This is a genomic window from Methylovorus mays (assembly GCF_020531915.1).
Lineage (GTDB): Bacteria > Pseudomonadota > Gammaproteobacteria > Burkholderiales > Methylophilaceae > Methylovorus > Methylovorus mays.
In genome coordinates this window covers 229,959-342,759 of sequence record NZ_JAJAVG010000003.1, presented here as the reverse complement: position 1 = coordinate 342,759, position 112,801 = coordinate 229,959, and the positions used below count along the sequence as shown (strand labels likewise).

Annotated in this window: 110 protein-coding genes and 1 tRNA gene (1 of these 111 running past the window's edge); 54 read left to right on the top strand and 57 right to left on the bottom strand. The window is 56.5% G+C overall.

Translation table 11 applies throughout. The annotated features are described in order from the left end of the window. Window positions 1-161 precede the first annotated feature (161 nt). The 11 genes from LG203_RS02255 to LG203_RS02205 all read right to left on the bottom strand — a co-directional run bounded on the left by LG203_RS02255 (window position 162) and on the right by LG203_RS02205 (window position 11,092). Window positions 162-238 (bottom strand) — tRNA-Met (locus LG203_RS02255). A 191-nt stretch (window positions 239-429) separates the two neighbouring features. Then, window positions 430-1,194, bottom strand: coding sequence for a 3-deoxy-manno-octulosonate cytidylyltransferase (gene kdsB / locus LG203_RS02250; RefSeq protein WP_230344299.1), 765 nt, complete (start codon window positions 1,192-1,194; stop codon window positions 430-432). Window positions 1,195-1,196: 2 nt separating this feature from the next. Continuing rightward, window positions 1,197-1,376, bottom strand: coding sequence for a Trm112 family protein (locus tag LG203_RS02245; protein ID WP_159356529.1), 180 nt, complete (start codon window positions 1,374-1,376; stop codon window positions 1,197-1,199). 1 nt (window position 1,377) lies between these two features. Then, window positions 1,378-2,373 carry a tetraacyldisaccharide 4'-kinase gene (gene lpxK, locus LG203_RS02240; RefSeq protein ID WP_230344298.1) on the bottom strand — a complete coding sequence of 332 codons (996 nt, stop codon included), beginning with the start codon at window positions 2,371-2,373 and terminating at the stop codon, window positions 1,378-1,380. Window positions 2,374-2,403: 30 nt separating this feature from the next. Further along, the gene (gene msbA, locus LG203_RS02235) at window positions 2,404-4,158 is read right to left on the bottom strand and encodes a lipid A export permease/ATP-binding protein MsbA (RefSeq protein ID WP_230344297.1); all 1,755 of its coding nucleotides are present in this window, start codon (window positions 4,156-4,158) and stop codon (window positions 2,404-2,406) included. A 90-nt stretch (window positions 4,159-4,248) separates the two neighbouring features. Beyond that, window positions 4,249-4,671 carry an ExbD/TolR family protein gene (locus tag LG203_RS02230; protein WP_015829500.1) on the bottom strand — a complete coding sequence of 141 codons (423 nt, stop codon included), beginning with the start codon at window positions 4,669-4,671 and terminating at the stop codon, window positions 4,249-4,251. Between the two features lie 13 nt (window positions 4,672-4,684). Then, window positions 4,685-5,290: a MotA/TolQ/ExbB proton channel family protein gene (locus LG203_RS02225; RefSeq protein ID WP_230344296.1), complete on the bottom strand. Its 606-nt coding sequence runs from the start codon at window positions 5,288-5,290 to the stop codon at window positions 4,685-4,687. A gap of 165 nt (window positions 5,291-5,455) precedes the next feature. Beyond that, window positions 5,456-6,541, bottom strand: coding sequence for a type I glyceraldehyde-3-phosphate dehydrogenase (locus LG203_RS02220; protein WP_230344295.1), 1,086 nt, complete (start codon window positions 6,539-6,541; stop codon window positions 5,456-5,458). 194 nt (window positions 6,542-6,735) lie between these two features. Continuing rightward, on the bottom strand, window positions 6,736-9,114 hold the full coding sequence (locus LG203_RS02215) for a DNA internalization-related competence protein ComEC/Rec2 (RefSeq protein WP_230344294.1): 2,379 nt from the start codon (window positions 9,112-9,114) through the stop codon (window positions 6,736-6,738). Window positions 9,115-9,126: 12 nt separating this feature from the next. Then, window positions 9,127-9,831, bottom strand: a complete 705-nt coding sequence (gene lolD, locus LG203_RS02210) for a lipoprotein-releasing ABC transporter ATP-binding protein LolD (RefSeq protein WP_230344293.1) — start codon at window positions 9,829-9,831, stop codon at window positions 9,127-9,129. After that, window positions 9,824-11,092, bottom strand: a complete 1,269-nt coding sequence (locus tag LG203_RS02205; RefSeq protein WP_230344292.1) for a lipoprotein-releasing ABC transporter permease subunit — start codon at window positions 11,090-11,092, stop codon at window positions 9,824-9,826. The genes lolD and LG203_RS02205 overlap by 8 nt, the downstream gene beginning before the upstream one ends. A 145-nt stretch (window positions 11,093-11,237) precedes the next feature. Here LG203_RS02205 and LG203_RS02200 point away from each other — a divergent pair, with 145 nt between their 5' ends. The 7 genes from LG203_RS02200 to LG203_RS02170 are packed head-to-tail and all read left to right on the top strand — an operon-like array spanning window position 11,238 to window position 16,813. Beyond that, window positions 11,238-11,843: a riboflavin synthase gene (locus tag LG203_RS02200; RefSeq protein WP_015829496.1), complete on the top strand. Its 606-nt coding sequence runs from the start codon at window positions 11,238-11,240 to the stop codon at window positions 11,841-11,843. Further along, entirely contained in the window at window positions 11,840-12,931 is a 1,092-nt protein-coding gene (gene ribBA / locus LG203_RS02195; protein WP_230344291.1) for a bifunctional 3,4-dihydroxy-2-butanone-4-phosphate synthase/GTP cyclohydrolase II, read from the top strand. Before LG203_RS02200 ends, ribBA begins: the two co-directional genes overlap by 4 nt. Window positions 12,932-12,953: 22 nt before the next feature. Next, window positions 12,954-13,514 carry a YqgE/AlgH family protein gene (locus tag LG203_RS02190; protein WP_013441461.1) on the top strand — a complete coding sequence of 187 codons (561 nt, stop codon included), beginning with the start codon at window positions 12,954-12,956 and terminating at the stop codon, window positions 13,512-13,514. A gap of 32 nt (window positions 13,515-13,546) precedes the next feature. After that, window positions 13,547-14,065 carry a Holliday junction resolvase RuvX gene (gene ruvX / locus LG203_RS02185; RefSeq protein WP_230344290.1) on the top strand — a complete coding sequence of 173 codons (519 nt, stop codon included), beginning with the start codon at window positions 13,547-13,549 and terminating at the stop codon, window positions 14,063-14,065. 23 nt (window positions 14,066-14,088) lie between these two features. Continuing rightward, window positions 14,089-14,586, top strand: a complete 498-nt coding sequence (gene pyrR, locus LG203_RS02180) for a bifunctional pyr operon transcriptional regulator/uracil phosphoribosyltransferase PyrR (RefSeq protein ID WP_407665336.1) — start codon at window positions 14,089-14,091, stop codon at window positions 14,584-14,586. Beyond that, the gene (locus LG203_RS02175) at window positions 14,586-15,539 is read left to right on the top strand and encodes an aspartate carbamoyltransferase catalytic subunit (RefSeq protein ID WP_013441458.1); all 954 of its coding nucleotides are present in this window, start codon (window positions 14,586-14,588) and stop codon (window positions 15,537-15,539) included. The genes pyrR and LG203_RS02175 overlap by 1 nt, the downstream gene beginning before the upstream one ends. Further along, window positions 15,536-16,813, top strand: a complete 1,278-nt coding sequence (locus tag LG203_RS02170) for a dihydroorotase (protein ID WP_230344289.1) — start codon at window positions 15,536-15,538, stop codon at window positions 16,811-16,813. Before LG203_RS02175 ends, LG203_RS02170 begins: the two co-directional genes overlap by 4 nt. A gap of 65 nt (window positions 16,814-16,878) precedes the next feature. Here LG203_RS02170 and LG203_RS02165 read toward each other — a convergent pair whose 3' ends face one another. From LG203_RS02165 to LG203_RS02155, 3 genes are all read right to left on the bottom strand, one after another. Then, window positions 16,879-17,847 (bottom strand): DUF72 domain-containing protein, encoded by a 969-nt coding sequence (locus LG203_RS02165; RefSeq protein WP_230344288.1) that lies wholly within the window; start codon window positions 17,845-17,847, stop codon window positions 16,879-16,881. Window positions 17,848-17,922: 75 nt separating this feature from the next. After that, the gene (locus LG203_RS02160; RefSeq protein WP_230344287.1) at window positions 17,923-19,059 is read right to left on the bottom strand and encodes a PilT/PilU family type 4a pilus ATPase; all 1,137 of its coding nucleotides are present in this window, start codon (window positions 19,057-19,059) and stop codon (window positions 17,923-17,925) included. Between the two features lie 47 nt (window positions 19,060-19,106). Beyond that, the gene (locus tag LG203_RS02155) at window positions 19,107-20,150 is read right to left on the bottom strand and encodes a type IV pilus twitching motility protein PilT (RefSeq protein ID WP_230336081.1); all 1,044 of its coding nucleotides are present in this window, start codon (window positions 20,148-20,150) and stop codon (window positions 19,107-19,109) included. A 42-nt stretch (window positions 20,151-20,192) separates the two neighbouring features. On the opposite strand from LG203_RS02155, the gene LG203_RS02150 reads away from it, so the two are divergent. From LG203_RS02150 to LG203_RS02140, 3 genes are all read left to right on the top strand, one after another. Further along, the gene (locus LG203_RS02150; RefSeq protein WP_230344286.1) at window positions 20,193-20,894 is read left to right on the top strand and encodes a YggS family pyridoxal phosphate-dependent enzyme; all 702 of its coding nucleotides are present in this window, start codon (window positions 20,193-20,195) and stop codon (window positions 20,892-20,894) included. 77 nt (window positions 20,895-20,971) lie between these two features. Continuing rightward, window positions 20,972-21,784, top strand: coding sequence for a pyrroline-5-carboxylate reductase (gene proC, locus LG203_RS02145; RefSeq protein WP_230344285.1), 813 nt, complete (start codon window positions 20,972-20,974; stop codon window positions 21,782-21,784). A gap of 1 nt (window position 21,785) precedes the next feature. Continuing rightward, window positions 21,786-22,361, top strand: coding sequence for a YggT family protein (locus LG203_RS02140; RefSeq protein WP_230344284.1), 576 nt, complete (start codon window positions 21,786-21,788; stop codon window positions 22,359-22,361). An 81-nt stretch (window positions 22,362-22,442) separates the two neighbouring features. Here the strand turns inward: LG203_RS02140 and rng are convergent, their stop codons facing one another. The 3 genes from rng to LG203_RS02125 are packed head-to-tail and all read right to left on the bottom strand — an operon-like array spanning window position 22,443 to window position 25,067. Further along, window positions 22,443-23,900, bottom strand: coding sequence for a ribonuclease G (gene rng, locus LG203_RS02135; RefSeq protein WP_013441450.1), 1,458 nt, complete (start codon window positions 23,898-23,900; stop codon window positions 22,443-22,445). Between the two features lie 31 nt (window positions 23,901-23,931). Continuing rightward, on the bottom strand, window positions 23,932-24,522 hold the full coding sequence (locus LG203_RS02130; RefSeq protein WP_230344283.1) for a Maf family protein: 591 nt from the start codon (window positions 24,520-24,522) through the stop codon (window positions 23,932-23,934). Further along, window positions 24,519-25,067, bottom strand: a complete 549-nt coding sequence (locus LG203_RS02125; protein WP_230344282.1) for a DJ-1 family glyoxalase III — start codon at window positions 25,065-25,067, stop codon at window positions 24,519-24,521. The genes LG203_RS02130 and LG203_RS02125 overlap by 4 nt, the downstream gene beginning before the upstream one ends. 96 nt (window positions 25,068-25,163) lie before the next feature. Between LG203_RS02125 and LG203_RS02120 the strand changes: the two genes are divergently transcribed. From LG203_RS02120 to mnmA, 3 genes are read left to right on the top strand one after another with little or no spacing between them, the layout of a single operon-like run. After that, window positions 25,164-25,799, top strand: a complete 636-nt coding sequence (locus tag LG203_RS02120) for a YchE family NAAT transporter (protein WP_013441447.1) — start codon at window positions 25,164-25,166, stop codon at window positions 25,797-25,799. A gap of 44 nt (window positions 25,800-25,843) precedes the next feature. Beyond that, window positions 25,844-26,302, top strand: coding sequence for an NUDIX hydrolase (locus tag LG203_RS02115; protein ID WP_015829484.1), 459 nt, complete (start codon window positions 25,844-25,846; stop codon window positions 26,300-26,302). After that, window positions 26,299-27,384: a tRNA 2-thiouridine(34) synthase MnmA gene (gene mnmA / locus LG203_RS02110; RefSeq protein ID WP_230344281.1), complete on the top strand. Its 1,086-nt coding sequence runs from the start codon at window positions 26,299-26,301 to the stop codon at window positions 27,382-27,384. Before LG203_RS02115 ends, mnmA begins: the two co-directional genes overlap by 4 nt. A 146-nt stretch (window positions 27,385-27,530) precedes the next feature. Here mnmA and LG203_RS02105 read toward each other — a convergent pair whose 3' ends face one another. Next, window positions 27,531-28,142 (bottom strand): glutathione S-transferase family protein, encoded by a 612-nt coding sequence (locus LG203_RS02105; RefSeq protein ID WP_230344309.1) that lies wholly within the window; start codon window positions 28,140-28,142, stop codon window positions 27,531-27,533. A 52-nt stretch (window positions 28,143-28,194) separates the two neighbouring features. Here LG203_RS02105 and nadC point away from each other — a divergent pair, with 52 nt between their 5' ends. The 6 genes from nadC (at window position 28,195) to asd (ending at window position 35,468) form a co-directional block, all read left to right on the top strand. Further along, window positions 28,195-29,058 carry a carboxylating nicotinate-nucleotide diphosphorylase gene (gene nadC, locus LG203_RS02100; RefSeq protein ID WP_230344280.1) on the top strand — a complete coding sequence of 288 codons (864 nt, stop codon included), beginning with the start codon at window positions 28,195-28,197 and terminating at the stop codon, window positions 29,056-29,058. Window positions 29,059-29,161: 103 nt separating this feature from the next. Further along, entirely contained in the window at window positions 29,162-30,943 is a 1,782-nt protein-coding gene (locus LG203_RS02095) for a GspE/PulE family protein (RefSeq protein ID WP_230344279.1), read from the top strand. Window positions 30,944-31,039: 96 nt separating this feature from the next. Continuing rightward, window positions 31,040-32,839, top strand: coding sequence for an acetolactate synthase 3 catalytic subunit (locus tag LG203_RS02090; protein WP_255348599.1), 1,800 nt, complete (start codon window positions 31,040-31,042; stop codon window positions 32,837-32,839). Between the two features lie 13 nt (window positions 32,840-32,852). Beyond that, window positions 32,853-33,344, top strand: coding sequence for an acetolactate synthase small subunit (ilvN, locus tag LG203_RS02085; protein ID WP_230336068.1), 492 nt, complete (start codon window positions 32,853-32,855; stop codon window positions 33,342-33,344). Between the two features lie 107 nt (window positions 33,345-33,451). Beyond that, window positions 33,452-34,468: a ketol-acid reductoisomerase gene (gene ilvC / locus LG203_RS02080; RefSeq protein ID WP_013441438.1), complete on the top strand. Its 1,017-nt coding sequence runs from the start codon at window positions 33,452-33,454 to the stop codon at window positions 34,466-34,468. A 154-nt stretch (window positions 34,469-34,622) separates the two neighbouring features. Then, complete coding sequence (gene asd, locus LG203_RS02075; RefSeq protein ID WP_230344278.1) at window positions 34,623-35,468, top strand: archaetidylserine decarboxylase; 846 nt, start codon at window positions 34,623-34,625, stop codon at window positions 35,466-35,468. Between the two features lie 27 nt (window positions 35,469-35,495). Here asd and LG203_RS02070 read toward each other — a convergent pair whose 3' ends face one another. Next, window positions 35,496-36,017, bottom strand: a complete 522-nt coding sequence (locus LG203_RS02070) for an RNA pyrophosphohydrolase (protein ID WP_230336065.1) — start codon at window positions 36,015-36,017, stop codon at window positions 35,496-35,498. 33 nt (window positions 36,018-36,050) lie between these two features. Continuing rightward, window positions 36,051-36,203 carry a hypothetical protein gene (locus LG203_RS02065; protein WP_230344277.1) on the bottom strand — a complete coding sequence of 51 codons (153 nt, stop codon included), beginning with the start codon at window positions 36,201-36,203 and terminating at the stop codon, window positions 36,051-36,053. 64 nt (window positions 36,204-36,267) lie between these two features. Here LG203_RS02065 and LG203_RS02060 point away from each other — a divergent pair, with 64 nt between their 5' ends. The 3 genes from LG203_RS02060 (at window position 36,268) to LG203_RS02045 (ending at window position 38,412) form a co-directional block, all read left to right on the top strand. Then, entirely contained in the window at window positions 36,268-37,215 is a 948-nt protein-coding gene (locus LG203_RS02060) for a YVTN family beta-propeller repeat protein (protein WP_230344276.1), read from the top strand. A 62-nt stretch (window positions 37,216-37,277) separates the two neighbouring features. Then, on the top strand, window positions 37,278-37,799 hold the full coding sequence (locus tag LG203_RS02055) for an SRPBCC family protein (protein WP_230344275.1): 522 nt from the start codon (window positions 37,278-37,280) through the stop codon (window positions 37,797-37,799). Window positions 37,800-37,995: 196 nt separating this feature from the next. Further along, window positions 37,996-38,412, top strand: coding sequence for a pilin (locus tag LG203_RS02045; RefSeq protein WP_328486326.1), 417 nt, complete (start codon window positions 37,996-37,998; stop codon window positions 38,410-38,412). Between the two features lie 53 nt (window positions 38,413-38,465). Here the strand turns inward: LG203_RS02045 and LG203_RS02040 are convergent, their stop codons facing one another. Then, window positions 38,466-39,230 carry a 3',5'-cyclic-nucleotide phosphodiesterase gene (locus LG203_RS02040; RefSeq protein ID WP_230344274.1) on the bottom strand — a complete coding sequence of 255 codons (765 nt, stop codon included), beginning with the start codon at window positions 39,228-39,230 and terminating at the stop codon, window positions 38,466-38,468. Between the two features lie 148 nt (window positions 39,231-39,378). On the opposite strand from LG203_RS02040, the gene LG203_RS02035 reads away from it, so the two are divergent. Then, complete coding sequence (locus tag LG203_RS02035) at window positions 39,379-40,029, top strand: alpha/beta hydrolase (RefSeq protein ID WP_230344273.1); 651 nt, start codon at window positions 39,379-39,381, stop codon at window positions 40,027-40,029. Window positions 40,030-40,080: 51 nt separating this feature from the next. On the opposite strand, the gene LG203_RS02030 is transcribed toward LG203_RS02035, so the two are convergent. After that, window positions 40,081-41,484 carry a hypothetical protein gene (locus LG203_RS02030; RefSeq protein WP_230344272.1) on the bottom strand — a complete coding sequence of 468 codons (1,404 nt, stop codon included), beginning with the start codon at window positions 41,482-41,484 and terminating at the stop codon, window positions 40,081-40,083. A gap of 167 nt (window positions 41,485-41,651) precedes the next feature. On the opposite strand from LG203_RS02030, the gene LG203_RS02025 reads away from it, so the two are divergent. Genes LG203_RS02025 through folE2 form a run of 4 tightly spaced genes read left to right on the top strand, consistent with a single transcriptional unit; the run spans window position 41,652 to window position 45,473 of the window. Then, complete coding sequence (locus tag LG203_RS02025) at window positions 41,652-41,885, top strand: exodeoxyribonuclease VII small subunit (RefSeq protein WP_230344271.1); 234 nt, start codon at window positions 41,652-41,654, stop codon at window positions 41,883-41,885. Then, window positions 41,885-42,772: a polyprenyl synthetase family protein gene (locus LG203_RS02020; protein ID WP_230344270.1), complete on the top strand. Its 888-nt coding sequence runs from the start codon at window positions 41,885-41,887 to the stop codon at window positions 42,770-42,772. The genes LG203_RS02025 and LG203_RS02020 overlap by 1 nt, the downstream gene beginning before the upstream one ends. A 1-nt stretch (window position 42,773) precedes the next feature. After that, the gene (gene dxs / locus LG203_RS02015; protein WP_230344269.1) at window positions 42,774-44,615 is read left to right on the top strand and encodes a 1-deoxy-D-xylulose-5-phosphate synthase; all 1,842 of its coding nucleotides are present in this window, start codon (window positions 42,774-42,776) and stop codon (window positions 44,613-44,615) included. 51 nt (window positions 44,616-44,666) lie between these two features. Further along, a complete protein-coding gene (gene folE2, locus LG203_RS02010) occupies window positions 44,667-45,473 on the top strand; it encodes a GTP cyclohydrolase FolE2 (protein WP_230344268.1) in 807 nt (268 codons plus the stop codon). An 87-nt stretch (window positions 45,474-45,560) separates the two neighbouring features. On the opposite strand, the gene LG203_RS02005 is transcribed toward folE2, so the two are convergent. The 5 genes from LG203_RS02005 to LG203_RS01985 form a co-directional block, all read right to left on the bottom strand. Further along, window positions 45,561-46,205: a retropepsin-like aspartic protease family protein gene (locus tag LG203_RS02005; protein WP_230344267.1), complete on the bottom strand. Its 645-nt coding sequence runs from the start codon at window positions 46,203-46,205 to the stop codon at window positions 45,561-45,563. A 22-nt stretch (window positions 46,206-46,227) separates the two neighbouring features. Next, window positions 46,228-47,373, bottom strand: a complete 1,146-nt coding sequence (locus tag LG203_RS02000; protein ID WP_230344266.1) for an MFS transporter — start codon at window positions 47,371-47,373, stop codon at window positions 46,228-46,230. 33 nt (window positions 47,374-47,406) lie between these two features. After that, window positions 47,407-48,492 (bottom strand): chorismate synthase, encoded by a 1,086-nt coding sequence (gene aroC, locus LG203_RS01995; RefSeq protein ID WP_015829467.1) that lies wholly within the window; start codon window positions 48,490-48,492, stop codon window positions 47,407-47,409. Between the two features lie 69 nt (window positions 48,493-48,561). Continuing rightward, a complete protein-coding gene (locus LG203_RS01990; RefSeq protein ID WP_230344265.1) occupies window positions 48,562-49,269 on the bottom strand; it encodes a type 1 glutamine amidotransferase in 708 nt (235 codons plus the stop codon). Window positions 49,270-49,354: 85 nt separating this feature from the next. Then, window positions 49,355-49,891 (bottom strand): pseudouridine synthase, encoded by a 537-nt coding sequence (locus LG203_RS01985; protein ID WP_230344264.1) that lies wholly within the window; start codon window positions 49,889-49,891, stop codon window positions 49,355-49,357. A 22-nt stretch (window positions 49,892-49,913) separates the two neighbouring features. Between LG203_RS01985 and icd the strand changes: the two genes are divergently transcribed. After that, a complete protein-coding gene (gene icd / locus LG203_RS01980) occupies window positions 49,914-51,152 on the top strand; it encodes an NADP-dependent isocitrate dehydrogenase (RefSeq protein ID WP_230344263.1) in 1,239 nt (412 codons plus the stop codon). 115 nt (window positions 51,153-51,267) lie between these two features. Here icd and LG203_RS01975 read toward each other — a convergent pair whose 3' ends face one another. Further along, the gene (locus tag LG203_RS01975) at window positions 51,268-51,471 is read right to left on the bottom strand and encodes a cold-shock protein (protein ID WP_013441419.1); all 204 of its coding nucleotides are present in this window, start codon (window positions 51,469-51,471) and stop codon (window positions 51,268-51,270) included. 417 nt (window positions 51,472-51,888) lie between these two features. Here LG203_RS01975 and pilB point away from each other — a divergent pair, with 417 nt between their 5' ends. After that, window positions 51,889-53,610 (top strand): type IV-A pilus assembly ATPase PilB, encoded by a 1,722-nt coding sequence (gene pilB, locus LG203_RS01970; protein WP_230344262.1) that lies wholly within the window; start codon window positions 51,889-51,891, stop codon window positions 53,608-53,610. A gap of 32 nt (window positions 53,611-53,642) precedes the next feature. After that, on the top strand, window positions 53,643-54,854 hold the full coding sequence (locus LG203_RS01965; RefSeq protein ID WP_230344261.1) for a type II secretion system F family protein: 1,212 nt from the start codon (window positions 53,643-53,645) through the stop codon (window positions 54,852-54,854). Window positions 54,855-54,973: 119 nt separating this feature from the next. Here LG203_RS01965 and LG203_RS01960 read toward each other — a convergent pair whose 3' ends face one another. Genes LG203_RS01960 through LG203_RS01935 form a run of 6 tightly spaced genes read right to left on the bottom strand, consistent with a single transcriptional unit; the run spans window position 54,974 to window position 61,034 of the window. Next, a complete protein-coding gene (locus LG203_RS01960; protein WP_230344260.1) occupies window positions 54,974-55,696 on the bottom strand; it encodes a DsbC family protein in 723 nt (240 codons plus the stop codon). Window positions 55,697-55,718: 22 nt separating this feature from the next. Continuing rightward, entirely contained in the window at window positions 55,719-56,879 is a 1,161-nt protein-coding gene (locus tag LG203_RS01955; protein WP_230344259.1) for an FAD-dependent monooxygenase, read from the bottom strand. After that, window positions 56,876-58,048: an FAD-dependent oxidoreductase gene (locus LG203_RS01950; protein WP_230344258.1), complete on the bottom strand. Its 1,173-nt coding sequence runs from the start codon at window positions 58,046-58,048 to the stop codon at window positions 56,876-56,878. The genes LG203_RS01955 and LG203_RS01950 overlap by 4 nt, the downstream gene beginning before the upstream one ends. Next, the gene (locus tag LG203_RS01945) at window positions 58,045-59,349 is read right to left on the bottom strand and encodes an aminopeptidase P N-terminal domain-containing protein (RefSeq protein WP_230344257.1); all 1,305 of its coding nucleotides are present in this window, start codon (window positions 59,347-59,349) and stop codon (window positions 58,045-58,047) included. The genes LG203_RS01950 and LG203_RS01945 overlap by 4 nt, the downstream gene beginning before the upstream one ends. Window positions 59,350-59,358: 9 nt before the next feature. Beyond that, window positions 59,359-60,045: an N-acetylmuramate alpha-1-phosphate uridylyltransferase MurU gene (gene murU / locus LG203_RS01940; RefSeq protein WP_230344256.1), complete on the bottom strand. Its 687-nt coding sequence runs from the start codon at window positions 60,043-60,045 to the stop codon at window positions 59,359-59,361. Continuing rightward, complete coding sequence (locus LG203_RS01935) at window positions 60,045-61,034, bottom strand: aminoglycoside phosphotransferase family protein (protein ID WP_230344255.1); 990 nt, start codon at window positions 61,032-61,034, stop codon at window positions 60,045-60,047. The genes murU and LG203_RS01935 overlap by 1 nt, the downstream gene beginning before the upstream one ends. A 264-nt stretch (window positions 61,035-61,298) precedes the next feature. Between LG203_RS01935 and LG203_RS01930 the strand changes: the two genes are divergently transcribed. The 10 genes from LG203_RS01930 (at window position 61,299) to nadD (ending at window position 73,678) form a co-directional block, all read left to right on the top strand. Beyond that, on the top strand, window positions 61,299-63,695 hold the full coding sequence (locus tag LG203_RS01930) for an LPS-assembly protein LptD (protein WP_230344254.1): 2,397 nt from the start codon (window positions 61,299-61,301) through the stop codon (window positions 63,693-63,695). Window position 63,696: 1 nt separating this feature from the next. Beyond that, complete coding sequence (locus LG203_RS01925) at window positions 63,697-65,013, top strand: peptidylprolyl isomerase (RefSeq protein WP_230344253.1); 1,317 nt, start codon at window positions 63,697-63,699, stop codon at window positions 65,011-65,013. 75 nt (window positions 65,014-65,088) lie between these two features. After that, a complete protein-coding gene (gene pdxA, locus LG203_RS01920; RefSeq protein WP_230344307.1) occupies window positions 65,089-66,015 on the top strand; it encodes a 4-hydroxythreonine-4-phosphate dehydrogenase PdxA in 927 nt (308 codons plus the stop codon). Next, window positions 66,012-66,776 carry a 16S rRNA (adenine(1518)-N(6)/adenine(1519)-N(6))-dimethyltransferase RsmA gene (gene rsmA, locus LG203_RS01915; protein ID WP_230344252.1) on the top strand — a complete coding sequence of 255 codons (765 nt, stop codon included), beginning with the start codon at window positions 66,012-66,014 and terminating at the stop codon, window positions 66,774-66,776. Before pdxA ends, rsmA begins: the two co-directional genes overlap by 4 nt. A 48-nt stretch (window positions 66,777-66,824) precedes the next feature. After that, the gene (adk, locus tag LG203_RS01910) at window positions 66,825-67,478 is read left to right on the top strand and encodes an adenylate kinase (protein ID WP_230344251.1); all 654 of its coding nucleotides are present in this window, start codon (window positions 66,825-66,827) and stop codon (window positions 67,476-67,478) included. A gap of 158 nt (window positions 67,479-67,636) precedes the next feature. Then, on the top strand, window positions 67,637-70,117 hold the full coding sequence (gene leuS, locus LG203_RS01905) for a leucine--tRNA ligase (RefSeq protein WP_230344250.1): 2,481 nt from the start codon (window positions 67,637-67,639) through the stop codon (window positions 70,115-70,117). A gap of 3 nt (window positions 70,118-70,120) precedes the next feature. Next, window positions 70,121-70,669 carry an LPS-assembly lipoprotein LptE gene (locus tag LG203_RS01900; protein WP_328486316.1) on the top strand — a complete coding sequence of 183 codons (549 nt, stop codon included), beginning with the start codon at window positions 70,121-70,123 and terminating at the stop codon, window positions 70,667-70,669. Continuing rightward, on the top strand, window positions 70,669-71,697 hold the full coding sequence (holA, locus tag LG203_RS01895) for a DNA polymerase III subunit delta (RefSeq protein WP_230344249.1): 1,029 nt from the start codon (window positions 70,669-70,671) through the stop codon (window positions 71,695-71,697). The genes LG203_RS01900 and holA overlap by 1 nt, the downstream gene beginning before the upstream one ends. A 34-nt stretch (window positions 71,698-71,731) precedes the next feature. Then, the gene (locus LG203_RS01890; protein WP_230344248.1) at window positions 71,732-72,988 is read left to right on the top strand and encodes a glutamate-5-semialdehyde dehydrogenase; all 1,257 of its coding nucleotides are present in this window, start codon (window positions 71,732-71,734) and stop codon (window positions 72,986-72,988) included. Window positions 72,989-73,015: 27 nt separating this feature from the next. Further along, window positions 73,016-73,678, top strand: a complete 663-nt coding sequence (nadD, locus tag LG203_RS01885) for a nicotinate-nucleotide adenylyltransferase (protein ID WP_230344247.1) — start codon at window positions 73,016-73,018, stop codon at window positions 73,676-73,678. 64 nt (window positions 73,679-73,742) lie between these two features. On the opposite strand, the gene bioD is transcribed toward nadD, so the two are convergent. The 6 genes from bioD to LG203_RS01855 are packed head-to-tail and all read right to left on the bottom strand — an operon-like array spanning window position 73,743 to window position 78,767. Next, the gene (gene bioD, locus LG203_RS01880) at window positions 73,743-74,471 is read right to left on the bottom strand and encodes a dethiobiotin synthase (protein WP_230344246.1); all 729 of its coding nucleotides are present in this window, start codon (window positions 74,469-74,471) and stop codon (window positions 73,743-73,745) included. A 17-nt stretch (window positions 74,472-74,488) separates the two neighbouring features. Continuing rightward, on the bottom strand, window positions 74,489-75,379 hold the full coding sequence (gene bioC, locus LG203_RS01875) for a malonyl-ACP O-methyltransferase BioC (RefSeq protein WP_230344245.1): 891 nt from the start codon (window positions 75,377-75,379) through the stop codon (window positions 74,489-74,491). Then, window positions 75,376-76,209, bottom strand: coding sequence for a pimeloyl-ACP methyl ester esterase BioH (bioH, locus tag LG203_RS01870; RefSeq protein ID WP_230344244.1), 834 nt, complete (start codon window positions 76,207-76,209; stop codon window positions 75,376-75,378). Before bioH ends, bioC begins: the two co-directional genes overlap by 4 nt. Beyond that, window positions 76,206-77,378, bottom strand: coding sequence for an 8-amino-7-oxononanoate synthase (gene bioF, locus LG203_RS01865; RefSeq protein WP_230344243.1), 1,173 nt, complete (start codon window positions 77,376-77,378; stop codon window positions 76,206-76,208). Before bioF ends, bioH begins: the two co-directional genes overlap by 4 nt. 2 nt (window positions 77,379-77,380) lie before the next feature. After that, on the bottom strand, window positions 77,381-78,373 hold the full coding sequence (gene bioB, locus LG203_RS01860) for a biotin synthase BioB (RefSeq protein ID WP_013441394.1): 993 nt from the start codon (window positions 78,371-78,373) through the stop codon (window positions 77,381-77,383). Next, a complete protein-coding gene (locus LG203_RS01855; RefSeq protein ID WP_230344242.1) occupies window positions 78,366-78,767 on the bottom strand; it encodes a hypothetical protein in 402 nt (133 codons plus the stop codon). The genes bioB and LG203_RS01855 overlap by 8 nt, the downstream gene beginning before the upstream one ends. Window positions 78,768-78,833: 66 nt before the next feature. Between LG203_RS01855 and LG203_RS01850 the strand changes: the two genes are divergently transcribed. Together LG203_RS01850 and trmL are read left to right on the top strand one after the other, a co-directional pair. Beyond that, entirely contained in the window at window positions 78,834-79,517 is a 684-nt protein-coding gene (locus LG203_RS01850; RefSeq protein ID WP_230344241.1) for a ComF family protein, read from the top strand. A gap of 94 nt (window positions 79,518-79,611) precedes the next feature. Then, complete coding sequence (gene trmL, locus LG203_RS01845; protein ID WP_230344240.1) at window positions 79,612-80,076, top strand: tRNA (uridine(34)/cytosine(34)/5-carboxymethylaminomethyluridine(34)-2'-O)-methyltransferase TrmL; 465 nt, start codon at window positions 79,612-79,614, stop codon at window positions 80,074-80,076. Window positions 80,077-80,172: 96 nt separating this feature from the next. Here the strand turns inward: trmL and LG203_RS01840 are convergent, their stop codons facing one another. The 5 genes from LG203_RS01840 to LG203_RS01820 form a co-directional block, all read right to left on the bottom strand. Next, window positions 80,173-81,162, bottom strand: a complete 990-nt coding sequence (locus LG203_RS01840; RefSeq protein ID WP_230344239.1) for an NAD(P)H-dependent glycerol-3-phosphate dehydrogenase — start codon at window positions 81,160-81,162, stop codon at window positions 80,173-80,175. Continuing rightward, window positions 81,162-81,617, bottom strand: a complete 456-nt coding sequence (locus LG203_RS01835; RefSeq protein WP_230344238.1) for an SH3 domain-containing protein — start codon at window positions 81,615-81,617, stop codon at window positions 81,162-81,164. The genes LG203_RS01840 and LG203_RS01835 overlap by 1 nt, the downstream gene beginning before the upstream one ends. Further along, window positions 81,598-82,080 (bottom strand): protein-export chaperone SecB, encoded by a 483-nt coding sequence (secB, locus tag LG203_RS01830; RefSeq protein ID WP_013441384.1) that lies wholly within the window; start codon window positions 82,078-82,080, stop codon window positions 81,598-81,600. The genes LG203_RS01835 and secB overlap by 20 nt, the downstream gene beginning before the upstream one ends. A 99-nt stretch (window positions 82,081-82,179) precedes the next feature. Beyond that, entirely contained in the window at window positions 82,180-82,443 is a 264-nt protein-coding gene (grxC, locus tag LG203_RS01825; protein WP_230344237.1) for a glutaredoxin 3, read from the bottom strand. 3 nt (window positions 82,444-82,446) lie between these two features. Next, a complete protein-coding gene (locus LG203_RS01820; protein ID WP_230344236.1) occupies window positions 82,447-82,851 on the bottom strand; it encodes a rhodanese-like domain-containing protein in 405 nt (134 codons plus the stop codon). Window positions 82,852-83,069: 218 nt separating this feature from the next. On the opposite strand from LG203_RS01820, the gene gpmI reads away from it, so the two are divergent. Together gpmI and LG203_RS01810 are read left to right on the top strand one after the other, a co-directional pair. After that, complete coding sequence (gpmI, locus tag LG203_RS01815; protein ID WP_230344235.1) at window positions 83,070-84,626, top strand: 2,3-bisphosphoglycerate-independent phosphoglycerate mutase; 1,557 nt, start codon at window positions 83,070-83,072, stop codon at window positions 84,624-84,626. Next, window positions 84,619-85,881 carry a murein hydrolase activator EnvC family protein gene (locus LG203_RS01810; protein ID WP_230344234.1) on the top strand — a complete coding sequence of 421 codons (1,263 nt, stop codon included), beginning with the start codon at window positions 84,619-84,621 and terminating at the stop codon, window positions 85,879-85,881. The genes gpmI and LG203_RS01810 overlap by 8 nt, the downstream gene beginning before the upstream one ends. Before the next feature lie 25 nt (window positions 85,882-85,906). Here the strand turns inward: LG203_RS01810 and LG203_RS01805 are convergent, their stop codons facing one another. From LG203_RS01805 to LG203_RS01780, 7 genes are all read right to left on the bottom strand, one after another. After that, the gene (locus LG203_RS01805) at window positions 85,907-87,118 is read right to left on the bottom strand and encodes a glycosyltransferase family 4 protein (RefSeq protein WP_230344233.1); all 1,212 of its coding nucleotides are present in this window, start codon (window positions 87,116-87,118) and stop codon (window positions 85,907-85,909) included. A gap of 66 nt (window positions 87,119-87,184) precedes the next feature. Further along, window positions 87,185-88,033 (bottom strand): Hcp family type VI secretion system effector, encoded by an 849-nt coding sequence (locus LG203_RS01800; protein WP_230344232.1) that lies wholly within the window; start codon window positions 88,031-88,033, stop codon window positions 87,185-87,187. Next, on the bottom strand, window positions 87,915-88,301 hold the full coding sequence (locus LG203_RS14460) for a L,D-transpeptidase family protein (protein ID WP_407665337.1): 387 nt from the start codon (window positions 88,299-88,301) through the stop codon (window positions 87,915-87,917). The genes LG203_RS01800 and LG203_RS14460 overlap by 119 nt, the downstream gene beginning before the upstream one ends. Before the next feature lie 234 nt (window positions 88,302-88,535). After that, complete coding sequence (locus LG203_RS01795) at window positions 88,536-88,955, bottom strand: secondary thiamine-phosphate synthase enzyme YjbQ (protein WP_230344231.1); 420 nt, start codon at window positions 88,953-88,955, stop codon at window positions 88,536-88,538. 98 nt (window positions 88,956-89,053) lie between these two features. After that, entirely contained in the window at window positions 89,054-89,572 is a 519-nt protein-coding gene (locus tag LG203_RS01790) for a hypothetical protein (RefSeq protein ID WP_230344230.1), read from the bottom strand. 95 nt (window positions 89,573-89,667) lie between these two features. Then, window positions 89,668-90,630, bottom strand: a complete 963-nt coding sequence (locus tag LG203_RS01785; RefSeq protein ID WP_230344229.1) for a lytic transglycosylase domain-containing protein — start codon at window positions 90,628-90,630, stop codon at window positions 89,668-89,670. A gap of 157 nt (window positions 90,631-90,787) precedes the next feature. Continuing rightward, complete coding sequence (locus LG203_RS01780) at window positions 90,788-91,183, bottom strand: winged helix-turn-helix transcriptional regulator (RefSeq protein WP_230344228.1); 396 nt, start codon at window positions 91,181-91,183, stop codon at window positions 90,788-90,790. A 92-nt stretch (window positions 91,184-91,275) separates the two neighbouring features. Here LG203_RS01780 and LG203_RS01775 point away from each other — a divergent pair, with 92 nt between their 5' ends. Further along, window positions 91,276-92,124 carry an SDR family oxidoreductase gene (locus tag LG203_RS01775; RefSeq protein WP_230344227.1) on the top strand — a complete coding sequence of 283 codons (849 nt, stop codon included), beginning with the start codon at window positions 91,276-91,278 and terminating at the stop codon, window positions 92,122-92,124. A gap of 120 nt (window positions 92,125-92,244) precedes the next feature. Here the strand turns inward: LG203_RS01775 and clpB are convergent, their stop codons facing one another. Next, window positions 92,245-94,830, bottom strand: a complete 2,586-nt coding sequence (gene clpB, locus LG203_RS01770; RefSeq protein ID WP_230344226.1) for an ATP-dependent chaperone ClpB — start codon at window positions 94,828-94,830, stop codon at window positions 92,245-92,247. A gap of 300 nt (window positions 94,831-95,130) precedes the next feature. On the opposite strand from clpB, the gene LG203_RS01765 reads away from it, so the two are divergent. Continuing rightward, window positions 95,131-98,085, top strand: a complete 2,955-nt coding sequence (locus LG203_RS01765) for an EAL domain-containing protein (protein WP_230344225.1) — start codon at window positions 95,131-95,133, stop codon at window positions 98,083-98,085. Continuing rightward, window positions 98,082-99,356, top strand: a complete 1,275-nt coding sequence (locus LG203_RS01760; RefSeq protein ID WP_230344224.1) for an HD-GYP domain-containing protein — start codon at window positions 98,082-98,084, stop codon at window positions 99,354-99,356. Before LG203_RS01765 ends, LG203_RS01760 begins: the two co-directional genes overlap by 4 nt. A 122-nt stretch (window positions 99,357-99,478) precedes the next feature. Here the strand turns inward: LG203_RS01760 and LG203_RS01755 are convergent, their stop codons facing one another. From LG203_RS01755 to LG203_RS01740, 4 genes are all read right to left on the bottom strand, one after another. Beyond that, window positions 99,479-101,596, bottom strand: coding sequence for a TonB-dependent receptor (locus LG203_RS01755; protein ID WP_230344223.1), 2,118 nt, complete (start codon window positions 101,594-101,596; stop codon window positions 99,479-99,481). A gap of 235 nt (window positions 101,597-101,831) precedes the next feature. Beyond that, on the bottom strand, window positions 101,832-102,356 hold the full coding sequence (locus tag LG203_RS01750) for a thioredoxin domain-containing protein (protein ID WP_230344222.1): 525 nt from the start codon (window positions 102,354-102,356) through the stop codon (window positions 101,832-101,834). Between the two features lie 2 nt (window positions 102,357-102,358). Next, on the bottom strand, window positions 102,359-103,621 hold the full coding sequence (locus tag LG203_RS01745; protein ID WP_407665333.1) for a sialidase family protein: 1,263 nt from the start codon (window positions 103,619-103,621) through the stop codon (window positions 102,359-102,361). A 12-nt stretch (window positions 103,622-103,633) separates the two neighbouring features. After that, window positions 103,634-105,913 (bottom strand): TonB-dependent receptor, encoded by a 2,280-nt coding sequence (locus tag LG203_RS01740; protein ID WP_230344220.1) that lies wholly within the window; start codon window positions 105,911-105,913, stop codon window positions 103,634-103,636. A gap of 140 nt (window positions 105,914-106,053) precedes the next feature. On the opposite strand from LG203_RS01740, the gene LG203_RS01735 reads away from it, so the two are divergent. The 7 genes from LG203_RS01735 to LG203_RS01705 form a co-directional block, all read left to right on the top strand. Then, window positions 106,054-107,436 (top strand): ATP-binding protein, encoded by a 1,383-nt coding sequence (locus tag LG203_RS01735; RefSeq protein WP_230344219.1) that lies wholly within the window; start codon window positions 106,054-106,056, stop codon window positions 107,434-107,436. Next, window positions 107,433-107,978 carry a response regulator transcription factor gene (locus LG203_RS01730; protein WP_230344218.1) on the top strand — a complete coding sequence of 182 codons (546 nt, stop codon included), beginning with the start codon at window positions 107,433-107,435 and terminating at the stop codon, window positions 107,976-107,978. The genes LG203_RS01735 and LG203_RS01730 overlap by 4 nt, the downstream gene beginning before the upstream one ends. A 137-nt stretch (window positions 107,979-108,115) precedes the next feature. Then, complete coding sequence (gene cydP, locus LG203_RS01725; protein WP_230344217.1) at window positions 108,116-108,319, top strand: cytochrome oxidase putative small subunit CydP; 204 nt, start codon at window positions 108,116-108,118, stop codon at window positions 108,317-108,319. A 10-nt stretch (window positions 108,320-108,329) separates the two neighbouring features. Then, the gene (locus LG203_RS01720) at window positions 108,330-109,898 is read left to right on the top strand and encodes a cytochrome ubiquinol oxidase subunit I (RefSeq protein ID WP_230344216.1); all 1,569 of its coding nucleotides are present in this window, start codon (window positions 108,330-108,332) and stop codon (window positions 109,896-109,898) included. Between the two features lie 9 nt (window positions 109,899-109,907). Beyond that, complete coding sequence (gene cydB, locus LG203_RS01715) at window positions 109,908-111,056, top strand: cytochrome d ubiquinol oxidase subunit II (protein ID WP_230344215.1); 1,149 nt, start codon at window positions 109,908-109,910, stop codon at window positions 111,054-111,056. An 11-nt stretch (window positions 111,057-111,067) separates the two neighbouring features. After that, on the top strand, window positions 111,068-111,178 hold the full coding sequence (gene cydX, locus LG203_RS01710) for a cytochrome bd-I oxidase subunit CydX (RefSeq protein ID WP_015829420.1): 111 nt from the start codon (window positions 111,068-111,070) through the stop codon (window positions 111,176-111,178). 231 nt (window positions 111,179-111,409) lie between these two features. Beyond that, window positions 111,410-112,801, top strand: the 5' portion of a protein-coding gene (locus LG203_RS01705) for a catalase (RefSeq protein ID WP_230344214.1). Its footprint extends 75 nt past the window's final position; only the first 1,392 of its 1,467 coding nucleotides appear in the window; its start codon is at window positions 111,410-111,412; its stop codon lies beyond the right edge, outside the window.

Here is a 112,801-nt window from a genome sequence, read left to right as displayed (position 1 = left end):
CGACTTCACAAAACCACAAGCACTCACACCTATCGATTGTTCAGTTTGTTAAAGAGCAGGTACTTCTTACTTCGCTTTCACTCATCAACGTTTCCGTTGAGAGGTGCGCATTATACAGCGCTTAAACGTTTCGTCAACAACTAAATTCAGATTCGTTTACTTGGTTGCGGGGACAGGATTTGAACCTGTGACCTTCGGGTTATGAGCCCGACGAGCTGCCAGACTGCTCCACCCCGCGTCCGCTTCGTCGCTTCGTTATGTACGTTGCGTCGAGAGGTGAGACTATAGCAAAGCAGAAATGACACTGTCAACGCCCTTTTGAGCTTTTCCACTAAACTCCCGCATCCCATGAAGCGGCCCGAGATGCCATTTCCTTAATAATCAAGGAGATCAATTGCGCTTTGTCCAATACGCAGTTTCATGTATTTTTTAGCCAGGCGCCACGTCTTTCAACATCATCCTGACTCTGACCAGATCTGCCGGGGTATCTACCCCGGCAGCGGGAGCATGCGCAGTCTCGGCGACACTAATCTTATAGCCATGCCAAAGCGCCCTCAGTTGCTCTAGCATTTCAGTTTTCTCCAAGGAACAGGCTTCAAGAAGACTATATGCATTAAGGAAACTCACCTTATATGCATAGATACCTATATGTCGGTACGCCACGAGCTCCTCCGATGACGACTCGCTTTGGAAAGCATCGCGAGCATAAGGAATAGAGGCCCGGCTGAAATAAAGCGCGTGCCCATCCTTATCGGTCACCACTTTGACGACATTGGGATTGAATATCTGCTCACGATCATGCATGGCATGACATGCCGTTGCCATGGCAGCTTCTGGATGATCCCGCAGGTTGGTCGCGACTTCTTTAATCAATAGCGGATCGATCAGCGGCTCATCGCCCTGCACGTTGACGACTATCGCGTCATCACTCCATCCAAAATGTGCCGCCACCTCCGCAATACGATCCGTTCCGGAGGGGTGATCATCTCGCGTCATGATGGCCTGATATCCATAAGACTGCACCGCTTGCAGGATATCGGCATGATCCGTTGCCACAATCACCTGCTCCGCGCCGCTCAGCAGGGCGCGCTCAACAACCCAGATCACCATCGGTTTTCCGGCGATGTCGAGCAAAGGCTTGGCTGGTAGACGGGAACTGGCATAGCGGGCGGGGATGACGACATTGAATTTCATGTTCAGACTTCTTCCGCGTCTGCCAGACGCCGAGCTTCTTCCTCCAGCATGACTGGAATGCCATCACGTATGGGATAGGCCAACCGACAAGGCTTGCACACGAGCTCTTGTGCTTCTTTCTTAAACACCAGCGGCCCCTTGCATACGGGGCACACCAGGATGTCGAGTAATTTTGCATCCATATCAAACTCCTAATTTACTGAGAACATGTGGCAGAAATGCAGGCGAAAGTTCTGCATCGACGGGCATCACCCACCAGTTGGGTTGCGCAAAGGCGGCACATTTCACGGCATCTTTCTCGGTCATGATGACGGGAACATCATCACCAAATGCCAGCTGCGACGCATCAAAGGCATGATGATCCGGAAATGGGTGCTCAATTACTTGAAGCCCAGTGCTTTTCAGTTGGTTAAAAAAGCGCTGGGGATTGCCAATCCCGGCTACAGCGTGAACAGCCTGTCCTGCAAATACCTGCAGGGTTGATGTAGATGCGGGGGATTTCAGGTTGTACATCTGATGACTGACCAGTTGCATATAAAAGCCATCCTCATCGCCATGGGCACCGTTCATCACCACGGCATCCACCTCGGACAAGCGCGCCACCGGCTCGCGCAGCGGGCCAGCCGGCAATAATCGACGATTACCAAACAGGCGGGCGGCATCCACCACCGCAATTTCGAGATCGCGCTGCAATGCATAATGCTGCAAGCCATCGTCACTGACGATGACATTGCATTCAGGAGAGTTCGCCAGCGCAGCCTGTGCCACCTTGGCACGGTCGCGCCCTATCCAGACAGGGACCTGCGTGCGCTGCGCCATCAGCAAGGGCTCATCTCCGACAATCGCCGGATCACTGTCAGGGTGGACCGGCCTGACATCCACAACATCTGCGTAAGCAGCATAGCCGCGACTTACGATCAAGGGATGAAAACCTGCTGCCTGCAATTGCTTGACCAGCCAGATGACAAGAGGCGTTTTCCCTGTCCCGCCGACACTGATGTTGCCCACCACAATCACGGGCACAGGCAGGCGAAATGAAGGAAGAAGACTATATTGATAGGCCAGCCGCCGAATACGGCTCAAGCAAGCAAAAAGCCAGGACAAGGGAATCAGCAACAAATGCCACATGCCGACACGTGTCCATTGTTGCTGGATAAAGGTAGCCAATGTTGCCTTCATCTGGCTCAGGCCTCGTTTACACGGTAAGACTTAGTGAAACTGCTTTTGATACAGCTTGGCATAATAGCCATCCTGCGCCAGCAAGGATTGATGATCACCACTCTCGACAATCCGGCCATGATCCATCACCAGAATACGATCCGCATTTTCAATAGTAGAGAGGCGATGCGCAATCACAATTGTGGTGCGATTGCGCATCAACTCATCCAGAGCCGCTTGAACATGCTGTTCGGATTCCGTATCGAGTGCAGAGGTCGCCTCATCCAGCAACAGAATTGGGGCGTCTTTCAAAATAGCCCGGGCAATCGCAAGCCGCTGACGCTGACCACCAGACAGACGCACGCCACGATCTCCAATTTCACTTTGCAACCCCTGGGGCAATTGCTGAATAAACTCCCACGCATGTGCCGCCTTTGCGGCAGCGACTACATCTTCTTCCGAGGCATTACGCAACACACCGTAAGCAATATTATTGAATACCGTGTCGTTAAACAGGATCACATCCTGGCTCACCAGTGAAAACTGTGCGCGCAGATTACGCAAGGTCATCTGCCGTGTATCCAGACCATCCAGCAGAAGTTCGCCCTGCTGATAATCATAGAAACGTGGCAGCAAATTCACCAAAGAAGTCTTGCCACCTCCGGATCGGCCGACCAGCGCCAGCTTCTCTCCAGGATGCACAGTAAAGTTGAGATCACTCAACGCCGCCCGCTTGGCATTCTCATAATGCAATTCCAGGTGACGGAATTCAATCAGGCCTCGCGCGCGTCCGATTTCCTGCGTACCAGCATCCACCTCCACCGGCGAATCAATCAGTGCAAAGACACTTTCGGCCGCCGCGAGCCCCGTCTGAATGTCTTCATTCATACCAGTCAGGCTTTTAATCGGGGCAATCAACATCAGCAAGGCGCCGATAAATGCTGCAAACTCCCCTGCCGTGAAGTTGCCAATGGCATAGTAGACCACCAGCCCCAGCGCCAGGCCTGCCAGCACCTCAATGACCATACTGTTAAGACTGGACAATCGTGCCATCTTGATCAAGGTATAGCGGTTGCGCCCGGCGACTTTGGCAAAACGCTGAAACTCGTAATCACCACCGCCAAAAATCTTGACCACACGCTGACCGGACACTGCCTCTTCAATCACCTGGGTCAAATCGCCCATGGACTCTTGCACCACACGGCTCGCCTGACGCAGCTTGGGCGTCATGATTTTCAGGTAAAACACCATCAATGGCACCACGATGACAAAAATCATCGTCAGCTTCCAGTCGAGATAGAGCATGTAACCGACCATGCCAATAATGGTCAAGGTATCCCGCACCGCCGCTACCGCCACATTGGTAGACGCTTTGGCAATCTGTTCGGTATCGTAGGTCAGCTTGGAAGTCACGATGCCAGCCGAGTTGGCATCAAAGTAACTGACGGGGAACGCCATCAAGCGGCGGAACGCATCAAGTCGCAGACTTTCGACCACCCGGCGTGATACCCAACGCATGCCAAACGCGGAGACAAAACCAGCAAAAGCCCGTAAAGCAAGCAACCCAAACAGCATCAAGGGCAGGAGCTGCAGTTTCGTACTGTCACGTTGTACGAAGCCCTCATCCGTCACCATTTTGATCGTCGCCAGAAAACCGGTATTGGTGGCTGACAACACCACCAAACCCAGAATGGTAAGCGACATGGCCACCCAGAATTTACGGGTATACCCCAGCAATCGCATATACAGGATTCTAGCGTTATGCGCAGAAGCAACCGGGGCTCGGCGGGAGGATTTTTTGGACATAAATCTCAGGGACTGTTAAAAGGTTTGCCCGCCAAATGGCGGGCAAACCAGGATAATGGAGTTACCCGAACAGGTAAACGTGCGTCAGAATCAGGAGCCAGACTTTACCTGTGTCGCAAAGTTGATGTGGGTATAGTTTTCCTGCCGCGCGGCTTCCATGACATTGACCACGGATTGGTGCGTGCTGTTAGCGTCGGCATTGATCACGATCGTCGGCTCCTTGCCATTACCAACCGCCTGCCTTAAGGCAATGCCAAGTCCAGCCACGCTGGTATCACTGACCGGCTTGTCATTCACCACATAATGACCGCTGGCATCAACACCTACATTCACGATCAACGGCTTTTGTTCTGGCGGCGTGGCTTCTGCGGTAGGCAGATTGATCTGCAATTCACTCACGCGTGAGAATGTGGTGCTGACGACCAGAAAGATGATAATGACCAGTAACACGTCGATCAGCGGCACCAAGTTCATTTCCAGATCTTCGTGCTTTTTTCCGCGTTGAAAATTCATGGTGTTTGCTCGCTTATTTACGTTCGCCGTGGATCATTTCCACCAGCTTGACGGCCTGCTGTTCCATTTCCACAATCAGGCCATCCACCTTGCCGCGGAAATAGCGGTAGAAAATCATCGCGGGCACCGCCACGACAATACCACCAGCCGTGTTATACAGCGCGACGGAAATGCCACGGGCAAACTGAGCCACATCATGGCCAGTCGCGGTAAAGGCACCAAAGAGCTCGACCATCCCGATCACCGTACCCAGCAGGCCCAGCAGCGGGCTGACAGTGGCGATGGTACCCAGCGTGGTCAGGTATTTTTCCAGCTTGTGCGCCACGGCACGGCCGGACTCTTCAATCGCCTCTTTCATGACATCGCGAGAAGAATCCACATTGGCCAGGGCACTGGCGAAAATCTGCCCCAGCAAGGAGTGTTGTTGCAACTTGATCAAAGTTTCCTTATTAACGCCGCCTTGACCCAGCCAGCGCTGCACCTCCGGCAACAGGTTGCTAGGTGCAATCAATTCGGCACGCAATGCCCACAAACGCTCAACAATAATCGCAACAGCAATGATAGAAGCGATAATCAGCGGCCAAATCGGCCAGCCGGCCGCTAGAATAATTTCCCACACAGTGAGGCTCCAAAGGATGATCAAAAGTGGCAATACTTTAGCGTGCGAGCCGGTTTTCAGCAAGCAAACTTACAACTGGCAAGCGCTTCGCCAAACGCAGGAATGACAAAGCCGGACAAGGTGTCCGGCTTTTGAAACGGCATGATGACGCTTCAGAAAAAATCTTCAGGCACGCAAGGACTCCACCAGCTTGAGTTTACTAGCAGCCTTCACGCGATCAATCACCCCCAGCACATCCAGCACACGGCAACAGTACGCCACCTCATTGTCATGCATGAGCGTCAACCCCAGCTGTCGGCCGTGGCTCACCGTCAGGTGTCGCATTTGCAGGATGGCGGAAAATTCGGTGCCGAGATAATCGATACTGGCACGCTGATGTCCCCAGGCGCCATAATCACATTGAACAATGCCATTCAGATCCCCTCTGGCATATTTCTCGAACAACTCTATACATTCATCACGTGAAGTATCCCGTGCCAGAGTAGCCGTCATGTCGATGATAGACACAATCTCGGTCGGCACGCGATACGAAAGAGAGTCCAGTTTGCCTTCAAGCTCTGGCAAGGCCAGCACGGTGGAAGCCGCAACATTGGTGCTGGTCGGCAGGATGGAAGCCGCGCAGGCACGGCCCAGATGCGAAGTGGGGTGATATCCATCCAGCGCGCGCTGATCGGATAGCGCCGGGTGTATGGTAATGACCCTGGCATACTCGATGCCTATATGCTTTTGCAGTACATAGGCCACCGGCGCCAGCGCATTGCCAGTACAGGTATTGGAGGCAATGATGTCGTGCTGCAGGGGATCATACTGTTCGTGATTGACGCCGTAGACCATGCTCAAATCACAGCCAGCGATATTGGCCGTGCACACTACTTTGCGCGCGACCTTGCGCTCGATGACGGCACGCAAATCAGCAATGGATGCCGTACCGGTAGCATCAATAAAGACATCCAGATCAAACTCGCGTAGCGCGGCAAAACTGTCTTCGGTGGGACGGCGGCGGCGATCGACACGTTCATAACGAATGCGCTTATCGCCAAGAATCAGGTCATTGCCTTGAAAATCCAGGGTAAATGGCGGCTTGCCATAAGTGGTGTCGTGCGCGAGCAGATAGGCCACTTGATCGATGGGCATCACATCGCACACCACCTTGATATCAAAACGCCCTTCGGCTAGTGCAGCGTGGTTCGCTCTTAAAATACCGCGGCCTATGCGGCCCAGTCCTGCAATACCAACGCGCAAGGGTGTCATATCAAGCTACTCCGTCTCGATTTTGTTTATTTTTTCGTTACCGCCATGCATTACTGCGAATCCCCCATGCATGCGTACCCTGTCTTCTAGATACTTCGGCAGCACCGAGCCAAACTTTACGATGAATCCGGATGTTTGTGGAGAAAAAAGCGATAGGTATTACTTATTAAGACAACTGATGCAGGTAGGAGCGCTCAATCACGCGTATACCAATACCGCATGAATTGCTGCCGCCAGCGGTGAGCGGCTATGCCTTGAGCTGAGAAGTCGAGAAGAATGGCGCCATCACGATCTGACCGATAATCCCGCGCGCCCAGTTCATGATAGCGTGCCATCACCTCGGCCTTGGGGTGCCCAAAACGATTGCGATAGCCGACGGCATACAAGGCCATCGCGGGGCGCACGGCCGCCACAAACTCAGGATTAGACGAGGTCCGGCTGCCATGATGCGGTACCAGCAAGACGTCTGCGGCCAAGCGTCCACCTGCATTATCCAGCAGACGGGCCTCAGCACTTTTTTCAATATCGCCAGCCAGCAATAGGCTGCCGTAGCGGCTACTTACCTTCACGACGCAACTGCGGTTGTTATCCTGCAGATCCATCTGCGCCATGCTCACCACATCCGGATATAGCATCTCAAAGTTCACGCCATCCCACTGCCAGCGCTGGCCTGCCTGGCAGGCTCTGTGCTGTTTGACTTGCAGCGGGACCGCCTCGGCAGGCAAGGAACTCAGCATCCACTGCGGTGAGAGCACATCCGCTACGGCCTGTAATCCGCCGCTATGATCATTATCATTGTGGCTCACGATCACCCCATCCAGCCGGACGATGCCCTCTCCACGCAAATACGGCAGGATAACGCGCCGACCAGCATCACTTTCCGCGGAGTAACGCGGCCCGGTATCGTAAAGCAAGGTATGCCGGGCGGTATGAACCACCACTGCCATGCCTTGCCCGACATCCAGCATCACTACGCGCATCGTGCCATCCGGGGGCGGCTCCGGGCGGATCATCAGCATGGGCAATAAGCCCACCCACCCCAGCCAGCGCAAGGGAAACCCGCGCGGCAACAACATCCATACAATACCCGCCATGGCAGGCAACAATGACCATGCTGGCGGGGCTTGCTGCTGCCACACCGCCCATGGCGATACGGCCAGCCAATGCATGGCGCGGGTAACAAATTGCATCAAGGCATGTGCCAGCCAAAGCAAACTGTCAATCGGCAACAAAGTACCAGCCAGGGCCAAGGGCACCACACCCAGGCTGACTACAGGAATGGCGATGGCATTCGCCAGCGGCGAGACCAGCGATACTTGTTGAAACAGCATGAGCAAGAGGGGCAGCAAACCCAGCGTCACGGCCCATTGGGCATGCACCGCCTGGCGCCATTTCGCCAGCATGCCGATACGATACGCCCCGGCAAACGCCATCACGGCCACCGCGCCGAATGACAGCCAGAATCCCGGCGCCATCACCGCCCAAGGGTCAGCCATCACCACAACCAGCAATGCACAAGCCAGTACGCGTGCAATTCCGAATCGTCGCCCCAGCCACAAGGCAATGGCAAATACCGTCAGCATGTACAAGGTACGCTGGGTCGGCACCGAAAACCCGGCCACCAGCGAGTAAAGCAATGCCACCAGCCAGCCGGACATGACACCCGCCTTGCGCGCGGGCAGCCACAGATTCAGCCGATAACTGCGGCGCCAGCCTGCATACACTAGCCAATACGCCAGACTTGCCAGCATGGTGATATGAAGCCCGGAAATACTGATCAGATGGTTTATGCCGCTACGCAAAAAGACATCCCAATCTGCGGTCGTGATCCCGCTATCATCGCCCGTGACCAGCGCCTGCAATAGCGGCATGGCCGGCTGACCCGGCAACACCTGGGCAATACGCGCGTTCAAGCGCTCACGCACCCGTTCCACTACATACGTCGGGCGCCACACCATATCGTCCAGGCGCCGATATTCGCTGCGTGTGCGGATATAGCCGAACGCCTGCAAATCGTTTTCCAGCGCCCACCGTTCAAAATCAAAACCATGCGGATTCACACTGCCATGTGGCCGCTTGAGCCTGACGATCAATTGCCAACGCTCACCGGCGTGTATTTGCGGTATGGTGGCCTGCTTCTCAGCAGGCGATGAGCTCCCTCCTGTACTGGAATCTCGTGAGCCAAAAGCATTGTGTCGATAAAGATTCAGCGAGATGCGATTTGGCACCTTGGCTGCTGGCGTCAACACCTGCTCAACATCAAATGCAAAACTCACGCCACGCTCGCGCTGTTCGGGCAAACTAGCCACCACTCCCACCAACGCAATATCGCGGCCCTCCCATTCCGGAGACAAAGCATCGGCCAGCCGCGTCTGCGCCAGCCAGACAGCCCAGGCAAAACCGCATACGGCGACAAGCAGGCACAGAGACACCCGCCGCCTATGCGCTGGCATATACCAGCAGGCACCCATCAGCAATACAAGTAAGAGGCCGACCGGCCAAAGCGCAGGGAGAGAAGGAAGTTGTTGCAGTACCCAGGCGCCGGCAGTAAACGCGAGCGCCAGGGTAATCACGTCAGGGCAGGATCAAACGGAAACAGACGAGGAATGATCGGCAACGGTGCTGATCAGCTGACCATCCTGCAAGCGGTATTGGCGCTGCATCTTGGCGGCAAGCTCAAGATCGTGCGTGACCACGACCAGACTGACCCCTTGCCGCGCATTCAGCTCCAGCAACAGATCAAATACAGCATTCGCGGTATGTCGGTCCAGATTGCCCGTCGGCTCATCCGCCAATATGCAACGCGGATTGGTCACCAGTGCCCGTGCTACCGCAGCGCGTTGCCGCTCACCGCCAGAAAGCTCGCCCGGCATATGTTCCAGCCGATGTGCAAGCCCGACCTGAGTGAGCGTTTCGGCAGCCGCTTCCAGCGCCTCGGCCCGCGGCATGCGGCGGATAAACAAGGGCATGGCGACGTTTTCAAGCGCAGTAAATTCGGGCAGCAGATGGTGAAACTGGTAAACAAAGCCCAAGGCATGGTTACGCAACGCACCCCGACGCGCCTCGCTAAGATCTGCCAGCGTTTCCCCCATCACCCGCACTTCGCCGGCACTGGCGGCATCCAGCCCGCCGAGCAGATGCAGCAGCGTGCTCTTGCCGGAGCCAGAGGTGCCCACGATCGCCACCTGCTCGCCCTGTGTCACATGCAGATCAATACCGTTCAGCACGGCCACATCCAGTCCGGCATAGGTTTTGCGCAAGGCGCTACATGCAATCACTTCATTACTCATAACGCAAAGCCTCCGCCGGATTGATGCGCGCTGCGCGCCAGCTTGGATAAAGCGTGGCCAGCAGACTTAATATAAAAGACATGACGGTAATCACCGCGACATCGCCCCACAGCAGGTGCGATGGCAGCTCGCTGATGTAATACACGTCCTTGGCCAAAAACTGGATGCCCAGGCTACGTTCGATGAAAGGCACGATGGTTTCAATATTGAGCGCAATCACAACGCCGAAAATCGCACCAAAAACCGTGCCGATGACGCCGATCAGCGCGCCCTGCACAATGAATATCTGCATGATGCTGGAGGGGCTGGCGCCAAAGGTGCGCATGATGGCAATATCCGCCCGCTTGTCGGTCACGGCCATCACCAGCGTGGAGACGATATTAAAGGCGGCCACCGCGACAATCAGCGCCAGGATAATGAACATGACGCGCTTTTCCATCTGCACGGCGCGGAAGAAATTGGCATGCTGTTCGGTCCAGTCGCTGATGTAGTAATTGCCCTTGCCCTGCAACTGGGCGACCAGTGCGGTAGTGACGCGCGGGGCAGCAAACAGATCATCCAGCTTGAGCCGTACGCCAGAAACATCACTTCCCATGCGATAAAGCTTAGCGGCATCCGCCATGTGGATCAGCGCGAGGCCCGCATCGTATTCGTACATGCCGATCTGAAAAATACCCACCACGCGAAACTGCTTGATGCGCGGCACGATGCCCGTAGGCGTGAACTGCCCTTGCGGCGCCAGCACCACGACCTTGTCGCCAAGTATCACCCCTAGCGATTGCGCCAGCTCGGCCCCGAGCACAATACCGAACTCGCCATCCTTGAGATCGGTCAGTTTGCCTGCACGCATATGGCGGCCCAGATCGGCAACACGGTCTTCATCGACCGGCAGCACACCACGCACGATGGCGCCCTGCACCGACTGCCCATAGGAAAGCATGCCCTGCGCCATGATGTAAGGCGCCACGGCCTGCACATGGGGCGCATGCTCCACCTCTTTGGCGAGAATGGGCCAGTCGGTCAGCTTGTTATCGACGCCGCTGATCTGCATGTGCGACGCCACCCCGAGAATGCGCGAGCGCAACTCCTCCTGAAAACCATTCATGACCGAGAGCACGATAATCAGCGCAGCCACACCAAGGCCTATGCCTATCATGCTGGTCATGGAAATGAAGGAAATGAAGTGGTTGCGACGCTTGGCGCGTGTATAGCGCAGGCCGACGAAAATCTCGTACGGCAATGAAGTCAATTTAATAGCCATAGCGCCGAATTCTAGCAGGGAACAGGCGCCATTCTGCTAAAATTATGCAAGGCTGTGATCAGCACAAACAGCGTGTCTTGCCCGTCGGGACTAACGCGTTGAGCATGTACAGCAAACCTTTACATTCTGGAGCCCTTACACTCTCATGTTTACCGGAATCATCCAAGCGGTAGGCCGTATCGAAAAAGTCGACACCCTCGGCAGCGATGTCAAGCTGACGATAGATGCCACCGCACTGAATCTTGGTGATGTTGCCATCGGCGACAGCATCTGCGTCAACGGCGTGTGCCTCACCGCCGTCAGCCTGAGCCCCAGCCATTTTCAGGCGCATGTCTCGCGTGAAACCCTCAATTGCACCGTCGGGCTGGATAACGTCAAACCCGTCAATCTGGAAAAAGCCTTGCGCTTTTCCGATCGTCTGGGCGGCCATATTGTCAGCGGCCATGTGGATGGCGTTGGCCAGGTCGTCAGGTTTGAACCCGCCGGAGATTGCATGCTGCTGGCCGTGCGCGCGCCACATGCCATTTCGCGCTATATCGCCATCAAGGGCTCCATCACCATTGATGGCGTCAGCCTCACGGTCAACAGCGTGGATGGCGATGTGTTCAGCGTGAACCTGATTCCCCATACGATAGAAGTCACTGCGCTCAAGAGCCTGGGTGTGGGCAGCCGGGTGAATCTGGAGGTCGACATGATCGCCCGATATGTAGAGCGCATGGCGCAATGGAAAACCGAAGGAGAAAGTGCGTGATCAGCCCGACCAAAGACATTATCGAGGAGATTCGCCAGGGCCGCATGGTCATTCTGGTGGACGAGGAAGACCGCGAAAACGAAGGTGACCTGGTGCTCGCAGCGCAATTCACCACGCCAGAACATATCAACTTCATGGCCAAATATGGTCGCGGTCTGATCTGCCTGACCCTGACCGAAGACCGCTGCCAGCAGCTGGCACTGCCGCCCATGGTGCAAAAAAATGGTGCGCCTTTGGGCACCGCCTTCACCGTTTCGATTGAAGCGGCCGAAGGAGTTACCACAGGCATTTCGGCCGCGGACCGTGCACGCACCGTACAGGCAGCCGTTGCCCGCAATGCCAGCCCTGCCGACATTGTCAGTCCTGGCCATATCTTCCCGCTCACAGCAGAAAATGGTGGCGTACTGGTGCGCGCCGGGCACACCGAGGCAGGGTGCGACCTTGCCGCCCTGGCAGGCCTGGAGCCAGCCGGCGTCATCTGCGAAATCCTCAAGGATGACGGCAGCATGGCCCGCCTGCCTGACCTGATTGAATTCGCACGCGAACACCAGCTTAAAATCGGCACCATTGCCGACCTGATTCACTATCGCAGCCAGACCGAAAGCCTGGTGCAGCGCAGTGCCGAGCGCACCGTGCAAACGCCATATGGCCCCATGCAGCTGATCGCCTACACGGACCGCATCAACGACCAGACCCATCTGGCACTGATTAAAGGCTCTCCAGACGAATCGAAGGAAGTGCTGGTGCGCGTGCACGAACCGCTGTCGGTATTCGACCTGCTCGACAGTTCCAGCTGCTCACACTCATGGAATACCCTGAAAGCCATGGAGACCATCAGCCAGGCTGAATGCGGGGTGATGATACTGCTGCGTGGCAACGAACAAGGCAGTGATCTGGTCGACCGCATCCAGCGTGCGGATCAGTCCATCCGGCACAAGCAGGATCTGCGGAATTACGGCATAGGCTCGCAAATCCTGCTGGACCTGGGTGTACGCAAAATGCGGCTGATGGCAGCCCCGCGCAAAATGCCGAGCATGACCGGATTCGGGCTGGAAGTCGTGGGCTATCTGGAATCTTCCCCGACCTGATATTTATGCGATAATTGGAACCGTGGAAAACGTCAATCTTACCAATCACTTTCTGATCGCCATGCCCGCCATGGCCGACCCCAACTTTGCCAAGTCAGTCACCTATATATGCGAGCACAATGCAGATGGTGCGCTGGGCATCGTGATCAACCGCCCGACCGAGATGACGCTGCAGGAACTGTTCAGCCAGATCAACCTGTCGCTGGACGATGCCGAGATGGCCGCCAGTGCCGTCCACTTTGGCGGGCCGGTACAGATAGACCGCGGCTTTGTGCTGCACCAGCCGCCCGGCGACTGGCAGTCCAGCATCTCCATCAATGGCAAGACGACGCTCACCACCTCGAAAGATGTGCTGGAAGCCGTCGCCAATGGCACCGGGCCAGAGAAAATCTTCATCTCGCTGGGCTACTCCGGCTGGGCCGCCGGACAACTGGAGCAGGAAATGGCGCAGAACGCCTGGCTATCCGTGCCCGCTGACGACACCGTATTGTTTGATCTGCCCAGTGAAAACAAACTCACCGCGGCCATGCAACTGCTGGGGCTTGATTTTGCCAAGCTGTCGGAAGAGGCCGGGCATGCCTGATATGGCTCACATTCCCCTTCCTGCCTGAGCGCATGCAGACCGCCACCCCTCGCCTCAACACCATCAACAACGATCCCGCCAAGCAATTGCTGCTCACTTCAGAGGGAACGGCGCTGGCTTTTGACTTTGGCGAAAAACGCATAGGCGTGGCCGTAGGGGAACACCTGCTGGGCATCGCCCACCCGCTCACCACCATTGAAAGTGAAGCCAACGATGTGCGCTTTGCAGCCATTGCCGCGCTGATCAACGAGTGGCGTCCCACGGTGCTGATTGTCGGGCTGCCGCTGTCACTGGATGGCGAAGAGCATGCTACCAGCCTGCTCTGCCGCAAGTTTGCGCGCCGGCTCGATGGCCGCTTTGGTTTGCCCGTGGTCATGATAGATGAGCGCCTGAGCTCGGCAGAAGCCAGCAGCTCGCTTAATGAGAGCGGCATCCACGGCCGCAAGCAGAAAGTCATGCTGGATCAGGTGGCCGCCCAACATATCTTGCAATCCTACTTTGACACCCTGTCTTCACTCCCTGTCGCCCAACCGCATGCGGGGAGCCAATGACCCCATGAATAGAGCACATCACCATGATACTGCCTGACGCCGAAGCCACCTTTGAGGTGCTGCTGCAAAAGCTGAAACCGCTGATCACCGACAACACGGCCCTGGTAGGCATTCACAGTGGAGGGGTCTGGCTGGTAGATCGCCTGCTGCCACTGCTGGGCCGCCCCGTAGCACGCGGAACGCTGGACATTTCGTTTTATCGGGATGACTTTGACCAACGTGGCCTGCGTGCCGAAAACAAACCATCACAGATCCCGTTTGATGTTCAGGACCAGCATATCATCCTGGTCGACGATGTATTTCATACTGGCCGCACCATACGCGCTGCCATGAATGAGCTGTTTGATTACGGCCGCCCGGCCAGCATCAGCCTTGCGGTGCTGGTGGACAGGGGGGGCCGCGAGTTGCCTATCGTGCCGCAGATCGTGGCGGCCGAAATTCCACTGCCCGTAAGCCAGAACTTGCAACTGCTGCAATCGGAAGACGGCCGTTTCCATTTTGAACTGAAAGACAGCCTCTGATGCTTAACCCCCAACTTACCCCGGATGGCAAGCTGCGCCACCTGCTGTCTACCGAAGGCCTGCCGCGCGCCATCCTCAACCAGATTCTGGATACCGCGGAATCTTTTGTCGGGGTGGCCGAGCGCGAAGTGAAAAAAGTGCCGCTGCTGCGCGGAAAAACCGTGTGCAACATCTTCTTCGAAAACAGCACCCGCACCCGCACCACCTTCGAGATTGCCGCCAAGCGCCTGTCCGCTGACGTGATCAACCTCAACGTCAACACCTCGTCGCAATCCAAGGGCGAAACCATCCTGGACACCATAGACAACCTGACGGCCATGCACGCCGACATGTTCGTCATCCGCCACGCGCAATCTGGTGCGGCGCACCTGATCGCGCAGCATGTGGCGCCGCATATCCACGTCATCAATGCCGGTGATGGCCGCCATGCACACCCGACCCAGGGCTTGCTGGATGTATTTACCATCCGCCGCTACAAGCCGGACATGCACAACCTCCGCGTAGCACTGGTGGGGGATGTGCTGCATTCGCGCGTGGCCCGCTCCGAGATTCACGCCCTGACCACGCTGGGCGTGCCCGAAGTGCGTGTCATTGCACCCAAGACCCTGCTGCCTCAACACGTAGAAAAACTAGGCGTGCAGGTGTATCACGACATGCGCGAGGGGCTAAAGGATGTGGATGTGATCATGATGCTGCGCCTGCAGAACGAGCGCATGAGTGGCGCCCTGCTGCCCAGCGCACAGGAGTATTTCAAGTGTTATGGCCTGACGCCGGAAAAACTGGCTCTTGCCAAGCCTGATGCCATTGTCATGCACCCCGGCCCCATGAACCGTGGGGTAGAAATCGACTCTGCCGTCGCCGACGGCAAACAATCCGTGATATTGCCCCAGGTCACATACGGCATCGCCGTGCGTATGGCGGTCATGTCCATGCTTGCAGGAAACAGCGCATGAAAATACTGATTAAAAACGGGCGCCTGATCGACCCCAAAAACAACATCGACACCACGCAGGATATCTACATTGCCGCCGGCAAAATCGTCGGCATAGGTAGCGGCCCTGCTGGCTTCGAAGCTACACAGACCCTGGATGCCAGCGGCTTGCTGGTGTTGCCCGGACTGGTGGATTTGTCCGCCCGCCTGCGCGAGCCCGGCTTTGAGCACAAAGCCACGCTGGAAAGTGAAATGCAGGCCGCCGTTGCTGGCGGTGTTACCAGCCTGGCCTGTCCGCCCGATACCGATCCGGTACTGGATGAACCCGGCCTGGTGGAAATGCTCAAGCACAAGGCCAAGCAATTGCACCTGGCCCATGTGTATCCGCTGGGTGCCATTACCCGCCAGTTGCAGGGCAAACAGCTGACTGAAATGTCCGAACTGACCGAGGCCGGTTGTGTAGGTTTTTCGCAGGCCGACGTCGCGATTACCGACACCCAGGTGTTGTGGCGCGCCATGCAGTACGCCGCCACCTTCGGCTATACCATCTGGCTGCGCCCGGAAGAGCCCTACCTCGCCAGCGGCGGCACAGCCCACGACGGCGAAGTCGCCAGCCGCCTCGGCCTGAAAGGCATCCCGGCGGCAGCCGAAACGCTGGCGATTGCCAGCATCCTGACAATTGCCCGCGAAACGGGCGCCAGCATTCACCTGTGCCGCCTGTCTACTGCCGAGGGTGTGGAAATGGTACGGGCAGCCAAGCAGCAAGGTCTGCCTGTCACCTGCGACGTCAGCATCAACCACCTGCACCTGACAGAGCACGACATCGGATACTTTGACCCCAACTGCCATCTGCGTCCACCTTTGCGCGGCCAGCGCGATCGCGATGCCCTGAGCCAGGGAGTGATTGACGGCACGATAGATGCCATCTGCTCGGACCATACCCCTGTGGATGACGACGCCAAACTGCAACCGTTTGGAGAAGCGGAAGCCGGGGCTACCGGGCTGGAGTTGTTGTTGCCGCTGGTATGCAAATGGGCTGATGAGCAGAATATTCCGCTGCCCCAGGCTCTTGCCGCAGTCACCACCAAGGCAGCGGCCATACTGGATATTCCAGCGGGCGAGTTATCCCTGCACGCAGACGCCGACCTTTGCCTGCTTGATCCGGCACAGGAATGGAAAGTGGAGGCCAGTGTGCTGCAAAGCCAGGGCAAAAATACGCCCTTCCTGGGGCTGCACTTGCGGGGCAAGGTACGCTATACCCTGGTCAACGGCCAGCTGGTGTATCAGGCCGCATAAATTCGCCCCAGGCCTGAGCATGGCCGCTGATCGCGAAACGCCAGCCGCATTCCACTCGGCTGGCGTTATTTTTTTACCGATCGCCGGCGGGGCGCGCGTTTGCCTGGCGGTTTAACCGCCTTTTCCAGCGCGGAGGCATCCAGCGGAGTCAATCCATCATCCCGGCCCAGCAGCTGTAGCAGCTTGCGGGCGTCAAATGGCGCACGCACCTTGATGTCATTATCGAAATAACAGTAGATATCCCGCACTCGGGCAGAGGGGACCATATCCTCTTTCGCGACCCGGCGTGCATCGGGAGATTCATCCCCTTGGCTCCAAAGGCGGATGCGGTCCGCCCAGCGACTCAGGGCCCCGTCACTATAGCCACTGGCATATAGCTCCGCATCGCCATGCAGACGAAGGTAGACAAAATCGGCGGTGACATCTTCCAGGTAAGGCCACTTTCCCGCCGTATCCGCCACCACCAGCGCCACGCCGTAACGACGCAACAAAGCAATGAATTCGGCATTCTCAAAGCTGGTATTGCGAATTTCCACCGCGTGGCGCAGAGGCTTCTTTTCATCCACTTCAAACCATGTCTTGCCCGCCATTTCCGGACTATGGTGGCGGGCCAGCGCAGCGGCGGCATGGCTATCGCGTGGCAATTGTTGCAGGAAATGCTGGAACAAGGCGGCATCGAATTTAAAACTGGGCGGGAATTGCCAGAGAATGGGGCCGAGCTTCTCCTTGAGTGCCAGCAGGCCGGAAGCGAAAAAATTCGCCATGGCAGTCTCGATATCGCGCAGACGCAGGATATGGGTGACATAGCGCGTGGCTTTAATGCTGAAGATGAAATCGGAGGGAGTTTGCTGATACCAGCGCTGGTAACTGGTTGGACGCTGCAAACCATAAAACGAGCCATTCAGCTCAATGCTGGGCAGCGCACGGGAGGCGAACTCAAGCTCCCGTGCCTGCGTCAGGTCTTCCGGATAAAAGACCCCACGCCAGGGAGGATAGCGCCAACCAGAAATACCAATCCGTATATCAGCTGCCATATCCGTTGGTAAGCGAAGTCATGGCAAAGTTCGCTCACCCAGGCGGCCGGCACCACCTGCTACGGCATCGGGATATCAGACGATGCCCAGTTTATCCAGTCCGGCGGACATATCGCGGTCTTGCGCATCCTTGCCCTCCAGCTTGATCTTGAGGCGGATATCGTTGATGGAGTCGGCATTGCGCAGGGCATCTTCGTAGGTGATCTCATCGCGCTCATACAAGTCGAACAAGGCCTGGTCAAAGGTCTGCATGCCGAGCTCGCGTGACTTGGCCATGATCTCCTTGATTCCGTGCACTTCGCCCTTCAGCACCAGGTCGGAGATCAGCGGTGAATTCAGCATGATTTCGATGGCGGCAGCCCGGCCCTGACCATCGCGCTTGGGGATCAGGCGTTGCGAGACAAACGCCCGCATGTTCAGCGACAGGTCCATCAGCAACTGCTGACGACGCTCTTCAGGGAAGAAGTTGATGATACGGTCCAGCGCCTGGTTGGTACTGTTGGCGTGCAGGGTCGCCATGCACAGGTGGCCGGTTTCGGCAAAGGCAATGGCGTAGTCCATGGTTTCGCGGTCGCGGATTTCGCCGATCATGATCACATCCGGTGCCTGGCGCAGGGTGTTTTTCAGCGCGGCAAACCAGTTATCGGTATCCACGCCCACTTCGCGCTGGGTCACGATGCAGTTTTTGTGGTCGTGTATGAATTCAATCGGGTCTTCAATGGTGATGATATGGCCGTAACTGTTTTCGTTGCGGTAGCCCATCATCGCTGCCAGCGTGGTGGATTTGCCGGAGCCGGTGCCGCCAACCAGAATCACCAGGCCGCGCTTGGTCATGGAGACTTCCTTCAACACCTCGGGCAGGTGCAGGTCATCAAACTTGGGAATAGCGGAGGTAATGGTCCGGAATACCAGACCGACCGAACCACGCTGCACAAAGGCATTGACCCGGAACCGGGCCACGCGTGGCATGCTGATGGCGAAATTGCATTCGCGGGTTGCTTCAAACTCGGCAGCCTGCTTGTCATTCATGATGGCGCGGGCAATCTCGCGCACATGCTGGGGCGTGAGGGGCTGGCTGCTCATGGGCGTCATCTTGCCATCGATTTTCATTGCCGGTGGAAAAGCCGCCGTGATGAACAGATCAGAGGCTTTCTTGGCAATCATCATGCGCAACAAATCAAAAACAAACTTCTCTGCCTGACCTTCTTCCATGGAAGACTACCTTAAATAAACGCGTTGAATAATCGTACAAAAACCGCTTAACCGCCAAAGGTTTCCTTGTTGGCGGCCTTGCCACGGGCTTCGCCCACCGAAATGATATTGCGCTTCACCAGTTCCTGCAGGTTCTGGTCCAGCGTCTGCATGCCCACATTCTGCCCGGTCTGGATGGCGGAATACATCTGTGCAATCTTGTTCTCGCGGATCAGGTTACGAATGGCCGGCGTGCCTATCATGATCTCATGCGCGGCCACACGGCCCTGTTCATCCTTGGTTTTGCACAATGTTTGCGAAATGACTGCGCGCAAGGATTCGGAGAGCATGGAGCGCACCATTTCCTTTTCGGCAGCGGGGAATACATCGACGATACGGTCTATGGTCTTGGCCGCCGAGCTGGTATGCAGGGTGCCAAACACCAGGTGGCCCGTTTCAGCGGCCGACAGGGCCAGACGTATGGTTTCCAGGTCGCGCATTTCGCCGACCAGAATCACATCCGGGTCTTCACGCAGCGCTGAGCGCAAGGCATTGGAGAACGACAGGGTATGCGGACCGACTTCGCGCTGGTTGATCAAACACTTTTTCGAGGTGTGGACGAACTCAATCGGGTCTTCCACCGTCAGGATATGGCCGTACTCGTTTTCATTGATGAAATCGACCATGGCCGCCAGCGTGGTGGATTTGCCGGAACCGGTCGGCCCGGTCACCAGCACGATGCCGCGCGGGTTTTGCGCGATTTCACGGAAGATGGGCGGACAGTTCAGCTCCTCCATGGTCAGAATCTTGGAAGGAATGGTACGGAAAACCGCGCCCGCACCGCGATTCTGGTTAAAGGCATTGACCCGGAACCGGGCAAGATTGGGAATCTCGAACGAGAAATCGCACTCCAGGGTTTCTTCGTAAATCTTGCGCTGGCCGTCGTTCATGATGTCATACACCATGTCGTGCACCTGGCTGTGATCCATGGAGGGCAGGTTGATTTTGCGCACATCGCCATGCACCCGGATCATGGGCGGCATACCGGCAGAAAGATGCAAATCAGAAGCCTTGTTTTTAACCGAGAACGCCAGCAAATCCGAAATATCCACCCTAGGCTCCTGCTATAATTTTATAAAAATGATGAATGGATTATGAGCGCAATCACAGAACGCTTGCAAGCCGTGCAAGCCCGTATTTGTCAGTCGGCCACGGCCGCTGGACGCGACCCGCAGGAGATTACCCTGCTGGCCGTCAGCAAAGCGCAAAACGCCGATGCCATCCGTGCTGCATGGGCCGCCGGTCAGCAACGGTTTGGCGAGAATTACCTGCAGGAAGCCCTGAACAAACAGGCGCTGCTGCAAGACCTGCCGATTGAGTGGCACTTCATCGGGCCTATCCAGAGCAACAAGACCCAGCCTATCGCCCAGCACTTCAGCTGGGTGCATGGCGTGGACCGGCTCAAGATCGCCGAGCGGCTGAATGCGGCGAGGCCAGCGGAGCTGCCGCCCCTGCAGATATGCCTGCAAGTGAATGTCAGCCACGAGGAAAGCAAAAGCGGCATCGCTCCAGAAGAAGCATACGCCCTGGCGAGTGCCATCCGCCAGCTGCCCCACCTGCAGTTGCGCGGCCTCATGGCGATACCTGCCCCTACGCCCGATATGGAATTGCAACGTGCGCAGTTTAGAATGGTACGCACCCTGTATGATGCACTGAAGCAACAAGGCATCGCGCTGGATACCCTGTCGATAGGCATGTCGGAAGATTTTCCGGTTGCCATAGGCGAAGGCGCCACTATCGTGCGGGTAGGCTCGGCCATTTTCGGCCCGCGTCCGGCGAAGGCAGCGACGGCATGACCCGCGGGGAGCGCATGTCAGGACAACAGCAACACGCAGTGCAACGCAAAACAACTTTAAATACTGAACGATAAACCATGACAAAAATCAGTTTCATCGGCGGCGGCAATATGGCGCGCGCCCTTATCGGCGGCCTGCAAAGCAATGGCTACGCCATGGATGCCATCAGCATCATCGAGCCGGATGCCGACAAGCGTCAGCAATTGCACGCAGAATATGGCGTGCATGTGACCGAACAACTGCCCAGCGTGAGCAATGCCGATGTCATCGTGCTCGCTGTGAAACCCCAGCAACTGCGAGACCTGGCGATCTTTCTGGGCAGCCTGCTGCATGAACAGTTGGTGATCTCGATTGCCGCCGGTATCCGCAGCCAGGATCTGGCGCGCTGGCTGGGCGGCTACCAGGCCATCGTACGCGTCATGCCGAATACACCGGCGCAGATACAGGCGGGCATTTCCGCCTTGTACGCCTTGCCTGCCGTCAGCGCCGCACAAAAAGACATTGCCGACACCATCATGCAGGCCGCGGGCAAAACCGTGTGGCTGGATGCCGAGCAGAAAATGGATGCGGTCACCGCCATCTCCGGCAGTGGCCCCGCGTATGTGTTTTACTTCATAGAAGCCATGCAGCAAGCCGCGCAGGAACTGGGCCTGAGTGCAGAAGACGCGCGTTTGCTCAGCCTGCAGACCTTTGCCGGCGCGACGGCGCTCGCCAGCCAGAGCAGCGAGACGCCCGCCACCCTGCGTGCGCAGGTGACTTCCAAAGGCGGCACCACCGAACGCGCCCTGCTCTCCATGGATACCGCCGGGGTTAAAAACGCCATTATTCAGGCAGCCCATGCTGCTGCTGCCCGCTCTGCCGAGCTGGGCGACCAATTAGGTAAGGAATGACATGATCGCCAACGCTTTGCAATTTCTGCTGGAAACCATACTCGGCATGTTTACCCTGGCCGCGCTGCTGCGTTTTTACCTGCAGCTGACTGGCGCGCCTTTCAAAAATCCGGCTTCGCAATTTGTGGTCGCCATTACCAACTTTGCGGTCAAGCCCCTGCGCCGGGTGATTCCCGGTTGGGGCGGGCTGGATATCTCCACCCTGATCGTGGCTTTTGTCGCGCAGCTGATATTGAAGCTAGCTTCCTTGTGGTTAAGTGACTTTCCGCTGCTGGTCGCGGGCGGTGGCGTATGGATTGCCCTGGTGGGCCTCGCCGTGGTCGGGCTGATCAAGCTCAGCATTTATATCTTCCTGTATGCCGTGATCCTGCAAGCGATCCTGAGCTGGGTGAATCCCTATACGGTGATTACTCCAGTGCTGGATGCTTTGACCCGTCCCATATTGGCCCCGCTGCGCAATCGCGTACCGCTGGTAGGCGGTTTTGATCTGACGCCGATTCTGGTTTTCATCATCGCGCAATTGCTGTTGATGCTGGTCGTGGCGCCACTGGAGTTGCAATTCCTCAAGCTGTTCTAAGCTACAGTCTCTTCGCAGAGACCCAATAAAAACGGCGCGATCAGATGGTCGCGCCGTTTTTTATTTATCAAGCATGCCGCCTTACATCAGGATGATGTCGAAGTTTTCCTGCGGATATTGGGTTTCGGCCTGCAGCGACACCGGCTTGCCAATAAAGTCTGACAGGTTGGCGAGACTCTGCGACTCTTCATCCAGCAACAGATCAATCACCTTGGGCGAGGCCAGCACGCGCAACTCGCGCGCCGTGAATTGGCGGGCATGCCGCAACAGCTCGCGCAGAATTTCATAACAGATGGTTTGCGCGGTTTTGATTTCGCCGCGGCCCTGACAGGCCGGGCAAGGCTCACACAGGATGTGGGCAAGACTCTCGCGCGTGCGCTTGCGCGTCATTTCCACCAGCCCCAGCGCCGAGAACCCGCTGATGCCCGTACGGGCGCGGTCTTTGGCCAGTGCGCGTTTCAGTTCATCCAGCACCGCCACGCGATGCTCATCCTCATCCATGTCTATGAAGTCGATGATGATGATGCCGCCCAGATTGCGCAGGCGCAGCTGCCGGGCAATACATTGCGACGCCTCAAGATTGGTCTTGAAGATGGTATCGGCCAGACTGCGGCCATTGACGAAACCACCGGTGTTCACGTCCACCGTGGTCAGCGCTTCGGTCTGATCAAAAATGAGATAGCCGCCAGACTTCATCTCCACCTTGCGCGACATGGCACGCTCGATTTCCTGCTCGACGTGGTACATATCAAACAGCGGGCGCTCGCCCTGGTAATGCTCCAGCTTTTTCACCGCACCGATGGCGTAGTGTTGACCAAACTCCAATAGCTTCTGGTAGGTCTCGCGCGAATCGACCAGCACGCGGTCGGTGTCTTCATTCACCACATCGCGCAACACGCGCATGGGCAGGCTGAGATCCTGAAACACCAGCGAGCGGTCTGCCGCGCCATGGCTGGCCGCCTGGATATTGCTCCAGACCTTGTTGAGATAATCCACATCCGCCAGCAACTCATCATCGGTGGCGGTCTCGGACATGGTGCGTATGATGTAACCGCCCTGGCGGTTTTCCGGCAACAGCTTCAGCAGCCGCTCTTTCAGAAATTCGCGCTCGGCTTCGTCTTCAATGCGTTGCGACACGCCAATATGCTGCTGCTGTGGCAGATACACCAGAAAACGCCCGGCAATGCTGATCTGGGTAGTAAGGCGTGCGCCTTTGGTCCCTATCGGCTCCTTGATGACCTGCACCATGATGGGCTGGCCTTCGTGCAGCACCTCCTGGATGGTTTTTTCCTTGTCCTTGTCGCTATTGGCGCATTCCAGCACATCGGCCACATGCAGAAATGCCGCGCGCTGCAGGCCGATCTCGACAAACGCAGACTGCATGCCCGGCAATACCCGGCAGACGCGGCCCCGGTAGATATTGCCCACCAGACCCAGCGAGGTATTGCGCTCAATATGCAGCTCCTGCACGATGCACTGCTCGATAATGGCTACCCGCGTTTCTTGCGGGGTCACGTTGATCAGAATGTCTTCACTCATTTACCAGCTCTCTGCCATGCATGCATGACGCTCATAACACGGAAATTCCTGCCTGCTTCAATAGTTCGGACGTCTCAAATACCGGTAAGCCCATCACCCCGGAATAGCTGCCTTCAATACGGCGAATAAAGGTACTGGCCAAGCCTTGAATGCCATAGGCCCCCGCTTTGTCACGCGGCTCGCCGGTGGCAATGTAAGCCTGAATGGTAGCCTCGTCCAGCGTCGTCATCTCCACACGGGTGGTAGACAAACGGACATGCACGCCAGAAGCCGAGGCAACGGCCACACCGGTGTGCACCTCATGCCAGCGCCCGGACATGCGCAACAGCATCCCGCGGGCATGGTCATCGTCTTCCGGTTTGCCAAGGATCAGGCCATCAATCGCCACTGTGGTATCCGCCGCGAGCAGTGGCAGGGCTTCACCACCCTGCGCCTGCAATGCCGCCAGGCCAGTTTCCGCCTTGGCCCGCGCCAGGCGCAGCACATAATCGTGGGGGGCTTCATCAGGCAGCGGCGACTCATCCACATCGGCCGCCATGAATATCGTCTCCAGGCCTAATTGCTGGAGCAGCTCGGCACGGCGCGGTGAACGTGATGCCAGGTATACGCGTTTTTTCATCATGATTGCTGCAAGGGTTCCTCAACCGCCTGACGCTTGGCCTCGCCACACAGCAAACCCACCAGCGTCAGGGCAAATGCCATGGCAGTACCGGGTCCGCGCGAGGTGACGACGTTGCCATCCCTGACCACCGCATCCTCCATATAATGATGCGTGCCCGGTAGCTGATCCAGCACGCCAGGGAAGCTGGTCACCCGTTTGCCTTCAAGCAAACCAGCCGCATGCAAGGCCATGGGCGCCGCGCAGATGGCGGCGACATAGCGGCCTTCCGCCGCATAGTGCGTCAGCAGTGCCTGAATCCGCGCATCGCTTTTCAAGTGCTCGGAGCCCGGCATGCCGCCGGGCAATACCAGCATGTCGAATGGCTGCTGCAATACTTCATCCAGCAAGGCATCTGCCAGCAGCCGTGTTCCACGGCTACAGACCACCGGGCCTGGAATCAAGGCGGCGGCTACGACATCCACACCAGCACGACGCAGAATGTCCATCACGATGACGGCTTCCATCTCTTCACAGCCATGGGCCAGTGGAATCAATACAGAGGGCATAAAACCTTGAGCGGCAGTTATAATCAAATGGTGACAAATACTAACTGATGTCCACAAAAACCACCAACCGAAGCCTGTCACGGAGAATCTGAAGCTATGAGCGAATGGGCCTATCTGTTCAAAACCGGCATTGCCCTGTTTGCCATCGTCAACCCGGTGGGCAGCGTACCTATCTTCATCAGCGCTACCGATGGCTGGAGCCCCAAGGATCGAGCGCGCACGGCCAAAACCGTGGGACTGACGGTATTTGTAGTGCTGATGACCTCGGCGTTTCTCGGCAATGGCATTCTGGATTTTTTCAGCATCAGCATTCCGTCGTTTCAGGTGGGTGGCGGCATACTGGTCATGCTGATCGCCATCTCCATGATGCACGGCAAACAAAGCCATGCCAGGCAGACGCCAGAAGAAGCCCAGGCGGTGGCCGAGCGCGAGGTCATCGCCATCGTGCCGCTCAGCATCCCGCTACTGGCCGGGCCGGGCGCCATCAGTAGCATGATCATCACGGCGCAAAAGCACTCCGGTTTCTGGGGGCATGTGTCATTGATTGTGCCGGTAGCCGCCGTTTGCCTGCTGATCTGGCTGACCTTGCGACTGTCATCTGCGATTGCGCACAAGCTGGGAACACTGGGGATTAATATCGTGACCCGCCTGATGGGCCTGATTCTGGCAGCGATGGCGGTGGAGTTCATTGCGCAGGGGATTAGCGGACTTTTTCCCGGTTTGAATGGCTAAGCCGTAGCAAGCGCGGTAAAATATGCAATTTTTCAAGCAATTGCATGGTCTGGAAACCCAACACCACTGTCGCCGCCATCGTTGAACAGGACGGCAAATTCCTGCTGGTAGAAGAAGACACCGCCGACGGCGTGCGCTTCAACCAGCCGGCCGGCCATCTTGAGCGTGGCGAATCGCTGCTGGAAGCCGTGATCCGTGAAACCCGCGAAGAATCCGCCTACCGCTTTGAGCCGCAAGCCCTGCTCGGCATTTACCAGTGGCACCATCCGCAAAAAGACATTACCTATATGCGGTATGCCTTTATTGGCGCAGTGTCCGACCATGACCCTGAGCAGCCACTGGATAGCGGCATACGGCGCGCCTTGTGGATGAGCCTGGAGGAAATCCAGGCATGCCGCGCGCTGCATCGCAGCCCACAGGTGCTGACCTGTATCGAACATTATCTGGCGGGACAACGTTTCCCGCTCAACATCATTACCCATCTGGAACGCGGTGAACCATGAGTAAAAAGCGCGTAGTCGTTGGCCTCTCCGGCGGCGTCGACTCTTCTGTAACGGCCTTGCTATTGAAAGAGCAAGGCTATGATGTCGTGGGTCTTTTCATGAAAAACTGGGAAGACGACGACACCGATGAATACTGCCCCGCCAAGCAGGATCTGATAGACGCCGCTGCGGTCGCCGACAAGATCGGCATTGAGCTGGAAGCGGTGAACTTCAGCAAGGAATACAAAGAACGTGTTTTCCAGAATTTCCTGGAAGAGTACCAAGCGGGCCGCACCCCGAATCCGGATATCTTCTGCAACTCGGAAATCAAGTTCAAGGCCTTTCTGGATCACGCCATGGGCCTGGGCGCCGACCTGATCGCGACTGGCCATTACGCGCAAGTGCGCGAGAAAAATGGCTTGTTCCAGCTGTTAAAAGCAGAAGACGGCAGCAAGGACCAAAGTTATTTCCTGTATCGCCTTAACCAGCGCCAGCTCAGCAAAACCCTGTTTCCGCTGGGTGGCCTGCTGAAGCGCGAGGTGCGTGAAATCGCCCATCGCGAAGGCTTGGTGACGGCAGGCAAAAAAGACTCTACCGGCATCTGCTTTATCGGCGAGCGCCCATTCCGCGAATTCCTGAATCGCTATCTGCCACGCGAACCCGGCGAAATGCAAACGCCGGAAGGCAAGGTGGTCGGCGAACACGAAGGCCTGATGTATTACACGCTGGGTCAGCGCCAGGGTCTGAAAATAGGCGGTTCGCGCGAAAGCAATGGCGAGCCATGGTTTGTGGCGGGCAAGGACATGCAACGCAATGTGCTGATCGTGGTGCAGGGCCACGATCATCCGCTCTTGTGCAATGACGGCCTGGTGGCCAGCCAACTGCACTGGATTGCAGGTGAAGCGCCGGAAACGCATTGGGTATATGCGGCCAAGACACGCTATCGCCAGCCGGATGCGCCCTGCGAGATTGATCGCCTGGAAGAAAGCGAAACCGAAATCCGCTTCGGGCAGCCGCAATGGGCGATCACGCCGGGGCAATCCGCCGTGGTCTATGAAAGTCAGGTGTGTTTGGGTGGCGGCATCATTACCCGCGCAGTTTGACAGGCGGAGTTTGATAGAAAAGTATGGCTGGGCTGCTCGATGGCAGCAGCGTTGAAGCTTGGGGGAAGAAATGACCTTGAACCCCCAGCATTGAACACCGGCAGGCGTAGGCACTGGACTCCCCAGCGCTGCCGCCTGCCATGCCATTATTGGGCGGGTGGCATCGTATCCTTGAACGATGGGCGTTGCAGCATGGCCGCATAATGCCGAGCCAGGTTGGGGTAGGTGTCCTGCCAGCCAAGATGGGCATAGCGCAGATCCAGGTAGCCCAGTACACAGCCCAGTGCAATGTCCGCGAGACTGAAGTTGCCGTTGACACACCATTTGGCCGCGCCCAGTTCATCATTCATGGCCGCAAGGCCGCGAGTCACTTTACCCATCTGCTTTTCCAGTACGGCGGCATCCTGCTTTTCAGTCGCACGGCGACCTTCCATGATGACCGCCACGGCGGCATCGCACACGCCATCGGCCAGGGCTTCCCAGCGACGAACGCGGATTTTCTGACCGTGATCCTGTGGAATCAGATGAGCCACCGGGGTACGGTGATCCAAAAACTCGACGATGACGCGTGAATCAAAAATGCTCTCCCCATCATCCAGCACCAGAACGGGAATCTTGCCCAAGGGGTTGTAGTCAGGCACCGGGCAGTCAGGATCGGCAAGCACGACCTGCACCATCTCGATATCAATGCGCTTTTCGGCTGCGACCACACGAACTTTGCGGGCATAAGGGCTGGTGAGTGAGTAATAGAGCTTCATAAGGATGGAGGATTCGACGAAGATAAGCGTAGTCGGCATTATAATGTAAATCATGAACACCACCCTATCCGATCTCCGACTCCCCACTGACTTACAAAGCGCGATCCAGCGCAATCTCGAGGCTGCCATTGCCGAGGATATTGCAGGCGGCGACCTGACCGCCAGCCTGGTACCCGCCGACCAGCATGCGCATGCCACCTTGATCAGCCGCGAGCCCGCGATCGTATGCGGCATTCCCTGGGTAGAGGCCTGCTTTGCGCGATTGGCGCCGCAAGCCAGACTGGAGTGGCAGATCAGCGAAGGTGCTGAAGTCACCGCCGGGCAAACCCTGTGCATCATCACGGGCAATGCCCGACAAATCCTGACCGCCGAACGCTGCGCACTGAATTTCCTGCAGACATTGTCGGCAACCGCCACGGCCACAGCTCGTTATGTGCGAGCGGTGCAAGGCACCAAAGCGCGGATTCTGGACACCCGTAAAACCTTGCCTGGGCTGCGCATGGCACAAAAGTACGCAGTCACCGTAGGCGGTGGCATGAACCAGCGCATGGGCTTGTACGATGGCATTCTGATCAAGGAAAATCACATTGCCGCTGCAGGCAGCATTGCGGCGGTAATGGATGCCGCCACAAAATTAAACACAAATGCCAGCCTGCAGATTGAGGTAGAGTCACTGGAGCAACTGGAAGAGGCTTTGCGAGCTGGGGCCAAGCTGATTCTGCTGGACAATTTCAATCTGGATGGCATGCGTAACGCGGTGGCATTGAATGCAGGACGCGCGATTCTGGAAGCATCAGGCGGCGTAGAGCTTGAAACCGTGCGCGCCATCGCAGAAACTGGCGTAGACCGCATTTCGATCGGCAGCCTGACCAAACATGTGCATGCGATAGACTTATCCCTGAGATTTCAAAGCTGAAGCTTGCGAAACTTACAATCGTAAAAACGCTAGACCAGCGAGCGCGTTTGCCACTATCCTGAATGACTGAAATATGACAACAGGGCATACCGAAGGACCCCACATGAGCAAAGTCGCCGCCACCGCCAAACCTTTGCAAGGACGCCTCACCATAGGCGATGTATTGCGCATGCTGGTGAATGACGGCATGGTGGAAAAGAAGGATGCCGAGCAGTTATATAAAGACCGCAAGCTGGACAAATCCAACCTGCATCCACTGGTCATCATCGGCGAACAAAAGTGGAAAAGCCTGCTGAGCCCACACAAGCCTTTGTCCGTTGAAAACCTGACCGAGTGGCTGGCCAAGCGTGTCGGCCTCGATTACTTTCATATCGACCCTCTCAATCTGGATTTCGGATCGGTGGCGCAGGTGGTGTCCAAAGCCTATGCCGAACGGCTGAAGATCATGCCAGTCAAGGTGGGCGCCAACGAAGCCACCATTGCCACGGCAGAACCCTTCCTAACAGACTGGATTCCCGATCTTGAGCGCATCATGAACCTCAAGATACGTCTGGTCATCGCCAATCCACTGGAGATCAACCGCTACCTGCCCGAGGTGTACAACCTCGCCAACTCCATCAATCTCGCGAATACGGCCAAGGCCGGGCAGATCATCGGGGTACAGAACTTCGAGCAACTGGTGGAGCTGGGCAAGAACAAGAACCTCGACGCCAACGAACAACATATCGTCAACATTGTGGACTGGCTGTTCAAATATGCGTTTGAGCAGCGTGCCAGCGATATCCATCTGGAGCCACGCCGCAATCTCGGCATCATGCGTTTCCGCATTGATGGTGTGCTGCATCAGGTCTACCAGCTGCCTTCTACCATCATGAATGCCATTACCAGCCGCATCAAACTGCTGGGTCGCATGGACATGGTGGAAAAACGCCGCCCGCAGGACGGCCGCATCAAAACGCTGACCACCGAAGGCAATGAGGTCGAGCTGCGTCTTTCCACGATGCCCACCGCCTTTGGTGAGAAACTGGTGATGCGGGTATTTACCCCGGATGTCATCGTCAAGGACTTCATCGAACTGGGCTTTTCGCCTGCACAAGATACCCAGTGGCGCGCGTGGACCCGCAATCCAAATGGCATCATTCTGGTGACCGGTCCTACCGGCTCTGGCAAAACCACCACGCTTTACTCCACCCTCAAGCAACTGGCCACGCCAGAAGTCAATGTATGCACGGTGGAGGAGCCGATTGAAATGGTGGAACCTGCCTTCAACCAGATGCAGGTCCAGCAGAATATTGACCTCAGCTTTGCCGATGGCATACGCACGCTGTTGCGGCAGGATCCGGACATCATCATGGTCGGCGAAATCCGCGATGTGGAAACGGCGGAAATGGCCATACAGGCGGCACTTACCGGCCACCTGGTGCTGTCGACATTGCATACCAACGATGCCCCTTCTGCCATTACCCGCCTGCTCGATCTTGGCGTGCCGTCCTATCTCATTCAATCCACAGTGCTCGGCATCATGGCGCAACGGCTGGTGCGCACACTCTGCCCCGCGTGCAAACAGCCCATTACTATAGACAGCGATCAGTGGCATCAATACACCGCGCCCTGGAAACTGCCCCTGCCTGCACATGCGCACGGCATTACTGGCTGCCTGGAATGCCGCATGACAGGCTATCGCGGCCGTAGCGGCATTTATGAAATGCTGACCATCACCCCCGAGATCAAAAAGCTCATCACTCCGGATGCCGATCTGGCAAAAATTCGCGCCATGGCCTACAAGCAAGGCATGCAGCCATTGCTCATCAACGGCGCCGAAAAAATCGCGGCCGGACTCACCACCATGGAAGAATTGAGCAAGGTCGCGCCGCCTCTGGAATAAGCCTCTTTGACGCAAATTTCATTATCTGTGCCGAATATGTTTGTACATCCGTCAATTTCGCATTTTGATTCTTGACCAAATACATTCAAACAGTTACTGTTCAGGGTTCCCCAATTCTCAGTAAAAACAGCAAGATTTATGGAAGACCCTAGCAATCCGACCACGGGCAATCAATGCACGGGCGCAGAAATCGTTATTCGCTGCTTACAGGAAGAAAACGTTAAATTCGTTTTCGGCTATCCTGGCGGCGCTGTCCTGAACATTTACGACGCGATTTTCAATCAATCCCACTTCAAGCACGTGCTGGTTCGCCATGAGCAGGCTGCCGTGCATGCAGCAGATGCTTACGCACGCGCTACGGGCGAAGTCGGTGTTGCGCTGGTCACTTCAGGCCCAGGTGCGACCAATGCCGTCACTGGCATTGCGACCGCTTATATGGATTCGATTCCACTAGTGGTGCTGAGTGGTCAGGTTCCTGCCCCCTCCATCGGCATGGACGCCTTCCAGGAAGTCGACATGGTCGGCATTACCCGTCCCTGTGTGAAGCACAACTTCCTGGTGAAGGACATCAAGGATCTTGCTGCCACCATCAAAAAAGCCTTCTATATTGCTGGCACTGGCCGTCCAGGCCCGGTGGTGGTGGACATTCCCAAGGATATTACGGCGCAGTTCCACGCCTTCAGCTACCCTGAAACCGTGGAGATGCGTTCATACAACCCGATACTCAAGGGCCATTCCGGGCAGATCAAGAAAGCCCTGCGCCTGATGCTGGATGCCAAGCGCCCGATGTTGTACACGGGCGGCGGCATTATTCTGGGCGATGCGTCCGAGCAGCTGGTCAAGCTGGCACGCCGTCTGGGCTTCCCGATCACCAACACGCTGATGGGTTTGGGTGGCTACCCGGCCACCGACCGCCAGTTTGTTGGCATGCTGGGCATGCACGGCACGCTGGAAGCCAATATGGCCATGCAGGACTGTGATGTGCTGATCGCCATCGGCGCCCGTTTTGATGACCGCGTTATCGGCAATCCGGACCACTTCTTCAGCAAGAGCCGCACCATCATTCATATTGATGTCGACCCCTCTTCCATTTCCAAGCGCGTGAAAGTGGATGTGCCGATTGTTGGCCATGTACAGTCCGTACTCGGCGAGATGAATGACCTGCTGGATGGCGAATTCAAAGCCGCTGCCGACAAGAAGCCGGAAGAGGCGGCCATTCAGGCATGGTGGACCCAGATAGAAGCCTGGCGCAGCAAGAAGTGTCTGAGCTACGACCGCAACAGCGACATCATCAAGCCACAATACGTGCTGGAGAAACTGTGGGAAGTGACCAAGGGCGACGCCTTCATCACCTCCGACGTAGGCCAGCACCAGATGTGGGCGGCGCAATATTACAAATTCGACAAGCCACGTCGCTGGATCAACTCTGGCGGCCTGGGCACCATGGGTGTGGGCTTGCCATACGCCATGGGCGTGCAACTGGCTTACCCCGATGCACAAGTCGCCTGTGTGACTGGCGAAGCTTCGATCCAGATGTGTATTCAGGAGCTGTCTACCTGCAAGCAGTTCCACCTGCCGGTCAAGGTGATCACGCTGAACAACCGCTATATGGGCATGGTGCGCCAGTGGCAAGAGTTCTTCTACGGCAACCGCTATTCCGAATCCTACATGGACGCGCTGCCTGACTTCGTCAAGCTGGCGGAAGCTTATGGCCACGTTGGCATGCGCATCGAGAAACCATCCGATGTCGAACCCGCCCTGAAAGAAGCCTTTGGCCCCAAGCTGAAGGAGCGCATGGTATTCATGGACTTCCTCACCGACCAGAAGGAAAACGTATTCCCGATGGTGCCGAATGGCAAGGGGCTGTCCGAGATGATTCTGGCCGAAGAACTGTAGAGCGAGCTGTTAGATGAAACACATTATTTCCTTACTCATGGAAAACGAAGCGGGCGCCTTGTCCCGCGTGGCCGGCCTGTTCTCGGCGCGTGCCTACAATATTGAATCCCTGACTGTGGCTCCTACCGAAGATCCCACATTGTCACGCATGACCATCGTCACTTCCGGATCCGACGAAGTGATCGAGCAGATCATCAAGCAGCTCAACAAGCTGGTCGATGTGGTCAAGGTACTCGACCTTAACGATGGTCGTTATATCGAACGCGAACTGATGCTGGTCAAGGTGAAAGCCACTGGTCCGTTCCGCGAAGAAATGAAACGTATGTGCGATATCTTCCGTGGTCGCATCATTGATGTGGCAGATGGCAGTTACACCATCGAGCTGACCGGCACTGGCAGCAAGCTGGATGCGTTTCTGGAAGCGCTGGACAAGACGGCCATACTGGAAACAGTGCGTACCGGCGCCTCCGGCATTGGACGCGGCGACCGGATTCTCAAGATTTAATCAATGTGAGTTCGGGCAATTGGATGCCCGTTTTCTGGCGCTGAATGGCCCAGGCCCGATTTCAAATATCCGGACTCACGCCAAACACTATAAATTTAGGAGTTGAAATGAAAGTTTATTACGATAAAGACGCCGACCTTTCACTGATCAAGAATCTGAAAGTCACCATCGTCGGTTATGGCTCTCAAGGCCACGCCCACGCACAAAACCTGAAGGACTCCGGTGTTAATGTGACCGTGGCTCTGCGCAAGGATGGCAGCTCATGGAACAAGGCTGTGAATGCCGGTCACCAAGTCGCTGAAATTGCCGACGCTGTGAAGCAGGCCGATCTGGTCATGATTCTGCTGCCAGACGAAACCATGCCGCAAATCTACCATGCCGACATCGCGAACAACCTGAAGCAAGGCGCTACCGTCGCATTTGCTCACGGCTTCAACATTCACTACAACCAGATCGTGCCACGCGCCGACCTGGACGTGATCATGATTGCACCCAAGGGCCCAGGCCACACCGTACGTTCCGAATACCTGAAGGGCGGCGGCGTCCCTACCCTGATCGCCGTTTACCAGGACCAATCCGGCAAGGCCAAGGATGTTGCACTGTCCTACGCTTGCGCCAACGGCGGCACCAAGGGTGGCGTGATCGAAACCAACTTCCGCGAAGAAACCGAAACTGACCTGTTCGGCGAACAGGCTGTGCTGTGTGGTGGCGCGGTTGAGTTGGTAAAGGCTGGCTTTGAAACCCTGACCGAAGCTGGTTACGCGCCTGAAATGGCCTACTTCGAATGCCTGCACGAACTGAAGCTGATTGTGGATCTGATGTACGAAGGCGGCATCGCCAACATGAACTACTCGATCTCCAACAACGCAGAATACGGTGAATACGTCACTGGCCCACGCGTGATTGCTGATCAGGCACGTGCCGCCATGAAGGAATGCCTGAAAAACATCCAGACTGGCGAATACGCCAAGCAGTTCATTGCCGAAGGCCGTACCAACTACCCATCCATGACCGCACGTCGTCGCCTGAATGCTGCTCACCCAATCGAGCAAGTCGGTGGCCAGTTGCGCGCCATGATGCCTTGGATCACCAAGAACAAGCTGGTTGATCAAAGCAAGAACTAATAGCAACAAAACCGGCATGCGCGCAGTCAACGCATGACAACATAAAAAGGCGATGCGGATGCATCGCCTTTTTTATTGCCTCCAACTCCAGCATCCTTGGGACTTGCTACCGCTATCATTATAATAGTCGCTCATTGCCCATCCGGAATCTTGTGTGTTGAATCGTCTCGCCGTCTCCCTGCAATACCTCTTGCCCAAACAGGCCATCACCGTTTTTGCCGGATGCGTCGCCAATGCCCGCATGGGCTGGGTGACAACGGCGATCATTCGCTGGTTCGTAGCTCGCTATGGCGTCAACATGCAGGAAGCCGTTGAGCCCGATATCCGCCGCTACCCCAGTTTTAACGAATTTTTTACCCGGCCACTGCGTGCGGATGCCCGCCCCGCAGCTACGGCTACCTGGCTATGTCCGGTCGATGGGGCTATCAGCCAGATCGGCCCTATCGTCGGCGACCAGATTTTTCAGGCCAAAGGCCACCACTACTCCACGACGGCATTGTTGGCGGGGAACCAGGCACTGGCAGACGAATTTCAGGATGGCCACTTTGCCACCCTTTACCTCAGCCCCAGAGACTATCACCGCATACACATGCCCTGCGATGGGCATCTGCTGCGCATGACCTATGTGCCCGGCGATCTGTTTTCGGTTAACCCAGTGACAGCGCAAGGCGTGCCTGGCCTGTTTGCGCGTAACGAGCGCGTGGTGTGCGAGTTTGACTCAGCGCATGGCAAGTTCGTGCTGGTCCTGGTGGGCGCCACCATCGTCGGCAGCATGGCCACCACCTGGCATGGCGTGGTGAATCCGCCACGTCCGGGGAATATCTCAGTATGGGAATATGCCGAGCACCAGATTCACCTCAAGCAGAATGAGGAAATGGGTCGGTTTTTATTGGGCTCGACTGTGGTGCTGCTTTTTCCAAAACAGCCTCTGCAGTTTAATCCGCTATGGCAGGAAGGTCGCCCGATCAGGCTGGGCGAAGCCATGGCGAACAGAGGCTAGCGAGCACCAGCCCCACGCAAGCATGGCTCATGAAGCAATGATCGAGCTGCCATGGCTACGCGGTTTTTTGCGAGGGTCTCCGCTGAGATGCGCAGCAAGCTCATTCAGCGCCAGGCGGTAAACCTCGCGCTTGAACTCAATCACGCTATCCATGGGCACCCAGTATTCACTCCAGCGCCAGGCATCAAACTCAGGATGTGTACTGGCACGCAGCGAAACATCCGAATCCCGGCCGACCATGCGCAGCAGGAACCATATCTGTTTCTGGCCGCGATAACTGCCGCGCCATTCACGCTTGATCCAGTTGGTGGGGACTTCATAGCGCAACCAGTCCCGGGTACGGCCCAGAATCTTGACATGCTCAGGCCGTAAGCCAACCTCTTCCATAAGCTCACGGTACATGGCTTGTTCCGGCGTTTCGCCGTGCTTGATGCCACCCTGCGGGAACTGCCAGGAGTGTTCGCGAATACGCTTGCCCCAAAAAACCTCATTGCGGGCATTGCATAATATGATGCCGACATTCGGGCGATATCCATCGCGATCTATCATGACGTACTACCTTAATAATTTAGTGTAATTTTTTCACACTTCAGCCCCGAATGAAAGCTGCATACCAACTTGCTTTCCCCGGGCAAAAGGAATCGCGCCCGCAAGCAGGGCAAATTCGGGAACTTCACCCGCCAAGCGCGCCTTGACGCTCTTTGCAAGCGGCCCGTATACTGCGTAGTCAACCATATCGGCTTTTCAAGCGTTTGATTCACATCGCAACCATCCGCAGATCCGCTTTCCATTGAAACCGTTGCTTATCATCCTTGCCGCATTCTCCGCCTGCATCGCACTGCCATGCCAGGGTGGCAGCTTTGCCTACATCAGCAATCAGGGGAATAACACCGTTTCAGTGATTGATCTTGCGTCAAATCAGGTCATTGCCAGCATGGAAGTAGGCAAGGCGCCCGTGGGTGTCGCGACTTCTGCCGCCCTGGGCCGCACCTATATCAGCAATGTCGACGGCCAGTCCATTAGCGTAATTGACAGTCAGCACTACAAAGTCCTGCAAGAGCTCCCATTGCATGGATCCCCGGTTGGCATAGCCCTGTCGCCGGACAGCAAAACGCTGTATGTCGCCGACTGGTTTGAAGACAAGGTACTGGCCCTGGATACCGCTGATCTGACACAGCAACGCGTGGTCAGCGTGGGCAAGGCGCCAGCAGGCATCATCGCCAGCCCTGACGGCAAGCAGCTTTATGTCGCCAATCGCGATAGCAATGATGTGGCCATCATTGATACCGCCAGCATGCAGATCGTCAAGCGCATTGCCGTCGGCGAGCATCCCTTTGGTCTGGGCCTGAGCCGGGACGGCAAGCAGCTTTATGCCGTCAATGTCTACAGCAACAACGTCTCCATGATTGATACGCAAACGCTCAAGGTCAGCACCATCAAGGTGGGGGAACATCCCTACTGCGTCACAGTCAGCACGGATGGCAGCCGCGCCTACGTCACTAACACACAAAGCGACAATGTATCGGTCATTGATGTGCCCCAGCAAAAAGTCATCAGCATCGTGCCCGTGGGCGGCTACCCCGAAGGCATCAGTTTTGATCATGTGAACCAGCGGGTATATGTTGCCAACTGGTTCGACAACACGGTTTCAGTGATCGACGCCAGCAACAATAAACTGGTCCAGACCATTGCCACGGACAAGCAAAGTCGGGCATTTGGCCAGTTTATTCAGGAGACGGCGCACTGAGAATGAATCCAGCCCCGGATTCGGATTTAGCAACAAGACTTTTATCAACGGAGAAAAATCGCATGAAAAAACTACTCGCCCTTATCGCTCTGGCCGTCATGCCACTGACAGCCGCTGCTCACGGCCCATCGCCACAAAAAGTTGAAAAAACCGTCACCATCAAGGCGGACCCAGCCAAGGTCTGGGCGCTGGTCAAGGACTTCGGCAACATGCAAAAATGGCACCCCGCCGTTGCCAGCACCAAGCTCGAAACCAAGGATGGTGACACCTATCGCCTGCTGACCCTCAAGGGCGGCGGCACCATCTACGAAAAACTGCGCAGCATTGACGACACCGACATGAAGCTGAAGTATGAAATCGAGGAAGGCGTATTGCCCGTTTCTGATTACAACTCCTTCATCACCGTCAAGGCAGGTCCTGGCGCTGGCGAAAGCACCGTGACCTGGGTAGGCCGCTTTTACCGCGTATACAAGCTGAACCCACCTATCCCACCAGGCCAGGATGACGAATCCGCCATCAACGCTGTGACCGGTGTGTACGATGCTGGCCTCGCCAACCTGAAGAAAGTGGCTGAAGGCAAATAATGTCCTTCGTCCATCGGTGACATTTTTTGTCACTGAAAATCAAAAAAGCGGATCTCACCATCCGCTTTTTTTTTGCCTGCGTTATGCTTGACTCATCTGATAGGCGAAGTGATCAACAAACACCCCACTTATCGACGCAACACCCCTGGCAGCGAACTGCTAGAGACTTTCCAAAATTGACTGAAAAGGTGATGACATGAAAAACGTACAGCAAGGTTTTACCTTAATCGAACTGATGATCGTGGTCGCGATCATTGGTATTTTGGCAGCGGTGGCGTTGCCTGCTTATCAAGACTACACGGTTCGCGCACGCGTAACTGAAGGCTTAGGTCTGGCCTCCGCACAAAAGCTTACTGTAGGTGAAAATATTGCAAATGCTGGCGGGCAGATTGATGCTAACGCATGCAGAGGTATCAACACGAATGTGGCTGGTAATGTAGCCAGCCTCACATGCACAGCAGGGGTATTGGTGGTTACCATGAACGCAAATGCACGCAACGTGGCTCTGACACTCACTCCTTCAATTGCGACTGCTGACTCACCAGTGGCTTGGAGATGTTCAACAGCTGCCGGCAGCTTCAACTTTGTTCCAGCAGAATGCCGCAATAGTTAACAACTATTTAGTTCAAATAAAAGCCCTTCTTGAAGGGCTTTTATTTTTTCAATTTATAGCCTGAACAACTGCATGTTCTGCAACCCTCTCAAGGCTGCATGTTCGGAGCTTTGCTCAATCTGATACATGATCTCTCCTCCCTCGCCCGGCTTCAGATGGGTGATGTAAATATGGGCTGATCGCTGCAGCTTACTCAACTCCTGAAACAATAATGACGGGCACAGGTGCTTGGATGTTTTTGCCAGCACCATCTCATCATTGCCAAATGCCGTTTCAATCAGCACATATTTCAGGTTTTCAATCCGATTCACTTGTTCCCACAAGGCATCACACGTGGTCGTGTCGCCCGTAAATACCATGCTGCTTGCCCCGCTATCCAGCCAGTAGCCAACCGCAGGAACCGTGTGATTGGCGGGTAAGGGGGTAATGCTGCGCATGCCTAGCGCGATGGCTTGACCCACCCCAACTTCGGCATAGCGCATCAAGGGGCTTGTTTCGCTGGGTACTACGCTGAAATCAGGCCAGATGATCCAGTTGAAGATGTGGGTTTTAAGCGCATGCAAGGTCTCGGGCAATGCATGTATAGTCACTGGCGTTTGGCGCAGACCAGCCACCGTATCCAGCATCAGCGGCAAACAGGCAATATGATCCAGATGCGAATGGGTGAGGAAGACATGATCTATTTTCGCCATCTGCTCAATACTGAGATCGCCCACCCCGGTGCCTGCGTCAATCAGGATATCGTCGTCCACCAGCAATGAGGTGGTGCGCAGATTACCGCCTATGCCGCCGCTACATCCCAATACTTTTACCTGCATGGCGCTCGCTCCATATAGCCCCGCTTCCGTCTTTTGTTATGATAGGTGCTTGCCCGCTGCCGGACAGACGGGCATGGCACGATGGTAGCGCGTATTCCCCGCCCAGCCTAGCAGCGCCCGGCCAACAACATTATCTGGATAACCATACATGCTCGAAAAAATCACCCTGGAACCTCAAGGACTGGCGACGGCCAGCATTATCTGGCTGCATGGCCTGGGCGCAGATGGCCATGATTTTGTGCCGATTGCCGAGGAACTGGGCTTGCCGCAGGTGCGCTATATTTTTCCGCATGCGCCGGTACGGCCTATCAGTCTCAACAATGGCTACCCCATGCGCGGCTGGTACGATATTTTTGGTCTGGGGCTGGATAGCCAGCAGGATGAAGCGGGCATACGCGCCATGCAAACCGAGATCGAAATGCTTATTCAGGCGGAAATCACGCGTGGCATCCCGGCTGAACGCATTGTGCTGGCAGGCTTTTCGCAAGGGGGCGCCATGGCGCTGCAAACAGCATTGCGCTACGCGGATCGATTGGCAGGCGTGCTCGCGCTCTCGACTTATTTACCGATCAAGCAGGCATTGGCGACTGAAAAACACGCCGCTAACCAGATGACGCCCATTTTCATGGCGCACGGCATGGACGATAGCGTGATTCTGCCTGCCACGGCCGCCATCTCGCGGGATGTATTGCGAGAGAATGGCTATGCGCTGGAGTGGCACACCTACGACATGCCACACAGCGTATGCGCCGAAGAAATTGACGATATCCGCCAGTTTTTGCAGCGCGTACTCAAATAGGGCTCATCGCTTTACGGCCAGCTATCGCGAGCATGCCGGGCCGCAGGGTGTTTAGTCGCGCACCATGACCGCTATCCGCACCCAATCGGCCTGCTGTTCCAGTACATCCCCCAGCGTAGCGCGGTAATCGGAATGCTCCAGATGCATCACCAGTTCGCCGACACCGGCTTGCGGCGGCATGGGGAGTAGCAAACTCGGTGGCCAGTTTCTGTCATCATCACGCCCCAGATAAAGGCCGGGGATGGCTTCCTCTTCCGCTGGCTGGTCTTCTGCCGTCAACTGCACGTAGGCGGGCGTATAGGAAATCACTTCCAGGCCCACATAAAGCTCGCGCCCCGGCCGCTGCTGCAGACTACGCACCACGGCCAGCACTTCCATATCCGGATTGAGCGCGAACTGCAGGGATAGCAGCGCCCCGGGCTTGACCCACAGATTCAGGTCCGCATTCACGACGGCGCCCAGGCCAAACACGCTCTCGTTCTGCACTTCCCATGAATTGGGCAGGGGCTGAAAATCATCCTGATGCAGAAAGGTGGGGCGGTAGGCTTCGTTCCTGATTTGCTGGCATACGGCAAACAGGCCGTTGACCGCTTGCGCCAGCTTGGAAACAGCGGCCCGCTCCACACGTCTGCGCTGCTCGCGCAGGTCGGACCAGGCCATGATAAGAAGATCGATGATCTGCGCAGCGCGGGCAGGCGTAGCGCCCGGCAACACAGCCAGGCTGGTGGCACCTGCGGAGAGCTGCTCGCGCATCTGCTCCAGATCGCGCAGGATCATCTCGATCACCCAGCAGCGAAAATTTTCAGTCGGGGTAAAGTTGCGCAGACGGCGAGCACCGACATCCTGCCCCAGGTCGACAAACATCGCATGCGGCCGATCGTCGCAATGCGCCGTCACCGCCACTTGCACGCTCCACTCCGATACCCAGCGATCCAGCGCTTCGATTTCCGCTTTCTGCATGCTGCTCAGATTGATGCTGTCCAGCATCAGAATATGTACATAACCTGACTGGAAAGCCGGGATATCCAGCCGCAAGCGTTCGGCCAGCAGGTAATCCGCATGCAATTCCAGCCAATACCGCTCGGGAATAGGCTGATAGCGCAGATAACACCATTTGGCGATCAGCGCCATGACCTCTAATTTTTCCAGCAGCAATTGCATGAGCTGCTGTTTGCTCTGGCGAGCCATCAAGGCCTTGATGAGGTTGGTACATGCCACGCGGGATTGCTGCAAATGCTCGCCGACAGTTCGAATAATCCGGTTTTCCAGCACGACATCCAGTTTGGGCGTCGTGGCAAAGTAGCGGGTCAGTGCCAGCAAATCCGGCCGGCAGGATTGCTGCAGATAGATCACCGCTTCAAGATCACCGAGCGGCATGGCTTTGGATAACGCCTGGTTGGCTGACTCCAGGCGAACCAGCCACTCTTCGTCCAGCGAGGTAGCATTCTTCATCATCGTTATATGCAGCCTGCGCTGCTCCCTGTTGTATTGTTATTCCCGGCCTTGCATTTAGCCCTGACAAAGATATAGCGTAAACTATATAATTCAGGCTAGAAACGCATACTCGTTATCGCCTCGCGGCCTTTCATTTTACAGATGCACGCCCCAGAACAATCAATGTCATGAGCAAAAAAATTGCCGAAGCTCCACTCACTTATGAAAGTGCCGTGAGCGAACTCGAAGCACTCGTACAGCAGATGGAGACCAACCAGCTGCCGCTGGAGCTATCCCTGGCCGCTTACAAACGTGGCGCCGAGTTGCTGAAATTCTGCCAGCAGACCTTGGCCGATGTCGATCAACAAGTGCAGATATTGAACGACACCCACCAACTCAAACCTTTTAGCGATCAACAATAATGGATTTCAACGCATGGTCGCTTGATATCCAGACCCGCATGGAGCGGGTGCTGGACGACATACTCCCTGCTGCAAATATCATACCATCGCGCCTGCATGGGGCGATGCGCTATGCCGTGCTGGGTGGCGGCAAGCGAGTTCGCGCCCTGCTCGCCCACGCAGCGGGGGAATTTTGCCAGGCGCCGATCACGGCCGTCGAACAGGCTGCAGCTGCAGTAGAGCTGATCCACGCCTATTCGCTGGTGCATGACGACATGCCCTGCATGGACGACGACGACCTGCGACGCGGCAAACCCTCCTGTCATAAACAATACGACGACGCTACCGCACTCCTGGTCGGTGATGCCCTGCAAACACTGGCCTTCAAGGTGCTGGCGGAGCCTGGCCTGCTCCCTGATGCTGCACGCCAATTGCATATGGTGCACATTCTGGCAGTGGCGAGCGGTTCGCGCGGTATGGCCGGTGGGCAGGCGATTGATCTTGCCAGCGTAGGTCTCGACCTGACACAGACCGAACTGGAGCAGATGCATATCCACAAAACCGGGGCGCTGATCCGCGCTGCCGCCCTGCTGGGCGCCGAGAGCGCTGATACGGTTGATCCTGATCGCATTAAAGCCGTCGACCACTACGCCCAGGCGATTGGTCTCGCATTCCAGGTAGTGGACGACATTCTCGATAGCGAAGCCGACACCACCACGCTCGGCAAAACCGCGGGCAAGGACGCGGACAGCAACAAGCCGACCTACGTCACCATCCTCGGGCTGGAGCGGGCAAAGCAGCTGGCGCAAGAGCTTTACGACGAAGCCCTGGCGCCATTGGCCGCTTACGGGGACTCTGCCCGGCGCCTGCAGCAACTAGCCAAATTCATTACGCAACGCAGCTTCTGATATGTATCCATTACTCGACACTATCCATTCGCCGGAACAGCTACGATTACTTGATCGCAAGCAGCTTCCCGAGCTGGCCCAGGAACTGCGCACGTTTGTGATTGATAGCGTGGCGCGCACAGGCGGCCATCTCTCGTCCAACCTTGGTGTAGTTGAGCTGACCATCGCCCTGCACTATGTATTCAACACGCCGGAAGACCGGCTGGTGTGGGATGTTGGTCACCAGACCTACCCGCACAAGATTCTGACCGGACGCCGCGATGGCATGGCCGACCTGCGCATGCCGAATGGCATCGCCGGCTTCCCGCGTCGCCATGAAAGTCCATACGATACCTTTGGCACCGGGCATTCCAGCACCTCAATCTCCGCCGCACTGGGTATGGCAATTGCTGCCCAGCAGCAGGGGTCAGAGCGCCGCGCGGTCGCCATCATCGGCGACGGTGCCATGACGGCGGGCATGGCATTCGAAGCGCTAAACAACGCAGGGGCCATGGATGCCAATCTGCTGGTGATCCTGAACGACAATGACATGTCAATTTCGCCGAATGTGGGCGCCCTGCACAACTATCTGGCCAAGCTGCTTTCCGGCCGCTTTTACGCGTCCATGCGCCGCTCGGGCGAAAAGGTGCTAGGCGTGGTGCCGCCCATGCTGGAGTTCGCCAAGCGGGCGGAAGAGCATGTCAAAGGCATGGTCACGCCTGGCACGCTGTTTGAAGAGTTCGGCTTTAACTATATCGGGCCGATTGACGGCCACGATATTGAAACCCTGATCACCACGCTGAAAAATATCCGCAAGCTCAAGGGCCCGCAATTCCTCCACATCGTCACGCAAAAAGGCCATGGCTATGCGCCTGCCGAGGATAATCCCGGCAAATACCATGGTGTGGGGAAATTTGATCCGAGCAATGGCTGCTCTGTTGCTACCAGCAGCAAAAAAACCTACACCCAGGTATTCAGCGACTGGCTGGTCGATATGGCGGAGCAAGACGAGCGCCTGATCGGTATTACCCCGGCCATGTGCGATGGATCTGGCCTCAATGCCTTTGCCGAGAAATTCCCCAAGCGCTTTTTTGATGTGGGCATTGCCGAGCAACACGCCCTCACCTTTGCCGCGGGTATGGCATGCGATGGCATGAAGCCAGTGGTCGCCATTTACTCGACATTTTTACAGCGCGCCTACGATCAACTTATTCACGACATTGCATTGCAAAACCTGCCTGTCGTGTTTGCGATTGATCGCGCTGGCCTGGTGGGCGCCGATGGCCCGACCCATGCCGGCAGTTTTGATTTGAGCTTTATGCGCTGCATCCCCAACATGCTGATCCTGGCGCCGTCGGATGAAAACGAATGCCGCCAGATGCTGTATACCGCCTATCAGCATGATGGTCCCAGCGCCGTACGCTATCCGCGCGGTGGCGGCCCAGGTGCCGTGATCGAGAAGGCCATGAAAGCCCTGCCCATCGGCAAGGGCGAAGTGCGCCGCCAGGGCAAGAAGGTTGCCATACTTGCCTTTGGCAGCATGCTGACACCGGCGCTGGCAGCCGGAGAAAAGCTGGATGCCACCGTGGTCAACATGCGCTTCGTCAAGCCGCTGGATGTGGCCCTGATTGCAGAACTCGCCGCCAGCCATAGCCTGCTGGTGACGGTAGAGGAAAACACATTGCTCGGTGGGGCAGGTGCCGCGGTAATGGAAGCATTGCAGCAGATCAATCCGCATATCGCCACACTTGGCCTGGGTCTGCCGGATACCTTTATCGATCATGGCGTGCATGAAACCATGCTGGCAGAATGCGGTCTCAATGCGGAAGGCATCATTGCCTCAATTGAGAAAAAATTAACCTAGTAGTATACTCAACTATTACACCGCACTCTCTTTACGATATTGGAACACCCCATGAACCAGCCAGTTACACCAGCCATTGAAGATGTCCAGAATACGCCGGATACGCGACATCTCGCCATCGACAAGGTGGGGATCAAATCCATACGCCATCCGGTAAAGGTCAAGGACAAAACTGGCGGTGTGCAGCATACGGTCGCGATGTTCGACATGTATGTACATCTGCCACACAACTTCAAGGGCACCCACATGTCGCGTTTTGTTGAGATTCTCAACATGAATGAGCGCGAGATTTCGGTGGAGTCCTTCGAGACCATTCTGCGTGCGATGGTGGAGCGTCTGGAAGCGGAGTCCGGCTATGTCGAGATGACCTTCCCATACTTCATCAACAAGGCTGCGCCGATTTCCGGCGTGCAAAGCCTGCTGGATTATGAAGTCACTTTCATTGGTGAAATCAACAAGGGCAAATTTGATATCACGGTCAAAGTCATGGTGCCGGTCACCAGCCTGTGCCCATGCTCCAAGAAGATTTCAAACTATGGCGCGCACAATCAGCGTTCGCATGTCACCATCACCGCGCTGATCAATGACTTCATCTGGGTGGAAGACCTGATCCGCATCGTGGAAACACAAGCCTCTTCCGAGTTGTTTGGTCTGCTGAAGCGTCCAGATGAAAAATACGTCACCGAACACGCGTATGACAATCCGAAATTTGTGGAAGACATGGTGCGCGATGTAGCGGCTCAACTGAATGTGGAAAAGCGCATCGTGAAATACGTGGTGGAATCCGAGAATTTTGAGTCCATTCACAATCACTCAGCTTATGCCTTGATTGAGCGGGATAAACGCGTCCAGGCTTAAACTCTGGCAAAGCCTGCAGGCAGCTAAAAAAAAGCGCATCTCATCAGATGCGCTTTTTTGTTGCCGAAACCCAGCGAAAATCAGGGATCAGTATTTTTTGGTCAGCGTCATGGTGATACCGTCGCGCCGCATTTCCATGCGGTTAAGCGCACTCATGCCCAGCAGTACCATCGCGGGCGAACCACCCTCCAGTACCACGCAATCGACCTGGTTCAGGATCACGTTTCCGAGTTTCAGCGTATTGATCACCACGCGGTACCCCACCTCTTCCCCCGACGCAGTATGGATGGGAATGCGAATTCCCTTTTTGTAATCAATGCCGGCATAGACCGCATCGCCACTGTTCATGGCGATCAAGGTAGCCCCGGTATCGACCAGGAATCTGAGTTCACGACCATTTACCAAGCCATCGGTGACAAAGTGCCCAGCGCCATCGGCGTATAGGGTCACACTACCAGGGCCGGTGGCCTGATTACCTGCCACCGTTGCCGCTTGTCCCATCCCGAACTCGCGCTGCTTGCCTTCCACCTCGAGCACCGCGCGACTGGTATCGGCCGCCACCAACTTCACGCCTTCACGGGAGACCTGCCCCACGGAGAGGGTTTGCGGTTTACCCTTGTTGATAATGAGCATGGCCTTGTTGTTAAACAGCGCCACCACATTGATATCGGTATCCGCATGCACGGCAAACGGCCACAGGCAGAGCAAAGCGAGAGTGAATAGCCGCGACATGCGGGTCTCCTTCAGAGAGGACTCAGTGGTTTTTCTTGGGCATCAGCCAGGCAAATAACAGGCAGCCCAGCATAGCGCAACTGGCAGAGAGGGTAAATGTCCAGCTGGGGCCCAGCGTATCCCAGGCATAACCACTGGCAATCGCGCCTGCCGTGCCACCCATGCCATAAGAAACGCTGGTATACAGCCCCTGCCCCTTGGACTGATGACGGCCCTTGAAGTATTGATGGGTCAGCGCCACCGCGGCGGCGTGATAAGAGCCGAAGGTGGCCGCATGCAGGGTCTGCGCCAGCAAAATCAGCAGCCAGTTATCCACCGCCCAGCCAATCACGCTGAATCGTACAAAGGCCAGAACCAGGCTGCCCATCATGATGCGGCGCAAACCGAACCTGGCGGTCAGCCGCGGCATGCCAAGAAAAATCAGGATCTCGCACACCACACCCAGCCCCCATAACCAGCCGACATGGGTGGCGCTGTAACCGTGGGCCACGAGATAGATCGAGTAAAAGGTGTAATACACGCCATGTGCCGCCGACATGGTAAAACAGGCGACCATGAGCGCGACCACTTCACGCCGGCGAATAATCGCCCATAGTGACCCGGCATCATCATGATGACGCAGTACAGCGGGATCGTTCAGCTTGAGCGAGAATAGAAACACCCCGACCAGCAAGCCCAGTACCACCCACAACAGCGCCCGGATATCGCTGAAATCCAGCAGATAGCCAAGGCCAATGACGGCGGCGATAAACCCGATCGACCCCCACAGGCGGATGCGGCCATAGCGATCAAACTTATCTCCCAGATGCCCCAGCGTCACTGCCTCAATGAGTGGCAAGGAAGCACTCCAGAAAAAACTCAAGGCCAGCATCACCGCAAACAGCCAGGCAAATGAGGTTCCGAAAAAGACACCGGCATATGCCAGCAGGCTCAAGCCCGCCAACCACTGGATAATACGGACGCGATGCCCAAGATGATCGGCCAGCCAGCCCCACAAACTGGGCGAGAATATACGCGCCACCTGAAACAGCGACATGAGAATCGCAATCTGGAAGGCGCTGAAGGCGAGAGATTTTAGATAAAGGCTCCAGAACGGCGTAAATGCACCGACGAAGCCAAAATAGGCAAGATAGAAACCCGACAGACGCCAGTAGAGGGACTTGTGCATACCAGGGCGTCTGCGGATTTATTCAGAGAGAAATCAGATATGTGGCGTGGGGGTCACAACATCGCCGCATTGCGCACGATGACGCAAGGCGTGATCAATGAGCACCAGCGCCATCATGGCCTCGGCAATGGGCGTCGCACGCACGCCGACACAGGGGTCATGGCGACCAGTCGTCTGCATGGTGAGTTCTTCGCCTTGCTTGTCGATGGAACGGCGCTCTTGTGGAATGCTGGACGTTGGCTTGAGCGCGAGGTGGACTTCAATATCCTGTCCACTCGAAATACCGCCGAGTATGCCGCCGGCATGATTGGTAGCAAAGCCATGCGCCGTCAGCTCGTCGCTATGTTCAGAGCCACGCTGTGCCACGCTGGCAAACCCTGCGCCGACCTCAACGCCCTTGACGGCATTGATGCTCATCATGGCATACGCCAGCTCGGCATCCAGCCGGTCGTAGACCGGCTCGCCCCAGCCTACCGGCACACCACGCGCCACCACGGAAATGCGGGCGCCTACCGAGTCACGCTCGGCGCGAATCTTGTCCAGATAAGCCTCAAGCTCAGGCAAGATGGTGCGATTGGGCGCAAAGAAAGGATTTTCTGCCACGGCATCAAAGGTTTCGAAGGGAATGGTCAGCTCACCCAGCTGGCTCATATAGCCCTGGATGGTGACGCCATAACGCTCTTTCAACCACTTCTTGGCAATGGCGCCTGCCGCCACGCGCACCGCCGTTTCGCGGGCACTGGAGCGACCACCACCACGGTAGTCGCGGATGCCGTATTTTTGCCAATAGGTGTAATCGGCATGGCCGGGGCGGAATGTCTCGGCGATCTTGCCGTAATCCTGGCTGCGCTGATCCTGATTGCGAATAATGAAGCCTATCGGCGCGCCGGTGGTTTTCCCTTCAAACACGCCTGAGAGGATTTCAACCGTGTCCGGCTCCTTGCGCTGCGTGACATGGCGCGAGGTGCCCGGTTTGCGTCTGTCCAGCTCCACTTGCAGATCCGCCTCGCTGAGCGCCATGCCCGGCGGACACCCGTCTACCACACCGCCAATGGCGGGGCCGTGCGACTCACCGAAGGAGGTAAGTGTAAAAAGTGTGCCTAGTGTATTGCCGGACATGAGATTCTCTTGCGTATAAGCCTGAAAAGGCTGAAGTTTACCATAAGCGCCAGACTGGCACGCCGCGCCTCAAGCCTTGAGGCCGCGAATCCAGTGCGTGTAGGCGCGCTCTGCCGTTTGCTGCAGCACCGCCACATTTGCACTCAGCGCCGCCGTGATATCGGCGACTTGCTGCACACCGGGGCTGGCCGCAGCGGCCTGGATTTCATCCGCCCCGACACGGCACCAGTCCAGCACCATTTGCTCGGTCATTTCAATATGACATTGCAAGGCCAGATGCTTGCCGATGGCATAGGCCTGATTTTCGCAATAGGGGCTGACCAGCAAGGGCGTGGCCGCTGGTGGCGGCGCAAAGGTTTCGCCATGCCAGTGGAATGCCAGAAAATGGGCTTGATCACCAAACCAGGCCTTTGCTTCCGGCGCTGCCGTCGGTGACACCTCACCCCAGCCGATTTCCTTGATCCGGTTCAGCGTCACCTGGCCGCCAAGAGCCTGACTGATCAACTGCCCACCCAGGCAGTGTCCAAGCAGAGGAATATCCAGTGCATAAGCCTCCCGGATAAGGCCAAGCACAGGGGCAATCCATGGCAGATCATCATGCACACTCATGGGACCACCCATCAAGACCACACCGCTGTAGTCGGCAATGGATGCCGGTACGCGTTCTCCTTGATCAATTTTCAGCAACTGCCAGGGAATCTGATGCGCATCCAGAAACTGCGCCAGAAATCCAGGGCCTTCAACCGCAGCGTGACGAAAAATGATGACGGGCTTCATGCGTAATCCTCATAAATAGCGGGTTAATTAAAAAACGAAATTCATCAGGGCGTAGTTTCCATGGTTTTGGACTGACACGAAACCATCAGGTCTCCAGTATTTCAAACTCGCCAGGTTGCAATCCGCCCAAAGTGTGCGAGCCTATCGCATAGCGTATCAATCTTAATGTAGGAAAGCCGATCTTGGCCGTCATGCGCCTGACCTGACGGTTCTTACCCTCACTGATGCGGATTTCCAGCCAGGTGGTGGGAATGGCTTTGCGCTCGCGGATGGGCGGAACCCGTGCCCATAGATGGGCAGGCTCGGCCATAACCTTCACCTGTGCAGGCTGAGTGACAAAATCGCCCAAGTCGACACCTCGACGTAGCGGCGATAGTGCTTCATCGTCCGGCGCTCCTTCCACCTGAGCCCAATATATCTTGATTTCTTTATGCTTGGGATGCGCAATCCTGTGTTGCAAGCGGCCGTCATCGGTTAAAATGAGCAAACCTTCGCTGTCCGTATCTAGTCTCCCCGCTGCATATACATCCGGCATCGCGATGTAATCCTTGAGCGTGGGATGATTTTCATGCGCGCTGAACTGGCAAACTACGCCAAAAGGCTTGTTGAACAGAATAAGCATTTAATTTCTAGGGATCTACTCAATGTCTACAAAAATCGTTGTGCCTGGCTTTGGCGAAAAAATCACCGTAAACGCAGATAACTCTCTCAACGTTCCCGATCAGCCGATTATCCCATTTATTGAGGGCGATGGCATTGGCATCGATATTACGCCCCCTATGATCAAGGTGGTCGATGCAGCAGTGAACAAGGCCTATGCCGGCAAACGCCAGATTGCCTGGATGGAGGTCTACGCAGGTGAAAAAGCGACCAAGGTGTACGGGGAAAACACCTGGCTGCCTGAAGAAACCATGAAGGCCGTGCGTGACTATGTAATCTCGATCAAGGGCCCGCTGACGACCCCGGTCGGTGGCGGCATCCGCTCACTGAATGTGACCTTGCGTCAAGAACTCGATCTGTATGTATGTCTGCGCCCGGTACAGTATTTCACCGGTGTTCCCAGCCCGGTCAAGCATCCGGAAAAAACCGACATGGTAATTTTCCGTGAAAATACCGAAGATATTTATGCCGGCATCGAGTGGGCGGCAGGAACCGATGAAGTCAAGAAAGTCATCGACTTCCTTTCCGACATGGGTGTGCGCAAGAAAATCCGCTTCCCCGAAACCTCATCCATCGGCATCAAGCCAGTATCGGTGGATGGCAGCAAGCGTCTGGTACGCAAGGCTATTCAATATGCGATCGACAACAACCGCAAATCCGTGACCATTGCCCACAAAGGCAACATCATGAAATTCACTGAAGGTGGTTTCAAGACCTGGGGTTATGAAGTCGCCAAGGAAGAATTTGGTGCGGTGGAGATTGACGGTGGACCATGGTGCAAGCTGCCAAATGGCATCATCATCAAGGATTGCATCGCCGATGCTTTCCTGCAGGAAATTCTGCTGCATCCGCAGGATTATGACGTGGTGGCCACCCTGAACCTGAATGGCGACTACATGTCCGACGCGCTAGCCGCGCAAGTTGGCGGGATTGGCATTGCGCCAGGCGCCAATCTGTCTGACACCGTAGCCATGTTTGAGGCAACCCACGGCACCGCCCCCAAAATCGCTGGCAAGGATATCGCCAACCCAAGCTCACTCATCCTCTCCGCTGAGATGATGTTGCGCCATATGGGCTGGACAGAAGCTGCCGATCTGGTCCTGAAAGGCGTTGGTCAAGCCATTAGCGCCAAACGTGTTACCCATGACTTCTCCTCGCAAATGGAAAGCGCCACGCAGGTTGGCAGCGCTCAATTTGGCGACGAAATCATCAACAACATGTAATCAGCAATCTATGTTAGCCACGCCATTCGGGTGACTAACATAGGCAAAGCTCACTACAAATGAAAACGGCCCGCGTGACGGGCCGTTTTCATGAAGACTGGTTAGCTTAAAAAGCTTAGGCCTTCTGGATGTTGGAAGCCTGTTTGCCTTTAGGGCCTTCGGTAACGTCAAAGCTTACGCGCTGACCTTCCTTAAGACTTTTGTAGCCAGACTCTACAATTGCGGAGAAGTGTGCGAACAAATCGTCGCCACCATCGTCCGGGGTAATGAAACCAAAACCTTTGGAGTCATTAAACCACTTTACGGTACCTGTTGCCATTTCATACTTCCTTGCAAAAACATTAAGAGGAGGCGTCCTCAAAAGTTTGTACTTCAAGACTTTAAGTCGGTAGTGCCGGCTACTATGACCTCGAATCCAAACGCCTGAACGCGTTTTTACGTGTGTTGAATCAAGAAGTCAAGGTTTTTTTAGCGTTTTTTGCATTTTATTTGAACTTTTTAAAACATCGGCAATACAATGCTGCTAAGTACCTAATTAAAAAACGCTATTTACCCGCCTTGATGCAGCATGCAGCCAGTATTCACTTGATTCATTAAGTGCAATTGCTATTTATCTGTATTGAAATGCAAAATTTGTCACCCGCATATGTCACTTACTTTACAAAAAAAAGCTGACCGTGCATTATTAAATGTCGTGAAAACTCCTAATACAAGCACAGCAAGGTCGGTTATTTGAATGGCAGCCACCACCCTCCCCAGTAAGTTAGGCGGGCTTGCACGCATGCTGGTGCAGGAGAATCTACTATCCGAAGAGGACGCTGCCAGCGTGCAAGCGGTTGCTAGCGCCCAGCGAGTGCCATTTGTAAGTCAGCTGGTGCAGAGCAAGAAACTTCCTGCGCTCAAAATTGCCGAGACGGCGGCCAATGCTTTTGGCTTCCCTTTGTTTGATCTTGATGCCTTAAATCCTGACTACATCCCTGCAAAAACCATCGATGCCAAGCTGATGGCGAGTAGCCGCGTCATGGCATTGCAAAGTCGTGGCAACTCCCTGTTTGTGGCCTTGTCAGACCCCACCAACCTGCATGCTCTGGATGATGTGCAATTCCAGGTAGGTATGGCGCTATCCCCTGTGGTGGTGGAAGAGGACAAGCTGAGCAAGTGGATTGCCAGACTGGTTGAGGCTAGTGATACCAGCATGCAATCGCTCAACATGAGCGATGATTTCAGTCTGGACATGGAGTCCGGCAACGAACCACTGGAACCAGAAGTCAGCAGTGCAGAGATTGACGATGCCCCGGTAGTGAAATACATCCAGAAAATCCTGCTGGATGCGATCAACATGGGGGCATCCGACCTTCATTTCGAGCCGTATGAAAAGTACTACCGCATACGCTACCGTGTGGATGGCGTGTTGCAGGAAATTGCCCAGCCACCACTGGCCATCAAGGAAAAGATGGCATCCCGTATCAAGGTGATCTCCAATCTGGACATCTCGGAAAAGCGTGTCCCACAGGATGGTCGCATGAAGCTGGTGCTGTCCAAAACCCGGACTATCGATTTCCGTGTCAGCACTCTGCCCATGATCAATGGCGAGAAAATCGTCATGCGGATTCTGGACCCCAGCAGCGCAACGCTGGGCATTGAAGCACTGGGTTATGAGCCAGACCAGAAAGAGGCGCTGCTCAGTGCCGTCAGCCGCCCATACGGATTAGTGCTGGTCACCGGGCCAACTGGCTCCGGTAAAACCGTGTCGCTTTACACCTGCCTCAACATTCTCAATAGCCCAGGCGTCAACATTTCCACTGCAGAAGACCCTGCTGAAATCCCCTTGCCTGGCATCAACCAGGTCAATGTCAATGACAAGCAGGGCTTGACCTTTGCCGCCGCATTGAAAGCGTTTTTACGGCAGGATCCCGATATCATCATGATCGGTGAAATTCGCGATCTGGAAACCGCCGACATGGCGATCAAGGCCGCCTCAACAGGCCACATGGTGCTGTCCACCCTGCACACCAATGATGCGCCATCGACGCTGACCCGCCTGATGAATATGGGCGTAGCGCCTTTCAACATTGCTTCGGCTGTTTCGCTGATTACGGCGCAGCGCTTGGCCCGACGCTTGTGCCCGCATTGCAGGGAGCCACTGGATCTGCCAAAAGAAGCGCTGCTCAGCGTGGGATTCACCGAGGCTGATCTGGATGGAAGCTGGCAACTGTATGGGCCCCGCGAGGGTGGCTGCGAAATGTGCAATGGCGGCTACAAAGGCCGGGTGGGCATTTACCAGGTCATGCCTGTCTCGGATGAAATGAGCCGCATCATCATGAAAAACGGCACAGCCCATGACATTGCTGACCAGGCCAAGCGCGAAGGCGTGCGCGACCTTCGCCAGTCAGGCCTCATGAAAGTCAAACAGGGCCTCACCTCCATCGCAGAGGTAGAGGCAGTGACCAATGAATAATCCGCCAACCACCGCATCACTCAGGGATAATTATGGCCGCACAAGCTAGCAAGGAAGTGATCTACGCCTGGGAAGGCACGGACAAAAAAGGCAAAAAAATCAAAGGCGAAGTCAAGGCCAGCGGTGAAGCGTTTGTGAATGCCACCTTGCGTCGCCAGGGCATTACCGTTACCAAGATCAAAAAACAGAGCAGCCTGAAATCTGGCGGCAAGGTGAAGGAAAAGGATGTCACCCTGTTTACGCGCCAACTGGCCACCATGATGAAAGCCGGGGTTCCTCTACTGCAAGCTTTCGAAATTGTTGGCAAAGGCCATAACAATCCCGCCGTTTCCAAACTGCTCGGTGACATCAAATCGGATGTGGAAACTGGTAGCAGCCTGAGTCAGGCGTTCCGCAAATACCCACTGTACTTCGATGCCTTGTACTGCAACCTCGTAGGGGCTGGTGAACAAGCCGGTATCCTGGACTCACTGCTTGATCGGCTGGCGACCTACAAAGAAAAAATTCTCGCGATTAAAAGCAAGATCAAGTCGGCGCTGTTTTACCCCGTGTCGATTATTGTTGTCGCCTTTATCATCACCGCCGTCATCATGATTTTCGTGATCCCGGCATTCAAGGAGCTATTCAGCAGCTTTGGCGCGGACCTGCCAGCCCCGACCCTCGTCGTCATGGCCATTTCAGACTTTTTCGTCGAATACTGGTGGGCCATTTTCGGTGCGATTGGCGGCGGCGTCTGGTTTTTCTTCTATTCATGGAAGCGCTCGATCAAGATGCAGGCGACCATGGATCGGCTTATCCTCAAAATCCCGGTGTTTGGTGAGCTGATACGCAAGGCCACGATTGCCAGGTTTGCCCGCACACTTTCCACCATGTTCGCCGCTGGCGTGCCGCTGGTTGAGGCTCTGGATTCCGTTGCCGGAGCATCGGGCAATCGCGTTTACTATGAAGCAACCAAGCAGATTCAAAGCGAGATCAGCACTGGTACCAGTCTTACCGTGGCCATGCAGAATGTAGAAGTATTCCCCAACATGGTTTTGCAGATGGTCGCCATTGGTGAAGAATCTGGCGCGCTGGACTCCATGCTGTCCAAAGTCGCGGATTTCTACGAAGCCGAAGTCGATGATGCCGTAGAAGCCTTATCCAGCCTGATGGAACCTATTATCATGGTCGTACTGGGCACACTGATCGGCGGGCTGGTGATCGCCATGTACCTGCCTATCTTCAAGATGGGACAAGTGGTGTAATACAGAAGCCAAAGAATGCTGGGAAATCAGTTAAGGTGGGTTCCTAGTGAATCAGCCACAAAAAAAAGAGGCGGTCTCCCGCCTCTTTTTTTTATTGCTCCCCAAACGTCAGCCGGCTGTTATTTCTTGGCTGGGGTGCTACTCATGGCTTTTTCAATATCCTTGGCAGGGTAGGCGCCCAGCATGCGTTTGCCATCTGCAAAAATCAGCGTTGGCGTGCTCACCACCCCCAGTTTGCGACCGAGCTCGGCGGATTTATCAATCGCGGAGGTGTCACAATTTCCGGCTTTGGCCAGTTGCCCATTCAGCACCCAATCCTGCCAGGCCTTGGCACGGTCAGCTGCGCACCAGATGGCCTTGGACTTATTCACGGCATCCGGATGCAATTGCTCCAGCGGATAGAGGAAGGTGTAGATGGTGACATCGTTGATATTCACCAACTCTTTTTGCTCAAGCCGTTTGCAATAAGGGCAGTCGGGGTCAGAAAACACGACCAGCTTGCGGCTGCCATTGCCCTTAACCACCTTGATGGCCTGGTCCAGCGGCAAGGAAGAGAAATCCACCTTGGTCAGCTCATCCAGACGCTCACCGGTCACATCGCGCTTGGTCTTGGGTTCAATAAGGCGGCCATCAGCAATCAGAAAACTGAACTTATCATCGGTGTAAATGATCTGGCCGTCCAGAAACACTTCGTACAGCCCGGCATAAGTGGTTTTGGTAATGCTTTCAACCCGCACTTTGGGATACGTGGCTTCAATCGCCTTGCGCAGGCTGGCTTCATCGGCGTGGACATTCAGACTGAACGCCGCGACCAGCATCATTCCCATCAACTTCTTAATCATGAAATATCCTTAATCAAACTGCTTAAATAATAGCGTGCTGTATCAGCGACTTTTTCAGTGCAGATTGCTCTACCAGTCGCATGCCATGATTACGCAGACGCCTTAACAACGGGTGCTCCGTGGCAAACAGCAACTGCAAACCATGCGTCAATCCCTGCAACGATACCATATCCGTCTTGCGCGACCGCTCGTAGTGACGCAAAAGGTGAAGATCACCCCATCCCTGCAAAGCATGCCGCCTGGTCAGAGTCTGCATCAGGGAAATCACATCACGAAAGCCCAGATTGACTCCCTGCCCGGCGAGTGGATGCACCTGATGTGCGGCATCCCCCACCAGCGCCAGATGCGGTGCTACCAGCGCATGCGATGTCTGCTTGACCAGCGGGAAAGCAGCTGCAGGCGTAATGAGCCGCAAGGCCCCCAACACATGCTGACCGGCTTCAGCCACGCAGGCTTCAAGGGCTGCCGCATCCAGAGCAAGCAATTCCTTTGCCCTCTCCGTGGACCAGACAATCGAAATGCGGTTCCCGGGTAAAGGCAGCCAGGCGAGAATTCCATCCTTGTTCAGCCATTGCCGCGCGATATTGCCATGCGGCAATGCCGTTTCAAAATTCGCCACCAGCCCCTGCTGAGCATACACATGCTTATCGCTGCTTATCCCCGCCTGCTGACGCACCCAGGAAGCGCCGCCATCGGCTGCCACCAGCAAGTCGGCATTGATTCTCTCACCGTTTTTCAAGGTCAACGTAGCCGCTTCGTCACTCAAAGAGGCACTCCGACATACGACCTCAAAACGCAGATCCACGGCAGCGTCGTCCAGGGTTTCCAGCAAGGCTTGCTGCAGCGCAGCGTTTTCAACAATAAAGCCCAGCTGTGGGGTGCTGATATCTTCAGCAGCAAATTGCAACTGATCTTCGGCGCTATCGCCCCAGACCATCATGCGATCAATGGGGCAAATACGTTGCGATGGGATACGCGACCACGCGCCAAGCTTATCCAGCCAGGCCGCATTTCCTGGCGTAATGGCATAGATACGGCTATCCCAGCCATCCGGGTTAGCCAGCGCTGGCCGCGCTGAACGATCCAGCAAGACGGCCTGCATGCCCTGGCGCGTAGCAGCCAGCGCTGTTGCCAAACCGACCAGGCCACCACCAACCACCACCATCTCCGTTCGCTTCATCATCCACGGCTCCCAAAACTCATCTTGCGTACCAGCTTGTGTTTTACAAACGGCACAACATCAAGCAAGCCCAGGCCCATCCCCCGCATGCGGTTGAGCCCGACGATCTCATTGGAAAACAGGTTGACCAGAAAATCGGTAAACAGCAAACCGCGCTTGGTGTCGGTTTTGCGGCTGGCACTGTAGGCCTTGAACATGTCCGGACTCCCCCATGCCGCAGGGGATGTTTCGGCAATCTTTCTGGCGAGCTCCCAGGCATCGCGCAGCCCCACATTGAAACCCTGCCCAGCCACGGGATGCATGGTCTGAGCGGCATTGCCGATCACCACCAGATGCGGCGCGGTAACCGGATCAAGGTAGGAAAGTTTAAGCGGAAAGCTCATGCGCTTTTCCACCTGTAGAAATCGTCCTACGCGATCGCCAAAATGCTCATGCAACTGCTGCAGGAAGACATCATCCGGCAACTCAAGCAAAGCATGGACGGCGGCCGCCTCCCCGGTCCATACCAGTGAAAAATCCCGCGGCCCATTAGGCAGCAATGCGACCGGGCCATCCGGCGTGAATCGCTCATAGGCAATATTGTCATGGGCCAACTCAGCACGCACCTTGGTGACCAGTGCATCATGTCCATAATGCTTGGTTTCGCGCTTCAGTCCAAGTATATCGCCCAGGCTACGCCCCCCATCAGCGAGCACAACCAGCTTGCCAGTCAAGGTATGCGTGACGCCATGCTGCCGGTAGATCACCTCGCCATGCTCAGCGGATGGCGTAATGGTCAGCACCTCGGCCTCATGGCGGATATCGGTCTCGTTGTCCTGCTGCAGGGCGTAATCAAGAACCCGGGTCAGATGGCCATAGGAAAGCACATACCCCAGTGCTGACTGGCCGTGCTCTTCCGCCCGCAAACGTGAGCGGCCCAGGCTGCCACGTTGGGAAATATGAATCGTGTTGATAGCAGTGGCCTGCTCTGCGAGCTGGCCCCACAAGCCGAGCTTTTCCAGTATCACCCGCGTGCCATAGGATAGTGCCAGCGCACGCTGATCCGCATGCGCAGCACCTGGCGCGCGTGCCTCCAGCAAGGTGGCGCGCAGCCCCTGCTGCCGCAGGGTCAGTGCCAGAGTAGCGCCAACCGGGCCGCCGCCTACGATAATGATATCGGACTGATCGCTCATGATGTCCTCATCAGTTCTTCAATCGCAGCCACCGTCTTGGGCGCAGCTTCGGTAATGATGTCGCAGCCCTCAGCCGTCACCAACGCATCATCTTCAATGCGGATGCCGATGTTCCAGAAGGCCTCCGGCACACCCTCGGCCGGGCGAATGTAACATCCAGGCTCTACCGTCAGCATCATGCCCGGCTGCAATGTGCGCCATTCGCCATCGCACTTGTACTCCCCGGCATCATGCACATCGAGGCCCAGCCAATGACCGGTGCGATGCATGTAAAACTGGCGATAATCGCCTGACTCCAGCACCGCATCCACCGTGCCGCGGCACAGGCCCAGATCAATAAAGCCTTGCGCCAATACCTTGAGCGCGGCTTCATGCGGCGCGTTCCAATGCGATTGCGGGTTGACCTGGGCGATGGCGGCGTATTGCGCCGCCAGCACCAGTTCGTAAACATCCTTCTGCGCGGCACTGAACCGGCCATTGACCGGAAAGGTACGTGTAATGTCCGAAGCATAACCATCCAGCTCGCAGCCCGCGTCGATCAACAACAGATCGCCGTCGTTGAGCGGCGCATTGTTGGCGATGTAATGCAGTACGCAGGCATTTGCTCCGCCTGCCACGATGGAGGTATACGCCGGATACTGGCTGCCATGGCGATAAAAAGTGTGCAGCAACTCGGCTTCAATTTCGTATTCATGCTTGCCGGGTTTGGTGGCCTGCATGGCACGCGCATGCGCCTCTGCGGAGATCACCGCGGCGCGGCGCATGGTGGCAATCTCCTGCGGCGACTTGATAAGCCGCATCTCATCCAGCAAGGCTCTCACATCGCGAATCGCAGCCGGCGCGCTGACCCCAGCCCGGCCCTGACTGCGCAATTGATTGATCCATCCTGTCACACGTTGATCCCAGGCCGCATCGGCGCCCAGGCTGAAGTAAAGCTCTGGCTGATTGGCGAGCAAGGCCAGGATGCGGGTATCCAGTTCGCTGATGGAATACGCTTCGTCGACACCAAACTCCGCCAGCGCACCGGCAGGACCATGCCGGAAACCATCCCATATCTCGCGCTCCATATCCTTGTCGCGGCAGAACAGGATGCTTTTGGGGCTGTCGCCCGCAATCACCACAATCACAGCCTCGGGCTCGGTAAAAGCCGTCAGGTAGTAAAAATAGCTGTCATAGCGGTAGGGATAATGAGTGTCCCGATTGCGCAAGGCCTCGGCCGCGGTGGGAATAATGGCGATGCCCTGCCCCATGCGACTGGCAAGGGTGGCACGTCGGGATTGCAAATGCGGTATATCTAGCATGGCATAACCTTAAGCATGTGACTCATTCAGATAAGCATCCAGCTGGGCCAGCTGGGCGGGCGTGCCGATATTGTCCCAAACGCCCGAAAAATGCCGGCCAGCCAGTCGCCCGCTGGAAATCGCTGCCTTGAACAGAGGCAACATGGGCATGCTCGTCCCGGCGGGTACGCTGGCAAAAAAAGCGGGCTGAAAAACACCAATATTGGCATAGGTCAGTTTGGGATTGCCATCCAGCTGAATGAAACCATTGACCAGACCAAAATCCCCAGCAGCATGCCAGGATGGATTGTCCACCATCCACAGACTGGCCAGTGCAGCATCTCCTTCTGCCAGCACACCTTCACTTAACTGCCGGTAATCCGCTTCGACATAAATATCGCCACTGATCACCAGAAAGGGCGCATCGCCCAGCAAAGGCAAGGCCGCCGCGACACCGCCTGCGGTTTCCAGCGCCTCGGCTTCACGCGAGTATTCTATCGACAGGCCCCAGGCGTTGCCGTTCCCCAGTGTCCGCTCAATTTGCTCGCCCAGATAGGCATGATTAATGACAACCTCGGAAAAACCTGCCGCGGCCAGATGTTCGAGATGATGAACGATAAGAGGCTTGCCACCTGCTTTCAATAATGGCTTGGGGGTATGGTCAGTCAGCGGGCGCATACGGGAGCCCCGCCCTGCAGCCAGAATCATGGCACGCATCAGAAGGTTAGGCCCTGCTGCGGCGCAACATCATGCAACTGATCAAGCAGGCGCCACATGGGACGCAACTCGGTATAGCGGGCACAAACCCGGCGCAAATATTCCAGCACCAGTGGCATATCCTTGAGATAGCCATCCTTGCCATCACGGTAATTCAGGCGGGCAAAAATCCCCAGCACCTTGATGTGGCGCTGCGCCCCCATGAACTCAAAATCACGATAAAACTCGGAAAAATCCCGTGGCACTGGCAAACCAGCATCGCGCGCAGATTGCCAGTAGCGCACTGTCCAATCCAGCACCTGCTCTTCTTCCCAGGCAATGTAAGCATCCTTGAACAGGGAAACCAGATCATAGGTGACCGGACCATAAACAGCATCCTGAAAATCGAGTACGCCGGGGTTAGGCTCGCACAGCATCAGGTTGCGGGCATGGTAATCACGATGCACATACACTTGGCCCTGGGACAAGGCGTTTTCAGTGAGGATGGCAAATGTGCGCTCCAGCACCGCCTGCTGTTTTGCATCCAGCGCAATATTCAGGTGGCGCTTGACATACCAATCAGGAAAAAGATGCATCTCCCGCATCAGCAAGGCTTCGTCGTAAAGAGGGAGAACACCTGGGCGACTGGCGCGCTGCAAGGCCACCAGTGCCTGGGAGGCATCATGATACAAGGCGCCGGCACTGTCTGCCGTCAGCACTTGCAGATAGGTGGTATCACCAAGGTCACTCAGCAACAAATACCCCTGCTCCAGATCCTGTGCCAATATTTTCGGCACATTAAGGCCGGCATCCAGCAATAGTTTGGCAACATCGACAAATGGTCGGCAATCCTCCTGCGGTGGCGGCGCATCCATCGCAATCAGCGTACGGTCTGCCAGATGCACTCGAAAATAACGCCGGAAGCTGGCATCCGCCGAAGCGGTGGTCAGTTGATAAGAGGCATGGTCAAGGACCTGGTCCAGCCATGCCTGCAATTGGGTCAATCGCATGGGATAAAGATTTCCTGACAAAATTAACACTTGTGGCAACGCCTGCAAATGCTTGCGTGACGCGGTTTTCACGCTATCAGCGACAAAGATATGCATTGCCTAAAAATTGAATTTATGCGATTTTATCACCCTATAACAAAGTCTCACCCACACTTTTTGCGTAGCCCAACCACAGTGAAAATCCGCCGACTACCATTTGCCGTAGCCTTCATTTGCCTCAACTACAGTTCAGTCCAAGCCGCAGAGCCATCCGAACTCGAGCAAATGGGCAGCGCTCCGTTGCAGACTGTGGGCGTCAACAGCCAGCCAGGCGAAGTGACCATTGAAGGCGACAAGCTGCAGATGAATCTGGGGCGCAAAATGAAAGCCACTGGCAACGCCTCGCTACATCAGGAAGGTCAAGATGTGTACGGCGATGTGATTGAGTACGATGAGCAAAACGAGGCCCTGCATGTACTGGGAAATGCGCGCATCGAGTCGGGCGGCGGCATCGTCACCGGCCCCGAGCTTCGCATGCAATTGCATGAAAACATAGGGGAAATGCGCGACGCCTCATTCAAGCTCAATAACCAGTTTACAGGTGTACCACTGGCAGGCGCCGCCAATCTTGGCACGACCAAGACCTTTGCTGACCCAAATGAAGTCATCACCGATAACAACTCACAGATCAGCTCGCAAAACATAGACGACAAATCCACCAGCTCACCAGGTTTTCAGAAAAAAGTAGGGGCTTCGCGTGGCGATGCTTCGGCCATTTTCTTTGAAGGCCAGGATAAAAAACGCCTCACGGATGCTCGCTACACCACCTGCGAAGTGGGTCGCGATGACTGGTATATCAAAGCCAGCGAGCTCGAACTGGATGACTATACCAAGACGGCCACGGCGCGCAATGCGCGGGTGGAGTTTTTGGATACCCCAATTCTGTATACGCCATGGATCAGCTTCTCCTTCCTGAACCAGCGTAAAACCGGCTTGCTGTCGCCCACCTTTGGCACGACATCCCGCAGTGGTTTCGAGTTGCTGACCCCGTTCTACTGGAATATCGCGCCCAATATGGATGCCACCCTGGCCACCCGCTACCTGGGTACGCGCGGGTTGCAATATCAGGGCGAATTCCGCTACCTGGGTGAATCCTACTCCGGCATTAATAATGTGGAGTATCTGCCCAGCGACGCCAGCACAGGCGATACGCGTTACTACGCTCGACTCAAGCATGACCAGCAGCTCGGAAATGGCTGGTCTGCAGGATATAACGTGGAAAAAGTATCGGATGACAAATACTTTTCGGAAATGTCCACGCGCATCACGATCACCAGCCGGGTAAATCTGCCGCAAGGTGGGTATGTTCGATATGCGGATGATGTCTGGAAATTCGACGGTATTGTTCAGAAATATCAGACGCTGGAATCCACTAGCAGTACCAGCAGCAGTGCAAGTACACGCTCCTACCCATACGAACGCCTGCCGCAACTGACCCTGACGGGTAATGATGACATTGGTCCGTTTAACACCAATTTGTACACACAGTGGTCAAGCTTCGATCGTGACTCATCCAAAACCAGAATAAATCTGGCCGCGGATAATCAGAATTTGTTTACCCAGGTCACAGGCAATCGCTATACGGCCTACCCCAGCATCAGCCTGCCCATGGCAAAACCGTATGGCTACATCACGCCAAAACTGGGCGTGCACTACACCAGCTACAGCCTGAATAACAATACGGACTGGCGGATTGAAACCGATGACGGGGTCACAACACAGACGGGCACCTTCCGCTCTACTAACCGCACCCTGCCCATCGCCAGCCTGGATAGCGGACTGTACTTTGACCGGCAAATGCGCGTGGTAAACAACAGCTACACCCAGACGCTTGAACCACGCCTTTACTATGTCTATATCCCCTATCGCGACCAGTCCATGATTCCGGTGTTCGACTCCGCCGAATCAGACCTCAGCATGAACACGATTTTCCTTGAGAATCAGTTTACGGGCGGTGATCGCATCAACAACGCCAACCAGCTGACGCTGGCAGTCACCTCCCGTATGCTCGACAATCGGACGGGCGAACAGCGCCTGGCCGCGACCATTGGTCAGCGTTTTTACTTTGCTGACCAGAAAGTCGGCATCCCCGGAGCCAATCTGCGCACAGGCGATTCTTCGGATATTGTGACAGCGCTCACCGCCAAACTGCTCAACAAGTGGAGCCTGGATACGGCATGGCAGTTCAATACTGACCGCAGCCGCACCACCAAGGCCAACATCGGCGCCCGTTACAATCCCGAGCCCGGCAAAGTGCTGAATATCGGCTACCGTTATACCGAAGAGCGTCTGGAGCAGGTCAACCTTTCCAGCCAATGGCCCTTGGGCAATGGCTGGTATGGCTTGGGCCGCTGGAACTACTCCCTGCGTGAAGACCGCCCGATTGAAGGCCTGGCGGGTCTTGAATATAACGCAGGCTGCTGGCAAGCCCGTACGGTATTGCAACGCGTATCTACCGCCACTGCCAACGCCAACTACGCTTTCTTTATCCAGCTGGAACTTGGCGGGCTCGCCTCTATTGGTTCCAATCCGTTAACCCTGCTAAACCGGGGTATTCCTGGCTATACCAGCACAGGCTTGATCTCCGACACCGTTCAGCAACAACCATCCTCCTATGAGTAATATGACCATTAAAAACTGCCTGATGGCAGGCTTGTTCCTGTGGGTTGGCGCCCTGTTTCCACATGTTGCCATCGCTGCACAGGAAGGCTCTGTCAACAAGATTGACCGTATCGTGGCCGTCGTCGACCAGGGTGTCATCACCGAAAAAGAGTTAAACGACCGCATTGAAATCGTCAGTGCGCAACTGGAAAAGCAAGGCAACCAGTTACCACCTCGCAATGTGCTGGAAAAACAGATACTGGAGCGCCTGATCAACGACCGGCTGCAACTTCAATATGCCGCACAGACCGGCCTGCGCGTAGACGATGACCAGTTGGACAAGACCATCATGCGTATCGCCGAGCAAAACAAGATGGGCGTGCCTGAGTTCAAGGAAGCCCTGGCGGCCGAAGGCATTGTCTACAAGAAATTCCGCGAAGACATCCGCAATGAAATCCTGCTGGCCCGCTTGCGCGAGCGTGAAGTGGACAACCGCGTCAATGTGACCGAATCCGAGGTGGACAACTTCCTGACCACGCAATCCTCTCGCCAGGATTCGTCGGATGAATATGAAATCTCCCACATCCTCATCCGCGCACCGGAAGATGGATCGCCCGAGGACCTCAAGCGCCTGCGCGAGAAGGCAGAAGATGCCCTGAAGAAACTGCAGGCCGGTGAAGACTTCGGCCAGGTATCTGCCCGCGTCTCCGATGCGCCCAATGCACTCGAAGGTGGCAAGCTGGGATGGAAAACCGCAGCGCAGGTACCCGCCTTGTTTCTGGAAGCACTTAAGCCCATGCAGGTCGGCCAGTTATCCGGCATTCTGCGCAGCCCTAATGGCTTCCATATTCTGAAGCTCACCGACCGCCGCGGCGGCAATACCTCCACCATGGTGCAGCAAACGCACACCCGCCACATCCTGATCAAGACCAGCGAAGTGCTGTCGGAAACAGAAGCCAAGCGCAAGATTGATGGCATCAAGCAGCTCATTGATAACGGTGAGGATTTTGGTGAGGCGGCAAAACGGTATTCCAACGACGGCTCGGCAGCCAATGGTGGCGACCTTGGCTGGGTTAACCCGGGTGACACCGTTCCACAATTTGAAAAAGCCATGAATGCCTTGCAGCCAGGCCAGATCAGTGACGCCGTGCGTTCGCCTTTTGGCTGGCACCTGATTCAAGTGCTGGAACGCCGCAACCAGGACATGACACGTGAAGCGGAACGCATGAAAGCGCGTCAGGAAATCCGTCAGCGCAAAGCCGATGAAGCTTATCAGGACTGGGTGCGCGAACTGCGTGACCGTGCCTATGTCGAGCTGCGCCTGGAAGACAAATATTAAGCAGTGGACAGGCGCTTACCCCATATAGCCATTACTGCGGGCGAGCCAGCCGGCATAGGTCCGGATTTGTGTGTGATGCTGGCCAGTCAGCCGCTGGCCGCGTGCGTCACCGTCATTGCGGACCGCGATCTGCTCACGGCACGCGCGCAACAACTGAGCTTGCCCCTTACGATCACCTCCAACGAAACGTCCCCTTCCCTGCACCGGGGCAATGGTGAGCTGCGGGTGCACCATACCCCGCTAACCGCCCCGGCCATCGCAGGCACACTGGATGCGCGCAACAGCGCCTATGTACTGCGCACGCTCGAGATCGCCCTGCAAGGCTGCGCCAATGGCGCTTTCAACGCCATGGTCACCGCCCCCGTGCATAAAGGGGTGATCAACGATGCAGGCATTGCCTTTACCGGCCACACCGAGTTTCTGGCAGAAAAAACCGGCACCGCGCAAGTGGTGATGATGCTGGTAGGCGGCGGCATGCGCGTGGCGCTGGCCACCACCCACTTACCCCTCACGGCGGTCAGTGCCGCCATTACACGCCGCAGCCTGGAAACCACGCTGCGCATCCTGCATCACGACCTGATCCATAAATTCGGCATCGCCCAGCCGCGCATTCTGGTGGCAGGGCTGAATCCGCACGCCGGTGAAGGTGGTTATCTCGGCGATGAAGAAATCACCACGATTACCCCCGTGCTGGATCAGCTGCGCAGCGAAGGCATGCTGCTGCAAGGTCCGCTACCGGCGGATACCCTGTTTGCCCCCCATCATCTGCAGCACGGCGATGCGGTACTGGCGATGTATCACGACCAGGGCCTGCCCGTACTCAAACACGCCAGCTTCGGCGGCGGCGTTAACGTCACGCTGGGGCTGCCCATCCTCCGTACTTCGGTAGACCATGGCACCGCACTCGACCTTGCCGGCACGGGCAAAGCCAACGCTGGCAGCCTGCTGGCCGCCATCCAGCTTGCCATTGAACTCTCACAGAAAACATCCGCTTCCGCATGAAACATGTAGCAAAAAAACGCTTCGGCCAGAACTTTCTCACCGACCAGGCCATCATCACCAGCCTGGTCAATGCCATCGCCCCGCAACCGAATGACCTCATGGTCGAAATCGGCCCCGGTCTTGGCGCCCTGACTCAGCCCTTGCTACAACGGCTGGAAAACCTGCACGTGGTGGAAATTGACCGCGACATCATCGCCTGGATGGAAAAGCACTACGCCCCCGGCAAAGTCACCATCCACAACATGGATGCGCTGAAGTTTGATTTCGCCAGCATCGCTCCCCGGCTACGCGTGGTGGGCAACCTGCCATACAACATTTCCACGCCGATTCTGTTTCATCTGCTGGACAATGTGGATCACATCATCGACATGCACTTCATGCTGCAAAAGGAAGTGGTCGAGCGCATGGTCGCCGAGCCGTCGAGCGCGGCTTATGGGCGATTGTCGGTCATGCTGCAATACCATTTGCACATGGAATATCTGTTCACCGTGCCGCCGGAAGCCTTTGACCCGGCCCCCAAGGTGGAATCCGCCTTTGTACGCTGCGTGCCGCATACCGAGCTGCCATTTCCAGCCAAGGATTACGCACTGTTTTCTCGCGTGGTGGCGACCGCATTCGGCCAGCGCCGCAAGACCCTGCGCAATACACTCAAGGGTCTGCTGGATGACGCAGGCTTTGAAGCGCTGGGCATCGATTCGCAGTGGCGCGCAGAAAATCTGCCGCTCTCGGCATTTGTCAGCATCGCCAACTACCTCGTTTGATATAATCGCGGTTTCGATTCCGCACTCAGTACAAAAAAGGAACCTCACGTGAGACTGATACTTCTTGGCGCTCCCGGCGCCGGTAAAGGCACCCAGGCCAATTTCATCAAGGAAAAATTCAATATTCCGCAAATTTCCACCGGTGACATGCTGCGCGCAGCAGTCAAGGCAGGCACGCAACTGGGTCTGGAAGCCAAGAAATTCATGGATGCAGGCGGTCTGGTGCCGGATGAAGTCATCATCGGGCTGGTCAAGGAACGCATCAAGGATGACGACTGCAAGGCCGGTTTCCTGTTTGATGGCTTTCCACGCACCATTCCGCAAGCCGAAGCCATGAAGCAAGCAGGTGTTGGCATCGATTACGTCGTGGAAATCGACGTGCCAGACGAAGCGATTGTCGAGCGCATGAGCGGACGCCGCTCACACCCGGCTTCCGGCCGTACCTATCACGTCAAATTCAACCCGCCCAAGGTCGAAGGCAAGGACGACATCACCGGCGAAGATCTGGTGCAGCGTGAAGATGACAAGGAAGAAACCGTGCAAAAGCGTCTGCAGGTTTACCATGAGCAGACCGAACAACTGATCGGCTACTACTCCGACTGGTCAAAGTCTGGCACCGGCGGCGCACCACAATACGTCAAGGTGAATGGCCTGGGCGACATGAACAAGATCCGCGACAGCATTTTTGATGCCTTGAAGTAAGCTGTTTACTGCATCTTGCGTTTCAGCAAAAAGCCCGCTTGCGCGGGCTTTTTTTCATGGCGCATGCAAGCGCATGTTTTTACGCCGCAGTCTGACATGGCCTACGGCTTCAAGGTATAATTTTAGCTTTATAAATCATTACAAAAGCCCACGTCCTCATGCAGCAGCAGTATCCTTTCCGCGAAATTGAACAACAGGCCCAGCAATACTGGGAAACCCATCAGACATTTGCCGCCAGCGAGCAAAGCGACAAGCCAAAATACTATTGCCTGTCGATGTTCCCTTACCCCAGCGGCCGCCTGCACATGGGCCATGTGCGCAACTACACGATTGGTGACGTATTAAGCCGTTTTCACCGCATGAAAGGCTTTAACGTCATGCAGCCCATGGGCTGGGATGCCTTCGGCCTGCCCGCAGAAAATGCCGCGATCAAAAACAATGTGGCGCCGGCTGGCTGGACCTATAGCAATATCGAGCACATGAAAACCCAGCTGAAATCGCTGGGGCTGGGCATAGACTGGCAGCGCGAGATCGCCACCTGCAAGCCGGAATACTACCGCTGGGAACAATGGCTGTTTACCGAGTTGTTCAAGAAAGGCCTGATCTACAAAAAGACCGCCACCGTGAACTGGGATCCGGTCGACCAGACCGTGCTGGCCAATGAGCAGGTGATTGATGGTCGTGGCTGGCGTTCAGGCGCGATTGTTGAGAAGCGCGACATCCCGCAATATTTCATGAAGATCACCGCCTACGCCGATGAGCTGCTGGCGGACCTCGACAAACTGGAGGGCTGGCCCGAGCAGGTCAAGACCATGCAGCGCAACTGGATAGGCAAGAGCTACGGCTGTGAAGTCGAGTTCCCGATTCTGGATGCGGCAGGCAACGCCACCGCAGACACCCTCAAGGTGTACACCACCCGTCCGGATACGCTAATGGGCGCCACCTATGTGGCGGTTGCCGCCGAGCACGCACTGGCTACCCAGGCAGCGGCCAACAACCCTGCCCTGCAAGCCTTTATTGCTGAATGCAAGATGGGCAGCGTGGCCGAAGCCGACCTTGCTACTGCCGAGAAAAAAGGCATGGCGACTGGCCTGTTTGTAGCCCACCCGCTGACCGGTGAAAAGCTGCCGGTGTGGATCGCCAACTATGTGCTGATCAGCTACGGCGAAGGCGCGGTGATGGCCGTGCCTGCGCACGATGAGCGGGACTTCGAGTTTGCTGGCAAATATGAGCTGCCGGTGAAAGCCGTGATTCGCCCCGTCGACGACGAGCTCAGCCTGCCATTGACCGCCGCTTATACCGAACACGGCATCCTGTTTGAATCGGGTGAGTTTGACGGACTGGATTTCGATGGCGCATCTGCCGCCATTGCCGCCGCCCTCAGTGCCAAAAACCTCGGCAAGCGCCGCACGCAATACCGCCTGCGCGACTGGGGCATTTCACGTCAGCGCTACTGGGGTTGCCCTATCCCCATCATCCACTGCGAAAGCTGTGGCGAAGTCCCCGTGCCCGCCGAGCAACTGCCGGTGGTTCTGCCAGAAGACGTGGTGATGGATGGCGTCGGTTCGCCGATCAAGAAAGACCCGGGCTTCTACGAAACCACCTGCCCGACTTGTGGCGGCAAGGCCACACGCGAAACCGACACGCTGGATACTTTCTTCGAATCCTCATGGTATTACGCCCGTTACGCCAGCTTTGATGCGGACAAGGCCATGGTCGACGAGCGTGCCAACTACTGGCTGCCGGTGGATCAATACATAGGCGGGATTGAGCATGCCATTCTGCATCTGCTTTATGCGCGCTTCTTCAACAAGCTGATGCGCGATGTCGGCCTGCTCAAGAACGACGAGCCATTCAACAAGCTGCTGACGCAAGGCATGGTGCTGAAAGATGGCAGCAAGATGTCGAAGTCCAAGGGCAACACGGTGGATCCGCAAGCCCTGATTGAGCAATACGGCGCCGATACCGCCCGCCTGTTCATGATGTTTGCCGCCCCTCCCGAGCAAAGCCTGGAGTGGTCAGACGCAGGCGTGGAAGGCGCGCACCGCTTCCTGAAGCGCGTGTGGGCGGCCGTGGCTACCCATGTGGAACAAGGCGTAGTGTCGGCATATACCGCCGCCGCATCGACTGGCGAACTGAACGCAGAATTGAAAACCCTGCGCCGCCAGCTGCACCTGACCATTGAAAAAATCAGCGATGATTATGGTCGCCGTCATGCCTTCAACACGGCGATTGCCGCCGTGATGGAGCTGATGAATGCCTATGCCAAGCTGGAAGGGCAAGATGATGTGACCCGCAGTGTGCGCCAGGAGGTGCTGGAACACGCCATCCTGTTGCTGTCGCCGATTGTGCCGCATATCAGCCAAGCCTTGTGGAGCGAGCTTCGCCCGGGTAGCCAGATTATGGATGCTGCATGGCCGGTGGCCGATCAGGCTGCCTTGGTGCAGGATGACATCACGCTGGTCTTGCAGGTGAATGGCAAGCTGCGCGGCAACATGACCGTGCCAAAAACGCTGGACAAAGCCAGCATCGAGCAACTGGCGCTGCAACATGAGAGCTTGCAAAAACATCTGGCCGAAGGCACTGTACGCAAGATCATTGTGGTACCGAACAAACTCGTCAACATTGTAGTGGGATAGTCCATGCACAGAATGCGTAACGGCGTTAACCCTTTTATTGGCTCCGGATTTTCCGGCCTCTCCGTACTGCTCTTGCTGATCAGTCTGGTGCTGGCCGGCTGCGGTTTTCAGATGCGTGGCACCGCCAACCTGGCATTCAAGAATCTCTACATGCAGGGCGCAAAAACCAGCATAGACAAGCCCTTGAAAAAATCCCTGGCCATCAATGGCGTAACCGTTGTGCAGGACAAGGAAAAATCCCAACTGATGCTGGAGATGATCGGCGAAAAAACAGAAAAACGCATTCTGTCCTTGAGCGGTACCGGTCTGGTTCGTGAGTTTGATCTTTACTACCGTGTTTACTTTCGTCTGAAAGACCCGGACAGCGATGTCTGGGGACCGGAACAAATGATCGAGCAGCGCCGTGACTACTCCTATAGCGATGCTGAACTGCTGGCGAAACAGGGCGAAGAGTTGCGGCTTTATGATGACATGCGCACAGACGCGACACGCGAACTGTTGCGTCGCCTGGTGGTGCAAAAACCGGGCAACCTGCAAGCGCCCAAGCTCTGATGCGTCTACCGGCAGAGCAACTCGCCAAGCATCTTGAAAAGGGCCTGGAGCCCATCTATGTGCTGACGGGCGACGAACCTTTGGCGCAACGCGAATGTCTGGATGCCATACGTGCCAAGGCACGTGCGCTGGGCTTTGATGAGCGCACCAGCCTGACCGTGGAACGCAATTTCAACTGGCAGCAGATTACGGCATTTGGCCAGTCAATTTCCCTGTTTGCCAGCCAGCGCATACTAGAATTGCATATTCCTTCTGGCAAACCTGGCACTGATGGCGGCAAGGCATTGCAGGCGATGGCCGCAAAACCTCTGCCCGATGCGGTCACCATCATCATCCTGCCCAAGCTGGATCGCGATGGTAAAAACAGTGCCTGGTTCAGTGCCCTTGAAAATGCGGCCGTCACCCTGACCTTGCAGGAAGTGGAGGCTGCTCAGCTACCGCAATGGATTGCGCGCAGACTGGCCCTGCAGCAGCAGGAAACAGATCTGGCCACGCTGGAGTTTCTGGCGCATCAGGTCGAAGGCAATCTCCTGGCCGCGCATCAGGAAATCCAGAAGCTGGGGCTCCTGTATCCGCCAGGAGCGCTCGCTGCAGAAGCCGTGCGCGACGCCGTGTTGAATGTGTCGCGCTACGATGCGTTTCAACTTGGCGAAGCCGTGCTGGCCGGTGATACCGAGCGCACTGTGCGGATACTGCAAGGCTTGCGGGATGAAGGCGTACAACCTATTGCGGTGATGAATCCGCTGCTGTGGGTGCTGAGACCGCTGGTACGCGTGAAAGAAGCCGAGACGCGCGGCGAGAATCTGAACCAGGCCATGCAGCAAGCACGGATTTACGGCGACAGGCAGGCCCTGACCCGACGAGCGCTGGCGAGACTGAGTCTGCGGCAACTGCAAGCCGCCTTGCACAAGCTGGCCGAGATCGACAAGACCGCCAAGGGCCTGATCCGTCAGGATGCCTGGCTGGAAATATCACGCCTGTGCTTCGGCCTGGCAAAAGTAAGCAGCCGCGCAGCACGGCGCACTTAAAAAAACATTCTGCTCAGGCAGCATAGAGGACACCATGGATATCAAACATTACATGCAGCAGGTAGGTCAGCAGGCACGGCAGGCATCGCGTGCCATGGCACGTGCTGACACTAATACCAAGAACCTGGCCTTGGTCACCATTGCCCAGGCCATACGGCGTCATCAGGCGGCCCTGCTGGCCGCCAACCAGGCGGATCTGGATCGCGCCAAGGCAAATGGCATGGAAGCCGCCATGCTGGATCGCCTGGCCTTGAGCGAAAAATCCATCGCCACCATGGCAGAGGGGCTGGAGCAGATCGCCTCCCTGCCCGACCCTATCGGCGAAATGTCCGATTTCAAATACCGGCCTTCTGGCATCCAGATCGGGCGCATGCGGGTGCCACTGGGCGTCATCGGCATCATTTACGAGGCACGTCCCAATGTGACAGTGGATGCGGCCGGGCTGTGCATCAAGTCCGGCAATGCCGCCATCCTGCGCGGCGGCTCCGAAGCCATTGAGTGCAACCGTGCCCTGGCCAAGCTGGTGCACGAAGGCCTGCACGCTGCAGGCCTGCCTGCCGCGGCCGTACAAGTGGTGGAAACCACGGACCGTGCCGCCGTGGGCGAGTTGATCACCATGAAAGAATACGTGGATGTGATTGTGCCACGCGGTGGCAAGGGCCTGATTGAGCGCATCTCGAACGAAGCACGCATTCCCGTCATCAAGCATCTGGATGGCAATTGCCATGTGTATGTGGATGACAGCGCCGACCTCGATAAAGCGGTGCGCATCCTGGAAAATGCCAAGACCCAGCGTCTGGGCACCTGCAACACGGCGGAATCATTACTGGTCGCGCGCGGCATTGCCGCTGAAGCCCTGCCAAAACTGGCGGCCATGCTGACAGCCAAAGGCGTGGAAATTCGTGGCTGCGATGAAACGCGTGCCCTGGTGCCAGAAGCCAACGTCGCTACCGAAGAGGATTACTACACGGAATATCTGGCCGCGATCATTTCGTGCAAGGTGGTCAACGATGTAGATGAGGCGATTGCCCATATCAACCACTATTCATCGCAGCATACTGAAGCCATCGTCACGGAGAACTACACCCGTGCGCGGCAGTTCCTGCGCGAAGTGGATTCCAGCAGCGTCATGGTCAATACATCGCCACGCTTTGCCGATGGCTTTGAATATGGCCTGGGCGCCGAAATCGGCATCTCGACCGACAAACTGCATGCGCGGGGACCTGTAGGTCTTGAGGGGCTGACCTCGCTCAAGTACGTGGTATTTGGCGACGGCCAGGTTCGGGCCTGATCCTCCATCCCACATGAAACGCCGCCCATGAAATCCCCTGCAGTCATCGGTATCCTGGGCGGCACCTTCAACCCACTGCATCTGGGTCACCTGCGCATGGCGGAGGAGCTGGCCGATGCCATAGGCCTGGAGCAGGTGCGCTTTATGCCTGCTGCGCATCCGCCGCACCGCGCGGAGCCCGAGGTTAGCTCGGTGCATCGCGTTGCCATGGTACAGCTGGGCATCGCGGGCAATCCACGTTTTGTGGTGGATACACGCGAGCTGGAGCGCTCCGGGCACTCTTACACCATTGATTCCCTGATATCGCTGAGAGCCGAACTGGGAGAGCGCGTATCCCTATGCTGGCTGCTGGGCAGCGATGCCTTTTTGGGTTTATCCAGCTGGCATCGCTGGCAAGAGTTGCTGGAGTATTGTCACCTGGTCGTAGCCTATCGGCCCGGCCCGGCCGAAATCCATGCCGACCTTAGCCCGGAGCTACGCAGCCTGCTCGGCAAACGCCAGACCCACGACACCGCCCGCTTGCACCAGAAACCCGCCGGACATATTTACCTGCAGGACATCACCGCGCTGGACATTTCAGCGACCCATATCCGCGCCACGCTGGAGCAAGGCTTGAGCGTGCGCTATCTGCTGCCAGACAGCGTGCTGGCATACATCAATCAGCACAAGCTTTATCGGGATAACGCCTGAAGACTGCCGTCAGGGCAGTTATAGAGAATGAGGCTTGGCAAACGCCAGGCCTAAGCAGCTGTGATCAATCCGTCAGCAATGCGAGATCAAGCAGAGCACTCACCTGCCGAAAATCCGGCTGATGCGAAGTCGATACATCAGAACTGGCCCCAGCCTGCCACGGCACCATCCCCAGACAAGGCGCCTGTAGCCGTTGCTGCAAGGCGGCGATGTTTTCCTGCGGCATCGCCATGTCGGGATCAATGCGGTTGCCCACCCAGCCCTGCAGGCGCAAGCCTCGCGACACGATGGCTTCCTGTGTCAGCAAGGCATGATTCAGGCAACCGAGTCGCAAGCCCACCACCAGGATAACAGGCAAGCCCAGGGCCACAGCAAGGTCAGCCGTATCCAGCGTCTCGCCCAGCGGCACGCAAAAGCCGCCTACTCCTTCCACAATCACACGCTCCGCCTCGGCCTCCAGGTCGTGAAACCTCTGCAGCAGCACGTCAAGCACAATCGGGGTATTGGCCTGCTGCGCCGCGATATGTGGCGCAACAGGCGGAATAAAGGCATACGGGTTGATACGCTCCCGCGCCATCTGCAGATTGCTGGCCGCCCGCAGCATGGCGACATCGTCATTGTGCAGCTCGCCATCACGCCACTCACAGCCGGCCGCTACCGGCTTCATGCCAACCGAGCGCATGCCCTGGGCAGCAAAGCCATGCACCAGCGCACTGGAGATCAGGGTCTTGCCAACGCCGGTATCCGTGCCGGTCACAAACCAGGCCTTGCTGTTATTGGGAGTATTCTGCATCTGGTGAATCAGGACGTTTATGTGGAAGAGGATGTGCGTGGACGAAACTGCACAGGCGACAGCCCATCTGGCAGCGCCACTCGCGGCTGGGGTTTCCAGGCATGGCCGTAGATCACCTCGTATGTGGCAGGCAACTTGCCATCGCGCCGGAAAGATTCATAGCGTGCCTGCACCTGCTGCAAAAAGCCCCGCCCCTGCAAGCCACGATGGCGGCCTTCAGCCGCGTTGTGAGCACCGATGGCCTTGAGGTCACGCATCACGCCCATGACGTCATCATAGGTCAGCTCGAAATACTCCACATCCAGCACCGGCGCATTGAAACCCGCCCGCACCAGGGCATCGCCTATGTCATGCATATCGATAAAGCGACTAACGGTGACATGGCTGTCATCCAGACGCGTCGCTGCGCGCAGTTCTTTCAGGGTGTCCGGCCCCAGCGTGCTGAACATCAGCAGCCCTTCCGGCTTCAACACGCGCTGCATCTCGCCAAACGCCTGATCAAGATCATTGCACCATTGAATCGCCATGTTGGACCACACCAGATCCATGCTGGCGGCTGCCAGCGGCAGGCGTTCAATATCCGCACACACCGCATGGCGCCGGTCAAAGCCAAACAGCCGTTGCACCAGCGAGCGCGCCGCCATGGTCTTTTTGAGCATGCCCATGGCGATATCCAGCGAGATCACCTGACTCTGACGATAGCGGGCGGACAAGGCTGCACTGGCATGCCCTGTCCCACAACCTGCATCCAGTACCGCCTGAGGAGTCAGTTTGACCAGATCCAGCCGCTGCAGCATGCGCTCGCGCACTTCCCGTTGCAGCAGGGCCGCCGCATCATAGGTGCCAGCCGCCCGGTCAAACGAACGGCGCACGCGGGCCTTGTCTATCAGGTAAGCATCCGTCGTCATGGCTGACGCTCTAAGGGATGGTTCGCCTTGCCGGGCTCAAGAAATTCGTCAATCGCGTGTACAAACTGGTCCGGGTGCGAGAGGAAAGGCGCGTGGCCAGCGCCGGCAATGACGCGCAGACGTCCAAATGGCAAGTGTTGCGACAACCAGTGCGCTGCTTGCACCGGGGCCAGCGTATCGCGATCACCGTGGATCAGCAGCACGGGTTTATGCAAATGGGAAATCTCGTGACGCAAGTCGTTTTCCAGCAGGATATGCAGCGCTTTCTGCAGCGAGCCCGCCGTCGGCACCGGACGCTCAGAAAATGTCGAGCGCAATTGCTTGACCGTGGCGCGGGCATCGCTGGAACCCATGCATTGCAGCGTCAGGAACTTGATCAGCGTCGCATGGTAATCCGCATTCACCTGGCTGGCGAATTGATGAAACACGTCCGCGGCAATGCCGTATGACCAAGTGTCAACGCTGCCATTTTCTGACGCAGCATTGTCGGGTTCCACATTGACAAAGCGCGGTGAACTGCCGATCAGGATCATGCGCCGTACCACCTCAGGATGCGTGAGGGCCAGACGCATGGCTACCAGACCGCCCATGGACCAGCCGCAGATATCGGCATGGGGTGGCAACTGCGCCGCCAATGCCTTAGCAATGGCATGCAGATGCGCAGACTCCAGCGGACGGCTGTGGCCCATGCCAGGCAGATCCACCATATGAAGCTGGTAATGCTGGCTGAGTTTTTTGATCAGCGGCTGCCAGACACCGCCATGCATGCCCCAGCCATGGATCAGCACCAGCGGTTGACCGCTGCCTTTTATTTCAATATGCAGGCTCACGCGGCAGACTCCAGCACAACCTCTGCTTCGCGCAGCGCGTCTATCAAGGTATGCACATCCTGCTCGCTATGGGTGGCAGAGAGCGAAATTCTTAAACGGGCAGTGCCTTTGGGAACCGTAGGTGGCCGAATGGCAGGCACCAGCAGCCCATGTGTAAGCAAATACTCACTGAGCCGCAATACCTCATCATTACCACCAACAAGCAAAGGCTGTATGGCTGTTTCCGAAGGCATCCATTGCCAGCGACGAGGCGTATGGGCGTTAAGGATAGAGATGAGATGCCGCAAATGCGCCCGGCGTTGCGGTTCATCATGGATGACCTTCAAGGCCTCCTGCAGCGCAGCGGCCAGCGCTGCCGGGCTGGCCGTAGTGTAGATATAAGTACGCGCCTGCTGGAGCAGGTAATCGATCAGCACTGGCTCACCTGCCACAAATGCTCCCGCCACGCCCGCCGCCTTGCCCAGGGTTGCCATGTAGATAATACGGGGCGAGGTAATATTGAAATGCTCAAGGATGCCCGCCCCCTGCTCGCCCAGCACGCCAAAGCCATGTGCATCGTCCAGCATCAGCCAGGCATCGTAGCGTTCGCACAGGGCAAGGATTTCCGGCAGCGGCGCGATATCCCCATCCATGCTGAACACCGCATCGACCAGCACCAGCTTGCGCCGCGCGCGACTGGCGGCGAGCATCGATTCCAGTGCGGGCAGGTCCTGATGCGGATAGCGCTTGAATTCAGCACGCGACAATACCACGGCATCATTCAGCGAAGCATGGTTGAGCTTGTCGGCAAACACGGCATCGTCACGTCCCACCAGCGCAGCGACGACACCCATATTGGCCATGTAGCCAGTGGAAAACAGCAGCGCGGCAGGCAAACCGACAAAGCGGGCCAGCGCCTGCTCCAGCTCTTCATGCAAGGCATGATGGCCAGTAATGAGGTGCGAGGCACCACTGCCAACACCTACGGCTTGCGTCGCCTGCTGCATGGCGGAAATCAGGCGAGGATGATTAGCCAACCCCAGGTAATCATTGCTGGCAAACGATAGCAAGCGCTTACCGTTTGCCACCACCTCTGTGGTTTGCGGGCCTTGGATAACCCGTCGTTGCCGCCGCAAACCGGCAGAGGTGCGCTCTGCCAGTTCAGCAGCCAGGTCGTCCAGCAAGGTCATGATCAGGCGGGATGCAGGCCCAGCTTGGCGAACAGCGCACGGTCGGCCTCAGCTTCAGGATTACCGGTCGTCAGCAGCTTTTCGCCGTAGAAAATGGAATTGGCGCCAGCAATAAAGCACAGGGCCTGGATTCCCTCATGCATGCTTTGACGGCCTGCAGACAGACGGACATAACTGCCGGGCATGGTAATGCGGGCAGCGGCGATGGTGCGCACAAACTCGAAAGGATCGAGCTCATCAGTCCCGTGCAATGGCGTGCCTTCGACCTGGGTCAGCAGGTTGATCGGCACACTTTCCGGTGGGCGTTCCATATTGGCAAGTTGCGCCAGCAGACCGGCGCGTTGCACGCGGCTTTCGCCCATGCCGATAATGCCACCACAGCAGACATTGATATCGGCATCGCGCACGCGGTCCAGCGTGTCCAGCCGGTCTTGATAGGTACGGGTAGTGATCACATCGCCATAGAACTCGGGCGCGGTATCCAGATTGTGGTTGTAGTAATCCAGCCCGGCATCTTTCAGCTGTTCGGCCTGGCCGTCTTTCAGCATGCCCAGGGTGGCGCAGGTTTCCAGCCCCATGGCTTTCACTTCGGCGATCATCTTGAGCACAGGCTCAAGGTCACGCTGTTTGGGGCTACGCCAGGCAGCGCCCATGCAGAAACGGCTGGCGCCATTTTCCTTGGCGGCCTTGGCGGCTTCCAGCACGGCATCCAGCGCCATCAAAGGCTCGTTTTCAACATCGGTATGGTAGCGGGCCGCTTGCGGGCAGTAGCCGCAATCTTCTGAACAGCCGCCGGTCTTGATCGACAGCAGTGTGCTGACCTGCACGGCATTCGGGTCAAAATTCTGGCGGTGCACGGTTTGTGCCCGGTGAATCAGATCACTGAAGGGCATTTCAAACAGCTCAACAATCTGGGCGACCGTCCAGCGTTTTTCAGCTTCGACGACCGGTGTGTTTTTCTTGATGCTGTTCGCATCCACTGCAACTTCAAGCATTGTCTACCTCTACATTCATTTCTTGCCAGGAATCATTCTTCGCGCGCAGTAAATCCCGCACGCCCAAAGGCACTACCACCAGAAAGCATCCCAACCAGATATAACCCATCAAATGCGGCCAGCCGCCTGCCATTTTCGCTAGTTGGGGACTAAAATTCAGAATCACGACCAGCGTGCCCACCACGCCGTAAAAGCGGTATCCAGAGAAACGGATGTAATCACAAATCTTGGGATTGGGGTGATTGGCCGCCGCCGCGTATACAAAGATCGAGGCCGCCAGCCATAACAGCATCGGGATAATCGCTGGCAACAAAAGCACCGCGATGATGGAAAAGAAGGTAAACATCTGCGCAGCACGAATCTGCTGCTTGACGGTAATCACTTGAGTAGCCATGTATACACCTCGCTATATCGTGTCCGCCATTATACTTGTCGATTAAATGCCAGTCACCTTTAAAACATGTGCTCATTTTTTAGTCAGCTTCTGACACAGGAGTGTTTGTTGTGCACCGCAGTCGACGGCGGTGATCTGGGATTGTGCGCATCCTGCCAACAGGACCTGCCCTGGCACAAGATACCGCGCTGCCCACAATGTGCCCTGCCTTCCAATCAAGGATTGCTATGCGGCCATTGCCTGACCTCGCCACCGGCGTTCGACCATACCCATGCCCTGCTTCGCTACGACTTTCCGCTCGATGCCATGCTGCAAGGCTATAAATACCGCGACATGCTGCATATGGCCCGGGTCTTCGGTCATCTTCTGGCGGAATCAGTGAGCGCGCGACCACGACCTGACCGCCTGATCCCCATGCCACTGCACCCGCTACGCCTGCACGAACGTGGCTATAACCAGTCACTCGAAGTCGCCCGCATTATCAGCAAGGCCTTGGATATACGACTGGATTACACCAGCTGCGAGCGCATCAAGTTCACGCCGCCCCAAGCCAGCCTGCCGTTGAAAGCCCGTGCCAGCAACATGAAAGGCGCGTTTGCCTGTCACGCCGCCATGGCGGGTGAGCGCGTCGTGCTACTGGATGATGTAATGACCACCGGCGCCAGCCTTCAGGCACTGGCCAAAACCATCAAAAAAGCGGGAGCCGCTGAAGTGGAATGCTGGGTGATAGCGCGGACACTTCCCAGATAAGCAAAAAAATTCATTTCTGCCCATCCCAATCCAGTTCTGCAGCTGAATATGCGGGCTCGTGTAAAATGCCGGTCACCTATTAGCGGCGCTCATCATGTTCGACATCGTGCTCTATCAACCGGAAATCCCGCCCAATACCGGCAATATCATTCGCCTGTGTGCCAATACGGGCACTCGCCTGCACTTGGTAAAACCGCTGGGCTTCAGCCTGGAAGACAAGCAGTTGAAACGGGCCGGCCTGGACTATCATGAATACGCCAACATGCAGGTACATGAGAATTGGGAGGCGTGTTGCACCGCACTCGCGGGGCGCCGCATGTTTGCGCTGACCACCAAGGGCAGCACACGCCACAGCACGATTGCTTTCAGGGAGGGGGATGTCTTTGTCTTCGGCCCGGAAACCCGCGGACTTCCTGAAGAGATCAGGGATCAATTCGCCCCGGAGCACCGCGTCAGACTCCCCATGATGCCGAACAACCGCAGCCTGAATTTATCCAACTCGGCGGCGGTGCTGCTGTATGAAGCCTGGCGGCAACATGACTTTGCGGGCGCTGTTTAAGCGAGCTCGCGGTTTTTCATCTGCATAAAAAAACAGGCTGGGGAAATCCCAGCCTGTTTTCTTCAAAACAAAAAATTTATCCCGCCTGATCCTGACTCAAACCGATTCCGGCTTCTGCTCCCGACTCAGCAAGCTTTCCACCGCAACGCGTGGCGATTTTCCATGCGACAGCACCTGGTCAACTTCTGCGGTAAGCGGCATATCCACGCCCATCAGCTTGGCGCGACGTACCACTTCACGGGTAGTGTTCACGCCTTCTGCCACATGGCCCAGGCTTTGCAGGATTTCGGGCAGCTTGCGGCCTGATGCCAGTTGCAGGCCGACTTCACGGTTACGCGAATATTGGCCGGTACAGGTCAGTATCAGGTCGCCCGCTCCGGCCAGCCCCATGAAGGTTTCCTTTTTGGCACCCAGGCTCACGCCAAAACGCGTCATCTCGGCCAGGCCCCGGGTAATGAGGGCGGCACGGGCATTGTTGCCGAACTCCATGCCATCGCTGATACCAGCGGCAATCGCCATGACGTTTTTCAGGGCACCGCCTACCGATGCGCCAACCACATCATCGCTGGAATACACCCGGAAACTGCCGCCATGCATGACGCTCGCGGCTTCGCGGGCAAAATCGGCATCGTTAGCGGCCAGCGTCACGGCGGTGGGCAAGCCGCGCACCAGTTCTGCAGCAAAGCTGGGGCCGGAAAGCGCACCCCAGGGGTGTTGCGGACCCAGCTCATCCATCGCGACCTCGTGCGGCAGCTTGGCCGTTTCCGGCTCCAGGCCTTTGTTGGCCCAGACCACGGGCAGCTTGCAATCAAGCTGTTTGAGGGCTTGCAAGGTGGCGCGAAAAGCCGCGGTAGGCACCACGGAGAGCACCAGATCTGAATGGGCAACAGCACGCCCTAGATCGCCTTCCACATTGAGATTGTCATTGAACTTGAAATCGCCGAGATAGCGCGGATTGGCACGCGCCCGTTTCATGCCGGACACATGCTCCGGATTATGCGCCCACAGCACCACCGGGTGCTGGATGCTGATTTGCATGGCGAGCGCCGTTCCCCAGGCGCCAGCCCCCAATACGGTAACTTTCATTAATATCCCCAGACGGCGGTCGTGGGCAGATAGCCCACCAGGCCGTCACGATGTCGCACCTTGATCCAGCCGTTGCCGGTCATTTCGAGCATATCCAGCACTACATCCTTTTCCACCGTCCCCACGACACCCGAGGCAGGGTCAGCCGACTGTTGCAGCGATGCCTGCGCGGCAATCACGATGACCGTGCGCTTGGTCGCCAGCTGCTTGGCTTCTATCCAGTTTAGCCCGCCACGGTTATCGCGCACCTTGATCCAGTCGCCCAGATTGACGATGACTTCCAGCGGGTATCCCTGCCAGATGACATAGAGCTTTTTGCCCTGACCAGAAGGAGCATCGTACAAAATGGCGCGTGGAACAGCGACAGAACGGTATTCCAGCGCTGAAGCCACCGAAGGCGTCAGCGCCAGGATAACGGCAATGGAAAGTAAGAACTTAGTGGGTTGTTGAACCATTCGCTTGCGCAGCCTGTTCCTGCTTTTGTTGTGCGTACAGGGCTTCGAAGTTAATCGGATTCAGCAGTACTGGTGGGAAACCAGCGCGGGTGGAAATATCAGAAACCGCTTCGCGCAGGTAAGGGAACAGAATGTTCGGGCAAGTCACGCTCAGAATGATTTCCAGGTTTTCTTGCGGAACATTGCGAATCTGGAAAATACCGGCTTGTGCCACTTCGATCAGAAATACGGTCTTGTCTTCCACCTTGGAGGTCACTGTCACGGTGGTCAGCACCTGATAGATGCCATCTTCCACGGCACTGGCGCTGTTGCTGAGCTCGATACCCACTTGTGGGGCTTCGCGCTGAATGAATACCTGAGGGGCGTTAGGGATCTCGAGGGAGATATCCTTCACGTAGATTTTTTCAATGCTGAAACCAGGTTGATTGTCTTGATCCTGGGCTACTGCTTGTTCTTCGGCCATGATGTTTCCTAATGGGAGCAAAGGCGCTCCCTTGTCCCTATCGTTAATGAATAATAAAAAGCGGGGCAGGCCCCGCATCTCTCATGCCATTCTAACTGCTTATGGCGTGTTTTTGAATAACAACGGATCGAGCCCGCCCTTGAGGTCCAGCGCGCGCAAATCGTCAAAGCCACCAACGTGAAAATCATCGATATAAATCTGTGGCACTGTCCGACGTCCGGTCCGTGTCATCATGGCCTCGCGCTCGGCAGGGTCAAGGTCCACACGAATCTTCTCCACGGTAACGCCCTTGGCGTCCAGCAGCTGTTCGGCACGCATGCAATAAGGGCAATATGCCGTGGTATACATGGTGATCTTGGCCATGGCTTATCCCTTTACCAAGGGCAGCTTGGCCTGTGTCCAGGCATTCAGGCCGCCATCCAGTTCATACACCTGGGTGAATTCATGTTTACGTAGCGTGGCGGCCGCCTTGCTGGAACGCACACCGCTCTGGCAATGCACGATCACCGGTTTTTCGCGAAACTTTTGCAGCTCGGCCAGGCGATCCTCCAGCTTGGCCAGTGGTATATGCCGGGCGTCGTTGATATGCCCGGCAGCAAACTCGGCATCCTCGCGCACATCCAGCACCACGCCCTGGTTACGGTTAATCAGCAGCACCGCCTCGCTGGGGCTGACGCTCTTGGCGCCGCGCCGCAGCATGGGCCACAACAGCATGAGGCCAGAGCCGAAGGCCAAGCCGATATAAATTGCGTTATTGATCAGAAATTTCACTGTTAAGCCCTCGAAAAAATACCCCGAAAAATGCCTGCCGATTGTACCCAATTCCCAATGACATTGAATGACTATGCTGCCAATCAGCGGAATTTCAAGAGCGCCACGCCATGGTTAGCGATAAGGGCTGACGGGGGCTGACATTTACTTGCAGATTTATTGGCAAAAAATCTCTAAAATACAAGGCTCGTGTTCAATCAGCTGGAAAACAATCCCCCATGAAGGTCACCCCGGTCATACTGCTCATACTCGATGGTTTTGGTTATCGCGAAGAAATCAAGGACAACGCCATCGCCCAGGCTAACACGCCAAACTGGGATGCACTGTGGAGCCAATACCCGCACACGCTCATCAATGCATCGGAGCATTACGTTGGCCTGCCAGATGGCCAGATGGGCAACTCGGAAGTCGGCCATCTCAACATCGGCGCTGGCCGTGTGGTCTTCCAGGAGTTTGAACGCATCAACAATGCCATTGCCAGCGGCGAGTTTTACACCATGCCCGCCCTGGTCAATGCCGTACAGCAGGTCAAGCAGCAAGGCAAAGCCCTGCATATTTTTGGCCTGGTATCGGATGGCGGTGTACACAGCCATCAGGACCATATCCACGCCATGGTGCGCATGGCGGCACAGCAGGGGCTGGACCGCATCTATGTGCATGCCTTCCTCGATGGCCGCGACACGCCGCCCATCAGCGCCGGCCCCTATCTGCAAAAGCTGGAAGCCGCACTGACCGAAATCGGCGCGGGCAAAGTCGCCTCGGTATGTGGCCGCTATTACGCCATGGACCGCGACAAGCGCTGGGAGCGCGTGGCTCCGGCTTATCGTCTGGTAACGGAAGGCATAGGCGAATTCACCGCCAGTACCCCAGAAGAAGCACTGAGCGCGGCTTATGCCCGCGGTGAGAATGACGAATTCGTGAAGGCGACCGCCATCACCGCTCCCGGCAGCGCACCCTTGCGCATGGATGATGGCGACATGGTGGTCTTCATGAACTTCCGTTCAGACCGTGCGCGTCAGCTGACCCACGCCCTGCTCTCCCCGGAATTCGATGGTTTTGAGCGTCACCACCTTCCCCAGTTCAGCGCCTACTTCACGCTGACCATGTACGACAAGAACGAAGTGCGTGCCGTGCCCATCTTCCCCCCGATGGAAGTGCGCAACACCTTTGGCGAATACCTGGCAAGCCTGGGCCTGACCCAGCTGCGCATCGCCGAAACCGAAAAATACCCGCACGTCACCTTCTTCTTCAATGGCGGCGAAGAGCTGGTGTTCCCCGGCGAAGACCGCATTCTGGTGCCTTCACCCAAGGTGGCGACCTATGACCTGCAACCAGAAATGAGCGCGTTTGAAGTCACCGACAAACTGGAAGCCGCTATCTTGAGCCGCCAGTACAGCGCCATTATCTGCAACTTCGCCAACTGCGACATGGTAGGCCACAGCGGCAAGCTGGATGCGGCCATCAAGGCCGTGGAAACGCTGGACACCTGCGTTGCCCGCGTGATCAAGGCCATGCAATCCATCGGTGGCGAAGTCATCGTCACTGCCGACCACGGCAATGTCGAGCAGATGCAGGATTACACCAACCACCAGCCGCACACGCAGCACACCACCAACCTGGTGCCACTGCTGTATGTGGGTCGCGAGGCCACCATGTCGGCCACGGGTGCGTTGTCGGATATTGCCCCTACCCTGCTCAAGATGATGGGACTGCCGCAACCTGCGGAAATGACCGGGCACCCCCTCGTTCATTTCACCGCCCCGACGAATGCGTGATTACCTGCGTTTGTGGCCTGAGACATCTGCACTCGGGCTAGTCTTGCTGTGCGCGCTCAGCCTGGCATCAGGCATCAGCGTGGCAGCGCCCAAGGTGGAAAAATCCAAGGCGGAGCTGAGCGAGCTGCATGACAAGATCGAGTCGCTGAAAAAAGAGCTCGACGACACCAAGGAAGCCCATGCCGATGCCAGCGACGCGCTGAAAGAGAGCGAACAGGCCATCAGCAACACCAACCGCAAGCTGTATGAGCTGCAACAACAGCACCAGCAAACAAGCACGCAATTACAAGCCCTGCAGCAGCAGCAAAATGGCGTAGACAGCGAATTGCAAAAGCAGCAGCGCATGCTCTCCTCCCAGCTTTACACACAATACCTGCACGGTCAGCCGGGATACACGCAGCTTTTTCTGCAACAGGAAAACCCGGCCGATGCCGCCCGGCAATGGCAATACTATCGCTACGTTGCCCAGGCCCGGGCCGAGCTGATCTCTGGTATGCAACGCAACCTGGACAAACTCACCCGGCTGAATGAAGAAACCGCGGCCAGTCTGCAAAAACTGACAGAACTGAAAGCCGCCCAGGAGGCTGAACGCGCAGCCCTGCAAGCGCAAAAAAATCAGCGCAACAAGGTGCTGTTGAGCCTGGCCGCCAAGATCAACAGTCAGCGTGGTCAGATCGACAAGCTGAAGCGTGATGAGCAGCGCTTGTCAAAACTGGTGGAAAAACTGGCGCGCCTGGCCGCCATGCCACCGAAACGCAAACCGCAGAAGCCTGCAACAACAGACAAGGCGACCCCTTCATCGCCGCAAGTCATTGCCCGCAATGAAGACCTGCCGACCAATGCGTTTGAAGGCGGCAATTTTGCCTCGCTCAAAGGCAAACTCAACCTGCCGGTGCGCGGCGACATCATCAACCGCTTCGGCAGCTCGCGTGAGGATACCGGCGTCTCGTGGAAAGGCCTGTTCATCAAGTCGGCCGAAGGTAGCGAAGTGAAGTCGGTCGCCAGCGGCCGCATTGTGTTCGCCGACTGGCTACGTGGCTTCGGCAATCTCATCATCGTGGATCACGGCAATAGCTACATGAGCCTGTATGGCAACAATCAGGCATTGCTGAAGCAGGTGGGCGATACGGTCAAGGGCGGGGATACCATTGCCTCCGTCGGCAACAGTGGCGGCAACGAGGCCTCCGGCCTGTACTTCGAGCTGCGCTACCAGAGCAAGCCGTTTGATCCTTTGAGCTGGAGCGTGGTGCGCTAGTCACTCGTCAGGTAATCCCGGCAGCTTAAATCTGCGGCGTCAGACTGGGGCTGGCAACGTCTTCTGGAACATTCTGTGCAGGAATTTGCGCCTGCAAATAGCCATCAAACAAGCGGCACACACTTTGCCAGGAACACTGCGCCACTGCGCTGGCGGCGGCGCGGCCATATTGCTGCAGTAGCGCAGGGTCAGCGACCAGTGCCGTCGCCGCCTGTATAAACCCAGCGCTATCGCCAAACGGCACCCTGACGCCATTCACACCCGGCTGTATGAAGATTTCAGCCGCAGCATAGTCATACGCCACCACCGCCAGGCCGCTGGCCATGGCTTCGGTCAATACGTTGCCAAAGGTTTCGGTCATGCTGGGGAACAGGAAAACATCGCCGGATGCATAGTGCTCCGCCAGTTCCTCGCCCGACTTCGGCCCGCAGAAAATATGCTGTGGATAGCGACGCATCAGCTTGCGTGCCTCCGGACCACTGCCCACCCAGACCATGCGGGCTGTCGGGTTCACTTTCTGTATGGCATCAAATGCCTTGATCACCAGCGCCAGGTTCTTCTCCGCCGCCAGCCGACCGACGTAGATGACTGCCAGATCATCCGGGGCCAACCCCCATTCCGCCCGCAAGGCCGGGCTGCGCCGGGCAGGTGAAAACAGGCTGCTATCCACCCCACGCCCCAGCACCGCGACATTGCGATAATTTTCCTGCAGCAGCATCTGGCGCAGAGTATCGTTCGGCACCATGGTCAGCGCAGACTGATTGTGAAACTGGCGCAGATGACGCGTCACCAGGCCACGCAGCCAGCTCATGCCGTAGTGCTTGCAGTAGCGATGAAAATTGGTATGAAAACTGGAGGTGACGGGGATACCCATATTCCGCGCCACCTTGAGGGCGGCCCAGCCCAGTGGGCCTTCGGTGGCAATGTGCACCACATCTGGCCGGTCTTTTTTCCAGGCCTGGCGCAGTTTTTCCACCATGGGCATGCCAAAGCGCAAGCCGCTATAGCCTGGAATGGGCAAGCCGGGCACCAGCATGTGACCAGCAGAATCTTCGCCATCCGACTTCTGGCGCGGCCGCACCAGCCGCACCTGCCAGCCCAGGTCTGAAATGCCCTGCACCAGCCTCGACAGAGTCATGGCAACGCCATTGATTTCCGGCGGCCAAGTTTCCGTGACCAGTACCAGGCGCCGGACTTGCCCGATGGCGGGACGCACTATTGTTGTTTGATCATCCATGCCGCCATGGTTGCCGGGGTAGATGACAAACGCATGACGTTACGATGAAAGTTGAGTTTAACGAAGCTAAGCTTGTTTGTTATTTTTAATATCAAATGCACCAGTGACCACACCTGCACTTCCCCCGGTTTTATCCTGCATCAAATATTCCTGTTTAACTTTCGCAAATGACAAATGAATTGTCTCCATATGCAAACCTGAAGTGATATAAGGTTCAACATTAGTGATCACAACATCACTCATAGTTAGCTTGAAGTATGGTAACGGGACGCCACCAGCTTTCCTCATTGTAATAACGGCCTGAACAAAATGCTTACCCATCAGGCAAGATGTCATAAGAGCTGGGCTAGATCGATCAATCTGATGAGTTAGCACGAGATCATGAACTGTAGCTTTAGGAGCACCTCCACCTGAGCCACTGAGCATGCTAGATGACTGCTCAACCTTCCAACTCCAACTCATAACATCAATTTCGTTAACATGAAGCGAATCTTGGGACTCTCCAGTAATACCCTCAATTTTCAAAAAAATATCCGTTGCCATGCTCACCACTTTCAAGGAAGAAAAACGTCGCCAAAAAAATATTGCTAGCAGAATAAGAATGAAAAGGCCATTAATCATTATTAAAGATGGCAATGGATCAATCCACTTATCCATATTCGTAGTGCGAGAGTAATAGGGCGGACCATTCCCATAAAACTCATTAAGGTTAAGAAGATCGAAAATTAAAAGAAGCACTAAACCAAACCATATTGCTAGTAAATAAAAATGCGGATATTTGAAACGTCGGCTCATGCTAATACTGAACACTGAGAGGAATGAAGCAAGGCTTGGAAGAGTCTGTAATTGCATACAAGTCGCGAACAAAACTTTCCATAGCTGCATGGAGGTTAATACAGCCAGCAGTGCCAGCATGAGTACCACCATGAATGAAAAAACCACCGCGACTATAGGTTTCTGTCCCTGGCATAACATGGATGGTAATTCGATGATCTCCCCATGAATCACGCGATGCCAGACTGTACCAGTGGTTGGTCCACATTTGAAAAGGCTGTATCCAGTAGAGGCCTGCAGGAATAGGACCAGCCCTTCTCAATTTTTGCCGAGGAATAGAATAGCTAAAGACACCCTTAGCAATTGGTTGTCCAGATACTGCAGGATAGGACTTTCTTTTATTTCCCACCAAGGTCAGAAAGTATCCATTGAACACCAATGAGAACTCTGCTTTAGCACATGCGGGAACTGATGGATAAGCCTGCTCTTCATCATATCGATTTGTTATCACTGCTGAACTCTTTGATACTTTTTAATGGGTATCAAGAGTGCAATAAAAAGGGCTATGAGAAAATCACCCTTAAGGGCAAACAAGCAGGCAGATTTTGTATATATCGATTGAAATGGAAATCAAATAAAAATATCACTCGCCTATCGCGTGCAACAGCACTTTGCGCGTATGTGACATGCGGCGATGCTCATACAGGAAGATGCCTTGCCAGGTACCGAGCGCCACCGCACCGTTGAGGATGGGGATGGAGATACTGGTCTGTGTCAGCGCACTGCGAATATGGGCTGGCATGTCATCCGGCCCTTCGGCAGTATGAATGAAGAGGGGATCCCCTTCTGGCACCAGCCTCGCGAAAAAGGCTTCCATGTCCACCAGCACATCGCTATCGTAATTTTCATTCACCAGAATACTGGCCGAGGTGTGCTGAATATAAAGCGTAAGCAAGCCGGACTGCAGGCCGGTATCGGCTACCCAGCCCGTGACTTGCGGGGTGATGTCATACAGGCGCTTGCCCTGCGTGCGCACGGTGATGTGCGTGGATGATTGTTGCATCTGCTTCTCCCATGAGATCAAGCAGAATTATATGCCGGACAAGGCGGACACAGGGCAATGCGGCTGCGCTGTACTCCTCCTGTCCGGCATAGCAAGGATTACCAGCCGTAACCGTAACGGAAACTCGGACCGTAGAAAGGACGCCGCCAGTAGGGACCGGGGCCGTAGCTATAGCCCCACCAGGGGTCATAGTAAGGTTGATAGCGCAGCTGGTATTCGCGGCGCAAACGCTCCTGCTCTTCACGCTTGGCTTTTTCGCGCTTGTTGATTTCATCGGCAAAGCCTTCGCGCAAGGCGGCTTCACGGGTCTGGTAAATATAGTCCAGCACCTTGGGGCTGACGCCCTGCTTGCTCAACTCCACGGATTGCGAGGGCGTGAGGTCATACTGCGAGTTGCTGGCCTTGATTTTGGCGATCAGTTCATCTGGCGGTGTGGTTTTGGAAAGCTGCACCAGCTCTTCCAGGCTGATATTCGGAACCGGCTTCGGCATCAGGCGTTCCAGCTCCTCAGGGGAAATCCGCTTGACCTGCGGCTCCTGCTGGCCCGTGGTAGCACACGCCGCCAGCATCATCAACATACCGGCCAGCCAGAGCTGTTTGATTGTTTGCACGTTCATCTCCAGAACAAATAGTGATTGGTGTTTCGACTGTCAGGTACATTAAAAATTCATCGCCAACAGCAAGGGGCGGATGAAATGCATCCGGGCGGATATTATCCCTGCTTCATGATCACCCGCGTGGGGTCCACCACGCGCTCATCATAGGGATGATGCAGGCGCGGATATAACTCCATGACGCGTTTTACGTAAGCACGGGTTTCAGCATAGGGTGGAACGCCACGATAGCGCTCCACCGCACGTTCTCCCGCGTTGTAGCCAGCGACCGCCAGACGCACATCGCCCTTGAAGTAAGCCAGCAGCCAGCGCATGTAAGCGATGCCGCCGCGTATATTCTGGCTTGCATCGTAAGCGTTACGTACATTGAAACGCTCGGCAGTATCGGGGATCAGCTGCATCAGCCCCATGGCTTCCTTGGAGGAGCGGGCAGACAGCTTGAAATTGGATTCGACGGCAATAATCGACAGTATCAGTTTGGGATCCACCTGATGCCAGCGCGCCAGGGTATCCACCAAGCCGACCAGCCAGCGTTTGTTGGCAGGCAGGCTGGCGATGTGCTGTTCGATACGAGCGGCATCACTGCCGGCATAACTGTCTAATGGGGCTTTGTCCGGCGCGACATCTGCCAATACGCAGGTAGGCAATTCACTGGAGGTAAGCGCAATCGTCTCCAGCATGCGTTGCGCTTGCAGGTGCCCCTGGCTGGACGCCAGGGTGAACAGCGATGCGCCCAGCGCCTGGCTCTGCGGCACGCCCTTGCCAAAGGCATACAGCATGCCAAGCCGGTACTGCGCCTCGGCACTGCCCATACGCGAGGCTTGGCAATACAGACGAGCGGCCTGCCACTCCCCCTCCACTTCGTCCATGCTGCTTTCAAGGCGGCTGGCTTCCTGCAGCAATTGGCGAATGACAGGCGGCTCATTATCCAGAATGTCGTCCATTGCGCGCGCCTGCTGCGTCTGGCTGGCGGGCGAAGCGCTTTCAGCGGCCATGGCCATGCCAGCGGGCAAGCAGCTGAAAACCAGCATCCACACCAAGATCATCGGGAATTTACCCATGCCTGATTTACGTTACCCCATCATGAATTGAACAGTACATCCGCCCCGGCCTGCGCAGTGCACGCTTTACTTGAACGGCTTGCCATCGCACGTCTTGAGTCTGCCTCAAGGCTTGCAGCATTCTACGCCATTGCCATGCATAAAGGCCGGCGTCGCTCTATGCATCGGCTTGTTGTGCGGCCAGGATATTCGGCAATTTTTCCTGTATCCAGTCGGCCAGCGCTTCCACCCGCAAACCCACCTCCTGCCCGAGAGGGGTCAGGCTGTATTCCACATGTGGCGGCACCACCGGGTAAGAGGTACGCAGCACAAAGCCATCCTGCTCCAGCCATTGCAGGGTTTGCGCCAGCATGCGCTCGCTGACGCCGCCTATTTTCCGTCGTAAATCGCTGAAGCGATGCGTCCCGCCCAGCAAGGCCACCAGCACCAGCACGCCCCACCGACTGGTGACATGCTTCAACACTTCGCGCGAAGGGCACTGCGCGGCAAACACGTTGCCACGCTCCATCAGCGCGGAGAGCGATTCATCTTGTCGTAATTCCTGATTCGCCATGTTGACACTTACCTTTCTGTAAGTACTTACTAAAAGTTAGCTTGTTTGTTATTGTGCCTTTTCTTTCATTTCAAGCCAACAGGAGTTTTACCATGATCGTGATTACCGGAGCTTCCGGCCAACTCGGCCGACTGGTTATTGAGGAGCTGTTAACCTCGGTGCCTGCCAACCAGATTATTGCCGCCGTCCGCACCCCCGCCAAGGTAGCCGACCTCGCCGCCCGTGGCGTGGTTGTACGTCAGGCGGACTATTCCCAACCCGCTACGCTGGATGCTGCCTTTGCCGGTGCCAGCCAGATTTTGCTGATTTCTTCGAGCGAAGTTGGCCAGCGCCTGCCGCAACACCAGAATGTCATTGCCGCCGCCAAGCGTGCCAATGTCAGTCTGCTGGCCTACACCAGCCTGCTGCACGCCGATACTTCGCCGCTGGGCCTTGCCACCGAACATGTGGCTACCGAACAAGCCCTCAAGGCCTCCGGCTTGCCATATGCCATCCTGCGTAATGGCTGGTATACCGAAAACTACACCGCCAGCATTCCGCCTGCGCTGCAATACGGCGTAGTGCTGGGCAGCGCGGGCGACGGCAAAATCGCCTCGGCCACCCGCAGTGACTACGCTGCTGCCGCCGCCGCTGTATTGCGCACGTCCAACCAGGCAGGCAAGGTTTACGAACTCGCAGGCGATACCGCCTATACCCTGACGGAATTCGCCGCCGAGCTTACACGCCTCTCAGGCAAGGCCATCGCATACCAGAACCTGCCCCAGGCTGACTATGCCAAAGCGCTGCTGGATGCCGGGCTGCCCGATTTTCTCGCCGAATTGCTGGCGGATTCAGACACTGGCGCCTCCAAGGGTGGCCTGTTTGATGACAGCCATCAGCTGAGTCAGCTGATCGGCCGGCCGACAACGCCTCTGGCGACTGCTATCGCTGCCGCGCTGTAATTCGCCTGAAAATAGCGCACAAGAAAAAAGCCGACATGACGTCGGCTTTTTCGTTTTACTACCGGTGTTTCACACTTACCGGATCAAACTTCGGGCTATCAAATGCAGGGCTTATCGCACTCAGGCCTTGCTGAACAACATCTTGCCACCCTTGTACTCGACCTTGATCGTATCCTTGGCGGCAAAATTACCACTAAGGATTTCCCGCGCCAGCGGATTCTCGATCTCGGACTGAATGGCACGCTTGAGCGGACGGGCGCCATACACCGGATCAAACCCGGCTGCGGCAATCTCCGCCAGCGCAGACGGCCTGACTTCCAACTGCATGTCCATCGCATTCAAGCGTTTTGCCAGGCTTTGCAACTGGATGCCGGCAATCGACTTCACATGCGCCTCACCCAGAGAGTGGAACACCACCACTTCATCGATACGGTTGATGAACTCGGGACGGAAATGGGTTTTGACTTCGCCCATCACCGCCAGCTTCACGACCTGGTAATCGTCTCCACTCATGCTCTGTATCATCTGGCTGCCCAGATTGGACGTCATGATAATAACCGTGTTCTTGAAGTCCACCGTACGCCCCTGGCCATCGGTCAGGCGACCATCGTCCAGCACTTGCAGCAGCACGTTGAATACATCCGGGTGCGCTTTTTCCACCTCATCCAGCAGGATCACGCTGTAAGGTTTGCGTCGCACAGCCTCGGTCAGCGTGCCACCTTCTTCATAGCCCACATAACCGGGAGGCGCGCCAATCAGGCGCGATACCGAATGCTTCTCCATGAACTCGCTCATGTCGATGCGCACCAGATGCTCTTCCGAATCAAACAGGAAGTTGGCAAGGGCCTTGCACAGCTCGGTCTTGCCGACCCCCGTCGGGCCCAGGAACAGGAAGGAGCCATAAGGCCGGTTCGGGTCGGACAAACCAGAGCGCGAGCGGCGGATGGCATCGGCCACCAGTCGCACGGCCTCATCCTGGCCGACCACGCGCTCGTGCAGCTTGTCTTCCATGGTCAGCAATTTGTCGCGTTCCCCCTGCAGCATCTTGGACACGGGGATCCCGGTCGCGCGGCTCACCACCTCGGCAATTTCCTCGGCGCCCACCTGAGTGCGCAGCAGACGGTTTTTCACCGGCACGCCGTTCAACTCTTCCGACGCGGCCTTGTTGAGCTGGGCTTCCAGCTGCGGCAATTTGCCATACTGCATCTCCGACACGCGCTGCCAGTCGCCTTCACGCTTGGCTTCTTCCATCTGCTGCTTCAGCTTTTCAATGGCTTCCTTGATATGGGCCGAGCCTTGCACCTGGGCTTTTTCCGATTTCCAGATATCGTCCAGGTCGGCATATTCCCGCTCCAGGCGCTTGATCTCGTCTTCAATCAGATCAAAGCGTTTTTGCGAGGCTTCGTCCTTTTCCTTGCGCACCGCTTCGCGCTCGATCTTGAGCTGGATCAGGCGACGGTCCAGCTTATCCATCACCTCCGGCTTGGAGTCGATTTCCATTTTGATGCGCGAGGCGGCCTCATCGATCAGGTCAATCGCTTTGTCGGGCAAAAAGCGGTCGGTGATATAGCGCTGCGAGAGTTCAGCCGCCGCCACAATCGCCGGGTCGGTAATCTCCACGCCGTGGTGCAACTCGTATTTCTCCTGCAAACCGCGCAGGATGGCAATCGTGGCTTCCACACTGGGCTCATCCACCAGTACTTTCTGGAAACGGCGCTCCAGCGCGGCATCTTTCTCTATGTACTTGCGGTATTCGTCCAGCGTGGTGGCACCCACGCAGTGCAGTTCACCGCGTGCCAGCGCAGGCTTCAGCATATTGCCTGCATCCATGGCACCATCGGCCTTGCCCGCACCGACCATGGTGTGAATTTCATCGATAAAGACGATGGTCTGGCCTTCGTCCTGTGCCAGCTCTTTCAGCACGGATTTCAGGCGCTCTTCAAAGTCGCCGCGGTATTTGGCGCCTGCCAGCAATGCCGCCATATCCAGCGACAGCACTCGCTTGTTCTTCAACGATTCCGGCACCTCGCCATTCACGATGCGCTGTGCCAGGCCTTCCACAATCGCGGTTTTACCCACGCCAGGCTCGCCGATCAGCACCGGGTTGTTTTTGGTGCGGCGTTGCAGCACCTGAATTGCGCGGCGGATTTCATCGTCACGCCCGATCACCGGATCCAGCTTGCCAGCGCGAGCGCGCTCGGTCAGGTCCATGGTGTATTTCTTCAGCGCCTCGCGATTGCCTTCCGACTCCTGGCTGTTCACCTGATCACCACCACGCACAGCGTTGATGGCCGCTTCCAGTGCGGTTTTGTTGAGTCCAGCCTGCTTCAGCAGCTTGCCGGTATCGCCCTTGTCCTCGGCCAGCGCCAGCAAAAACATCTCACTGGCAATATAGGCATCACCTCGTTTTTGCGCATGCTTGTCGGTCAGGTTCAAGAGATTATTGAGCTCGCGCGACACGGTAACTTCGCCTGTGCTTTCCTCCATCTTGGGCAGGCTTTCCATGGCCTGCTGCAAATTTGTTTTCAGGCTGCCGACATTCACGCCAGCCCGTGACAGCAAGGAGACCGTGCCGCCATCGTCCTGATTGATCAGGGCGGCCAGCAAGTGCTGTGCTTCTATGCTGGGATTATCGTTACCTACGGCCAGACTTTGGGCGTCGCTCAGGGCTTGCTGGAATTTGGTCGTCAGCTTGTCTATACGCATTTCCTGCTCCTCGTCATTTATTTTGAATACCCTATAGATGGGAGGGTTTTTCCATATTTCAAGTTTTACCTGTCCTTAGCCGATATACCTTTAAACATAAAAGGTTTTCATCTGACAGACCTCGTGGTAACTTAGCGCCATAAGCTTCATGAGAATTCGACATTTAAGGCCTTAACGGCTTGATTAAAAATGAATGTCATGTAGCAAAACTACACCAATTCGGGGGAAGAAGTATGTCCGCTTTACGCGCCGCCGTGCTGCGGGCCAACCTATCATGATCATGATTTACGTATCCCTGGTATGGCACTGACCGCACAGACAGAATCCGATCTGATTCATCAGCTACTCCACGCCATGGATGGAGTTGCTGTCATTGCTTTTGATGCCAAGCTGCATATTCGCTATGCCAGCCCATACGCCCTCCAGATTCTCAGCCTCAAATCCCTGTCACGCGCCAAGCTTCCTGCCAGCATAGGTCAGCGCGTGCTGGCCGAACTACAAAAAAACAATCTCAAATTTACCCTGCAACATGCTGTCGGCAATGCGCTTAAAAGCTTTTGTGCCCAGATCGCAACACTGGAGCCGGCCACCGCTGGCGCCGACTATGTGCTTTACATGCAGGATGTCACCGAGCGCTTTGCCAACGAATACGAATTGCGCAGCATGCTCAACCTGCTGCGCAAGCTGATCGATGCCAGCCCCGACTATATCTGCCTGAAAGACGGTGCGGGCCGCTGGCTGCATGCCAATACCAGCGGACTGTCACTGCTGCATCTCAACGGCGTCAATACCCAGGGCAAGACCGACCGTGAGCTGGCTGAGCTTACCCATCCCAGTTTGCGTGATTTCATGCAGCATTGGCAGGCAGCGGATGAATATGTCTGGGAAACCGGCCAGCTGCTGCGGGAAGAAGAAACCGTGCCACTGCCCGGCGGTGACCGGGTGCTGGACGTGATCAAGGTGCCGTTGTTTCATGACGACGGCAGCCGCCATGGCATTGTCACCCTGGGGCGCGACATCACCGACCGCAAACAGGTTGAAAGCCAGCTGCGGCAGCGCAGCGCCATCCTGGATGCCCTGATCTCCTGCGACTGGCTGCTGCACTCCTCGGAGTCCTGGCAAAAGGTAGCCGTCGGCGTGCTGGAACTGCTGGGGCTGGCCGCCCATGCCAGCCGGGCAGCCTTGCTGAAAAACAGCAGCGACATTGAGGCCGAAGCGCCTATTTCTGAACTACTGCATCACTGGAATGCACCTGGCTTCAAGCCACTGAGCGATGGCTACCACTGCATTGATTACCTGGGAGATGGCTGCAGCCGCTGGTTGAACATCCTGCAGCAAGGCAGTCCGATTTTCGGCAATGCCGATGACTTCCCCCCGGGCGAGCGCCGCTTCCTGCTGAATCATGATAGCCAGTCCTTCGTGATCATCCCGATTTTCGTGCATGCCCACTGGTGGGGCGTGATCATGATAGAGCGCGATCATGCGGCGGCTACCGTCACCTCGCAGGAGCTGGGGGCGCTGATGTCCATTGGCCGCTCGTTCGGCGTGGCGATTCAGCGCGAATCTTCCGACCACCGCTTGCACCAGGCCAAAATCGCCTTTGAAAGCACGGCAGAAGGCATTTTCATCACCGATGACCAGCTACGCACCATCGCCATCAACCAGGGCTTTACCGACATTACCGGCTACACCGAAGACGATGTGCTGGGCAATATCCCCAACGTGCTGGAAGCCGATCTGAAAAAACCCGAGCCCCACCGCGAGATATGGAAGGCCCTGACACGCGAAGGCCGCTGGCGTGGCGAATTCTGGAATAAGCGCAAGAACAATGAGCAGTATGCCGAGTGGGTGACGCTCACCGCCGTCAATAACGAAGAAGGCAAAGTGATCAACTATGTCGGTGTGTTTGCCGATATCAGCGAGATCAAGCACTCACAAAGCCGGCTGAATGAACTGGTGAATCGCGACCCGCTCACCGGCCTGCCCAATCGCCGCCTGATGCATGAACTGCTGGACCATGCCATCAAATATGCCGAGCGCGAGCAGAATGAGATTGCCCTGCTGTTTGTGGATCTGGACCGTTTCAAGGCCATCAACGACACCCTGGGCCATCAGATGGGCGACAAGCTGCTGTTTGAGGTATCGCAACGCATACGCGCCGCCGTGCGCGACAGCGATGCGGTCGCCCGGCTGGGCGGCGATGAGTTTATCGTCATGATGGATGTGCTGCGCGAACGCGAGGATGCCGCCAAGGTCGCCAAGAAGATCATCAGCAGCCTGCAGAATGAATTCTTGATTGATGGTCGCGAGCTGTTTATCAGCGCCAGTGTCGGCATCTCGGTTTATCCGGACGACAGTCTGGATGTGGATGGGCTGATCAAGGCGGCCGACATCGCCATGTATCAGGTGAAAAACAAGGGCAAGAACAACCATTGCTTCTATTCCGCGGACCTGAGCCAGAACGCGGTGGAACGCTTTACCCTGGAAAACCAGCTGCGGCGCGCGCTGGCACGGGATCAGTTTGAAGTGTACTACCAGGCCCAGGTCTCGCTGGAAACCGGCCGCATCATCGGCGCCGAGTCGCTGATCCGCTGGATACACCCGGAGCTGGGCGTGGTATCGCCCGCCAAATTCATCCCGCTGGCAGAGGAAACCGGGCTGATCATCCCCATCGGCGAGTGGGTATTGCGGCAATCAGCCCTGCAGGTAAAGGAGTGGCACGACCAGGGATTTGATATCGACTGGGTGTCGGTCAATGTCTCCGGCGTGCAGATACAGCGCAGCAATTTTGCCGATACCGTGTACGGCATTCTGGTGGAAACCGATTGCGAATCGCATCTGCTGGAGCTGGAGATTACCGAGAGCACCGTCATGCACAACACGGAGTATGTGATTGATGTGTTTGATCGCATCAAGCATCTGGGTGTGCGGCTGGCAATCGACGACTTTGGCACTGGCTACTCGTCGCTCTCCCACCTCAAGCGCTTGCCGCTGGACAAGATCAAGATTGATCAGTCGTTTGTACGCGACCTGCCTAATAACAGCGATGACGCCGCGATTGCCACCGCCATCAATGCCATGGCGCAGAGCCTGGGCTTTACCGTGATTGCCGAGGGGGTAGAAACCCGGCAGCAAGCCAGCTTTTTAAAGAAAATAGGGTGCCAGCAGGGCCAGGGGTATCTGTACAGCCGCCCGGTCACTGCCAGCGAATTCACTGCGCTCTTGCGAGCAGAACAACTCAACAATAAAAAATGAATCCGCAACAAAATCATTTCATCGATGTGAACCAGCTGAGGGTGGGGCTTTATGTCCACCTGGATCTCGGCTGGATGGACCATCCTTTTACCTTCAGCAATTTCAAGCTCAAGGATGAAGAGCAGATCGCCACCATCAAAAAGGTCGGCCTCAAGCGCTTGCGCTATGACCCCAACCGTAGCGATTGCGACCCATTGCCCTTGCCTGAACCCATCATGTCGCCCCGCGGCCCTTTGGTAGAGCCAAGTACAGAAGAGTTGCCCTCCGACAGACACCATCCTGACTCGGCCCAGCGCCTGCAACAGTTGCAGCACGCGCTGGATGAAAGCGAAAAGAAATTCCTGGCCGCCGCCAATGTGGCCAAACAGGTAACGCGCAATATCCTCACGCAAACCCAGACCTCCATGCAACAGGCCACCGCGCTGATTGAAGGCATGGTGGATTCCGTGCTGGGCGAAAGCGATGTGGCCATTTATGCCATGAGTGGCAACCGTTCGGGGGATGAGCACTTCAACCATCCGCTAAATGTGACGACGCTGGCGCTGATGATGTCCAAATCCATGGACATGTCGGAGGAACATGCGCGTACTCTCGGCCTCGCTGCCCTGTTTCACGATATCGGCAAAATAGAGATTCCCAACCGCCTGCTGATGAAAACCGAGCCGCTGACCAAGTCCGAGCAATCCTTCATGGAACAGCACAGTGAAATCGGCGCGCGCATTGCCAAACAGTGCGGCATGTCCGCCGAGGTGGTGGAACTGATACTGCACCATCATGAATGTGCCGATGGCACCGGTTACCCCAAGCGCCTCAAGATGAGCGACACCTCGCTGCTGGCGCGCCTGCTCGCCATCGTTAATGTCTACGACAATCTGTGCAACCCGGCACTCACCGTCAAGGCGCTGACGCCCTATGAAGCGCTGGCACACATGTTTGCCCACCAGCGCAGCAAGTTCGATGAAAGCCTGCTGAAACGCCTGATCAAATGCCTGGGCGTTTATCCGCCAGGCAGCGTAGTGCAACTTTCCACCGGGCTGCACGGCATCGTGGTCTCCGTCAACATGGACAAGCCCTTGCGTCCCTTTGTCATGGTGCATGACCCGGCATCGCAAACCGAGGAAAGCCAGCTGATCGACCTGCGCGATGACCCCAGCCTCAATATCAGCCTCTGCCTCAAACCATCGCAACTGCCAGACGATGCGATGCAGTTTCTCAAGCCGCGCAAGCGCCTGAGCTATTTCATCAGCCAGGATAACCAGACCACCACCTAGGTTATTACTCAGTCGGCATGGCTCATCCGCAATGCGCGTTAATATCAAAACGGCGGCGAGTGCTGATGCACTGGCCGCCGTTGTTTCGTCAGGCTTGAGATCACCCTGCCGCCAAGGTCTGGCTAGAAATCCACGCTAAGGCCCACGTTGACGGAGCGCCCCATCCCGGCCACAGGACCAATCGCCCCTTGCCCGCCATTGGCATTCCAGTTGGCATAATCAGCCCCGCCCAATGGCAGGTAGTAGAACTTGTCGAACAGATTGGTGACGCCAAGATCCAGCCGCGCCTTTTTCCATTGATAGCCTGTGCGCAGGTTCACCAAGGTGTAGCCTGCGGTTTTGGATTCAAAGCGCACGCTATCCACCGCGGTCTTGCTGTCTACCAGTTGCAGGTCCACGGCATTGCTCCAGGCACCAAGGCGCTGCTCCAGCGAGGCTTTGAACTGCAGCGGCATGATGTGATAGAGATCGTCGCCATGGCTGACACGCTCGCCGCGAGTCCAGCCCAGTGAGCCACTGACACGGCCCTGGCCAAAGCGCGCGTCATCCCAAAGACTGCGCTTGAATGCGGCCTCCACCCCATAAAACTGGGCATCCTGATTCTGGAATTGCAGCAGAGCACGCGGCACGCCGTTGGCCAGATTGAAAGTGCCGATGCGATTCACGCCGATGTAATCCTGCACATAGGTGTAATACGGCGTGAGCTTGAGCTCCCATTGCGCCTGTGCGGCATCGTGCAGATTGAGCGTGGTACTGAGGGTATTGGCGGTTTCCGGCTTGAGGTCGGGGTCTCCCACATAGCCATTGGCATCGCCAAACCAGCCTATCATGGTCATGGCCATGGTGCCGCGGCCCCAGGAGTAGCGTTCATACAGGCTGGGCGCCCGGTTTTTGCGTGCATAGCCGAACTCCACACTGGCAGTGTTGCTGGCGATATAGGTCGCCATGGCGGTGACGTCAACATTCTGGTCGGTACGCGAACGATTGCCGGCATTGAAGGCCTGGGCGGCCGCCGTGTCGGTGGCATTCATCATGCCGCCATAGGATTGCACCTCACCGGTGCTGGTGTGGACCACATCCTCGCGCAGGCCCAAAAGCGTGCTCCACTGACTGCTCCAGCTGGAGGCCACCTCGGCATAGACGGCCATGCGATCGCGGCGGCCATTGTTGATATTCACATAGGTCTGCGGGCCCATCATCATGCTGCCAGGCACGGCAGGCCAGAAATCATCCAGCTTCTGGCGGTGGGCTTCGTTACCGATGCGCAGGGTATGGATGGCATCCAGCGGCACCGTGGCCTTGACGCTGTAGCCCATGTCTTCGCCCTTGGTTTTCATGGGCATGGTGCCGGTCTTCTCGTTCGAGAAGAAGCCCATCTCGTGATTCACATTCTGCCAGTAGATGCGGGTATCCAGATCGCCCCAGGCAAACTTGCGGCTATAGCCGATATTGATGGCATCAGACTGGTTATTGATCAGGTCCATGTATTGATTCACATAGCCCTGGAACGGCACATCCTGATGGGTGAGCTTGACGGTCAGCAGCTGGTCTTCGCCGCGCACGGCAACATTGACGGTTTGCGTACGCCGGTCAAATTGGGTGGAGCGTACCTTGTTGCCGCGGCCATCTTCGTAACTGCCCGCGCGGTCTATGGTGCCGGTAAAGTCCAGGCTCAGGCTGTCATTGGCAACAGAGGCGCTGAGGGCGGTACTGAAGGCATTGTTATTGCTGCGATAGAGGCTGGAGAAACGGCCCTGCGTCACCAGCGCCTCGCCATTTTCGGCAAACACCGGGGCGGGTGACGTCAGCAGGATAGTCCCGGCGATGCTGTCGCCACCCTGGCTAACCGGGGTGATCCCTGCCAGTACGCTGGCGTTCGCCACGGTGGCCGGGGAAACATACGACAAGGGGGAATTCATGTGATTGCCACAGGCAGCGGTCACCTCGGCGCCATCCACCAGAATCCTGATGCGCTCATCATTGAGCCCGCGGATCACTGGCAAGACTGACACTCCGCCCGACTGGTAAAACTGCAGGCTGCCCTCGGTCGCCAGCACTTCGACCATATCCGCACTGTTGAGCGGACGGGCCCGCACAGGCTCGCTGTCTTTTTTGGCATCGACCACCACCTCGGGCAGTTTCACTGTCGCTTCTTCTGCGTGCAGCTTGGTGCAGCTCATCGCGCTGATGGCGACCGCCACCGCGTAGGGCAGATGTTTCATGCGGATTGCTTGTTTCATAGGCTCCCTGTCTTTCTCAATATCGCATGCCCGCAAGCGCAGGCTCATGTTGCGCAGGCATTCTAGCGAAGCCGGTGAAATTGAAAATGCGACATGATGTCGCAGGCGTCGATGAATCAAGGGCGAGGGAAATGGCGCGAATTCAATGCGCGAAGAAGCCATGGGGAAATGTCAGGACGACGAACACGGGGAAGCATCCCATCAGAAGGACGCACTGACCATTGAGGGATACAGGCTAGGGCAGGCTGCGGCCCCAGTTGTCCAGCCAGTCCTTGGCAGGTCTGCCGCTGATGGCCTGCACGTTGTGCCGGGCATCGTAAAAATAGGTGCGCGGCAGTTCGCCATACCAGGCGGGATCCAGTTGGTAGCGCAGGCGATCAGCATCATTCCCGGCAAATTGCCAACGGGAATGGGCTGGCAAAGCCAGCGCATCCATGAATGTTGCGGCTTCTGTTGCCTGACCGATATCGGTATTCACCGTGACCAAAGTGACGTGCGGATGCTGCCTGACCCAGGCGCCCAGCGTGCGCAGGTCCTCGGCGCAATAGGCGCAATCAAGGGACCACAAGGCAAGAATGAACGGTTTGCGGGCGTATTGCTGCTCAAGGGCGCGACGGCTGTCCCCTTGCCAGGGCTGGAAGTCGGCGGCCATGGCCCAGCGGCTGCCTGCCATGGATACAACGATTAGGATGCCTATCAACGCAATCTCCCGCGCCATGCCATGAGTAGCACGGCCACGAATGACTGCCAAGTCGCCCATGCTCACGGCGCCGTCTCCAGCGACTTCAGTAGCAGGCCATCGCGTGCGGTATTCCAGGCCAGATAGACCTGCGTGCCACGCATGAGCAGCATGGGGTAATCAGCACTGCCTGCGGTGTTGAACATGGCTTCGGCCTCGCCCCAGCTGCGGCCACCATCTTGCGAGCGCATCAGATAAAGTCGGCTGCCGTCGGTTTCCATCTCGCGCCAGGCCAGCCATACCGCATCGCCGCGGCTGATCAGCGCGGGATGCCCCGCCTGCTTGCTGCCATCGCCTATGCGTTTGGCGGGAGAAGACACCCAGGCTTCGCCGTCCATGCGGGCGTAAAACAGGCCGGGCATTTTTTCGCGATTATGCGTGCCACCGTCAAACCAGGCCATGTGCCAGCCCCAGTCGCCACCTTGGGCCAGCGCCGGGCCATGGTGTGGGCAGGCATCTATCTGCCAGTTGCCAAAGCTGGCGCGCTTGATGGCATCGGCAGAGACGGACTTGGTATTGAAGCGGGCAATGGCATGGTCACGTACGCCACCCTCAAACACATGCCGCCATAGCGCCACGGCATCGCCCGAGCCATCCTCCGGTGTCACCAGCGCAATGCGGCAACACTCACAACTGCTATCGGCCAGCTTGCGCTCGGCAGCAAAACTGGCGCCACCATCGTCCGATACCGCGTAATAGATTGCGGCGCCCGCATAGGGTTTAGCCGCGGCTTGCGCCGCCAGCAGATCACGCTTGTCCACCCAGGCAACGTAGAGCCTATCTTCCGATTGTCCCGGCATGCGAGTGACGGCCAGCGCATCAAAGCGGTGGGTAATCTCGGCCCGGTCCTGATGCACGATAAACGGTGGCTCAAAGCGCTTGCCGCCATCCACCGAGCGGGCAAACCAGATATAGCCGGTATAAGGTTTTTGCAGGGCTTGTGTCCAGGTGACATAGAGCTGGCCTGCGCTACCGAGGGCGAGCTTGGGTTTGGCATCGCCATCCACGCCGATTTTCTGCACGTCAGGATTCACCACGCGCGGCGTATCAAAATGCTGGCCGTTATCACGGGAGCTATCGACCAGCACATGGCCGTCTTTTACCGAGGCACGCCACAAGGTCCCTTGCGCATCAAAAACTAACGAGATGGCGAGAGGCGCTGCCGCAGCGCCGTGATCATGCCCTTCGTGGGCAAGGGCAAGACTAGTCGCCAGCAGTGCTGGCAAACCCAGCAAAAACAATACCATCGCCCGGCAACTTGCCGGTAAAACCATCAGCATGCGCATGCAAATCCATTATCAGTAATCAAACTTGAGTTGGGCAAAGGCCGTGCGTTGCGGATAGGGGTGAAACACATAGGCCTTGTCGTTGTTGAGATTATCGATGCCCAGGGCCGCTGTCCAGCGGTCAGCAAATTTGTAGGCCATGCGCACATCCACAAAAAAGAAATGGCTGGCGCCGCCATAGGTATCGGGGTTGCTGTCGCTGTTGTCGAGGTAGGTGTACTGGCGACCGCTGTAGCGCAATGCCAGGCTATAGGTAAGCGCCTGCCCCTGATGATAGGTCGCCACTGCTTTGGCTACGGCATTGGGGATGCGCGGCGGGCGATTGCCTTCGGTATCTGGGTTGGCGCTGTTGCGCAAAATTTCCGCTTCGGTCATGGTCAGGCTGCCACCCAGGTCCAGCCCGTGAACAAACACATCCTGCCATTGCGTGGCGAGCTCAATGCCACGGGTACGCACCAGGTCCACATTCTGGATAAAGCTACAGGTGGCGCTGCCACAGGCACTAACCCCGTTAGTAACGGTTTGCGAGATCAAGGCATCGTGCTTGTTTTCCTGAAACAGGGTGGCACGCAGATAGCCTTTGGCAAAGCGCCGCTCGGCAGAAAGCTCGGCCGACAGCACCCGCTCGGGCTGCAAGTCAGGATTCCCCTGCACCAGGTTGCTGCCACTGGTAATGCTCTGGAACAGCTCGCTCACCGTAGGAAAGCGATAGGCACGCCCCAGGGCGGCGTTAAATCCCCAGGCGGGCGCCGGCTCAAAGCTCAGGGCCAGCTTGGGCGAAAATGCGTGCTCCTGCATATCTGCGTAATCGCTGGTTTGCAGGCTACCGCCCACCGTGGCCTGATTCTGCCCATTCCATGCGCGCCAGTATTCATAGCGCCCCCCCGTTGTCAGCTTCCAGCGTGGGGCCAAACGCCAGGCGTCCTGTACATACAGTGCCTGCGTCATGGTGTCGCCGCGCGAAGCACTGTTGCGTGTGGTGGTGGTAGCGCTGCTCCAGTCGCTGGCGTTATCCGTCACGCTGCGCAAGGCGTAGTGATCAATGTGGTAGCCCACATCCAACTGATGGGCACCTTTGCTTAAAGTGCCCTGGGCATCAGCGGCCGTCCAGCCGGTACCCTGCATGTCCTGCACTGTTCCCACGCTGCTCAGGGTGGGATTGGACGCTGTCGAGGTACGGCTTTCATCGCGGTTGTAACGGTAATCAGAAAGGCCGAGCTGCCATTGCCAGCCGCCATCCGCCTTCGATTGCAACTGCAAGGCCTGCATGAGATGCACGCTGTTGGAAGCCGTGGGGTTGAGGCCACGCACGCTGTAAGTATTGCCGCCGATGCTGACGTTACCGTTGTAAAACGCCGCGCCGCTGGCGGTGCGCAGATAGCTGTCCACCCGGGTATCGGAATCCAGCTGCCACAGGCCCACGGTATAACGCGCCTGCAGGCTGGGGCTGATGTCATAGGCCAGCTTGAGCTTCAGGTTATCCTGCACCGAGTGGTCTATGCCATAGGCGCCAAACACCAGGCGGGAAACGCCTTTTTCGCTGACATCACGATACGCGCCGGTCACCGCTGTGCCTGCACCACCCGTGGTGGCAGTTGCCACGGCAAATTGCATGGGCTGGCCCCAGGTATCCAGATGATCCACGCCCAGCCAGAAAGAAAGGTCGTTGATGCGATTACCGACGGAAGCGCTGGCATGCTTGCCCTCGTTGTTCTGCTGGGTGCCGTAGAGATCGAAACGTTGCATGAACCATTGCATGTTGGCATGCGCTTCAAATTTTTGCGGCATGCGCGTCTGGATATTCACCACGCCGCCCATGGAATTCCCCGCATAAAGCGAGGAGTACGGTCCGTACATGACATCCACCTGCTGGATTTCTTCCGGCGACACCGTGCCCCAGCGCGGCGGATAGGCGTAGGAATTGCCCAGCAGGTTGGATAGCAGAATGCCATCGGCATACAGCAGTGTCTGCGCGCTGGAAAGGGTACCCGCCGTACGGCTGGCGATAATGCCGTTGCGGTCACCAATATAGCGCTCGCGCACTTGCAGGCTGGGCAGGTATTTAATGGTTTCGGCGGCAGTGGCGGCGTTGGTGGTCTCGGCAATCTGTTGCGCGGTCACGCTTTCAATCACGGCGGGTGCGCGCTGGTTGCTGTCGGTTACACTGCGCGTAGCCGTCACCTCCAGCGGGTCCAGCACCACGGTTTCGTTATGGTCGGCATGTGCAGGCCCCGCTCCAATGGCCAGGGCCGCGCAGACGAGCGAGTGAGTGATGCAGGCAGTTGTTTTCATGCCCGAAATTGTAGGGTCTGCCACACGCCGCCACCATGCGACATGTTGTCGCACCCATCGCCCTCTGGCCCACATACAGCAAGCCCGCTGTGGCAATTTGCCGCAGCGGGGCGCTGGCAACTTGGGTTAGAATCCCCGGCATGTTCGCGTCCACATCATCCTCGCTTGCCACCAGCACCAATCTACGCCGCCTGCTCAGGCTGCGACTGGTCATGACCGTGGTGCTGGGCGCCGCCGCTGCCATAGCCATGCTGTATTACGATGTGGCGCTGCCCATGCATACCGTGGTGGGCGCCATGCTGCTGATGTTGATGCTGAATGGCATGACTTGGTGGCGTTTGCGTCACCCCATGCCGGTATCCGACATTGAATTATTGATGCAGCTGCTCCTGGATATGGGCGTGCTCACTGTGCTGTTTTACAAGGCGGGCGGCTACACCAACCCCTTTGTCTGGATGTATCTGCTGCCGCTCATTGTCGCGGCCGTCGCCCTGCCCTCCCGCTTTGTCTGGCTGATCGCCTCACTGGCAATTGGCTGCTACAGCAGCCTGATGTTCTGGTATCAGCCGCTACCTTCGGCCATGCCGACCATGATGCCAGGCATGGACATGTCCAAGATGGATATGGACATGCACATGATGCACATGCATGCCAGCCAGAGCGGATTCAGCGTGCATCTGGTCGGCATGTGGGCAGGCTTTGTGGTGTCTGCCAGTGTCATCGCCATTTTTGTCGAACGCATGGCACGCAGCCTGCGCGAGTATGATCGATTGATGGCAGAAGCCCGGGAACAGGCACTGGAAAGTGAGCGCATGCTCGCGCTCGGTGCCCTGGCAGCCGGGGCTGCACATGAGCTTGGCACACCACTCGCCACCATGGCGGTGGTCACCGAGGAGCTACGGCAAACCCATACAGATAATGCCGAGCTGACAGAATCGCTGGAGCTGTTGCGCAAGGAGATCACGCGCTGCAAGGGCATTTTGTCTTCGCTCTCTGGCTCGGCGGGCGAGTTGCGTGCCGAGGCAGGGCTGAGTCGTCCGCTGGATGCGTTTTTGCAGGATACCTTCAGCCGTTGGCAGGATATGCGCCCCGCCATTCCGCTGGCGCTGGATCTGCAAGGCAGTAACCCCGCGCCGCAGATTGTGGCTGATCGCGCCCTGGGGCAGGCGATATGCAACCTGCTGGATAATGCGGGCGATGCCTCGCCGGATGGCATCAGCGTGAACGCCCGCTGGCGGGCCGATTGGCTGGATTTGCAGATCGCCGATAATGGCCCGGGGCTGAATAGTGTGGCGCAAGCACGGCTGGGCGAGCCGGGATTCACCACCAAGGCGGCAGTGCATCTGGAATCCAGCATGCACACCTCCGCAGACAGGGAAAGCGTGGGCGGCCTGGGGCTAGGTGTGTTTCTGGCTAAATCCGTGATTGAGCGCCTGGGTGGTCAACTGCAATTCAGCAACCGTGAACAGGGCGGCACGCTCACCAGCGTCAGCCTGCCCCTGAAAAGGCTGTTACCCGCATGACCAATATGGACGAACTCCCCAGCCTGCTGCTGGTGGACGACGACGAAACCTTTACCCAGGTACTGGCGCGCGCCATGACGCGGCGCGGCTTTGCCGTCAGCGTGGCGCACGATGCGGCACAAGCCATTGCCATGGCAGCCGAAAATCCGCCCGAATATGCCGTGCTGGACCTCAAGATGCCTGGCGACTCCGGTTTGACGCTGATACGGCATCTGAAAGCACTGGATGAAGAAACCCGCATCGTCGTGCTGACCGGATATGCCAGCATTGCGACAGCCGTTGAAGCAGTCAAGCTGGGCGCGACCTACTATCTGGCAAAACCCGCCGATGCCGATGAAATCATGCAGGCGCTGCACCGCAAGGAAGCGGACGAGCATATCCCGCTGGCTGCCAATCCATTATCGGTAGACCGCATGGAATGGGAACATATACAACGCGTGTTGAAAGAACATGACGGCAATATCTCGGCCACGGCGCGCAGTCTCAACATGCACAGGCGCACCTTGCAACGCAAATTGAACAAACACCCGACCAGGCAATAAGCGGCTTGTATTACCGATAAATATATCAAAAATAAACCATTGATATATTTAATTTATACACTCCAAAATAAGGCCAAATTAATAACCATATTTAAAAAAGGCCTATTATAATAACCCTGGCCAAACTACTATGCTGAATGATGAAAAACCGCTGGATATCGCATCTGTCGTCACTCAAGGCTAACCGCCAATATAGTCGTCTGGCCATAGAGATTACGGTGATCCTGGTCGCCAAAATCGTCCTGCTTTATCTGCTGTGGTGGGCCTGTTTTTCTCACCCCATTGCCAAGCAGGACAGGCAGGCGGCGGTCACCCGCATAATAATGAATACCTCAAAATAGGAGTCATGCGATGCTACCCTCGGCTGAAGTCGTCGATCTTTCCAGGCTGCAATTTGGCGCCACCGCACTCTACCACTTCCTGTTTGTCCCTCTCACCCTCGGGCTTTCCTGGATGCTGGTGATCATGGAATCCGTATACGTGATGACCGGTAAGCAGGTATACCGCGACATGACTAAATTCTGGGGCAAGTTGTTCGGCATCAACTTTGCCATGGGGGTCACCACAGGCATCACCATGGAATTCCAGTTTGGTACCAACTGGGCGTACTACTCGCATTATGTCGGTGACATTTTCGGCGCGCCGTTGGCGATCGAGGGCCTGATGGCTTTCTTCCTGGAGTCCACGTTTGTCGGCCTGTTTTTCTTCGGCTGGGATCGTCTAAGCAAAAAGCAGCATCTGGTCGTTACGTTCCTGGTGGCATTGGGTTCCAATCTGTCTGCACTGTGGATCCTGATTGCCAATGGCTGGATGCAGAACCCGGTGGGCGCTGAATTCAACTTTGAAACGATGCGCATGGAGATGACGAATTTCGCGCATCTGCTGTTCAACCCCGTAGCCCAGGTCAAGTTCGTGCATACCGTGGCGGCCGGATACACCACTGCCGCCATGTTCGTACTGGGCATCTCATCGTGGTATCTGCTGAAAAAGCGCGATACCGCATTTGCCTTGCGCTCGATCGCAGTCGCCTCCGGATTTGGCCTCGCTTCCATCCTGTCGGTGATTATTCTGGGCGATGAATCCGGCTATGCCACCGGCGAAGTGCAAAAGGTAAAACTGGCCGCCGTGGAAGCCGAATGGCATACCGAACCGCCACCGGCCTCCTTCACCCTGTTTGGCCTGCCCAACCAGAAAGAAGAACGCACTGATTACGCCGTCAAGATACCCTACGTGATGGGCATCATCGCCACCCGCTCGCTGGATGAGCCGGTGACAGGTCTGGTAGATATCAAGCGCGAAAACGAAGACCGCATCCGCAACGGCATGGTGGCATACGCGGCCTTGCAGAAACTGAAGAGTGGCGATACCAGCGCCGAAGCCGTTGCCGCGTTTAACGCCGTGCGCGATGACCTGGGCCATGGCCTGCTGCTGAAGAAATACACACCGAATGTGGTCGATGCGACAGATGAGCAAGTGAAGCTGGCGGCCGCCGATACCATTCCGAATGTATTTGCGCTGTTCTGGAGTTTCCGCATCATGGTGGGCCTGGGCGTGCTGATGCTATTCATGCTGGGGGCTGCATTTTATTACTCGGCCAAACGCACCATTGCCAGCAAGACCTGGCTGCTGCGTCTGGCCGTGGTCGCGATCCCCGTGCCATGGATTGCCGCCGAAATGGGTTGGATAGTAGCCGAGATGGGCCGCCAGCCATGGACCATTTCCGGCATTCTGCCCACACATCTGTCGACCTCGTCGCTGAACCCGGGTGAACTCTACTTCAGCATTGCCGGCTTTATTGGCTTCTACACCCTGCTTCTGCTGATCGAGTTGTTCCTGATGTTCAAGTACGCGCGACTTGGGCCTTCCAGCCTGCATACCGGTCGCTATCACTTTGAAGTTTCATCGCGTGCTACTGCTTAAGGAAAAATCATGAGCGAGATCATCGACTATCAAACCCTCAAGCTGGTCTGGTGGCTGTTTGTGGGCGTACTGCTGATTGGCTTTGCCATCATGGATGGCTTTGACATGGGCGTGACTACCTTGCTGCCCTTTCTGGGAAAAACCGACGACGAGCGTCGTGTCATCATCAACTCGGTCGGCCCGGTATGGGAAGGCAACCAGACCTGGCTGATTACCGCAGGCGGCGCCATTTTTGCCGCATGGCCGCTGGTGTATGCTGCGGCGTTCTCCGGCCTGTATGTAGCTTTGCTGCTAGTGCTGTTTGCCCTGTTTTTCCGGCCGGTAGGCTTTGATTACCGCAGCAAGATGGAAAGTCCGGCCTGGCGCAATGGCTGGGATTGGGCCTTGTTTGTCGGCGGCTTTGTACCATCCCTGGTGTTCGGCGTAGCCTTTGGCAATCTGCTGCTGGGCCTGCCCTTCCATTACGACGACACACTGCGCTCGTTTTATACCGGCAGTTTCTGGGCGCTGCTCAACCCATTTGCCCTGCTCTGCGGTCTGGTCAGTCTGACCATGCTGTTGATGCACGGCGCCATCTACCTGCAATTGCGCACCGAGGGTCCCGTGCAAAAGCGGGCTGCACGTGCGGCCCGCATCAGCGGCATCGCGTGTGCCATTCTGTTTGCGTTGGCAGGCCTGTGGCTGGCCGCCGGGATTGAAGGTTACAGACTGCTGCAAATTCCAGACGTCAATAGCGCCATCAACCCGCTACACAAAACAGTTGAAAAAGTCGCCGGAGCGTGGCTCAGCAATTACAGCACCTATCCCTGGATGATGTTGGCACCTGCCGTCGGCTTTGCGGGCATTGCACTGGCCTTGCTGGGTGCGGCCAAAAAATGGGAGCGCTGCGCCTTTGTCTTCAGCAGCCTGGCGCTGGCAGGGATCATCCTCACGGCCGGGTTCTCCATGTTTCCATTCATCATGCCGTCCAGTACCGACCCGGTGAGCAGCCTGACCTTGTGGGATGCCGTCTCCAGCAAGAAAACCCTGGGCATCATGTTTGTGGTGACCCTGATCTTCCTGCCACTGATCCTGATCTATACCTCCTGGGTATTCCGCGTATTGCGCGGCAAGATCACGGTACAGCATATTCGCGATAACTCGCATACAGCCTACTAAGGAGCACGCACATGTGGTATTTCACCTGGATACTGGGCGTCGGACTGGCGCTGGCATTTGGCATCATCAATGTCATGTGGCTCGAATCCGAGCTGCCATTTGAAGAGCAGGACACTGAATAGCTAATCAGGTCTGCCGTTTCAATTCATCACTGGATTCATCTCCGCTGTGGGCGGTTTCTCTAGTAGAAACCGCCTTCTTTTTTTATAGTCGGCAGGGTAGGGTTTTATTGATCAGTTTTACTTATTGATAGCATCAAAACAATCAACTTCAGATATCAGAAAACTTTCATTACTATGGCACCCATACCAAGGCGCCACCGCCAGGTTATCAACCCAGACAAGGAGAATGTAATGAGCAAAGACATCTTGACCACCTCAGCCGGTGCTCCCGTACCCGATGACAACAACAGCATCAGCGTAGGGGCACGTGGCCCACTGACCTTTGACAATCACTACCTTTTTGAAAAGCTGGCCCACTTTAACCGTGAGCGTATCCCCGAGCGCGTAGTGCATGCCCGCGGCACCGGCGCTTACGGCACCTTCACCTTGAGCAAAAGCCTCAAGGATTACACCATCGCCAGCTTCTTGCAGGATGTGGGGCAAAAGACCGAAGTATTCTTGCGCTTCTCTACCGTAGGTGGCGGTCAGGATTCCAGCGACTATGCGCGTGATCCCCGAGGCTTTGCCGTGAAGTTTTACACACCGCAAGGCAACCTGGATATTGTGGGCAACAATACGCCCGTGTTCTTTTTGAATGACCCGATCAAGTTTCCGGACTTCATCCACAGCCAGAAAAAAGACCCGCGCACCAATTTGCCCAATCCAGCCAATGCCTTCGAATTCTGGGCCAATCATCCCCAATCCTTGCATCAGATGACCATCCTGATGTCGGACCGTGGCATCCCGGCTTCGTATCGCCACGTGCACGGCTTCAGCTCACACACGCTGAGCTTCTGGAACAAGGATGGCCAGCGCTACTGGATCAAGTGGCACTTCAAGACCAATCAGGGCATCAAAACCCTGACCAATGAAGAAGCCGCCAAGATGCCAGCGTTTGGTGCCCAGCAGGATCTGGTGGATGCGATTGATCGCGGTGATTTCCCCAGCTGGACAGTGAAATTGCAGATCATGTCGGAAGCAGAAGCAAAGGGTTATCACATCAACCCGTTCGACTTGACCAAGATCTGGCCGCACAAGGATTTCCCCTTGATCGAGATTGGTCAGCTGGAATTGAACCGGAATGTACGCAACTACTTTGCCGAAACCGAACAAGCCGCCTTCGCCCCCAGCAATCTTGTGCCTGGTGTAGGCGCTTCGCCGGACAAGATGTTGCAAGCCCGCTTGCTGGCGTATCAGGATGCACATCGCTACCGCGTGGGTGTTAACGCCAACCAGTTGCCGGTAAATGCCCCGCGTTGTCCGGTCAACCATTACCAGCGCGATGGCGCCATGGCCGGCATGGGTTGCCCGGCACATGGTCATGAAAACGTCTTCCTCGGTTCGCCGAATTTCTACCCGAATGACCGTGCAGCCGAAGGTGCACCAGTACCCGCAGCGGAATTTGCGCCACCGCCGATGCCGGTATTGGAACAGGCATGGATTGGCTACCACGACCAGAGCCAGGAAGACTATTACACGCAGGCCGGTGACCTCTTCCGCTTGATGAACGACGATCAGAAGCAACAGTTGTTCAACAACATTGCCGGCGGTTTGTCGCAAGCCAATGCGGATATTCAGGCCCGT

Bases quoted from the DNA above. Each gene is read 5' to 3' on its own strand.
- kdsB (WP_230344299.1), bottom strand. From the start codon at position 1,194: ATGAAATTCAATGTCGTCATCCCCGCCCGCTATGCCAGTTCCCGTCTA.
- LG203_RS02245 (WP_159356529.1), bottom strand. From the start codon at position 1,376: ATGGATGCAAAATTACTCGACATCCTGGTGTGCCCCGTATGCAAGGGG.
- lpxK (WP_230344298.1), bottom strand. From the start codon at position 2,373: ATGAAGGCAACATTGGCTACCTTTATCCAGCAACAATGGACACGTGTC.
- msbA (WP_230344297.1), bottom strand. From the start codon at position 4,158: ATGTCCAAAAAATCCTCCCGCCGAGCCCCGGTTGCTTCTGCGCATAAC.
- LG203_RS02230 (WP_015829500.1), bottom strand. From the start codon at position 4,671: ATGAATTTTCAACGCGGAAAAAAGCACGAAGATCTGGAAATGAACTTG.
- LG203_RS02220 (WP_230344295.1), bottom strand. From the start codon at position 6,541: ATGACACCCTTGCGCGTTGGTATTGCAGGACTGGGCCGCATAGGCCGC.
- lolD (WP_230344293.1), bottom strand. From the start codon at position 9,831: ATGAGTAATGAAGTGATTGCATGTAGCGCCTTGCGCAAAACCTATGCC.
- LG203_RS02205 (WP_230344292.1), bottom strand. From the start codon at position 11,092: ATGGCTATTAAATTGACTTCATTGCCGTACGAGATTTTCGTCGGCCTG.
- LG203_RS02200 (WP_015829496.1), top strand. From the start codon at position 11,238: ATGTTTACCGGAATCATCCAAGCGGTAGGCCGTATCGAAAAAGTCGAC.
- ruvX (WP_230344290.1), top strand. From the start codon at position 13,547: ATGCAGACCGCCACCCCTCGCCTCAACACCATCAACAACGATCCCGCC.
- pyrR (WP_407665336.1), top strand. From the start codon at position 14,089: ATGATACTGCCTGACGCCGAAGCCACCTTTGAGGTGCTGCTGCAAAAG.
- LG203_RS02175 (WP_013441458.1), top strand. From the start codon at position 14,586: ATGCTTAACCCCCAACTTACCCCGGATGGCAAGCTGCGCCACCTGCTG.
- LG203_RS02170 (WP_230344289.1), top strand. From the start codon at position 15,536: ATGAAAATACTGATTAAAAACGGGCGCCTGATCGACCCCAAAAACAAC.
- LG203_RS02165 (WP_230344288.1), bottom strand. From the start codon at position 17,847: ATGGCAGCTGATATACGGATTGGTATTTCTGGTTGGCGCTATCCTCCC.
- LG203_RS02160 (WP_230344287.1), bottom strand. From the start codon at position 19,059: ATGGAAGAAGGTCAGGCAGAGAAGTTTGTTTTTGATTTGTTGCGCATG.
- LG203_RS02150 (WP_230344286.1), top strand. From the start codon at position 20,193: ATGAGCGCAATCACAGAACGCTTGCAAGCCGTGCAAGCCCGTATTTGT.
- proC (WP_230344285.1), top strand. From the start codon at position 20,972: ATGACAAAAATCAGTTTCATCGGCGGCGGCAATATGGCGCGCGCCCTT.
- LG203_RS02140 (WP_230344284.1), top strand. From the start codon at position 21,786: ATGATCGCCAACGCTTTGCAATTTCTGCTGGAAACCATACTCGGCATG.
- rng (WP_013441450.1), bottom strand. From the start codon at position 23,900: ATGAGTGAAGACATTCTGATCAACGTGACCCCGCAAGAAACGCGGGTA.
- LG203_RS02130 (WP_230344283.1), bottom strand. From the start codon at position 24,522: ATGATGAAAAAACGCGTATACCTGGCATCACGTTCACCGCGCCGTGCC.
- LG203_RS02125 (WP_230344282.1), bottom strand. From the start codon at position 25,067: ATGCCCTCTGTATTGATTCCACTGGCCCATGGCTGTGAAGAGATGGAA.
- LG203_RS02120 (WP_013441447.1), top strand. From the start codon at position 25,164: ATGAGCGAATGGGCCTATCTGTTCAAAACCGGCATTGCCCTGTTTGCC.
- LG203_RS02115 (WP_015829484.1), top strand. From the start codon at position 25,844: ATGGTCTGGAAACCCAACACCACTGTCGCCGCCATCGTTGAACAGGAC.
- mnmA (WP_230344281.1), top strand. From the start codon at position 26,299: ATGAGTAAAAAGCGCGTAGTCGTTGGCCTCTCCGGCGGCGTCGACTCT.
- LG203_RS02105 (WP_230344309.1), bottom strand. From the start codon at position 28,142: ATGAAGCTCTATTACTCACTCACCAGCCCTTATGCCCGCAAAGTTCGT.
- nadC (WP_230344280.1), top strand. From the start codon at position 28,195: ATGAACACCACCCTATCCGATCTCCGACTCCCCACTGACTTACAAAGC.
- LG203_RS02095 (WP_230344279.1), top strand. From the start codon at position 29,162: ATGAGCAAAGTCGCCGCCACCGCCAAACCTTTGCAAGGACGCCTCACC.
- ilvN (WP_230336068.1), top strand. From the start codon at position 32,853: ATGAAACACATTATTTCCTTACTCATGGAAAACGAAGCGGGCGCCTTG.
- ilvC (WP_013441438.1), top strand. From the start codon at position 33,452: ATGAAAGTTTATTACGATAAAGACGCCGACCTTTCACTGATCAAGAAT.
- LG203_RS02070 (WP_230336065.1), bottom strand. From the start codon at position 36,017: ATGATAGATCGCGATGGATATCGCCCGAATGTCGGCATCATATTATGC.
- LG203_RS02065 (WP_230344277.1), bottom strand. From the start codon at position 36,203: ATGGTTGACTACGCAGTATACGGGCCGCTTGCAAAGAGCGTCAAGGCG.
- LG203_RS02055 (WP_230344275.1), top strand. From the start codon at position 37,278: ATGAAAAAACTACTCGCCCTTATCGCTCTGGCCGTCATGCCACTGACA.
- LG203_RS02045 (WP_328486326.1), top strand. From the start codon at position 37,996: ATGAAAAACGTACAGCAAGGTTTTACCTTAATCGAACTGATGATCGTG.
- LG203_RS02040 (WP_230344274.1), bottom strand. From the start codon at position 39,230: ATGCAGGTAAAAGTATTGGGATGTAGCGGCGGCATAGGCGGTAATCTG.
- LG203_RS02035 (WP_230344273.1), top strand. From the start codon at position 39,379: ATGCTCGAAAAAATCACCCTGGAACCTCAAGGACTGGCGACGGCCAGC.
- LG203_RS02030 (WP_230344272.1), bottom strand. From the start codon at position 41,484: ATGATGAAGAATGCTACCTCGCTGGACGAAGAGTGGCTGGTTCGCCTG.
- LG203_RS02025 (WP_230344271.1), top strand. From the start codon at position 41,652: ATGAGCAAAAAAATTGCCGAAGCTCCACTCACTTATGAAAGTGCCGTG.
- LG203_RS02020 (WP_230344270.1), top strand. From the start codon at position 41,885: ATGGATTTCAACGCATGGTCGCTTGATATCCAGACCCGCATGGAGCGG.
- dxs (WP_230344269.1), top strand. From the start codon at position 42,774: ATGTATCCATTACTCGACACTATCCATTCGCCGGAACAGCTACGATTA.
- folE2 (WP_230344268.1), top strand. From the start codon at position 44,667: ATGAACCAGCCAGTTACACCAGCCATTGAAGATGTCCAGAATACGCCG.
- LG203_RS02005 (WP_230344267.1), bottom strand. From the start codon at position 46,205: ATGTCGCGGCTATTCACTCTCGCTTTGCTCTGCCTGTGGCCGTTTGCC.
- LG203_RS02000 (WP_230344266.1), bottom strand. From the start codon at position 47,373: ATGCACAAGTCCCTCTACTGGCGTCTGTCGGGTTTCTATCTTGCCTAT.
- aroC (WP_015829467.1), bottom strand. From the start codon at position 48,492: ATGTCCGGCAATACACTAGGCACACTTTTTACACTTACCTCCTTCGGT.
- LG203_RS01990 (WP_230344265.1), bottom strand. From the start codon at position 49,269: ATGAAGCCCGTCATCATTTTTCGTCACGCTGCGGTTGAAGGCCCTGGA.
- LG203_RS01985 (WP_230344264.1), bottom strand. From the start codon at position 49,891: ATGCTTATTCTGTTCAACAAGCCTTTTGGCGTAGTTTGCCAGTTCAGC.
- icd (WP_230344263.1), top strand. From the start codon at position 49,914: ATGTCTACAAAAATCGTTGTGCCTGGCTTTGGCGAAAAAATCACCGTA.
- LG203_RS01975 (WP_013441419.1), bottom strand. From the start codon at position 51,471: ATGGCAACAGGTACCGTAAAGTGGTTTAATGACTCCAAAGGTTTTGGT.
- pilB (WP_230344262.1), top strand. From the start codon at position 51,889: ATGGCAGCCACCACCCTCCCCAGTAAGTTAGGCGGGCTTGCACGCATG.
- LG203_RS01965 (WP_230344261.1), top strand. From the start codon at position 53,643: ATGGCCGCACAAGCTAGCAAGGAAGTGATCTACGCCTGGGAAGGCACG.
- LG203_RS01960 (WP_230344260.1), bottom strand. From the start codon at position 55,696: ATGATTAAGAAGTTGATGGGAATGATGCTGGTCGCGGCGTTCAGTCTG.
- LG203_RS01955 (WP_230344259.1), bottom strand. From the start codon at position 56,879: ATGATGAAGCGAACGGAGATGGTGGTGGTTGGTGGTGGCCTGGTCGGT.
- LG203_RS01950 (WP_230344258.1), bottom strand. From the start codon at position 58,048: ATGAGCGATCAGTCCGATATCATTATCGTAGGCGGCGGCCCGGTTGGC.
- LG203_RS01945 (WP_230344257.1), bottom strand. From the start codon at position 59,349: ATGCTAGATATACCGCATTTGCAATCCCGACGTGCCACCCTTGCCAGT.
- murU (WP_230344256.1), bottom strand. From the start codon at position 60,045: ATGCGTGCCATGATTCTGGCTGCAGGGCGGGGCTCCCGTATGCGCCCG.
- LG203_RS01935 (WP_230344255.1), bottom strand. From the start codon at position 61,034: ATGCGATTGACCCAATTGCAGGCATGGCTGGACCAGGTCCTTGACCAT.
- LG203_RS01930 (WP_230344254.1), top strand. From the start codon at position 61,299: ATGGGCAGCGCTCCGTTGCAGACTGTGGGCGTCAACAGCCAGCCAGGC.
- LG203_RS01925 (WP_230344253.1), top strand. From the start codon at position 63,697: ATGACCATTAAAAACTGCCTGATGGCAGGCTTGTTCCTGTGGGTTGGC.
- pdxA (WP_230344307.1), top strand. From the start codon at position 65,089: ATGCTGGCCAGTCAGCCGCTGGCCGCGTGCGTCACCGTCATTGCGGAC.
- rsmA (WP_230344252.1), top strand. From the start codon at position 66,012: ATGAAACATGTAGCAAAAAAACGCTTCGGCCAGAACTTTCTCACCGAC.
- leuS (WP_230344250.1), top strand. From the start codon at position 67,637: ATGCAGCAGCAGTATCCTTTCCGCGAAATTGAACAACAGGCCCAGCAA.
- LG203_RS01900 (WP_328486316.1), top strand. From the start codon at position 70,121: ATGCACAGAATGCGTAACGGCGTTAACCCTTTTATTGGCTCCGGATTT.
- holA (WP_230344249.1), top strand. From the start codon at position 70,669: ATGCGTCTACCGGCAGAGCAACTCGCCAAGCATCTTGAAAAGGGCCTG.
- LG203_RS01890 (WP_230344248.1), top strand. From the start codon at position 71,732: ATGGATATCAAACATTACATGCAGCAGGTAGGTCAGCAGGCACGGCAG.
- nadD (WP_230344247.1), top strand. From the start codon at position 73,016: ATGAAATCCCCTGCAGTCATCGGTATCCTGGGCGGCACCTTCAACCCA.
- bioD (WP_230344246.1), bottom strand. From the start codon at position 74,471: ATGCAGAATACTCCCAATAACAGCAAGGCCTGGTTTGTGACCGGCACG.
- bioC (WP_230344245.1), bottom strand. From the start codon at position 75,379: ATGACGACGGATGCTTACCTGATAGACAAGGCCCGCGTGCGCCGTTCG.
- bioF (WP_230344243.1), bottom strand. From the start codon at position 77,378: ATGACCTTGCTGGACGACCTGGCTGCTGAACTGGCAGAGCGCACCTCT.
- bioB (WP_013441394.1), bottom strand. From the start codon at position 78,373: ATGCTTGAAGTTGCAGTGGATGCGAACAGCATCAAGAAAAACACACCG.
- LG203_RS01855 (WP_230344242.1), bottom strand. From the start codon at position 78,767: ATGGCTACTCAAGTGATTACCGTCAAGCAGCAGATTCGTGCTGCGCAG.
- LG203_RS01850 (WP_230344241.1), top strand. From the start codon at position 78,834: ATGTGCTCATTTTTTAGTCAGCTTCTGACACAGGAGTGTTTGTTGTGC.
- trmL (WP_230344240.1), top strand. From the start codon at position 79,612: ATGTTCGACATCGTGCTCTATCAACCGGAAATCCCGCCCAATACCGGC.
- LG203_RS01840 (WP_230344239.1), bottom strand. From the start codon at position 81,162: ATGAAAGTTACCGTATTGGGGGCTGGCGCCTGGGGAACGGCGCTCGCC.
- LG203_RS01835 (WP_230344238.1), bottom strand. From the start codon at position 81,617: ATGGTTCAACAACCCACTAAGTTCTTACTTTCCATTGCCGTTATCCTG.
- secB (WP_013441384.1), bottom strand. From the start codon at position 82,080: ATGGCCGAAGAACAAGCAGTAGCCCAGGATCAAGACAATCAACCTGGT.
- grxC (WP_230344237.1), bottom strand. From the start codon at position 82,443: ATGGCCAAGATCACCATGTATACCACGGCATATTGCCCTTATTGCATG.
- gpmI (WP_230344235.1), top strand. From the start codon at position 83,070: ATGAAGGTCACCCCGGTCATACTGCTCATACTCGATGGTTTTGGTTAT.
- LG203_RS01810 (WP_230344234.1), top strand. From the start codon at position 84,619: ATGCGTGATTACCTGCGTTTGTGGCCTGAGACATCTGCACTCGGGCTA.
- LG203_RS01805 (WP_230344233.1), bottom strand. From the start codon at position 87,118: ATGGATGATCAAACAACAATAGTGCGTCCCGCCATCGGGCAAGTCCGG.
- LG203_RS01800 (WP_230344232.1), bottom strand. From the start codon at position 88,033: ATGCTGGCACTGCTGGCTGTATTAACCTCCATGCAGCTATGGAAAGTT.
- LG203_RS01795 (WP_230344231.1), bottom strand. From the start codon at position 88,955: ATGCAACAATCATCCACGCACATCACCGTGCGCACGCAGGGCAAGCGC.
- LG203_RS01790 (WP_230344230.1), bottom strand. From the start codon at position 89,572: ATGAACGTGCAAACAATCAAACAGCTCTGGCTGGCCGGTATGTTGATG.
- LG203_RS01785 (WP_230344229.1), bottom strand. From the start codon at position 90,630: ATGGGTAAATTCCCGATGATCTTGGTGTGGATGCTGGTTTTCAGCTGC.
- LG203_RS01780 (WP_230344228.1), bottom strand. From the start codon at position 91,183: ATGGCGAATCAGGAATTACGACAAGATGAATCGCTCTCCGCGCTGATG.
- LG203_RS01775 (WP_230344227.1), top strand. From the start codon at position 91,276: ATGATCGTGATTACCGGAGCTTCCGGCCAACTCGGCCGACTGGTTATT.
- clpB (WP_230344226.1), bottom strand. From the start codon at position 94,830: ATGCGTATAGACAAGCTGACGACCAAATTCCAGCAAGCCCTGAGCGAC.
- LG203_RS01765 (WP_230344225.1), top strand. From the start codon at position 95,131: ATGGCACTGACCGCACAGACAGAATCCGATCTGATTCATCAGCTACTC.
- LG203_RS01760 (WP_230344224.1), top strand. From the start codon at position 98,082: ATGAATCCGCAACAAAATCATTTCATCGATGTGAACCAGCTGAGGGTG.
- LG203_RS01755 (WP_230344223.1), bottom strand. From the start codon at position 101,596: ATGAAACAAGCAATCCGCATGAAACATCTGCCCTACGCGGTGGCGGTC.
- LG203_RS01750 (WP_230344222.1), bottom strand. From the start codon at position 102,356: ATGGGCGACTTGGCAGTCATTCGTGGCCGTGCTACTCATGGCATGGCG.
- LG203_RS01745 (WP_407665333.1), bottom strand. From the start codon at position 103,621: ATGCGCATGCTGATGGTTTTACCGGCAAGTTGCCGGGCGATGGTATTG.
- LG203_RS01740 (WP_230344220.1), bottom strand. From the start codon at position 105,913: ATGAAAACAACTGCCTGCATCACTCACTCGCTCGTCTGCGCGGCCCTG.
- LG203_RS01735 (WP_230344219.1), top strand. From the start codon at position 106,054: ATGTTCGCGTCCACATCATCCTCGCTTGCCACCAGCACCAATCTACGC.
- LG203_RS01730 (WP_230344218.1), top strand. From the start codon at position 107,433: ATGACCAATATGGACGAACTCCCCAGCCTGCTGCTGGTGGACGACGAC.
- cydP (WP_230344217.1), top strand. From the start codon at position 108,116: ATGATGAAAAACCGCTGGATATCGCATCTGTCGTCACTCAAGGCTAAC.
- LG203_RS01720 (WP_230344216.1), top strand. From the start codon at position 108,330: ATGCTACCCTCGGCTGAAGTCGTCGATCTTTCCAGGCTGCAATTTGGC.
- cydB (WP_230344215.1), top strand. From the start codon at position 109,908: ATGAGCGAGATCATCGACTATCAAACCCTCAAGCTGGTCTGGTGGCTG.
- cydX (WP_015829420.1), top strand. From the start codon at position 111,068: ATGTGGTATTTCACCTGGATACTGGGCGTCGGACTGGCGCTGGCATTT.